We start from the raw sequence: 113,233 nt of genomic DNA on the forward strand, positions 1-113,233 counted from the left end.
GACGAGCTCGTCGAGACACTCGGATCGGCGACGATCGTCGGGCTCGGCGAGTCGACCAGGTTCTCGCGGCAGACCTACGGCGTGCGGGAACGGCTCTTCCGCGCCTTGGTCGGCAGGCACGGGTTCCGCGGGCTCGCGATCCAGGACAGCGCGCGGTCCGGCGAGCGCATCGACGAGTACGTCCGCACCGGGGCGGGCGATCCGGAATCCGCGCTGGCCGGAGCGTGGCGCCCGCTGCGGACCGCCGAGATGGTCGACACGCTGGCCCGGATCCGGCTGTTCAACCAGCAGCACCCGGACGACCCGATCCGCGTCCTCGGCGTGGAACCGCCGCGCGCCGAACCCTCCGACTACGACGCGGTGCTGGACTACCTCCGCCAAGCCGCGCCGGACCGGCTGGCGCGCGCCGAAACCCATCTGAACCCGATCCGCACCGCACACCGAATCGACGAGCACGTCCAGCGCCATCAGGGCATTCACCCAGGACGCCCGTTCGCCGAGCACGCCCGCGACGCGCTCGCCCTGCTCGACGAGCTGCCCGACACCGCGGAGCACCGGCGGGCCCGCGCCCACGCCCGGCTGATCGCCGATTTCCACGAGCAGAGCGTCGCCGGGCAAGGCGGCTTCGCCCGCGACGAGCGGCCATCGGCCGAACGCGTCATCGAATGGCAGCGCGCGACCGGCGTGAAGATCGCGTTCTGGGACGGCATCGCCCACGTCAGCGCTCAGGCGCTCGGCGTCGGCTCGGCCGCGGGCGAGTTCCGCGGCACGGGCTCCCACCTGCGCGACCACTTCGGCACGGACTACGTCACTGTGGCCATCGGCTTTCACCATGGTGATCTCGGCATGGCCGAGGCGCCCAGGCCGCGGCCGGAGCTGGTCGACGCGGTGCTCGGCGAAGTGGATTTGCCCGCGTTCTTCGTCGACTTGCGCACGGCCGCAACGGAATCGGTGGACACCTGGCGTCGCGCACCGGCCGAGCTGCGCACCATCAGCGGGATCTACGACCCGAGCAAGGACGCCGAAGCACACATGGGCGTCCCCTCCCTGACGGGGGCGTTCGACATCCTCGTGCACATCCGCGAGACCTCGCCCGTGCACTGGCTTCCCGCGCCCTCCGAGTGAGCACCGGCGCGGTGCGTGCGGTGCCGCGCGGGAGCGGGCTTGTGCGGCTCAGACTCCGCACCTCCGGTGCTTTCCAGCGCGGTGCCGACGGTCCGCCCGAACACGGCGGTTCCTAGACTCGCCCTATGGATGCGGCCGATTGGGACGAGCGCTACGCGCAGAGTGAATTGGTCTGGGGCGCACCGCCGAACAGCACCGTGGTGGAGCACGTCTACGGGCTGGACCGGCGCGCGCCTGTGGGGCCCGACTCCGCCGAAGGCGAGGATCTCGGTCTGCCGCGGGCGCTCGACCTGGCCTGCGGCGAGGGACGCAACGCCGTCTGGTTGGCCACGCACGGCTGGCAGGTGCACGCCGTCGACTATTCGCAGGTCGGCATCGACAAGGGGCGGACCGTGGCCACGCGGCTGTCCCGATCGGTGCGCGGACGAATCACCTGGCAGTGCGCCGACGTCACCGATCTCGACGCCGCCGGGATCGCAGGCCCCTATGAGCTGGTGCTGATGGTCTTCCTGCATCTGCCCGCCGAGCAGCGCCGCGCCGTGGTGCGCCGCGCCGCGGAACTACTCACACCGGCGGGCACGCTGCTGATCCTCGGGCACGACACACTGAACCTGACGGAGGGCTTCGGCGGACCGCAGGACCCGTCGATCCTCTTCACCCCCGACGACATCATCGCCGACCTCGGTTCGGATTCGGGTCTCGAGATCCACATCGCGGACCGGGTGCTGCGCCCCACCGAGGGCCGCGACGCGATCGACGCGCTGGTCATCGCGACCAAACCCGCGCCGGAACCCTCGGAAACCGAAGCCTCGGCCTCCTGATCCAGCACAGCTGCACGCCGACCGCGAGACACAGGCCGACCCGGCGACCGACACACCTACTCCGACCAGCGCCGCAACCACGGCTGCACGGTCGCCGCAATGGTGTCGAATCCGGCGCGGAACGAGTGCGGCTGACCGGGGATCACGCGCACTTCGGCGGCGTCGGCCGCCTCGGGCACGCCGAACGGGTCGTTCGCCCCGTTGATCACCACGACCTCGATGCCGCCCGGCGCGAGCAGCTCCTCGCGCCGCGACTTCTCCGGCTTACCCGGCGGATGTAGCGGAAACGAGAGCGCGAGCACGCCGCGGGCCCGCGCGGCGACCGCCGTACGGCAGGCGACCCGCGCCCCGTTGCTGCGCCCGCCGAGGATGACGGGGACGCCGCGAACTTTCTTGCGCAAAGCCGCCACGATCTCCAGCCAGGCTTGATCCTGCTTGTCCGCCGAGCCCGGCGCCCGCCGCCCCGTGACGCGATAAGGCTGCACCACCCTGGCCACCGCGCCGCCCAGCTCCAACGCCGAATCGCGCACCACCAAAAGATCTTTCGCGTCCACCCCACCGCCCGCTCCGTGGGTGAGCAGCAGCAGGAAGGCCGGTTTGCGCGGCCGGTCGAGCTCGATCTCGGCGGGACCCGCGCTCGTCTCGATCTGCACACCTCACCGTAGCCGCCTACCAGCGGAGAGCGCAGATGCAGCGCTCAGGGGCTGTTTATCGCGTCACATTGCCGGCCGCCGTCTTTGCCTGCCCCTTACCGGCCGGTAATATGGCGCATAAGTTACCCGCGAGTAGCATGCGGAAATCCGGAAAACTACCCCGGTGGCGACAACGGGCGGGAACGGCAACCAAACCGACCGCACCAACTCAACGGAGAGTGAGTACAGACCATGGGTCACTACAAGAGCAACGTCCGCGACCTGGAGTTCAACCTCTTCGAGGTCCTCGGACTCGGCTCCCTGCTCGACGCAGGCGCCTACGGCGACCTGGACAGCGACACTGTCAAGGAGATGCTCAACGAGGTGCGTCGCCTGGCCGAGGGCCCGCTGGCCGAGTCGTTCGTCGAGGGCGACCGCAACCCGCCGACCTTCGACCCCGAGACTCACGTCGTCACCCTGCCGGAAGCGTTCAAGAAGTCCTACCGCGCCCTCGAAGAGGGTGAGTGGATGAAGGTCGGCGTCCGCGAGGAGCTGGGCGGCCTCGGCGCTCCCGCCAGCGTCGTCTGGGCACTGAGCGAAATGATCCTCGGCGCCAACCCGCCCGCTCAGATGTACGGCGCAGGCCCCGGCTTCGCGCAGGTGTTCTACAACAACGGCACCGACGAGCAGAAGAAGTGGGCCCAGATCATCGCCGAGCGCAACTGGGGCGCCACCATGGTGCTGACCGAGCCGGACGCCGGCTCCGACGTCGGCGCCGGCCGCACCAAGGCGATCAAGCAGGAAGACGGCACCTGGCACATCGAGGGCGTCAAGCGCTTCATCACCTCGGGTGACTCCGACGACCTGTTCGAGAACATCATGCACCTGGTGCTGGCTCGCCCCGAGGGCGCGGGCCCGGGCACCAAGGGTCTGTCGCTGTTCTACGTGCCGAAGTACCACTTCGACTTCGAGACCCAGACCCTGGGCGACCGCAACGGTGCTTTCGTCACCAACGTCGAGCACAAGATGGGCATCAAGGTCTCGGCCACCTGTGAGGTCACCTTCGGCGGCCACGGCGTGCCCGCCAAGGGCTGGCTGGTCGGCGAGGTGCACAACGGCATCGCGCAGATGTTCGACGTCATCGAGAACGCCCGCATGATGGTCGGCACCAAGGCCATCGCCACCCTGTCGACGGGTTACCTGAACGCGCTCGACTACGCCAAGCAGCGCGTGCAGGGTGCGGACCTGACCCAGATGACCGACAAGGCCGCGCCGCGCGTCACCATCACCCACCACCCGGACGTGCGTCGTTCGCTGGCCCTGCAGAAGGCGTACGCCGAGGGCCTGCGCGCCATCTACCTCTACACCGCCGCGCACCAGAACGCCGACGTGGCGAACCTGGTCTCCGGCGCCGACTCCGACGTGGCCTTCCGGGTCAACGACCTGCTGCTGCCGATCGTCAAGGGTGTCGGTTCCGAGCGGGCCTACCAGTACCTGACCGAGTCGCTGCAGACCTTCGGTGGTTCGGGCTTCCTGCAGGACTACCCGGTCGAGCAGTACATCCGCGACGCCAAGATCGACTCGCTGTACGAGGGCACCACCGCCATCCAGGCGCAGGACTTCTTCTTCCGCAAGATCGCCCGTGACCGCGGTGTCGCGCTGGCGCACGTGGCGGGCCAGGTGCAGAAGTTCATCGACTCGGAGGCGGGCAACGGCCGCCTGAAGGGCGAGCGCAAGCTGCTGGCCACCGCGCTCGAGGACGTCCAGACCATGGCGGCGACCCTGACCGGCCACCTGATGGGCGCTCAGGAGCAGCCGTCCGAGCTGTACAAGGTCGGCCTGGGTTCGGTGCGCTTCCTGCTCTCCGTCGGCGACCTGCTCATCGGCTGGCAGCTGCTGCGCCAGGCCGAGGTCGCCATCGCGGCGCTCGACGCGGGCGCCTCCGGCTCGGATGTGGCCTTCTACAACGGCAAGATCGGTGTCGCGCAGTTCTTCGCGCGCAACGTCCTGCCCGAGTTGACCGCCACCCGCGCCGTCCTGGCCAACCTGGACAACGACATCATGGAGCTGGACGAGGCCGCCTTCTAAGGTCTCGCCGACACCGTCGAAACACCGCGAGAGCGGCCCGGATTCGTCCGGGCCGCTCTTTCGCGTTCGGGACATGGCGGGTCCCACAAGGTCAACCTCGCCCGAAACCGCAACGGGCAGGCAGAATGTTCGAGGCAGACCGCGCGCCACAGAAGGGACCCGTCCGGATGAACCGATCGCTGTCCGCACTCGCCAGAGCCGGGGCCGTCGCCGCGGCCTGCACGGTCGTGTTGGCAGGCCCCGCCGCCGCCGACCCGAACAACGTGAATCCCATTCCGGTGCTGAACGGCTGGCGCGGACTGCCGCAGCTGCCCGGGCCGACCAAGGCGGTCTTCCAGATGACCGGCATGGACAGCCCGAACCGCACGCAGAACGTGAACGTGCTCGGCACCGACCTCGGCATCATGTGGGACGACGGCAGCGGCCGGATGATCACCGCCTTCGGCGACAGCGCCGGGCTCGGCATCCCCAACCTGCTCGCGGGCAGCATGTGGGCCTGGACCTCGAACGTGCTGTTCCGCAGCACCACCAAGGATCCGTCGGGCGGCATCTTCTTCGACAGCGTCGTCCCGAATCCGTTGCCGAGCCCCAAGATTCCCGGCATCGAGATCAGTCTCATCCCCACCGCGGGCATTTCGGTGGGCGGAGTGCAGTACATGAGCCTGATGTCGGTGCGGGAGTGGGGCGATCACGGCAGGTGGAACACCAACTTCTCCACCCTGGCCACGTCCGGTGACGGCGGCCAGACCTGGGCGCCGCTCACCACCACCCGCCGCGCGAACGTGGACGGGCACGAGCGCTTCCAGCAGAACGCCTTCCTGAAGCACGACGGCTACGTCTACCGCTACGGCACCGCCCCTGGCCGCAACAACCCCGGATTCGTCTCGCGGACAAGGGAAGCCGACATCGCGAACATCGACTCCTACGAGTACTGGGACGGCGGCGCGTGGAAGCCGAACGATCCCTTGGCCTCGGCGCCGATCGTGGACGGCGTCGCCGAGTTGTCGGTGATGTGGAACGACTACCTCGGCCAGTTCGTCATGCTGACAACGGATCCGGCGAATTCCGTCGTCCTGCGGACGGCTTCGTCGCCGCAGGGGCCGTGGAGCGCGCCGCGGGTGCTGATCGAGGCCGCGTCGCTGCCGACCGCTTACGCGCCGATGATCTTCCCGTATCAGACCGGGTCGGATCTGTACTTTCTGCTGACGGTGCACACGCAGTACAACGTGGTGCTGATGAAGACGCCGCTGTAGGTACCGCGAATACGAGAACGGCCCGGGGTGTTCCCGGGCCGTTCTCGTATGCAGGAATGCGCCCGTCGCCTCCGACCTCCACCCGACACTGGCAGCCCGCGGCGCTGACAGCCTCGTGGCGGCACGGCCGTGCCGCGCCTACCGCGATCAGGGCAGCGACTAGCGACCGCTGGAGCCGGTGCCGATCAGGTTGCCGAGGCCGACGAGCAGGTTGGAGGAACCTGCGCTCCAGCCGTCGAGGTAGGGGTTGACGTAGCCGTCCGCGACCGGAAGCGGCTTCACACCGCCGGAGCCGGTGACAAGCAGGTTGGTCAGGCCGGTGCCGAAGTTCGAAGAACCGGCGCCCGAACCGGTGGTCTCGCCCGCGGTCGGCAGGGGCTTCACGCCACCCGAACCGGTCGCCAGCAGGTTGGTCAGACCGGTGGCGAAGTTGGACGAACCAGCGGCCGAACCGGTCTCCGCCGACGCCACACCGGAACCACCAAGGACGATACCGGCGGCGACCACAGCGATGCCGAGCACGCGAATCTTGCTCATGGAATTCTTCTCTTCCTCGAAAATCTTGGTCGACAACACAGTGCGGTCGACGCGCCTATGTCTATCACGCAATATTTTCGGGCCACGACGTGATGATGAACGCATCGCAAATGATCAGTTACGAGTAGTTCACCTTCGCGGGTTCCGACGCGTGAACTCGGCCCTCGGCACTCCTGCCTGGATCTCCGCGCTGACGTGCGGCGATGGCGAACCTTACGCGACATCGGGTTCGCGCCGATTGCCAGCCGTGCGGCAAATACTTCCGCGCAGAAGGGATTTCGAAGCTGCTGATATCCGATCGCGCTGATTGGATGGGTTGTTCAGCGCGGTATCGCGAGTAGTGTTTCAGCAAACTCGAGGACTTCCCGAAACGAAAAAATGCCCCGCCTCGATGAGGCGGGGCGTATTCGAGCTATGCGCTCACTTCGTCAGGTCGAGGTTCGCCGAACCGGTGATGAGCGTCTCCAGCAGCTTGGTCGTCGACTCCGAGGAACCGGCATCCGAGGCGGTGGGCTTCGTGGCGGAACCGGTCGCCAGGTTCTCGGCCAGCGCGGTCAGCGCCTCCGACGAACCGGTCTCCGCCGCGGTCGACTTCGTGGCGCCGGCCGAGCCGGTCGCCAATGCCTCGACCAACTGGGTCGTGAACTCCGCCGAACCGGTGGTCTCGGCGCCGGCCAGCCCGGAGCCTGCCAGCACGATTCCGGCAGCGGCGGCGAAAGCGAAACCGAACGAACGAATGATCTTCATCTTCGAAATATCCCCTTGGAAGTTATCCTCCGTCGGCAACCCGTTGGCGGCCGACGGGATTGTTCTATCACAGGGGTTCGAGTGTTAACGATGAACCGGTTGCAATTCAAACGGTGGGGAGTAACCCCGATTTTGCGAGCAACTCGGGATGAAAGGTTCGCAATCGGACGGCTCACGCTTTACCGCGGTCGATATCGCCCTCCGAACGGCTAAATCCGCAGCGCGAGCGCATCGCCGCGCCACGCCGTCCTACTAGGGCAGATACCTTGCAATCCGGACGCAAGCCGCCAGCTTGCCGAACGGACCATCCTCGTCGCCGACCATCGACGCCAGACCTTCAGCCGACCACAAGCCCGCGAAGTTACTGGCGGGTCGGAGCCCAAATCCGGTAGTGAGATCTATTTCACAAAATCGATATGTAACGTTTCACCTGGGCGAATACTGGGAACAATTCCGGCAAGCCTTTCGACAGCATTCCCACGGTTTGCAAGACTCAGTCCGAGGTTTGCAAATCAATTCCTCCGCGATCACTACTCGATCGAGGCCCCCGGTACACGATTCCGGAATAGGTCCTCGCAACGACTTCGCACGCCTCGCAGCGGTTGCGGCCACCGCGAGGCGTGCGGGCGCGTTGCGAAGAGGTCGCCTGGAAACGACAAAACGCCCCGCCTCCACAGCGGGGAGACGGGGCAGTCCAGGTCAGGCGGGGAGGCGCTCAGAGTTCCTCTTGCAACGAGGGTGGGATCTCGTAGCGGGCCGCCGGAGGTTCCTGGCCGGGAACGTGCAGGCGCAGGAAGCCGCGCAGCTCGTCGATGTGCTGTTGGAGAGCGCGGATCAGGCGGATGGCGTCACGGAAGCGCTTCTTGTCATCGACCGCCTGGCTCTCCAGAGTCTCTATGCGAGCGCGCAGTTTCGCGACTTCACGCGCCTGCCAGGCGGTGACGGCGCCGATCACCGTGGCCGCGGCGGCGCCGAACGCCTGCACGAATTCCGGACTCAACCAGCTCTGCGCCATTCATCGTCCGCCGTCCTGCCGATCGACCGGCGTGACCGCAGGCCGAATGACTGCGCCCGCGATCACCGGAGTGAGCAGGCCGTAGATCGTCAGTACCGACTCGATCCACGAGACATCGATCCGATGGCCGACGACGAAGGCGATCACCCCGGTGATCGCGACGAGCACCGAGCGGATCAGCGCGGGCTCGGGAAGTTTGGTGAGGAACATCAGATCTTTCCTTCCATGGCGTCGAGCAGACGGTCGACCTTGAGTTCGAGCGCCTTCAGACGCTGCTCGTTGCGATAGTCGGCGGCGTCGGAATTGAGCACATAGCCGGCCACCGTGTCCCGGTACTCGGAATCGGCCACCCGAGACTGGAATCCGTAGGTCAGCTCGAAGTGCACCCGGCGCAGCTTGTCGAGCAGTTCGCGCTGTTCCAAGTCGGAAAGTGCCACCAGCACACCGCCTTTCAATCGTTCCGCGACATCGGCGCGGAATTGGTCCATATCCATACCGCCCGGATCCCACTTGCCTTGTTTGGATCCGGCCCATTCCTTGTGGCCGATCACCCGATCGGCCCCGTGGCCGAGCCTGCGCAGAATCGCCGCGCAGCAGCCCACATACGCGTCGTATTGCTCGCGCGACCAGCCCTCGGTGCCGTTGTTCACGGCTTCGATGCCGATGGTGTGGAAATTCGCGTCGTCCTCGGGCAGCCCCGGCCAGCGGCCTACCCCGGCGTGCCAGGCAACACCTGCGGCGACGACCGTGACGGTGCCATCCCGGTCGAGATGCAATTGCGACAACGGCCCCTCCAAATGCGCAAAGCCGTAAGCGATTTCGGATGTCGGCGTATTGGAGCCGCCGGTGTGATGGGCGATGACGCCCCAGATCTCACCGAAATCGCCGTGCCCGCGCTCGCGCCAGCCGGGGAATTCGACCACACCCAAACCCTCCTCACGGAGGACGTCCGCCAACCAGACGGGATCACCGGTCCAAGACATGGCTGTCCTGCCTTTCCAATAGTTCGATGGACGAATAAGTCGCCGCGGGCATCGAAATAGCTGTGCGGACGCGATATTCGCGTCGGCGAAGGCGCCGACGGCCCAGCACGCCGACGCCTTCGACTCGGGCTTGTTACTCGCCCGATCCCGCGTTCGGCGGGAAGGCGTCGTACATGCTCTTCTTCCACCACAGGAGGTAGTCGGTGTTCATGAACGGGATCGCGCCCTGAAGGCCGGATTCGACGTACTCGAACTCACTGGGTTCCTCCCCCGGCGACGTCGGATCAGTCCGGGAACCCTGGCGGATCAGACACCGCTCGATGCCGAACGTGAAGTCCTCGGTACGCCAGTAGGTGGCGATACCGCTGGGGACACCGCCGCCGGGGAAACCGCCGACAACTAGCCCGCCGCCCGGCTCGGCCCACACGAGCTGGCCACCCGCGGGCACCTCGATGCTGGTCCACTCCGTGCTCGGGACGATGGGGATGCGAACAATTCTTGTCATGGAACAACTCCCATGATCAGGGCAGGTGCGAAACGCTCCCTGCCGAACCCACCACCGCGCGGTCGCGCGTGGTGCTCCGTCGGTGCACCCGTTCCACCGCACATGGCGGTGCTTCGGGGCATGCCGTTGAAGTTCGTAGATGTGGTCCCGGGGATGCCCGATCGGGACTTTCGCAGAGTCGGCTCGGCCGAGGCCCCGCTGATCGCCGAGGCGATCCTGTCGAGCACTTCGACTAACTTCTCCCTTATGGGATCTATGCTCTCCTGGGTTGCTGTGCGAAGCGGGACACCGCAGGCCGTACTAGATCAACTGGGTCTTCACGACACCGGAATCCACCACACTCCCGGCACTTCACAGTTCGCAGGGGCGACTATGCGCAATGGGTGGTACGTGGTGATCGACTACGAAGTCGAACCGCCCGGCTACCTCGCCAAGATGCATGCACTCCAACAACTTTCGAGCGGGATAGCCGAGTCGGAGGTAATCGCCTGCTACGAATCGTCCTACGGATCCACCAGCGGTGTCGCGGCATGGACTGGCGGGCAGCGAATTTGGAGCGTGATCCACGATTCGGCACAGGCAGAGGGGCCGAATCACATTCTCGGGGAGGGCGAACCTCCAGTAGAGTTCGCCGCTCTCCTCGCAAAGGCGTGGGACGACAACAGTCGCAGCGACGGCATCGACTACGTGTTCGATGTCCCAATTACCTTCGCAGGCAATCTCACCGGGTTCTCTGAGAACCGCAAACTTCCCCGCGGTTCCAAGATCACCGTGCTCGCTTGACTCGCCCGTTCGTGACTTTTCCGGGACAGACGGATTCGAGAGCGAAGCCAACGTACGTAACCGCGCCGACGTCCCTGCCCGTCGCACTGCGAGACGGTTACGACAACTGTCGTCGAACCCAGTCCGGGATCGCACTGCCCGGACGGCTGAAGGCTGTGAACTCCGCACGCAAATCATCGACGGATGGCGAGGGCATCCACTCGGAAATCTCCGAGTTCGAAAACGCCGCCCGATAGCGGTCCGGATCAGCGATCGAAATCTGGCCGCTCAACCAAGTTCCGGTCTCCGCGTCATACGAAGCACGCTTGTGCTCGGTCAGCAACTGAAGCAGACCCTCGGACGGGCGCACGTTGTCCACCGTCCCGTCGACCCGCCGCACCTGCACGCCCGCTGCGCCCGAAGCACCAACCACCGTCACCCACAGGAGCGCGAAATCCCAGCCGTCGCCGATCATTTCGACGGCCTCGGTAACCAGGGCACGCTCGATGACATCGATACCGACCGCGTCGGGCGCCCAAGACTCCCACCGCGCGGCGATCCCTTCATCGGACAGTTCGCGATTCACCAGGCCGATTATCTGTTCCACTACCGCAGGTGGCTGCGTATCACAGAACAGGATGATATCCACCCCGGCGACCTCAGCCAGCCCACGCTCCCGGGCCAACTGTTCCGCATAACCCGACCGAACCGCGTGAACATAACTGTTCATCTTCCGACGAAAGTCCTCGCACAACACCGCGACATCACCATCGCGATACGACCGCTCCTCCACCATCACCAACGCCAACCGGCCATCCGGCCCAACTGAGACCTGGTCGATACGATCGTGCTCGTTCACCGTCATCGGTATACCTCCGCGTCCCGCCGACCGGCCAGGACGTCTTCGTTTCCATCCGCGCGAATACGGGGTGCGCAGAAGCTGGTTGTGATGTGGTTACGTCGAATCCGTCCGACTCATATGCTCCGTACCAACTCCACGAGAGGTTGTCAGGGTATGAAGGCAGCGCTTCCAGCAAGGATCGAATCTCACCCGGATCCTCTTCCCAATCGAACACAGCAGCGAGCCCTCGCGCCGAGAGCGCACGGATCAAGGCACTCCAGGGATCTCCATCCGTAGCAGCCCGAACTCCCCGCACCACATCCGGTTCGTCAGGTGCCAGCAGCTTCGCGATCGAGACCATGGACTCCTGCGCGTTCCCGGGACTCATATCGTCCTCCTCATCTCCAAATTGGCACTGCAGTTAGCAGCGGCCTCACAACCGCAATGTCGTCAGCAGCGCAAACTCCGCTACAGACTTACTACTTCACTCCGTGTCAACTTCTGAGGTCTGCATACCGGGGAAACTGCGTGTCACAGAAGAGGACGATATCCACCCCTGCGATCTCAGCCAGCCCATGCTTTCGGGCCAGCTGTTCCGCATTTGCCGGGATCGTCCGGTCGTAGGGCCCACACGCCACTCCGCAACCGCCTGCGCCACCTGGATCGCGCAGGCGATATCTACTCGCCTCAGCCGGTCTGGGCGCTAGTTGCTTCCCTTGGCGGCCGAGTAGTCAGGCAACAGGTTACCCAACTCTTGCTCGAAAAGCGTTGCACGATCTATTGAGTCCAGGCGCCCGACCTTCTCTCTATCGAGGTACCAGCCGAGCAATTCGACTGCTTGACGCGGGCGCCCGCTCAGCACCGCAAGGACCGCCACACCACGCAGCAGACGAGGGCTGGGATTGAATCTGTCCTGATGAGTTGGTTCTCGCGCGACAATAAGTAGCTGATCGACACTGATACGCTGATCGAACCAGTCGCGGACCTTACCCCGTACGTAGCGAACGAATTCGTCGACGCCGTCACCACCAACATCGAACATGTGAAATGTTCGATCGATCTTCCGTGGCGTATCGAGCGATCCGAAACCCACCATTTGGAGGTAATTGAAGTTCAAGTACTCCGCAGGCTTGTAGCTGCTGTCCAAAGCAGTGACGGGCAGCTGTTTCACAACCTCCGCAACGGCGTCCGACAGCAGATAGGCATACCCTGAAATTCTAACGCCTTCGCTGGAAGGATCGTCGACCACCAGCGCTTCGATAGCCCCCTTGGTCATGCCCGGAATACCGATTCCGTCATTGACGAACCAGACTTTATGCGCAGCCGGCGAACCGCGCTGACCGTCGCCGACTTCGAAGGTCGCGTATAAGACGTACCCCTCGACGGCTATCGCCTGCCGCAACTTATCGATAATCATCGCAGCAGTGTTCGGGCGTCCACGCTGGGCCATCTACCCCACCTTCCTATGGATCCAACTCCGACCGTTACGGATAGGACCAAGACAGTCATGGCATTTTGCTATCACCTTGTCGTGATAGCCCGATGTCGCCACCTGTCAAACCGGCAGAACCGAGCCTCTCAGGCCGATCTGGGGCCCAATCCTACAGCGCCACCCCATCGGCCTACGCACCATCAAGCCGCAGCATAGGTCAAGGAGTGGAGTTCCTCTGCCCGTACAGCATTACCCGGGCGGTCATTTCCGTCGTGGATATTTACCGTCAGAGACTGATTCGCCCACCGGCGGCGACCGGAGTAAGCGCCGCGAAACGGATCGACTGACCCCACAGGCGGAGACAGGGGAACGACTGTTGTGGCAGCGAGGCCGAGGTCGCTACGAGCAACAAATCCTCCATTCGCCAACGCGTCCGTAGCATCCGGAACAACCTGCCCCGTTGCGCGAAGTATGAAATCGGTGGCGGCCTGGCGGGCTCGAGTGATCATTGCCTGAACATGCCGCCCTTGAGCCGCATCTCGCAGAGCGAGTTCCTCGGCAAGAGCATTCCATGCAAGGAGCTTGGAATTCGTCAGCTCCAACTGTTTGGTTTTCTTGTTCTTACGAACAAAGGGACTGTAGTTTTCGCTGAACTCCTCTGCCGCCTTGGCCAGCACTGCGTCGCTGGGCCGGTATGCGACCTCACCTGGCCACTGCTTCCCAGTGCCGTTCCATCGAATCGTTTCGACCCTGTCGACTACGACATCGTCAGGATCGAAGCCCGCGTCCTCGAGCCTCTTTCTCAACTCCACATTCTTTGGTTCGAACTGGAGCCTCTGATCGCCGCTCTGATAGTGTGTATATCCGGGACGCTGGTTCGGCTGATAGTCGGCATTCCATCCCTTGGACTCCACAAATACGAGTTTGCCGTCCGGAGTTCTCGCGATGAAGTCCGGTTTGAATCCATCCTTACCGACACCGGGCGCGATGATGTTTACTTCGTTGCCTGTCGCAATGATTTCGTATCCATCGAGCTCGAGCTTTGCTCGAGTAAGCGCATCACCGACGAAGCCCTTGGCACCAGAAGATTCCCGGCCCGTTAGATTCGAGTCATCCCACCGGTTCGATCCGTCCGGCGAGATCGGCTCCATGCCAGAGTGCGAGGCCGGTGGCGTGGCCAGTTCCAGCCTACGATTCCACTCAGCTTTCGAAATCCCTGGTGGATGGATGTCGACCACCGAAACGGGCCAATGCCGCCCTGGCTCACCAGGCAGATCAGTGCCTGCACGGTCGTCCAAATGCGAGCCTTCACTCGCGTTCGGATCACCCTCGCGCCTGCCAGCACCGTCGAGGCCGCCGGTTCTCGGGGTTCGAGCATTGTCGATCGCCGCGAGGACTTCCTCAGCCGTCAGCCACTCGCCCTCGCCGCTCCTCCTGGGATTCAGCGTCTCTTGTAGCGCCCGTAATTCTCTGAGAGCGTCGATGATCTCGGCTTCGCTCTTGCCGGCCCCGACCATCTTGTTGATCAGTTGTTCTTCGCCGGCGCGCCCGCCGCGCTTGAACGCACCCAAACCTTTTGGGCCAGGGATGAGGAAAGTGGCGGCGGTCAGGACGCCTTTGGTTATCGATACTGTGCTGTCTTCGGCTAACTCATCGGTGTTCGTTCCCGCCACCATCGCCTGAAGTGCTTGCCAACGTTCATGGCCATCGCCCTTGAACAAGGGCTTCAACGATTCGACGGTCTCTCCGGCGATGTCGTCCGAGGTCACCAGAGGATCGCCAGGTAGTAGAACGTTGGCAGCGGCACCCAGGTCGGTCAACCCGAAGAATGCCCGACCCGCTCCGTAGACGACCTCGTAGGTTGTGTCGACAATCTTTTCGGTACGGGTCCGTTTGTCGGCCGGCTTCTGGCGGCTGAGGACGTTGCCGTCGATGTCATAGACCGTGACCCCGAGGTGGACATCAAGGCGGGAAATGGTGGTCTTGCCTTCGGCGTCGGTGGTGATTGTGTCGCGGTACCACTCACCAGGCTTGTTGCCACGGAATTCGTCGGTGAGCTTGCCGCTCTCATCCATGCGGAGTAGGTGCACACCCGTATCGGTCGGCTGGGTGCGCGTCAGGACCGGCTTGCCCTGGCTGTCCGGTGCGACTTCCCACCTATTGCCGTCTACTGTCCGCCAGCCATAACCGTCGCTGTCGATCTGACCAGTGAATGTGCTGACCAGCCCGCCATTTCCGTCTCGGGTGGTGGCCGAGAACGTCTTGTTGCCGTAGTTGTCGACGTGGACGTTGTCGTAGAGGCCGTTCTTGTTCGCGACACCTAGGTCGGTGCCGATCCTGTTGCCCTGCTGGTCGTAGGACGCGGTGGCCGTAGTCTTGTAGTCGGATGACATCCCGAATTCGTGACTCGGCCTGCCCGAGGTCGATGCTCCTGGATTGAAGTGCTGGCCGTAGACCTCGCTACCTTGCGTGTCTTTGCCTGCATATGAGGATGTGCCGGACGAGTCGTCGTTCCACCGTTGCCACCCTCCCAGTCCGTTGCCCGCGACCCGCGAGTTCGTAGTGCTGCCATCAGGATTGGTAATGACTTGGTCGACAGTCTGATTACCATTACCTGCAGGGATCGTGTTCACTACGGTTCGCCCGTCGGGCAACGTGGTGGTCCACGTATCGCCTTCCTTGCGGCCAGTGGTGTCGGGCAGGCCGTAGATATCTGTCACGGCTCATCGCCTCCTCAAAGGTTTCAGGCGCGCCGAATCCGACTCGAAATGCCGTAAGAGCCAGCCGATCTCAGATGGGCGGCCGCAGTGCGCAATTCGGCCTGACGATTACGACGGAAAGGACAATTGACCGGCCCTGTCACGAGCCGGAAAGTGGCGTGCTCGCGGCCGTTCGCCGACTTCGGGCGCACCCGGTTTCCAGCTGAGTGCGTCGAAGCTCGATACCCCGGGCGCAGAACGATGGCGGGGCAGCGAGCTCCGGTGTGTCCGATACCGACAGTTCGGCAGTATTTGGAAGCGGTCGTCGGACACGGCTCATCGCCTCCGATCAAGGGGCGTCGAATCCGCCGAGCAGACATCGGCCGCCGAAACCGTCGAGCAGCTGCGCAGTTGCGTCGTTCGGGAGAACGGCCGCACGCCTAGAGTGGGTGGGAGCGGCCAGGGTGATCAGGTGATCCGCAGATAGGTATTGGCCGCGTTGATCGTGGCCGTCGAGAATGAGGGCCACTGACTGGTATCGGTGACCTCGAGCGTGATCCGATCGCCCGCGGCTACCGCGACCGTGGCGCTCGCGGTGGCCGGATTGGCCGATGTGCCGGTGGCGATGACCGTGCCATTCTTCTTGAGGCGCACGGCAATCACGTTCGCAAACGTTCCGACCGTCCAGCCGACACTGCCGACGATCGTGGCCGAGGCGTGCGCGCCCTGGCTCACCAAAGCATTGGTATCCACGGTCGAGCCGGGATAGTTCGCGGTGTCCGCGGTCCAGTTGATCACCTGCACCCAGGCGTTCTGGGTGGCGGGCCCGGGCTGGGTCCCGCTCTTGTTCATTCCCGACGGCCGGAAACCGGGCACGGCGGTCGCCGTCAGGCTGCCGCCACCTGTCAATGGCGCGGAAACCGACACGGGCGGAAGGACGAGCACACCGATCATGGTGGCCGTGCCGTGGAACGCCGACACCGCACCGGAATGCGGTACGACGGTGGCCGACAACTCGCCCGCGCCACGCGCGATCGCGTTGATCGCCGCTGCGCGACCAGCACTACCGAATCCGGCGGTAACCAGCACCTTCGCCGAAAGCCCCGCCGCGACTCGCGCACGCGCCGAACCACCGCTCTCGAAGCCGACGGCACCGGACTGGCTCGGGGCGTACTGGGCCGCCAATTGCCCTGACGCACTGCTGATTCCCTGTGCCGTGACAGATGCCGTCGTCGGCGCGAGCAGCGTGCCGGCACCCGTCGTGTCCGCACGGATGAAGGGAACGACCACGGGAATGTACTTGCCCGCGATGAAAGCCACCGGCGCCGAGGGCAACGCCGAGCTGCTGGCGGGCGACGCGGGGATAGCTGGAGTAGCCGATGGCGACACAGGCAGTCTCGCCGATTTCAATGCAGGGTCCGCCACAGCGACCTCCTTCAAAACGATTGGTATCCAATAATTCGCGTCCCGAGTGCGGCGATCTCCGGGTATCGGCCGAGGCGCGGGACGATGACCTCGGAGAAGCAAAGTGCCGCGCTCGACCATCGATCGAGCGCGGCACAATGTCAGGCGGCAAGTGCCACCCCGATTCGCCTGGCGAGGGGCTGACTATCCGCTGGAGACAGCTGCCGTGGCGGTGCCCAGGGCAAAGAACGACGGCAACGCGTCGCAGTGCGTCGCAGTCACCGACGTGAGCTCACCGGTACCGGGGAAGGCGGCATCGGCTGCCACAGCACGGGTGTCGGCGTCGAACCACGCGTTCAGCACCACAGACGCACCGGAACCGACGACCACACGCGCCGTGGGAGACGCGGTGTCGCCGAAACCAGGGACGACCGATTGCGACGACCGCGTCACGGCCGTCAGCAGACCGGCTCCACTAGCGGCGGCCGCTGCTCTCGCGGACGGAGTGGACGGCGCGGCCGGACCGGCGACGCCCGCGAAAGTCGCGTACACGAAGGCGGGAACGACTGGGACCCGCGTCCCGTCGATGACGGTGACCGGTGTCTTCGGTAGCGCCCCCGCGCGGGCGGACGTCGCCGGAACGGTAAGGGCCACTGTCGGCGGAGCAGGCAGAGCCGCCGTGATCACCTGACCTGGTGGTGTCATCGAACTCTCCGATTCGCGGCGATCAGCTCATGGTGAAGGTCGGGGTGATGAGCAGTGTGCCCTGGGCGCCGAGGGTGGTGGAGGCGATGGCGACCTTGTCGATGAAGGTGCCGCCGTTGAGGGCGCTCCACAGACCCGCGTGGGTGTAGGTGCCCGCGGGCAGGTCGATGGTGACCTGGCTGCCGGTGATCTGGCCGTTGGCGGGGGCGGACCAGGTGGTGGCGACCCGCTTGTAGGCGGGCGAACCGCCGGACGCCTCGTTGGCGCCGTTGGTGCCCGGGTCCGCGGTGTGGACCGAGATGTAGACGGTGGTGGCGATGTTGGCGTAGGCGGTGCACAGCGCGTTCTTGGTCGAGGTGACGGCGATAGCCATGGTCGAGCTCCTTGTCGATGAAGGTGGAAACAGCGATTCGTCGAATCCCGCAGGCCGGGAATGACTTCGGATTCGGATCTAGATGCGGATGACGGTGCCCGCGTACCAGGCGTACGTAGTCGCAGGCGAGGTCGGGTAGGTGACCAGCATCGTGTAACGCGAGTTGGTCGGGATCTGGTCGCAGGTCGCGGCGGGCACGGTCCACGTCGCGGTGGTCGAGCCGACGACCGCCGACCATGCGCCGAGCGACGCGCCTCCCGGCGCGGTCAGCACGATGGAAATCATTGTGCCCGTGGGAAATACGGCTCCATCGGAGGGCTGAATGGTCTGCACGAAGCTGGCGCCCGTGGTCAGTTTCAGCGGTTGGAGGGTGGGCTGATAGCCCAGGTATCCGGGATCGTTCGGTGTGCTCATAGAGTTCCTCTGTTTTGTTCGACCTCGTCCACGAGTTCGCTGGACAGGTTCGGTCAGGGATTCGGCCAAGCTGCGGCCGATTCGATGCGGATCGCACACGGCGGCGCGCCGCAGTCGGGCAGGCGCTTCGCGCAGACGGACCGGACTCAGGAGAAGGAGCTGAGCGCCCCGTCGAAATAGGTGTGGGTACCAGACGGATCGCCGTACATTTGATTTGCGCCGGCAATGTAATACCCCGGCGCCCAGACACTCCCCGCGCCCGCGAAGACAACGAATGTTCCCGAAACGCGATAGACCGCAGATCCTGCGGTCTCACCGCTGTTGCGAACGACCTTCCACTGCCCCTCGGGACTCGGCGCGGACCACAACGAGACGTTGTAGTTGTATCCCTCTCCGCACGCTTGCGCCCATTGCGCGCCAACGCTCATCACGTACCAGCCGGGTTTGGTGATCTGGATCTGGCCCGAAGAAAGGTTGAGCACGTTGACCTTGTTCGCCTGCCGCACCGTGTCGAAAATGGTTCCGTAACGTGCATTTCCCGCGCTTTGCGCGACTGTCGTCGCGCTCTGGCGATACAGCGACCAGCCGGTACCGACAACAGGCGGCGACGAGGTGTCGGCCGCAGCGAAAGATTCGATGTCGAAACCGAAGTACTGGGTGGTGCCGGACCAGTCGGAATCCACGTGGCACGCGCTGTAGAACCCGACCCACCGGTTGCCTGCGCCGACCGGGGACGAGACAGCAGTGTCTTGATAGCCGAGTCTGCTGACGCCGTTGACGAGGACCTCGTAGGACGAGCCGGTCGCACCGACGGTGACCGTATCACCGGTATTAAGTGACAGATTCGTTCTTTCGGCCCAGATCGTGACAGTCATCTGACCGTTGATCAACGTTGCCCGCTGGAGTGAGATCTTGGAGGTCCCGAGCTGTACCAGAACGAAAGTCGACAGGTCCACAGCCGCACGGATGAGAACACCGCTGCCGGTGAAATAGCCCGCCTGATTGGCGCGACCCAACACCAACGACACCGACTGGGAGTCGGTCATGAGCGGTGTCTTGTACAGTGCGAAATCGCCACCCGTGCCGGTGTTTCCGCTCTTCGCGATACCGGCTTGGTTAGTGACGACGACCATGTCGGGTACGGTGTGACTGCCGTCGACCCACTTGAGGACCGACCACTTCGTGGTGTTCCAGGACTCGAAGCTGTCGGTGACCGCCGCTCCGCCGACCTCGTTCTGCGTCCTGTCGGTTTGCAGATTGGCGATGGCCGCCGCGTTGGACGCCGACGTGCTCTGAGCCGCATTCGCTGTCACCTGCGCGTCGGAAGCATCGGTCTGTGCCGAACTCGCCGCGTTGAGCGCACGGTTGGTAGCCGAGTTCAGGTTCGCGCCGATCGCATCCACGCCGGCGAAGGACTGCATGACATTGGACATGATCGAGGCCTGCGCCGACGCCCAGGTGACCTTCTGCAGGTTGCGGATCGAGCTTCCGGTGTAGGCGCCGGGAGGAATCTTCTTCTCGGGATTCGTCATCGGTCACCACCGGACGCGATGCTCTCGGCATCGCCGACCTGCGCGTGGTTGAGGTTCAGCTCGCGCGGATCGACCAGATGCTTGAGCTCACCCGACTCGCGCAGCTGCTCCACCAGGTTCGCTCGTTCGTCCGGGGTCAGCTGGGCCACGTCGGGCGCCGATGTTTCCGGCGGCCGCGCTGCGCCCTTCTCGGCCCACTGGCCTGCACCGTTGAGCCAATGGGTGACGCCACGAGCGGGCGGGATGTATTCCTTGGTCTGCTCGTCGGCGTAGTGTCGAAAACCGAGATCCCAGAGGTGTTTCGACCACTGCCGCAGCACGTCCGGGTGCACCAGCAAGGGCGAGTTGCGCGGGCCGGGCAAGCCGACGAGGGCCCACACGAACGCGTCGTACGGATCGTTGGGATCGCAGTCCTCGTGCGAGGGAATAGGCATAGTTCTCTCCGGCAATAGAAATGAGATTTGGCGAAACCGCCCTGTTCGACCTTTCCGAGCCCGCGGTGCGGCGAGCTCGGTCGGGATCACATCTGGACGGCGAGAGCGTGAATGTCGTCGACGATGTCGGCGACCACCCGCATGGACTTGGCGAACGGCATGTCGTGATCGCGGTCCGAACCGATGGTGACCTGCCAGGCGGGGCTGGCCGTGCGCGACCATGCGAGCTCGAGCTCGGTGACCTGGTCGACGTAGATCGAACCCTCGGGCATGCCCTTGACGGTGGAACCGACGCGGTCGCCGAGGAAGAAGTGCCCCTGGCCCTGATCGCCGATCAGGTACGGTTCGCCGTTCGCGACGGTGAACTTGTGGGTGAAGTGGCGTCGCGTCTTCCACAGACCCTCACCGAGGGTGAGCAGCGAGCCGAGTGTGTACGCGCGATCGGCGCTGTTCTCGAAATGCTCGTAGTAATGCGACCAGCCCGAATTATTCTCCCGCTGCGGCGATTTGAACTCCATCCAGGCCAACAGCGTGTCGGAGAGCAGCGCCATCGCGATGGTGTCCACCACTGCGGTCGTACCGTTGGCGACACCCGCCAGGATGGGACCGACGAACGGCACCTCGCCGAGCGCACCGGCGGTGACCATGCCGACGAACTGGATCGCCGAGGAGATCGCCTCGTTCACGCCGGGCATCGAGTGACCGCCGGTGAGGATCTGCACCGCCGACGACGGATTGACCACGAACTGCGAAGTCTGGATACCGGTGTGCTCGTTCTGCCGATACACCACCCAGGGATTCGACGGCAGCGTGCCCATCCATCCCGGATTCTTGTACAGCTCAGGTGCATTCAGGTCAGGCAGCACATCGGGGCTGTAGTCGAGCAGGGTGTTGTCGAGCACCTGCATGGTGTGCTGCAGGCCGTCCCACATGTTTCCGCCGGTGCTGGTGCCGGTCCAGAATCCGGACTTGTCGACGATGTCGACCACCAGGCAGCCGTGCCGCAGGTTCGCACCCGGCCACGGCGCCGGGTCGCCGCGGAGCCAACGCCGGGTCACGACGGCCAGCTGCGCGGTCTCCAAGGTGCCTGCCGCGGCCTCGTGAAAGTTCCGGAACCGGGAGCCGAAGATCGTCCACACCGACGTATCGGAGACGAAGTCGCCGGGCTTCACGACCACGGCCCAGTTCGATTGGTCGAGGTTCCCCCAGCTGCTGACGTCCATGGGATCGTCGGGCAGTGTCCACCCCGCGGTTTCCAATCGCAGCAGGTTCAGGTGCAGTGCCGTCTTGAGCACCCACACACCGGGCCCGGCCAGCAGGAACTCGCGCGGGAACTGCACCGCCGCAGGCAGAAACGGATTCGACCAGCAATAGATGTGCTTGAGTTCCTGATAGGAGTGCATGAACAGCAGCTCCACCGTCGTGACGCCGTGGTCGTCGGTCTTGATGACCGCCTTCTCCAACCGGCCGTCCCAGCGCGCACCGTCCTTGTCGACGGTGATGTGCACGTTCTGCTTCGTGCGGCCGTTGATGTCCACGGCCCACTTGGCCAGGTAGTAGTCGTAAGGCAGCACCAGCAAGCCGGTGCCGGACTGGTTGAGCACCCACCGGAAGTCGGCGCTGATCTCCGCGCCGCAGACGCCGCGCAGATTCCAGTCACCGTCCCACAGCCGCACCAGCGGTCGCGCGTAACGCTGCTGCTTGCGAGTCGATTTGGCCAGCTGCGCGTCCGCGTAGAGTACGGGCAGATCGAGCGCGGTGGTCACTGCAACCCCCACGGACGCGACCAGTTCCGCGGCTGCACGACCATCACCGAAGCGCCGGTCGGCGCGCCGGACACTTTCACCGGAATATCCGTGGCGGGGGTGTACGAGGGCACCGGGTAGAGGAAGCTGACACCGTTCATCAACGCCCAGATCTGCGAACTGTTCGCCGCGACGATCATCTCCTCCATCGGATCGGTGTCGACCGTCAAGTCTTGCCCGGCGCTGGTCATCGGCAGCGTGATGACGCGCGCCTCGTCACGATCGACCGCGCCCCACGAGAAGTCGGGCAGCGTCCATTTGCCCGGCGCCGAGCACACCCATTTCAGCCACATCGGCTGATCGGTCGGGTTGGCGATGCTGACCGTGCCTTGCTGGCTCACGTTCGCGCCCGTGGTGTTCATGGTCGACGTCCACCCGCTCGTCACATCGGACTCCACCCACCAGGGATTGCCCGCGACACAGGTCATCACAACCTTGCCCTGGCTCCTCAGGTGCGGGTCCTTGTCCGGCTTGAAGTCCGGCTGCTCGGACATCCGCAACTTCAGCGACCGGGTTCCGAAGTCGGTCGTGATCGTCAGCGTCGAATCCCGGTCGTAGGCCCATGCTTTGCGCCATGCGGAGTCCACTCCCTCCCACGACCGCCCTGCGGCTTCGAAGACATTGACCGCGAATACGACATCGCGCTTGTTGGTCCGGTAACCACCGAACGACGAGCCGATCTGGAAGGCCGACTGGTTCCAGATCGTCGTCACCGGAGCGTCGTACAGCCCGCTCGGCGACGTAGCCAAATCCACACCCTCACGACCACTGCCCTGGCCGGCGATCGTCCATACCGATCCGTCGACTCCGGTCACCGTGATCATCGCGGCATTCGACGCCACAACCTCACCTCAATTCTCTTGAAAATCTGTAATAGACTCGCCAACAGGCGATCTCGAACCAGGCGGCGTCGATACCGCCTACCGGGAATTCATCAGCTCCCATTGCGTCGACAGCACTTTCAACCGCGCCACAATGTCCTCGGAACTCGACATGGAGATGTTCACGGTCGCGGGCCCACCGCCGGCCGCCGGCGCGTACCCGCCCGCATTCGCATCGGCTCTCGCCGCCGCAGCAGCATCCCGCTGCTCGAGCATCTTCTGCAGGAAGAACGGGTCAGCGTTGAGTGCCTGCAGGAATGGACGGTTCACCGATGTCGAGCGTGCGTTCATGACGAACTCGCCGTCGGACAGCCACGCCGGAATCTTGTCGCCGATGGACGAACCGGGACCTCTGATGTCGCCGCCCGCCGCTCGCTGGACGGGATATTGCGCGTCGCCAGGGTAGTTCATGCGCACGGGGTAGTAAGTGACGGTCCGGTCCGAAACGACCTTCTCCGTGTCCTCATCGACCTTGGGGATGGCCCAGAACCCGTGGTAGACATTGCTGCTGTGGTAGTCGACGAAATCGGCGTCCTCGAAGTACTGGTACCTCGGATTGCCGTTTTCATCCTCACCGATACGCTGCCGCGCATTGCCATGGCCGGCGTAGACCATGGTGTGGCTGAGGATCGGGGACCCGTCCTCGTTCTTCTCGCCGAAACTGACGAATACCAGGTCGCCGGGACGCAGTCCGGCATTGGTCAACGCGTTGGGATCGGGATTCCCGGTGATCGGGTTGACGCTGATCGGCGCCAGCCGCGTTCCCGTCGGCCCACCCTTCGCATTCCCGTTTCCGTTGGCGATGTAGCTGTACAACGCTTGAACATTCAGCCAGGGACGCGGCGCCGAATCACCTGCTTCATGCGGCGCCTCATTGCCGATGTGGTTGTATTTCCGGTTGTAGGGATGCCAGCGGTCGGTCACCGCGAAACTGTCGTCGGCCCGCGAGGGATCGAATTGAAAACCTCCGGCGTGCAAAACCTGTGACGCGAAGCTCGTGCAGTCGCCGCCGCTCGCATCGTAGTTCGGATACTCCCAGTTGCTCATGATCGCCCAGTCATCGGCGTATTTCACCGCCGTCTGACGATTCGGGTTCGGGTCCATGCCACCAGCAATCGGCACGGCGCCCTGCGCGGGGCGCAGAATCGAATCGAGGATCGAAGAACCGGCATTCAGCCACGAGTTCAGCAGCGCGGCAGGTTGATCCGGCGAATCCAGCGTTGCGCTGATCGGCCGGATGCCAGAGTGGTCCTTCCAAGTCCACATCGTCGATAGCAAGGACTCGGCACGCTGCCACTGCTTGTCCTTGACGCGATCTCGATAGCCCTTCGACTCCTTTTCCCCGAGTTTCTTGTCCTTGATCCACACCAACACATTGTTATCGCCATCGGCATCGAACTCCGCATTGTACGCCGAGGCCAAGAATTGATTCAGGGTATACTTCTGCTTGATTTCGTCCGGCATCGCGCCGGCATACGTTTCCTGCAAGTACTTGAGATAGTAGGCGGTAGTACGAACAGCCAGAGCGTCGTCGTTCGCGAGGTCGGACCATTTGTGATCATGAAATACGCTGGGATATTTCTCTTTGACTTTTTCGAAGGTGCGCTCTTTGACGTTGGTAATGCCCAGAGAATAGCCGGCCGGGTTATTCATCCTGCCGATCCACGGGATCCGGCCCCTCTGCCACTGATCCAAATCGTGCAGCGCTCCATCGTCATCGTGCTGGTCTGCTGCTTCCTCCAGCGCAATAGCCAGCACCAAGCGCGGATCGACCCCAGCCATCGAACCGCTGATCACCGAATCCCAGACCAGCGTGCGCTGCCCCGGCCGGAGCCTGTCCACCTTGCTCTGGTCCGGCTTCCTGTCGAAACTCGGCGGCGGCGTGTCCCACGTACTACTCATAGCTTTCCTCCTCACGGAATCCACCGCGCAACAACGAGATCAGTCAGATGGGCGGTCGAATGCGGCTGCGGCTATGCTGGCCGCGTGGAACGACTGGTCTTTGTCATTCCGTTGGTGTGCTGGCTGCTGGCGGCGCGGTCGCCGCGGTATCGCCTAGGGGTGGGTGTCGCACTAGCGGCGATCGCGGCGACACAGCTGGTGGTGTCATTCCTCGCTTGGACGCTGCGCGAGGTGCAGTACAGCGTCGAGGTGTTGCTGACCTTGGCTAGCGTGGGCATCCTGGTGGTGGGTTTGATCACCGACCGGGCAGCGGGTGGTATGGCTTCACTTCGGACCGCGCTCGGTGGCGTTCTCGTCGTTCTCTACTGTGTGGCAAGCCCACTCGGTGTTTTGCTCATGCTGTCGTTCTGGTCGGACTACTTTCCGTCCTATGGCGGGAAGCCGGTTCCGGTGCCAGCCGCCGATCAGGTGCTGCCACTACCCGATGGCCTTGTGGTGCTCGCGGATTCGTCCTGGTGCTCGGAATCGCGACGAGGCCCGTGGTGCCACCGTGTGCTGTCCATCGGCAGTACCGACGGCACGCCCGATAGCGGGGTCGCCGACCGCCTGCTGCAGCATCTGCGCGACTCCCGCGGTTTGCCACTCGAGTTGTATTCCAGCGGTAGCGACGGCCGCGAATGGGACATGTGCAGGAACACGGGATGGTGGCTCGACCGTGCAGTCGAAACCATTGATCTCACAACGAGAACGCCCGGTCCGCAGCACGGGGATTTAGGCATCGGCTGGCCCGAGGGCGCACCGGAAGGCTCGGTCACCGTGGTGACAATCGGTATGACCCATCTGCGATGCGAAGCATGATGCCCCCTCATCGCGACGCTGGCGCGGCATGGTAATCGGACCAGTCCTCGGCGTTTCCAATCCTCTGTTCAGCTGATGAATACGTAGACGGTCAGTCCGGTTCCGACTGCATGGCCGGCCCCGTTCTGGCGCATCCGCACGTCGATCACGTCACCCATCAGCAGGACCGGCTGCGCCGTGATCGGGATGGAGATCGGAGATTCGGGGACCAGGTTGGTGCCCTCTGTTGTGGTAACGGCAGCGAAAGTCTGCAGGACCGTGCCATTGCGAATGTGGCGAACCGAGACGGTCACATTGTTGGTTGCCACGCCGGTGATGGCCGAATAGCCCGGTGGGGCAACGAGTTCGACATCCGTGATGGTGTCGCCACTGTAAAAGCCGGGGGAATAGACGCCGGCCAGGACCGTGGCGTCCGCGGCACCGGCCGCCTGAGCAGGCAAAATTGCCGAGAAGATCATCAGTCCTCCCAGGTGTATGCGGTGAATTGGTCAATGAGGTTTTGCATAGAGCGATCGCGATGTTCGTCGCGTACCTGATCCGCCGCGGTGACGGGGCGGGGCATGGGGCGGATGGCCGGCGGGTCGCCGCCTGCAGCTGCGATGATCGCGGCTTGCACGCCTTGCAGGGCGTCGATGATCGACAGCAGCAGGTAGGTATCGATCGTGTAGCCCTCGGGCGTAGGTCCAGCAGGCCTCGCCGATTCGTCCTCGTAGAGGTTGGCCGCTTCTTCGGCGGTGACCATCCGTTCGGCAAGTTCGCGGTCCATCGACAGCGCCGAACGATACTGTGAACCGTGCGGGAGCCGGTCTTTGAACGCCCAGATGGTGCGCCAGTCGCGCGTGCGAATCGTATCGGGCCCGAAGCAGTCCCGGACGTCGATGCCGCGCTCGAGCAAGTCGTAGTCGAGCGCGGCACCGAAACGTTCCCAGAACTCTACGAGCCCGACGATCCCCCCGGCAGCTCCGCGGCGCCCTGGCCGAAAAGGTGGGCGTAGAGATCGCGTTGGAAGGCCAACCACTCATCCAGCGGCCGCTCGGCGAAGAGCGCTTCGACGGTTTCGTACTGGTCGCCCAGCACGATGGCCATCTGCTCGTCGTCGTTGTCGGTCCGGCGCAGGGCCAGCAGCTGGCCCCGGGTTACGGGCGGGATAGCGATGTCGTCGGTCAGGCGGTAGGGCGCGCGTCTGCGCGGGGCGAGTTCCTGCTGGAGCTCGTAGAATCGTCCGCCGACCTCGGCCTTGTCGGCCGCTTCGTGAGTGGTGGTCATGTCAGATCTCCGGGAATGTGTTGTGTTACTTGGACTTCGAATTGCTACGACGCGAAGCGGCCTCTTCGACCTTGACCGCGTGGCCAAGCTTGTAGACGGCGTTGACGTACTCGGTGGCGCTGGAGACGACGTAGTCGTTCTCGCCGTCGGTCATCGTGACGGGGAATTCGGTGGGGATGGCGGACACTGGTGGACCCGCTTTCTTCTCCGGAAATATGGACAGGAAATGGTGTGGGGCGTGCCATGACCGGAGACACATGACACGCCCCACGCCCAGGCCGGAACCTGGGTGATCAGGGGAGAATTCGCGCTGCGACGAGCGGCGTCACGCCGCGGGGGCGATGCCGGTCTGGGCGACGATCTTCTTCCAGCCGAGGCCGCCGAAGCCGTGCGCGACGGCGTAGCCGGCGGTGTCGTCCTTGAACGCGACCATGGTCAGCTTCTGCGCCAGCACCTCGGTGGGGGTCCACTGCTCGCCGCCGAACTTGCTGACGGCGACCTTCGGCAGCACCTTGAACACGTAGATCGGGTCGGCGTCATTGCCGTCCTTGCCGATGATGATCGCCGAGTAGTAGGTGATCTGCTCCGAGGCGGGCTGCGGGAAGAACACCTCACCGGAGGCGGCGTTCGACTTGACCTGGGCCAGGTTCGCGCTGGTGGTCAGCTCGAGGGTCAGCGCGGTGGTCTGCTGCGGCTGGAACTCGATGGTGGTGATGTCGCTGGTGATGTCGTTGCGCACCGGCTGCAGTTCACCGTAGGCCTCGATCGGCGCGGCGGTGATACCGCGGGCGAAGGCCACACCGGTCTTCTTGTCGATCAGGCCGACCGGCTTGAAAGCCGCGGGTAGCGTCTGCAGCGCGCCGCTGGCGTCGGTGAACGCCGTCGGCGCGGCGGTGTACCAGGGCGCGAGGAACACCGCGGCGTCGAGCGGCTTGAGCAGCAGCGAACGCTGAGCGTTCTTGAGGGCCGTGAGGTTGGTGGCAGGCATGTGTCTCCATTCGAACGCCCGCGAATGCGGGCAGGGATTGACGGAAACGGCACCGCGTGGTGCCGGTGAAAAGCCCTATCCGCGACAGGGTTTCGGTCCGCCTATTGGCGGCGGGCTTCGATCGAGAAGGCGATCTCGACCATCTGATTGAGCGGATCGAGGTCGGGGACCTCGGTCAGACCGCGGCTGCGCCGCAGGATCGGCGGATGGAACTTCTGCTCCTCGGCCGCGATTTCCTCGACGTAGTCGACGAGGACACCGTTGACACGGCTGGCGGGCGCACTCAGGATCGCTTCACGGATTTGCACCGACAGTTGCTGTGCTGCGACGCGGCTGGTGCCGAACGCGACGGCACTCACCTTCGCCTTGTAGGTGACCGCATTGATATCGAGGGTTCCGCCGGTTGTGCGCACCCAGATCAGCGGCAGCGACGACTGCAGCGCGGCCGAGGTCGCCGGCAGGGTGGTCACGGTGGTGGCGATCGGGGTGAACAGATCGACCATGAACTGCTCGAAATCGGGGAACTCCCCCGGCACGGGATAGGTTGCCATCACGCCGCTTCCGAAGGCGCACCGACGGACACTACCGCTTCGAGCGTGCCGGAGGTGTCCGGCGCCGAGGCCGGAACGGCCGCATCGACAGTCATCGACACGCCCTGGGCGAGATTGAGCAGCACCTCGATATCCGCCCGCAGGGTGACCAACCGGGAAACCACGGCGTGTATATCGGTCGTGATGCGTTCGGCGAGGCCGAGGGATTCATCGGGAGTAGGCATGATCTTCTCCATCATCAGGTTCACGGGTAATCCGTGGAAACGAATACGTACAGATAGGAGCCAGGCACCGCCTGACACTCGGCGGCATGACCGCCCGGATTTCCGGGACACGCGGCACCCGGCTTGCCCGCCCCGCGAATCCTGCTCTGGCACTACGGTTACAGTCCGAACAGCGGCAGCAGCAGCGGAACGAGATCGCTGATCAATTCGAGGACATCTTGGATGACAACGAGCATTCCCATCACCCCCTCTCGAGTTCTCGGCAGAGCAACGGGATGAAACCCACAGCGCGTCAGCGCAAATGGGACAGATATGTTGCCGAACGGTCGATCAGTGGATCCCTCACCTTTACGGCGTTCTCCGCGGACTTGATCACGTTGATCGTCGTGGTGCGGTCGATACTCGGACCGAACGACCGGCGATCGAGCACGTCGTTGTTCAACGGGAGGACCTGCGGCAACGGAGTCGCTCTCGGCAACGCGGCGCCCGGCTGTGTCTGCGACGGTGCGGTGAACTGCTGCAGCACATTCTGCACCGAAGAGGTCAACGTACTCACCGCCGCAGTGGCCGCGGCACCGGCAGGACCGGCGACCGCACCGGCCAGTGCGGAGATTCCTGCCTGCGTGACCTGGTCGCGGGTGCTCTTGAAGATGTTGTACCAACTCGGCCACTGCAGGAATCCGAATATCCGACCCGGTCGCGTCGTCGAGAGGAAACCATCGTCGTAATCCGGCCGCCGCCCTTCGGGCTCACCGCCTTCGGCGAGCCCGGCCGCGCCGACGAACGACTTACCGATAGCACTCCCTAAACCGCTTGCGACAGTGGGCCATTGCAGAAATGATCCGATGGTTCCCACGGGAGTAGTGGACAGCAGGCCGTCACCCGAATTCGGGCGACTTTCCTCCTCGGAGTTGATGCGCATTCCTTCATAGAACATAACGACCACCCATTAGCTGTGAATTATTGAAGTGCACGTCATCGTGTGCGTTGACGACCTCGGCCAACCGGTCGCTTGTTCGTCGGTGGCCCGAGTGGCTCGCCGGTGCCGCGGCACGTCAGAACGGCGATCACGAGATTGTGCCTTCCTGGATGAGGAGACGGTGCCGGTGAGAACGGGCAACGTATGGCTGGGGAGGCGACCCCACCCGCGTCCGCATGGCGGTACGGGTGGGGCCGCGTGCGTCCCGGCGTTCGGCCGGCCTGCAACCGTACGGACCAATCGACGGGAGTGCTGGCGGGCGGGGCGAGCTCGGTAGGGCAGAGGGCTTCGGGCGGGTGCATGACGAGTTCGGCGGGCACCCGCCCGGGGCTGTTCACTTGTGCGCGCGGCGAATTGGTGACCCGGCGCAGCACCGGGAGCCGTTTGGACGTCGTTCCGCCCCCGTCCGGGGGAGCGACCAGGACCGAACGATTCGCCCGCACCGCAGTTGCACAGCACGTCCATGGTGATGTGGACGAACGGGACACGGCTGGGCTGTCTGTGCGGTGGTCCCACTCCGGGATTCGAGGGGTCGACCGGAGTGGGGCCACCGCGCCCCTACGCTGCGACAACGTCTGCGATCGCGAACCACCCGCGGGAGACGGGAGCGATAGGGGCGTGCATGCGGCGTGCTCTGAACCCGCGTTCTACCGTGTTCTCGGTGTTCGGGGGCGTGCCGCATGAGCGGACCGACGGACGATTGACCGCCGTCAGCTATTTGGCGTTCCTGGGCATTTCGGCCGGTTGCACGGCCAGGGCGATGGCGCCGTTGAGAGATCGGACGCCCTTGGTGCGCAGCGTCGGCTCGGCGGGTCCAGATGTCGTAGCCGAAGAACCGCTCCTTGCGGGTGCGAACATGAGCGAGCACCAATCACTCTGTCGTCGAACACAATTCCGGCGCGTTGGCACAACCGCACTAGGACTTGATTCGGCAACCAGGATCGGATAGAACTTCACCGTTGTAATTCGCTCCGCGAAACATGCAGCACGCCAACCGGTTTGCAGCGTTCGCGGGGTCGGGAGGATAGGAAAAATCATGCGTCTGACTACCAGAAAATTCGGCCGTAAAGCTCTCATCGCGGCGTTGCCGCTCGCGATCGCGGTGACCTTCGCGGGCGCAGGAGCAGCTTCTGCCGACGCCTCTGGCGTCGCCCCACAGTCGGTCCCCGTCGTGAAGACAGTCGAGGCTGCGCAGGCTCCGGGAACGGTTCAGCAGGTGATCCCGGTCATCGTGCAGCCCGCCGCCGCGGCCGTCGAGCAGCCCGCCGAAGCGGATGTCGCACAGCCCGCCACTGCGGAGGTCCTGCAGCCGGTAGCGGCTGCGGTGCCGCAGGACATCGCGACCAATCCCAATGCGGCCAACCATGATCCGCTGGCCAATGGCGCGGCAGCGGGCGGAATTGCCGGGGCCGTGTTCGGAGCCGTGGTCTGCGCCGCCACCATCATCGGGATTCCCTTCATGCCGCTGTGCGCCCTCGGCTCCGGTTTCCAGGGCGCCTTGGTCGGTTTGATCGTCGGCGCGATCGCCCCGGACGTCATTCCGCAGGTCCTGCCCTGATCCCCCCGCCACCAAACAGTATTCGGTGCCGGAGTTTCCGGACCGATGCGGCGTGGATGGCGCGTCCTTTCCTTCGATGAAGCCTGCACATCAGCACGGAACTCGTCCATGTCGATGCCGGCACCTGCGGCGATGATTCCCAATCCCGGTTTGCCGACCACGCTGCTCGCGAGACTCGACCTCGCCGACCCGAGGGATGAGGTGCCCCACCCCCGGCTCGTAGCAAAACCGGGGGTGGGGCGGGCGCCCCGCGGCTCGGACCGTCTTCGACCGCGATTGTGTTGCGGGAGAAGGGAGCCGGGCGGGGCGGGCTGGTGGGGTCAGCGGGTGCGCGAGGAGTCGGGGATGATGCGGCCTTCGGCTATCAGGGCGCGCAGCGCTTGGTCCTTGCGGCGGCAGTAGTCGGGGGCGCATTCGCGGTGGACGCGCATGATCTGGTGCGCCAGATCGATGGTCGGCGTCGTCGGAAGTGCGCTGTGCGCGTCGAGCTCCAGCAGTGCGCGGATGGCTTCGTCCATGGCTGTCTCCTCGCTGATGACCTGGCCGAGTCACGGCCGGCGGGACGAGTGCCCCACCCCCGGCCTGGAGGGGCACGCCGGGGGTGGGGCGGAGGCCCGAACGTCCGCGCTCGTCTACGACCGCGCACCGGAGTGACGGGGACGGGCGGCGTTCGGGCTTATGCGGCAAGCTCTGCCCCGCTTGTCAATCGACATCGAGAGGGTTTCGGGGGCGTGCCGCATGTTCGGGGGGTGGGAAGTCTCCGGAAACAACCGTGGCACTGTACGTCCGCGGTTTTCAGACGCACAGTGCCACGAGTAGATCTGGGAGAGTGGAGGTTTCCCGGTAGATTTCGGGATGAAGGCGCAGCTCTGGCGCTGCACCAATCTTCACCTAACGCGATGCGAATGTCAACACCTGAATTTTTGATGCCTTCGAAATACCTGGTGAGAGCACATATTTCAGCATTGCGCGGTGCGTTCCGTACTTCCGTTCGGCAGGCCCGAATCGGTGCACATTGCTCCCCAGGATGGTGTCCGCAGCGGGATATGTTGCGACGATGTCCCTGTCGCGAACCGGGGAGGCGGCCGCCGTTCGCGATTACAGGAAGGGCACCCAGAGGTGGCGCGGACAGAAACCGCTGGCGCGACCATGAAGCGGGCGAGAGGTTTCGCGCGCGAGTGGCTGAACCCGCAGAGAAAGAAGAAGCCGCCCAACCGGTACTGGTAACCGGTTGGACGGCGATGGTTTTCAACGGCGTCGATGACGGAGCGATCGTCAGGTTCCCACCACTGACCTCGCGAGAATTCCCGCGCAATGCGATTCGGTCCAGCAGCAGGCGCGGTTCGCCGCCAGTAAGCACCGCTTCGGAAACGCTATGCAGCGCGACTCCGCGCGGCACTGGCCGCCTTGCGCCGCGACCTTCTTGGATGGGCAAGGTGTTGGTCGAGAACCTCTCCCGCGACGAACATCTCGGGCCAATCGGGAGCCCACGGCCCCGGCACCGGGGCGATCTTTCCCGCGTCGCGCAGCGTTTGCACGCGGCGGACAGTCAGATTTCGATACTCGTCTCCGAGCTCCTTCGCCAAAGTGGCGATGCCCGAAGCGTTGAGGCGGCGGGAACGTGCCTGGTCGATCATCGAAGGGTCGAGGTTCACCTCGACCGCCGGTGGACAGACGACCCTTGTCGCGGCCCGCACCGCCTCGCCGATTTCCCGCGACGCGCTCTCGACCCCCGGGGTCATCGCGAGCGCGATCAGGTTCTTGTCCAGCCATCGCGACAATCCGGCGGTCGTGGTCGAACTCGTGTAGCCGAGACCGCGTTGCTCGCAGACCAACCGGACCCAGCCGACCAGGACAGCGTGCAGATGGTCGGCCGCGCGGGCGGCGGCCGGGTTGTACGGCAGCGGTTGCTCGCTGGGACGGCGTCGCATGCGGTAGTCGCCGCGGCTGCCGAGCTTGGCCTGACGAGTCCGCGCAATCGCGAGATCCTCTGCTAGATCGGGGATTTCGCGAAACAACTCGACGAGTTCGCGTACTTCGGCGCGGCTCAGGTACAGGTGGTTCGGTTCGTCGTTCACACTCGCCCCCGGAGCGCGCCGTCGGCGACTTCGGCGTTGAGCTGCTGGGCAAGTCGCTCGGCGTGGCCATGCCGGATGTAGTCGTCGGTGTGCCTGCCGTCGACGAGATATCCGCGTGCGAAGGCCACGGCGCCGGACCAGCTGCGCCAATACTGCGGCGACCACCAGCGTTGCAGCTGCCGCCGCCCAGCCACATCGATCAAGCTCTGCCCCCACCGCAGCGCCGCCTGCGGCGAGGAGAGGCTGAAATACCCGCTGAGGTCGGCGATCGAGCGAAGCGGATTGCCCGCGGGCAGCGCGGTGATCGGATCACCGGGCGCTGCTACCCAATAGGTCGGGACGTTCGGTACGTCGCGTTGGCCCGCGATCCCGTAGCCGCCCGGATCGACGCCGAGGCACTTACCCTCCGGGCGGAGCGGATCGGCGATGAGGGCGCATGCGATGACCTGCGCGAACTCGCCTCGCCCGACCGAGGCCGCGATGTCACCCGCGATGGCGGCGCCCTGGGAGTAGCCCGCCAGCACCACGCGCCGGTTCGAAGCCTCGATCGCGGCGATCAGCGCCTTCCGTCCCACCACCAGGCTGTCCGCATACGGCATCGTGCGGCCGTAGTCGGCTGGATAGGGGACGATTCGCGGACTGAAGCGATCCAGGTCGAGGGATGCGGCGAACGCGGCGCTGATCCCGTCGCCGTGCGGATGCCACGTGCCGGGCATGATCAGGACATCGATCGGCTCGGGCGGCGCGGCGGAGTTCCACAGTGCACGAAAACTTCTGGGGCTTGCCATATTCAGACCTGCGACCTTTCATCGCTCGTGAGTGTGTCGGAGTAGTGATCCGGATCGGCGGTGCGCACCGCACGCCGCGATCTCGCTGCGCCTCCGGGGTCGGGCGACGCCTGCTCGCCGCATCCGACCAATCGCGGAGACGCACCGGCGACGTACGCGAGCGCGACCGTCGCGATAGCTGATCGATCGCCCGCAGCGTCGAATTTCGAGGTCGAGCGGAAGTGATTCCAGTCACAAAAGGTTTGAGACACGTTCGGCGCGAGGCCCTTATCCCGCCATGTGGTCACTTCTCCCCCGCCTGCGGGATCAGCTCGGCGGTCCGGCAGCCGACGAACGCGGCGATACGGGCAAGTTCGCAAAGTGTGAAGGACCCACGTGCAGCTAACCGCCGCCGCAGTGCCGTCGCGGGCATCCCGGTGTGCTTGACCAGGTCATTCAGTCCGATCCCCCGCTTCGCAAGAACGTGTTGCACACGCTCCGCAACCATGACATCCAAATGATCCATACGGATTACCATAAGGTCCGTTTGGACCTTTCACAAGCCCGATCGGCCTTCGGGTCGGGCCGCGAGCTTTCGCGGCGCAACCCGGCGATGCCAGCGGCATGTCGTTTGCGAGGTAGCCATTCGGACCTCAGAATGGTCCATATGGGTGCGAAAGAGACGGCTTCGGGCATCAATCGTGCGGTGGGGAACGAGTTGCGAGCGGCGCGAGCACGCCGCGATCTGACCCGTCAGCAACTGTCGGAACTGACCGGCCTCGCCGTCAGCACGATTCAGCGCTTCGAGAACGGTGAGCGATCCCCTGACATGCAACAACTGCACGCACTTTGCGAGGCGCTGGAGATTCCCATGCGCGAGTTCGTCACCATGGCGCTGAAAGACATCGAGCGCACGGACTGATCACCACCCACATCGATTACTGCCCGGGACCGAACCTACGGTCCCGGGCAGTCGACCCCGACAATGAACGGTGCGTCGCGCAGGTCGATCGACCCGCGCGCGATGGTTCACGCGCAGCGCGAACCGGTGACTCCCTTGACGGCGGATTCGATGGCCACTTCGGCGTATTCGACAACGGCCTGAACCGTATCGACACCCATCACCCAAGAAGCCAGCACGACATCGCACAATGTCGCGGTGCCGTGCAGAATCCGATGCGCAGCGTCGTCACCGATCGCCGCGCCAAGTGCCGCAGCAGCGCCCGCGCCCCGCCCCACTGCCAACTCCGTTACCGAGCCGATCTGGTCCACGACCTCAGTTCCCCTTCATCTCAGTGCTCAACCCTCGAGCGCGAGCCTGGAACGAAATTTCCACTGTCGTCCCAGAATCACGGTAGTTATATCCCATCGCCGCGCACGCGGCTCGCCAAAGTTGCCCCGCTACACAACGATTCGCAGGTCCAGCACGACCATGTGATTCTTCCAGCCGATAGCTGAAGGTTCGCGGCATTGCCCCATCCAACGGGGCCGCGCAACTCGTACCGATGGATAAACCCGTCCATACCAACGACATCCGACGTTCGAACCTCGGAATGTCAAGTGCGCCGCCAGCACGACTGTGTCGTTTCCGAACCATCCACCCGTGCCTGGTCGCGACCCGACTCCGGCTCTCGTCGCTCGTGTCCGCGTCCGCCGATACATACTGAGCGTCACAGTATTTCGCGTACACCCACCGCACGCGCTCCGCGACGCAAACGGCGTCTGTTGCGCGGTCGGATCACACGAATCGTGACCGAAATTCCCCACCCGACAACACACCCCAGCCTTCCTCGAACAGCATCACCACAAAGATGTGCACGCCGGTGCGGCTCCCCGATGAACCCCACACCCGCCGCGGCCGCACGCAAGGGCCCGGTATCCGTACCGCACCGGCCCGAGAGACCGGAATCCGCCGCCGGAACCACCTGTCCAACCTTGCAGGCGACCATACTCGCACATATTTTCGAATAACAAGGGCGTACGGTAGTCCTCGAGGGATTCACTGATGAGCATGCCGCGCCGACAACCGGGCGCACCGGAGGCGCGGACTCGATCACCCACCCACCGGCCATGAGGCGACATGCGGACAGCCACGCTCACCGACTCTCACCAGTTGTTCTGCGGGAAAAGGCAATTCGCGGCTGGGCTCGAATCTGCCAGCGATGCAGGTCGCCGTATACATCACTCTGGTTGATCCGTAGCACTGCGGAAGGGGACTATTACGGTCCAAGAGGTGCACCGAGTGGACTACCTGTCGGGCTTCGAGGACTGCGAGGTGGTTGCCGATCACGTCGTCGCTGCACTACGCGAAATCCTGAAGATCGGTGTGCCGACGGAGCTTTCGGTGAATTCTTGGGTGAATTCTTCCCCCGGCACGATAGACGTCAGCGCGCCTGCTCCTCAGCGGCATCCGCCGCCCGGTATCGACAGCTCACTCGCACTTCACGACCGGGATCGGGTCGTACTTCACCGTCCTGGTCGCCCGTGACACTTCGCGCCCGGTCTTGCGATCCTTGATCACGCGGGTATCGGAGATGGTGAAGCCCGGTGCGCCTTCGGACGCGATGCAGTCCTTCCCCTTGGGGAGGGTGACGGTGTTGGGTTCGGTGGGCTTGGTCTTGTCGCCGGTGATGGACTCGACGTCGACCGTCTTGGTGCCCCAGAGGCGGACGGTGATCTCCGAGGCGGTGGCGAAAGTCTCGATGTAGACGCCGCTTTGGGTGTTGTTGCGGAATTTGAGGTCGATGGCGCCGTCGAAAACGGTGGCCTCGCGGGCGGCCGGGTAGCGGGAGATGTAGTAGCTGTGTTCGGTGTGGCCCGCGTCTTCGAGGCCGGCGAAGTAGGCGGCGTTGTAGAGGGTGGTCGCGAACTGGCTGATGCCGCCGCCGACTGCGGTGCTCGGGCGGCCGTGGTCGATGATCCCGGATTCGACGTAGCCTTCCGCGGTGCCGCGCGGACCGGTGAAATCGTTGAGCGAGAACGTTTCTCCCGGCCGGACGACGGCGCCGTTCACCTTCAGAGCCACGGTGCGGATGTTGACGCCGGACGGTCCGCTGAAGCCGCTGGTGGTGAACGAGCCCATCTGTTCGACGATGCCGAGCCCCTGGGCGGCCTCGGTGGTGAGCTTGGGTTCGACCTTCTCGTAGACGGCGGCCGCGCTGCGCTGCTGAGAGGCCGCGAGCAGCGTGGACAACTGTTCGAGGGTCTTCGGCCAGTCGATCTTCTCGCCGACCACCGCGGGCACGACCCGCGGCGCTCCGCCACCCACCGCGAAAGTCGCGTCCTTGGGCTCCACCTCGGATTTCGCCAGCTGCGGGGCGAGGATGGCGGTCGCGGCGTTCAGGTCGTAGTTCGCGGCGAGACCGCCCTGCCCGTCCGGAGCGAAACTCAGTACGGTCGTGATCTGTTCGGGAGTGAGTCTCGCGTCGCCGTCTCTGCCCGTGAACACCACGTCGCCGCGCACAGCGGGTTCGGCGATCTCGTGCAGCGCTCGCTCGACCGCCTCCGGCCGAACGGTGAGCGGCGCTGGGACGACGGGCAATTCGAGGGTGCCGCCCTCGATCCAGTTGTCGATCAACTCGTTTCGCGCGGCGGGCGTGTCCAGCACACGGCCGAGTACGGGCGGGACGGCGACCGGTTTGCCGTTCTGGAACTGAATGGTGCCCTCGACGGTCGGGCGATCGTGCACCCGCAGCGCGGTCAGCTGACGGTCCAGCGCGGCGTCGTCTACGGTGCTGGCGACCGAGACCTCGCGGGTGCCGAAGAAAGAGACCAGGCGGGCGAAGGGGTTGAGTGGCTGGCCGCCGATGCGGTCCCAGGTGCCCTCCCAGTCGACGGCGAGGCCTGCGGCGGAGGGGGTGAGTTCGGCTCGTACGTCACCGATCTGGAGCGGCAGTTGCTGCCCGGCGCGGCCGTCCAGGGTGGTGCGGAGCTTGGCATCGGCTTCGTCGACGTCCATCCCCCCGATGTCGATCCCGGCCACGACCACTCCGCGCGGTACGTCGCCGGAAGAGAGCACGGCGTCCACGGCGTAGCCGAGGCCGCCGACTGCGATCAGGGCTCCCGCGGCGATTCCGACGCGACGGATGGCGGGGGTCTGCCACCACGACCCGGAACCGGCGGGTCCCGGTCTCGGTCTGGATCTGCGCGCGTTCTCCCAGCGCTGCCGTCCCGTACCCGACTGCTCGGCGCTGGACGGGTGGGCACTGTCGGTTGCCTGGAATGCCTCGGTCTCCTGGTGGGAGTCGGCCGCATGAGTCGCCCATCCGGCGTCGGAGGGACGACCGTGGTCGGGTGCGCCGGTACCGGGCGGGGGGTTGCCAGGCGCGTGTACGGCGCCACCGTGAGCGTGGCCACCACCAGGCGCTTGTGCGGCACCACCAAGCGCGTATGCGCCGCCACCGGGAGCGTGCGCGCCGCCACCAGGCGCTTGCGCGGCACTACCGGGCGCGTGGCCGCCACCACCGGGTACGTGCGCGGCACCACCAGGCGCATGGCCGCCACCACCGGGTACATGTGCGGCACCACCAGGCGCATGGCCGCCACCACCGGGTACATGCGCGGCACCACCAGGCGCATGGCCGCCACCACCGGGTACATGCGCGGCACCACCAGGCGCATGGCCGCCACCACCGGGTACATGCGCGGCACCACCAGGCGCATGGCCGCCACCACCGGGTACGTGCGCGGCACCACCAGGCGCGTGACCCGGCGCATATGCGCCGCCACCGGGAGCGTGCGCGTGTGCGGCGCTACCGGGCGCGTGGCCAGGCGCGAATGCAGCACCACCCGGAGCGTGGCCACCACCAGACGCATGCGCAGCACCACTGGGCGCATGGCCAAGCGCGAATGCAGCACCACCCGGAGCGTGCAGGGCCCCACCGGACGCGTGCGCGCCGCTACCGGGCCCAGGCTGGGCACCAGCACCATCGGGCGCGTGTCCGGTGACTCGCAGCGGCTCGGTGGGGGTGGAGTCGGACCGCCACTGAGGCGCCTGTCCGGGCTGCGTCACCGGAAGAAATGTGGTCTTCGCCTCATCTGGCGATTCGCGGTTCGATTCGAGTAGATGACGGAGTCCGACCTCGCCGTCTCGATGTCGGTCGCGGCCGTGGTGTCCGGTGCTCGACTCGGTGGTCACGAACCGTCCTCCCAGATGAAGATGTGTTTCCGTGCCGCGCACGGTGCGGGTCACCATCCCACGATAGTTGCCCGCGCCGGGGACGTCCGTTCAGCTCGGACGCGCAGCAAACCTTGTGCAATGAACCGTCTTGAACGCGGAAGAGCCCCGCGCAGTTGCCGGGTCGGGGGTCTGGCAACTGCGCGGAGCCGATCTGTTTATCGGAGCAGCGCACCCCGCGTTACACACTTCCCGGGGACAATCGAGGACGACCCGCCAGACAGCTCGCACACACGAGGAGATGGACGGAATGCAGCTGGGAATGATCGGCCTCGGGCGGATGGGCGCCAACATCGTCCGCCGCATCGTCCGGGACGGGCACACCGCCGTCGGCTACGAACGCAAGCCCCACAACATCGACGAACTACGCGCCGATCTGGGCGAAAATTTCCGAGGAACGCACGATCTGCCGGAATTCGTGGGCATGCTGGAGACGCCGCGGGTGGTGTGGGTGATGATCCCGGCCGGCGCGACCGGCACGGTGATCGACCAGGTCGCCGAGCTGCTCGAACCCGGCGACATCATCATCGATGGCGGCAACAGCCGGTACCACGAGGACATCAGACGGGCCGAGAAGCTGACCCCGAAAGGCCTCCACTACCTGGACATCGGCACCTCGGGCGGCGTCTTCGGCCTGACCCGCGGTTACTGCCTGATGATCGGCGGCGAGGCCGAGCAGGTGAAGTATCTGGATCCGCTGCTGAAGTCGATCGCGCCCGGCGTCGACGCTGCACCGCGCACCCCCGGCCGGACGGGCGACCCCTCCACCGCCGAGCAGGGTTACCTGCACTGCGGCCCCGCAGGCGCGGGTCACTTCGTGAAGATGGTGCACAACGGCATCGAGTACGGCGCCATGGCCGCCTACGCGGAGGGCCTGAACATCCTGCACAAGGCCGATTACGGCGCGGCGCACAAGGGCGAGTTCTCGGCGGAGGAGACGCCGCTGGAGCACCCCGAGTACTACCAGTACGACATCGATGTGCCGGAAGTCACAGAAGTGTGGCGACGGGGTTCGGTGGTCGCCTCGTGGTTGCTGGATCTCACCGCCGGCGCGCTGTTCGCGGACCCGAACCTCGACTCGTTCGGCGGGCGCGTCTCGGACTCCGGCGAGGGCCGCTGGACCCTGGACGCCGCGATCGACACCGGGGTGCCCGCACCGGTGCTCTCAGCCGCCTTGTTCGCGCGCTTCTCCTCGCGCGGCGAGTCGCTGTACGCGGACAAACTGCTCTCCGCCATGCGCCAGGCGTTCGGCGGGCATTACGAATTGCCGCCGAAGTAAGCTCCCATCACCCGTTTTACGCTGCGCAGGAACTGATTCCGCTTGTGATTCGAACTTGCTATCCATCCACCCGAAACCCCCGTCTTCGCAAACGATTTCGACTCTTCGCAGATAGTGCAGCACCTGCGAGGAGCCGAAATGGTCTGCGAAGACGTTTTGCGTCGTGGAGTCGAGTCCTCGAAGGGCAGTATTCGGCAGTATCCTGCCGATCGAAAGGACGCGATGTCGGAAGCCACGATCATCGGACATGCGATCCGGACCGCAAGGCGTCGGCATCGCTTGACACAGGAGCAACTTGCCGAGCTGGCGGGCACCTCGACCCGAACAATCCGCGAAATCGAGCACGGCAGTGGCGGGACGGGCATTGCGACCGTCGCCGCCGTCGCGAACGCGGTCGGCCTCACCCTCGGGGTCACCGCATGACGAGTCCAGCCGATTTTCGCCGAGTCCCCCGGGCCGACATCTACAAAGCGGGCCGACCGGCGGCCACCCTTGTCCGTACCCCCAACGGCGGCATCGAATTTCGATACCGGAGCGACTATCTCGCGGCGGACGGTGAGCCGATTGCGACGACACTCCCGGTCCGTCGGATCCGGTCTTCACCATGAACGGCGCGGTACCGCCGTTCTTCGCAGGACTCCTTCCCGAAGGCCATCGGCTGACCGTGCTGCGCCGCGCCGTGAAGACCAGCCCGAACGACGAACTGACCTTGCTGCTCGCCGTCGGCGGAGATGTACCTGGCGACGTACAGATCATTCCCGAGGGCCAGATTGCGGGAGGCACTCCCGCGCTGCTCGAGGACGACGAACCCGAGCACGTCGATTTCGCCCGACTGGTCGATCCTCGAACTGCCGCAGCCGGAGTATCCGCACCTGATCGAGAACGAGGCTGCGCACCTGCACGCCGCTCGGGCGATGAAACTTCCCGTGGCCGAAGCGAGTCTCGTCGCCGATCGAACCGGCGAGCCAGGGCTGCTCATGCGACGCTTCGATCGATTCTTCGACAACGGATCCTGGGAGAGGCTGGCTTTCGAGGACGGGACGCAGGTGCTGGGCCTGCCACCGGCGGCGAAGTATCAAGCGGATACCGCGACGGTGGTCGCCGCCCTCGCTGGGCTGACGAGTGCGCCACTCGTCACGATCAGGAACCTGTATATGCAGTTCCTTTTCGCATGGCTGACAGGAAACGGCGATCTACACGCCAAGAACGTTGGCGTGCTGAAGGATAAGCAGGGGCGGTGGGCGATCGCGCCGATCTATGACATCCCGTGCACGCTGCTGTACGACGACGACTCCATGGCGTTGCCGATCGCCGGGCGGACGCGGAAGCTGCGCGACCGAGACTGGGCCGCGTTCGCCGCCGAGATCGGGCTGCCTGACCGCGCTGCCGCTTCGGCGGGCGAGATCGCATTACGGGCGGCCGCGGGCGTCGACTACCCGAGACTTCCTTTCTCGGGATCACCGCTGCGGCGGACCGAGCGAGAGTTGCGTTCACGTCGCATGGAGATCGAAAAGTACTGAGGCCGAGGATATTCGTCGCGTACGCGAAAGGCGGCATCCGGAAGACCGGATGCCGCCTTCGTGGCGTGACGGGTCAGCGCTCCAGGATGGCGACGACGCCCTGTCCACCCGCGGCGCAGATGGAGATCAGCGCACGCCCGGAGCCCTTCTCGGCCAGCATCTTCGCGGTGGAGGCGACGATGCGGCCGCCGGTGGCGGCGAACGGGTGACCCGCGGCGAGCGAGGAGCCGTTGACGTTGAGCTTGCTGCGGTCGATCGAGCCGAGCGCGCCGTCGAGGCCGAGACGCTCCTTGCAGTACTGGTCGGATTCCCACGCCTGCAGGGTCGCGAGCACCACGGAGGCGAAGGCCTCGTGGATCTCGTAGTAGTCGAAGTCCTGCAGGGTCAGGCCGTTTCGAGCGAGCATGCGCGGCACCGCGTAGGTGGGCGCCATGAGCAGGCCGTCGGGGCCGTGGATGTAGTCGACCGCGGCGACCTCGGAGTCCACCAGGTGGGCGAGCACGGGCAGGTTGCGCTCGGCGGCCCACTCATCGCTGGACAGCAGCACCGCGGACGCGCCGTCGGTGAGCGGGGTGGAGTTGCCCGCGGTCATGGTGGCGTCGCCCAGCTTGTTGCCGAAGACCGGCTTCAGGGTGGCGAGCTTCTCGATCGAGGAGTTCGGGCGCAGGTTGTCGTCGCGGGTCAGCCCGAGGAACGGGGTGACCAGGTCGTCGAAGAAGCCGCGGTCGTAGGCGGCGGCCATGTTCTTGTGCGACAGGTAGGCCAGTTCGTCCTGCGCCTCGCGCGCGATGCCGAATTCCTTGGCGGTGATAGCGGCGTGCTCACCCATGGACAGGCCGGTGCGCGGCTCGGCGTTGCGCGGGATCTCGATGCCGACCATGCTCGGGCGCAGCTGGCCTACCAGCTTCAGACGGTCCTTGTTGCTCTTGGCGCGGTTCGCGTCGAGCATCCACTCGCGCATGCCTTCGCTGACGCCGATCGGCGCGTCGGAGGTGGTGTCGGTGCCGCCGCCGACGCCCGCCTCGATGCGGCCCGCCGCGATCGCGTCACCGACGGTGACGATCGCCTGCAGACCGGTGCCACACGCGAGCTGCAGGTCGTGCGCCGGGGTGTAAGGCGAAAGCTTGCTGCCCAGAATGCTTTCGCGGATCATGCCGTGCTCGCCGACCCGCTTGAGCACCGCGCCGCCGACCACCATGCCGAGCCGCTCGCCCTGCAGGTTGAACCGGCTCACCAGACCGTCCAGCGCGGCGGTGAACATGTCCTGGTTGGAGGCGTGGGCGTACGCCTTGTCGGAGCGAGCGAACGGGATCCGGTTGCCGCCCACGATCGCGACCGGACGCGTCGTCTTCGCGGTCTTGGCCGTGCTCTTGGTTGAACGGGCTTTGTTTGTCACTCGAGTCTCCAAGGTCTCGTCGGGTGGTCCGGCGCCCGGGTGCGGCTCTTCGCAGATCGGCGCCCCGCGCGTTGGTTTACTTTAAACTTACTCTGGAGTAAGTTTGTTGTCGACACTGTACCCCGCAAATGTGCGCTGACACGCCCACCGCGCGGTGCCTGCCACGCAGACCAGGCCCTCGCGGAAACGTGCGGAACACCAGGGGCGAACCAGACATCCGCGAAATTCGAGACAGAAAAGGTAGGAACAGTGGCAGCCAAGAGCAAGGGTGCACCCAACCTCTACGGATCGTTCGTCCACTCCGCCCCCGGCCAGTTCCTGGCGAGCAAGCTGGGTCTGCCGCAGCCGGAGCACCTGCGCCGCTACGTCAAGGGCGAGCCGCCGCTGGCGGGCCCGGTGCTCATCGGCGGCAAGGGCCGCGTCGCCGAGCCCGTGCGTGCACTGCTGTCCGACTACACCTTCGCCGACTCGCCTGCGGGGTCGGCAGTCGGCGGAGCCGACGGGGTGGGTAAGCCCAGCCAGGGGACCAAGTACGGCGCGCTCGTCTTCGACGCGACCGGCATCGGCTCGATCGAGGATCTCTCCCAGCTGTTCGAGTTCTTCCAGCCCGCGATGCGCAGCATCACCGCGTCGGGCCGCGTCGTGGTCATCGGCACCACCCCGGAGCTGGCGGGCACCGTCGACGGGCAGATCGCCCAGCGCGCGCTCGAGGGCTTCACCCGTTCGATCGCCAAGGAACTGCTGCGCGGCTCCACCGCCCAGCTGGTGTACCTGCACCCGGAGGCCTCGGCCGCCGCGACCGGCCTCGAGTCCACCCTGCGCTTCCTGCTGTCGGCCAAGTCGGCGTTCGTCGACGGCCAGGTGATCCGGGTCGGCAAGGACGACGCCACCGCGCCTGCCGACTGGGACCGCCCGCTGGAGGGCAAGGTCGCCGTGGTCACCGGCGCCGCGCGCGGCATCGGCGCGACCATCGCCGAGGTGTTCGCCCGTGACGGCGCGAAGGTGATCGTCGCCGACATCCCGGCCGCGGGCGAGGCGCTCTCGCAGACCGCCAACAAGGTCGGCGGCACCGCGCTCGCGCTGGACGTGACCGCGCCCGACGCCGCGGACAAGCTCGCCGAGTTCGCCACCGAGCGCTTCGGCGGCATCGACATCATCGTGCACAACGCGGGCATCACCCGCGACAAGCTGCTCGCCAACATGGACGAGGGCCGCTGGAACTCGGTCATCAACGTGAATCTCGCCGCACCGCACCGCATCACCGAGGGCCTGGTGGCCAAGGGCGTGCTGAAGGAGGGCGGCCGCGTGATCGACGTGTCCTCCATCGCGGGCATCGCGGGCAACCGCGGCCAGACCAACTACGGCGCCTCCAAGGCCGGCGTCATCGGCATGGTCAACGCGGAAGCTCCGAAGCTGGCGGAGAAGGGCATCACCATCAACGCGGTGGCGCCCGGCTTCATCGAGACCGCGATGACCGCCGCCATCCCGCTCGGCACCCGCGAGGCAGGCCGCCTGATGAGCTCGCTGCTGCAGGGCGGCCAGACCGTCGACGTGGCCGAGACCATCGCGTTCTTCGCCAGCCCGGCCTCGAATGCGGTGAGCGGCAACGTGGTTCGAGTCTGCGGCCAGAGCCTGATCGGAGCATGATGACCGAGACCATCACGCTCACCGAAACGCCCAAGAACAGTAGCCTTTTCGTGAAGGCCGCGCTGGGCGCGGTACCGGTGCCGCTGCTTTCGGCGCGCAAGTCGACGATTCCGGATCGGGTCGTTCGGCTCGACGGAGTGAAGGTGGATCCGGATCATCTGGCCGCCTACTGCCGGGCCACCGGCCTGCGCTTCGGCGACTCGCTGCCGCTGACCTACCCGTTCATCCTGAGCTTCCCGCTGGCCATGCAGCTGGTGGTGGCCCGCGACTTCCCGTTCGTGGCGGTGGGTGCGGTGCACGCGCAGAACCTGATCGAGCGCACCCGCGAGATCTCGGTGAGCGAGCCGCTGGACTTCCGCACCCACATCGAGAACCTGCGCGAGCACCCGAAGGGTCTGCTGGTGGACGCGATAACGGAAGTAAGCGTTGGACGGGAGCGCGTGTGGCGACAGGTCACCACCTTCCTGCACCAGCAGCGCACCTCGCTGTCGGACCAGCCCAAGGGCGAGCCGAAGGAGGAGGAAGTGCCCCCGCCGCCGATGCGCGCCCTGCGGGTGGATCAGAAGATGATCACCAGGTACGCCAACGCGTCCGGTGACCACAACCCGATCCACACCTCGGCGTTGGGCGCCAAGGCATTCGGCTTCCCGAAAGCGATCGCGCACGGCATGTGGTCGGCGGCCAACGTTCTCGGCAACATCGAGGGCCGCATTCCCGAGAAGGCCACCTACTCGGTGAAGTTCGGCAAGCCGATTCTGCTGCCCGCCACGGTGAACGTCTACGCCGATCAGGTCGAGGGCGGCTGGGATCTGTCGCTGCTCCACCCGAAGAAGGGCTACCCGCACCTGACGGCGACGCTGCGCTGAGTTCTTCGGTCGACCGAGAACGCCCCCGAATCAGGCCGATTCGGGGGCGTTTTCGTGTGCGTCAGCAGTCGCAGCCACAACCGCAATCACCGCAGCTGCAGCAATCGCCGCAGCCCGAGCAGCAATCGGCGCAGTCGCAGCAGGAACCGCAGTCGCAGCCCTTCCACCACGCGTCCTTGCGTTCGCCAGTGCAGGGACTGGTGTGGTCGGCGCAGCAGGCGTAGCCGGTGCAGTAGACGCCGAGCACCAAGGCGAGCGCCTCGCCGATGCCGGGGCGACGGGTCGGCGGGCGGTGACCGGTGCGGTGGGCGCGGGGGTGGCCGTGGGTGGTCTCGGAGACAGGTGTCGACGGTCGATGATCGCCGAGGTGGGCGTGCGGGTGACCATCGTGAGTTGTATTGCAGACGTGGGCTTTTACCGCACCGACACCCTTGCCGAGCCGGTGCACCAGCGCGTGCAACGGATCCAGCAGCATCCAGCGGATGGTGGGGACGTCGGCCAGGCGGGCCGCGGCGAGTGCCCTGCGCAGCTCCGCGTCGGACTCGCGCACCAGTTCATACGATTCGGCGAGGGTGGTGTCTGTCGCGGCGAGCGGGTTGAAGCGGCCGTGTGCGGTGTCGTCGTCGTAATCCGCGATGGCGTCGGATAGGTGGGCGATGCGGCCGAAATGCTCTCCTGCGATGCGGAGCTGGTCGGCGTTCTCGGGACGGTTCGCCAGAATCGCGGTGTGGGCGAAGAGTTCGGCCGCGCACAGGGCGGTCGGGGCCGTGAGTTCGTCGAGTGTGACCGGCGGTTCGGCGGAAGCAGCGTTGGACGCAGCGCGGCTCTCCACGAGTTGCTGTGCATCGATCGCGGCGACAAGGGGTTCCACGTCGAAGTCGATCAGCGCCGCCTGCCTGCGGGCGCTGTCGGCCCAGCGCGTCGACATCCTGGTCATGGGTCGTCCGGCGAGCCGTGCGGCGTCACCGTCCGCGACGTGATCGCGCAGCTTGGCCGAACCGAGCAGCAGCGACGCGGTCGAGGCGAGCAGGACGCCGGGCGAATCGGCGGCGGCCACCTCCGCTCGCTGCATGCCACGCAGCGGACAACGACCTGCGGTGGTGCGTGCCGAAGGACCTGGCAGCTGCGCCTCGGTCAGCACGCTGAGCAAGATCGCGTCGGTGTTCGTCGCGGCTCGCGCCAGTTGGCCGTGCCCGTCGCGCAGGCCGAGACACAACCCGCACATGTGCGACCGCCACTCGGCCGCGTCGATACCGTACTTTTCGGCGCCGTGCGAGCACGGCCTGAGCATCCCGAACACTTTTCCCCGTTTGTCCCCGAGCCGTGGCGGCCCTCCTGCTGTGATCTCGAAGAGAGTGGCAGAGCGCCGCCCGGCTGGCAAACGGGGTGCCGGTTATTCCGGCTTCTTGCGACCGGCCAGACCGCGCCAGGCCAGGTCGTCGAGCAGGTCGACGGCCTCGGCGACCTCGATGCGCCCGCTGGCTACCCGATCGGCGATGGCCTCGCCCGCGCCGATGACGGCGACCGCGACGACATCGAAGTTGGTGCCGGGTTCGGCGTGCTTGGCACTGGATTCGAGCAGCTTGGCGGTGAGTTCGATGACCCGCTCGCGGGCGTTGTCGATCTCGGAGGCGAAGGCTTGCTGACCGATCGCCTGGCGATAGAGCACCTGCCAGGACTTGCGGTTGCGGTCGACGAACCCGAGGAAGCCCTCCAGCGCGGTGCGGACCTGCTCGTGCGGGGTGAGCAGCGGGTTACCCGCGGGCGCGACGGCCTCGATGAAGCGCAAGCCCTCGCGCTGGATGCACGCCCGGAACAGTTCGTCCTTGGAGCCGTAGTAGAGATACAACATCGGCTTGGAGATCTTCGCCTCGGCGGCGATCGCATCCATCGACGTATCGTGGAAACCCTTGCGTGCGAACACCTCGACCGCGGCGTCGAGCATCTGCTGCTCACGAACCGCCCGAGGAAGTCGCTTCGTTCCGCCCGCCATCCACTCTCCTACCACATGGTGAATCTCTTATATTACTCCAAGGTAAGTTCCGCGGGACGGATTTGCTCACCAGTCGCCGGTGTCGGCTGCGCGCTCCGGCCCGTGCGCACGCCGGAGGCGACATCGCCTGACAGCGATCCCCTCAGGTGAGCCGAACCGGTCGACATCGCCGGTGGCGGGACCGTCTACGGAAACTCAGCGATACTACGGGGCGCGGCTGGGAACCCGCCTGTACGTCATACGAGAGGGTGTACCGCCGCCTCCGCTCCGGCCGGGAATCATCCGGCTGCCGGATCGGCTTTCCCCTCAGCAGGACGGTATCGCCCCCTTGTACACGCCCATCCGCAGCACCGACCGGTCGACCTGGGCGGCGGGCAGCCGACCGCTGGCCATCGCCTGCTCCAGCTGGTTCAACACGCTCGGAACGGCGTCGGTGGTGATCCACAGTGCGTTGTCGGCGCCCGCCACCAATGCCGCCTCGACCGCTTCCTCGATGGTCATCCGGCTGGTGATGGCCGCCATGCCGCCGAGGTCGTCGGTGAAGATCGGGCCGTCGAACGGGGCGGCTCCGTATCCGGTTCCCTCGCGCAGCAGCGACATGGCCTGCGGACTGATGCTGGCGGGCACGTTCGGTTCGGTCAGGCCGGGCACGTCCAGGTGGCCGACCATGACGGCCGCCCCGGAACCGATCAGGTTGCGGTAGGGCACGAGGTCCACCGTCTGGAGCTGATCCAGCGGCGGCGTGCGCACCGCGCCGGTGTGCGAATCGCCCGATCCGGAACCGTGGCCGGGGAAGTGCTTCATCACGGTGCCGACGCCGACCTCGCGCATGGCGCGGATGTACGCGTCGGCGAAACGGGTGACCACCTCGGGGTCGTCCGAGAAGGACCGGTCGCCGATGACGGTGTCGTCGGGCTGGCTGCTCACGTCCACGTCGGGGGCGAAGTTGACCGTCACGCCGAGTTCCTTCAGATCCCGGCCGCGGGACACCGTGGCGTCGTAGAACTGCTCCGGGGTCATGGTCTGCGCGGTGGCGCGGGCCGACGGCACGGGTCCGATGAGATCGCGAACCCGCGAGACCCGGCCACCCTCCTCATCGATCGTCACCATCAGCGGCGTCGTCGCCAACGCCTTCACCTCGTCCAGCGCGGGACCGGAAATCAGCGACCGGTCGGTCCAGCCACCCAGGAAGATGCCGCCGACCTGCTCGTTACGCACCACGTTCGCCGCGTCGCCGCTACCGGTCACGCCGACGGTCAGCAGCTGCGCGAGCTTCTGCCGCGGGGTGAAGCGGGCGAGGTATTCCGCGTTGCAGTCGCGTTTGGGTGGGTTGGTCGGCGATGCGGCCAATGTGGTCGCGGGGGATTCGGCCGGCGAAGTCGTGGCCGACGTCGGGGTGTCGCCGCCGGAGCAGGCGGTCGCGACCGCGGCGCAGAGTGCGAGCAGGACGAGAGGCGTCTTCCGCATGGGTCAACGGTAGTGCGGGGGTGGGTTGGGGTGGTTGGCGGGGGTGGTTAGGCGGGTGGGGCTGAGCTGGGGTTTTCGGTGGTGGGGTGTGGAGGGGCGGGTCTGGTCGGGTGGTGCGGTGGGGGACGTGGGCGCGGGGGTTCGGGACACTCTCACACCAGGACCCGAGTGCGGCGGGCGAGATCGGAGATATGCACGCCGTCGTAACCGATTACCGCGCTGTGCAGGGTGTCGTGAAAGGGATCAGTCCAGTGAGCTGGAATCCCCTTGGCGCCGACCAGGATCCCGGCGACCGAACCGGCGGTGGCACCGTTGGAGTCGGTATCGGCTCCGCTCTGCACCGTGAGCGCGATGGTTCGGGTGAAATCACCTGCGCCCCAAAGCAGCCCGGCGGCAACTCGGCAGGCGTTGGGGATGGCGTGGACCCAGTTGTACTCACCGTGCCTGGTTTCGATGTTGTGCACAGCCCGTTCCCAAGACAGCCCGTGATCGTGGTCCGCACGCACCTCTGCGAGTGCGACGGCCAGGCGCGAACCGGGTGGGAGCACGTCTTGGGCGGACATGAGCGCGGCGGACGGGCTGGAGGCGGCAAAAGCGGCGGCGATCAAGGCAGCGGCCCACATCGCGGCGTAAATGCCGTTGCCCGTGTGGGATACGGCTGCCTCGCGGGCGGCGAGGGTGGCGGCGCGCTGTGGATCACCCGGGTTGACGTAGCCGAAGATGTCGGCGCGGATCATGGCGCCGATCCACTCGCGGTATGGGTTGCGGACAGTGGCCGTCGCGGGTGGGTGCAGGCCGTCGACGAGATTGCGGTAGGCGACGCGTTCAGCGGTGTAGGTCTGGAGGAAGGGCAGGCGTTCCAGCCATAGGTTCGCGACATCGTCCGCCGTGAAGTTCAGGCCGCGCGATTCCAGGAGGTGCAGTCCGAGCACGGTGTAGTCGACGTCGTCGTCGCGCGGAGCGCCGTCGATCCGGCCGCGTACCGACACCGGCCAGCTCGGGTTCAGCGGAAACGGGGGTGGGAGCACAGCGGGGACGTAGTCGGTCAGTGGATAGGCGTCCGCCCGTTCCAGATACGTGCGAATGTGCGCACGCGTCCACACGAATCCGTTCTCCAGCGGCTTCCCGAGCGTGCACCCGACGCATCGCCCCAGCCAACCACCGTGGATACGTTCCAGGAGTTCGTCATCCGGACCGAAGGTGGTCGCCGCGGAATCCGACGCCGCCGGACCGGGAGAGGTGAGGCCAAGGGACGCTGAACCGGTCGACGCAGCACCAGCAGACGTCGGACCGACCTCCGTCCGGGCCGCGGAATGTTCGGCTCCCCGCCGAGGCGCAGTCCCCTCACCGCAAGAACCGACCCCGGTGGTCTCGACATCAGCCGACTCCCCCTCCTCGAACCTCCACCCGGGATCGCACGGCGCCGACTCGATCTCCTCCAGCAGCGCCCAGCATGCCTCCGGATCGGCCGGGTCGGCGGTCGCCAGTGCGCGAACCGCGGACTCGAACCGGGCGACGAGGTGTCCGGATTCGAGACGCTGACGCCATTCGAAGTACAGCAGGGCGCGCGGGTCGGCCTCGTGCCTGCCGTAGAACACCGCCTCGATCGTCGGGTCCATCGCACTCCCGGTTTCCGCTGCTCAACCGTGCTCTTGTGCCTGATTATCCCTGCGCGCCGCACCGTCCGCGGGCCTGCGAGCGAGGGTAACCTCGGTTCCATAGCCAGGAGACTCCGACCAGGAGGTCACCGTGCCCTGCGATCTGATGCTCATCGCCTACGACGGGTCCGAGAACGCCAAGCGCGCCATCGAATACGCCGGCCGGTTTCTCTCCGCGAACCGGGCCGTGGTGCTCACGGCCTGGGAACCCATGGTGCGCCAGGCCGCTCGGCTCTCGGGCTTGTCCGGCGTGATGCAGCCCGAGTGGGTGCCCGACGAGGAGCTCGAGGACATCGCCTACGTCGACGCGCGCAACATCAACACCGAGGGCGTGCGGCTGGCCAAGCTCGCGGGCCTGAACGCCGAGGCGCGCACGGCCGAATGCACCACCACCATCTGGAACGCGATCGTGGAATGCGCCGACGACTTGGACGTGGACATCATCGTCGCGGGCACCCGCGGCGCCACCGGCATTCGCGCCCTGCTGCACAGCAGCGTGGCCGACGCCGTGCTCAAGCACTGTCACCGTCCGGTGCTGATGGTTCCGCCCGGCAGAGAACCGCAGCGCGAATTCTGACCCGGTGATCTCGGTCGCTCAGGCGCGCCCGTGACGGTCGCGCGGGTCTATGGTCGAGGAATCATGAACGGATTCCTGCTCGCCCAGCCCAATGGTGTGATGCGCGCGACCGGGACCCGGATGATCTTCGACGACGCGAACCGCGCCCTCTCGGCATTGCGGGACGGCGCGGCGGAGATCGTCGTCGGGGCCTTGCCTTTCGATCCGAGTCGGCCTGCCGCGCTCGCCGCGCCGCAGCGGGCCGAACACACCGCGGGCCCTTGGCGTCCCGCCGCGCTTCCCGAACTGCCGACGGTGCGGGTGGTCACCGAAATACCGAGTCCGGCGGAACACATCGCGCGGGTGACGAAACTGATCGAGCAGATCAACGATCCGGCGCAGCCGCTGCGCAAGGTGGTCGCCGCCCGTTCCGTGCTCGCCGAGGCGGACAGCGAACTCGACCCGGAACTCGTCGCCGCGCAGCTGCTCACCAGGCACCCGCACGCCAACGTCTACGCCGTCGATCTGACGCCCGCCGGTCGCGCGGGGACACTGATCGGCGCGACACCCGAGGTGCTCGTCGCGCGGCACGGTGCCACCGTGACGTTGCGTCCGCTCGCAGGCACCGCGCCGCGCCGCGCCGATCCGGACGCGGACGCCGCACAGGCCGCCGAGCTGCTGACCAGCACCAAGAACCGTGACGAGCACGCGTTCGTCATCGAATGGATCCGGGAGCGACTGGCGCCCGTCTGCGCCGACCTGACCATCCCGGACGGCCCGCAGCTGGTCAACACTCACGACGTGTGGCATCTGGCCACGCCGATCACCGGCACCGTGCGCGATCCCGCGACCACCGCGCTCGACTTGGCGCTGCTGCTGCACCCGACCCCCGCGGTCTGCGGCACGCCCACCGCGCTGGCCCTCGACACCATCAACCACGTCGAGGAGGACCGCGGCTTCTACGGCGGGGCCGTCGGCTGGTGCGACGCGCGGGGCGACGGCGAATGGGTGGTCGCGATCCGCTGCGCGGAACTGTCGGCGGACGGACGCGCGCTGCGAGCCTTCGCGGGCGGCGGCATCGTCGCGGCCTCCGAACCGCGGGCGGAACTGGACGAAACGACGGCCAAGCTGCGCACCTTCCTCGGCGGCCTGCACTGCGCGGTGCCGGAGTAGCCGGGGCCACTCGGAAATTGTGAGACGCCCGATTGTCACCTTGCTCACCCTCCGGGCGCGGCATGCGGTAGGTTGACGCGGAATGTGCCTGTCCCGATGTATTGGAGAGCCGCGATGAAGTTTGCTGTTCCTGGTGTTGCGAGTGCGGTAGCCGGTGCCGTGCTCGGTGCGATCGCGGTGTTCGTCATCACCGCGGCGGTACAGCAGAACACGCGCCCCGAAATCGACCGCAGTGGCGATGCGGATTCCTCGCTGCTCAACAACGTTGAGTACGGCAGCCGCTGAGCCGCTGACTGCCGCTTCATCCGCCGACTCGCTCGGCTCCTCCGGTGTGGCCTCGGATTCGTCCGAGGCCGCGCCGCTCGGTAGACGATGGTTCGCCGCGACGGTTGTCGTGGCGTTCCTGCTGACCTTCCTGCAGGCGCCCGGACAGACGGTCGCCGACACGAAGTACGACCTGGCGCAGAATCCGCTGGGTTTCCTCGACCGCGCCGCGCACCTATGGAGCAGCCAGGCCCCGATGGGCCAGGTGCAGAACCAGGCGTACGGGTACTTCTTCCCGCACGGCGCGTTCTTCTCGGCCGGAGATCTGCTCGGCCTGCCCGCCTGGGTGACGCAGCGGATCTGGTGGGCGCTGCTGCTGCTCGCCGGGTTCTGGGGCATCGTCCGGCTCTGCGAGGCGCTCGGCCTCGGCAGCCGCGGGTCCAGGATCATCGCGGCGGTCGCGTACACACTGTCTCCGCGCGTGCTCACCACGCTCGGCTCGATCTCCTCGGAGACCCTGCCGATGGTGCTCGCGCCGTGGGTCTTGCTCGCGCCCGCCGCCCTCGGCGCCGCGTACCGCCGTCACAAGCGTGGCGGCGCCGCCTCGCCCGCGGGCAGCGCGCTGGCGCTCGCGTTGATGGGCGCGGTGAACGCCGTGGCCACGGTCGCCGCGTTCCTGCCCGCCCTGATCTGGTGGGCTTCGTACAAGCCGAACAAGCGCTGGTGGCGTTTCACGGCGGCCTGGATTCCGCTGCTCATGCTCGCCACGTTCTGGTGGGCCGTGCCGCTGCTGCTGCTCGGCAGGGTGAGCCCGCCGTTTCTGGACTACATCGAATCCTCCGGGGTGACCACGCAGTGGGCGTCGCTGGCCGAGGTGCTGCGCGGCACCGACAGCTGGACCCCGTTCGTCTCGCCGGAACGCATCGCGGGCGCGGTCCTGGTGACCCAGCCCGCGGCGGTGCTGGCCACCGGTCTGCTCGCGGCGGCGGGCATGGCCGGACTCGCCATGCGGTCGATGCCGTACCGCGGGCGGCTGGCGCTGATCCTGCTGGTCGGGCTGGTCGGGATCTGTGCGGGTTACGTGGGCGAGCTCAGCGGGCCGTTCGCGGACTCGGTGCGGATCTTCCTGGATTCGAGCGGCGCGCCGCTGCGCAACGTGCACAAGCTCGAGCCGCTGATCCGCATTCCGTTGATGCTGGGTCTGGCTCATCTGCTGGCTCGGGTGCCGCTGCCCGCCTCGGTGCCGCTGCCGGTGTGGCGCAGCGCGTTCGCGCATCCGGAACGCAATCGGATGGTCGCGGTCGCCGGGTTGATCCTCACCGCGCTCGCGCTGTCCACCTCGCTGGCCTGGACCGGCAAGCTGGCCCCGCGCGGGTCCTACGACGAGGTGCCCGCCTACTGGCAGCAGACGGCGGACTGGTTGGCCGAGCACGCCGCCGACACGCGCGCGCTGGTGGTGCCGGGCGCGCCCTTCGGCAGCCAGGTATGGGGACTGACCCGCGACGAGCCGCTGCAAGCGCTGGCGAGCACGCCGTGGGCGGTGCGCGACGCGGTGCCGCTGAACCCCCCGGGCACCATCCGCGCGATGGACTCGGTGCAGCGGCTCATCGCGGACGGCCGCCCGTCGACCGGTTTGGCCGCGACACTCGCCGACCAGGGCATCGGAATCCTGGTGCTGCGCAACGACCTCGACCCGGAGACCTCGCGGTCGACCAGGCCGCTGCTCGCGCACCAGGCGATCGAAGGTTCCCCCGGCCTGACCAAAGTGGCCGAATTCGGAGGGCCGATCGAGACCAACGTCGTCGCCGACGGCCTGGTCGCCGACGGTGATCTGCGACCGGCGTATCCGGCGGTCGAGATCTACCGAGTCGAACCGCAGCCGCCTGTTGACGGGATCGAGATCCGTTCCGGCACAGGGGCTCCCGAATCCTTCCCCGGCGCGTACACGGTTCCGCTCGACTCCGTCCCGATGGTGCAGGGCGGGCCGGAGGTGCTCGAGCGGTTGTACCGCGACGGCTCGCCGCCGCACACGACGCTGTTCGCGGCCGACGCCGCGCGCGCCGGTCTGCCGATCGGACCGCTCACCGTCACCGATACGCCGATGGACCGGGAGGCCGATTTCGGCCGGGTCGACAACCACAATTCGGCGCTGCGTACTCCCGACGACGCTCGTCGCACCCACAATCTGGTGCCCGATTACCCGGTGCCGGGTGCGGAACTGGTGCGGGGTGAATGGTCCGGCGCGACGGTGACCGCGTCCAGTTCGGCCGCCGACGCCACCCAGCTCGGCGGCGCGGCCCCCGGCAGCTCGACCGCAGCGGTGGTGGACGGCGATCCCTCGACGGCGTGGATCAGCAACGGCACGGAACGCGCTGTGGGCCAATGGCTCCGGCTGGATCTGGACCGGCCGATCAGCTCCGGCCTGCTGCGGTTGACCACCAGTTCGGCGGCGATCGGCGATCCGGTGAAATGGGTCGAGGTGCGCACCGCGCACGGAAGCGTCTCGGCGCGGATCATCGAACCCGGTGAGCCGGTGTCGATTTCGCTGCCCGCAGGCAGCACCGACTGGCTCAAGATCACCGCCATCCGCACCGAAGGCGGCTCCGGCGGTGGACAATTCGGCATCAGCGAACTGACCCTCGACGACTACACCGTCCGCGATGCTCCGGTCCGATTGGACATCCGGCACCGCACGGTGCTGCCCGCCACGCCCGACCAGGCGCAGGTGACGGCCTGGGATCTCGGCCAGGAATTCCCCGGGCGCGGTGCGTGTTTCGACGCGCCCGATCGGGTCAGGTGCAGCAAGGGGCTGGCGCTGGCTCCGGAGGAGCCCGGCCTGTTCGAACGAACCCTCAGTTCTCCCGAACCCATGACGGCCGCTCCCGAACTCACCGTGCGCACCAGGCAAGGCCCCGCCCTGGAGGCGCTGCTCACCGACAACAGCAGGCCGGTGGCGCGCGGTAAGGCCGACGTCGGCGATCTGCGCGGCTCCGCGTTCGCCGCGACCGACGGCGATATGCGCACCAGCTGGACGGCGCCCGAGGACTCGGTGCGCAACCTCACCGGACCCAAACCGACACTCACCATCGAACTGCCCGAACCCGCGTTGGTGAACGGACTCGACATCACCGCGTCGCTGGGGGGGCTGCCCGCGGCTCCCCTTTCGGTGTCGGTGAACCTCGGCAACGGTCCGCAGGTCCGCGAGCTCGACGACCGTGTGCCGGGTGAATCGGCGCGAATTCCGTTGCACCCGACGGTCACCGACCGCATCGAACTCAGCGTGCAGAGCTGGAAGCCGGTGCTGGACAGGACCGCTCTCGGCTTCGCCATGAGCCAACCGCCGGGCATCGCCGAGGTCACCGTGCTCGGGCCCGACTATCCCGAGCAGGCCGGGTTGGACCGTGAGGTCACCGTGCCCTGCGAGCTCGGCCCGACGATCGCTCTCGGCGGACGTACCCTGCGCACGTCCGTGACTGCGACCGTCGCGGAGTTGCGTTCCAGCGCACCGGTTCCCGCGCGCGTCTGCGATGCCGGGGACGCGACTCTCGCCGTGCCGGAGGGCCGGGCGGACGTGGTCGTAGCGCCCACCGAACTGTTCTCCGTCGACCGGCTGCGCCTGAACCGCACGAACTTCGAGCCCACCGCTCCGGCCACGGACCTCCGTCTGCTGGTACTGCCACTGAGCACGAATGTCGGCTGGGAGGCGCATACCGCCGACGGGCGCACACTCGAGCCGATCGTGGCGGACGGGTGGCAGCAGGCGTGGTTGCTGCCCGCGGACGCTCACGGACCCATCACCATCTCGTTCCCGGTCGATCGGTGGTACCGCCTGGGCATTTTCGGCGGATTGCTGCTGCTCGTGCCGTTGGCGTTGCTCGCGATACCGCGGCGGATCCGGCTGCGGGGCAGTCGCGTTCGCGAGGGTGAATCGGGTGTGCCGACCGGTTCCGAGGCGCGTGCGGATTCTCGTCGCGCGACCGACGCGGACCGGACCGACTCGCCCTTGCCGGGCGTGCCCGAACCTCCGGTGACCGATTTCGCCGCCGAGGCCGCTCCACCACGCCCTTGGCGCAGCCGCATCCTGGGCGCGCTCGGCCTCACCGCCGCCGCGACGATCATCGCCGGACCAGTCGGCGCCGCGCTGACGGTGGCGGGCCTCGCCGCAACCCATTTCGCCGCCCACCAGTACGCGCGGTACCTCGCCGCGATAGCAGGGCTCGGCACCGCCCTCTCCGCCGCCGCCCTGTCCACCGGCCCGTGGCGCGCACCCGACGGATATATGGGCCACTCGCTCTGGGTGCAGCTACCCGCACTGATCGCGGTGATCGCCGTCGGCCTCGCAGCGCTGCCCACGCGTCGGCGGGGGTGAGGCCGAGTGTCGGCGGGTGCGAGGCCGAGCTGCACAGCCCTTGGCGCTCTGGGCGCGCCACGCGCACTCAGCGCGGCAATGGCCGTCGGACTCGCCGCCTCGGCGACGGGCTGAGCGCCGCCACACATCCGTCTGATGCGAGAGCGGAAATCGACGGGAGAGAAATGGCGGTTGGTGGACCTCGGCTGCGGCGGCGAAGGGCAGTCGGTGTGTGCGCTGGGGCCCTACTCCGCGGGGAGCCGTCGGCCCCGGAGAACACGGTCACCGGAGCGCAGACGCGTGCCGGTACGGCCGACTCAGGCCGCTCCCGCCTCCGCCGAATCCGGCACACCCCGCGGACTGATCGACTCCGGCTCCGCGGCCGCCGCAGCCTTCCGCTCACTCTTCCTACGATCCATCCGCCGCGCCAGCTTCCGCGCCGGCTCCTCGACCAGCGCGTAGCTCGCTGCCGCGACGGGCAGCGTGATGGCGACGGTCAGTATGAGGACGTAGACGAAGTTCCCCTGGAACGGCAGGATGCCGAACACCGGAAAGACTATCGACAGCACCCCGAGGTGCCAGAGGAAGATGCCGTAGGACCAGCGGCCGAGGGTTGCCGCGACCGAGGATTCCAGCCAGCGGTGCTTTCGATCGCCGAGCACCAGCGGGGCGAGCAGGCCGAAGCCGACGATCGCGCCGAGGGCCATCTTCGCAGCGTACTGCCATGGCTCGGCCCTGGTGAGTCCGGCGGGCCCGCCGAAATCGGTGGACGAGAGCAGGAAGGCGATCAGCGCGACGGTCCACATGAGGAGCTGGTTGCCCGCGATACGCCGCCAGAGTGATAGCGGATGCACATCATCGACGAGTTCGGCGAGCAGTATTCCCGCCGCGAACCACGGCAGATATGCGGGCAGCCAGTTGTCGGCATGAATCGCGTCCGGAGTCGGCACCGGAAGGAAATTCCAACTCAGGCTCACCAGCGCCAGCGCGAGCACCACGGGCACCCGCCAGCGCGCCGACTTCCCGCGCAGCCGGACCACCGCGAACGCCAGCAGCGGCAGCACCAGATAGAACGCCACTTCGACCGACAGACTCCACATCTGTGTGAGCCCGTCGGTCAGGGTCAACGGCACGAAGACCTGGAGCAGCGCCAGGTTGGACCCCCATACCCGCAGGCCCGCGGTGTCGGCCGCACTGGGCAGCAGCAACAGCACGGCACAAACCACCGCCCAGTAGGCGGGCAGGATGCGCGCCGCACGATGTCGCAGGTAGTTGCCGGTCGGCGGCGCGGTTCCGAGACCGCGGGCCGATTGGGCGTGCGGGCGCCACAGCAGGAATCCGGAGAGCGCGAAGAAGACCGCGACCGCCATATCGAAGCGTTCCCAGATGCGGCCGAGCACCGGCATTCCCGTCGCTCCAGTCTGGAACGCGACGTGGGTGAGCAGAACGCCGAGCGCCGCCATCCCGCGCATGCCTTCCAGCGCGGGCACGAAACCGCGCGACCGCGCCGAAGTCGTGGCCGCGGTGTCGGCGGCGAGAGTGGCGGTCATCGGGCTCCAGTCTGCCAGGGAATTTTCCAGGTGAGAACTACACGTTTCACTTTTCGCGCTAAACTCGGGCGATTTCTGGTCGGATTCCGGCCTCGGCACGGCATGGTACGCCAATGGACTGTTAGTGTCGGGGCTCACGTGGTGCCGTGGGTTACTCCGCGGTACTAGCCGGACCGACCTGTGTTCTACGACGAGGAGTGTTTGCATGGCACTAAGTGCCGGTACCAGAAGGACGGTGGCCTGCCTGCTCGTAGGTCTCGGCGCGTTGCTGATCGTCATGGCGCTGCTGATCCCGACCTACACCGTCGACAAACTGGCCAAGACTCCTCTCGACCTCGAGATCACCACCATCGCGAACAATCAGCCGGGCGAAGAGAGCCTGGTGCTCGACTCGAGGTCGCTCACCGCGCCCGAGGGTTCGGCAAAGGTGGACACCAACGTTCCGCTGATCTCGCAGCGGTTCCTCACGGTCGAAGAGCCTTCTGATGCCACCGAGATGACGGTCCAGGCTGGTCAGACCCTGCGTCGCATCGACAAGCAGGGCGACACCGGCCTGCTCACGGCGCTCGTCGACCGGGTCACCATCGACCGCAAGACCGGCATGCCGGTCGACAAGGACCCGAACGGCTCGATCGCGGTCTCGGTCAACAGGGAAGGCGAGAGCATCGCCGACCCCGTGCATCGCAACGGCCTGCAGTACCGCTTCCCGATCGGCACCGAGAAGAAGTCGTACCCGTACTTCGACGTCAACGCGCGCAAGACCTTCGACATCAACTTCGTCGAAGAGACCGAGATCAACAGCTTGAAGGTTTACCACTTCCAGCAGACGATCCCGGTCACCAACCTGTGGGACGTCGTGCAGGTGCCGACCAACCGCCTGTCGCTGCCCGCCGCCAAGTGGGGCCTCGAGGGCGAGGAGCCGGTCACCATGACCCGCTTCTACACCAACACCCGCGACCTATGGGTCGAGCCGCAGACCGGCACCGTGATCAAGGGCGGCGAGCAGCTTCACCTCTTCTACGCGCGCAGCGGCGACAAGCCGGACGTCACCGCGCTGAAGTCGCATATCGTCTTCGACGAGAACACCATCGAATCGCAGTCGTCGGTGGCTCAGGACAACATCGACCGGCTCTCGCTGTACGGCCGCATCATGCCGATCGTGCTCGGTGTGCTCGGCGTGATCCTGGCGATCGTCGGCGCGATCCTCGGTGTTCGCGGCGGCGGCACGCCCGCCCCGGCCCGTCCGGTGCGCGGCGGCAACCTGCCCCCGAGCGGTGCGGCCACCCCGCCGCGCAGCCCGGCTCCGCGCGGTGCGGACGACGCTCCGACCGAGCAGATCAATGTGAAGAAGAACCTCTAGGCGCTAGCGGTTCCGAGACAACGGCTCCCCGGCCATTCGGTCGGGGAGCCGTTGTCGTTTGCCAGGGCGTCTCGGCGGTTCCGCAGCTGGCTCTCCGCTCGGGTCGCGATCGGTCAACCGGCCAGGGTCCTGTTTTCGGCCACATGGGGTCGTCGCCCGGCGTCGACACAAGGCCGTCCAGGAATGGTTCGACCTGGTCTCCGGCGGTGAGAACGCAGGCGTCTACCAGCTGATCAACCTGTTCTGATGGTGCGCTGCTGCAGTTGCCGGTCGATCAGCCCCGATGAATCGTCAGTAGGCGCTGTACTCGAACCTGGGTTGTTCGCATCGGTGATGCGTGTTCGTTCGGCCGGTCGCGGTCCGCGGCCATCGCGCGCTCAGGCCCCATTGGCGCACTCACCCCTCGGCCTTCGAAGGCTTTGCCCTCGCGCTCAATCCGCCGCGGGTTGGGTTTCTGCTGGTTCGGTGTGCTCGGCGGTGCGCAGAACGACGACCGCGACCAGGATCGTGGTCGCGGCGGCGACGGAGACGGCGGTGGTGATGAGGGCCGGGACCGACCGGGCGAAGGAGACCATGAGGGTGACCTCGACGACGAGGCCGATCCAGGTGACGGCGGCCAGCGCCGTGCGGTCGACCGCGATCGCGGAGAGCACGGCGCCCTGGAGCACCGCGAGGATCGCGCCGTGCAGGGCGAACAACCAGAGCAGATCCTGAATCGGCGCGTAGTCCTGTCCTGCGAGCACAGGGGCGATGGGTGCGGCGAGGGCGGCGCAGAGCACCGCGACGATGCCGATGGCCGACAGCACCGCGAGGGCGTCGCGGATGGCGCGCGCGGAGTGGGTCGGCTGGGCCATCCGCGGGTAGAGGACGACGCCCACCGCCTGCGGCAGCCAGAAGGCGATCTTGGCGGCGATGGCGCCGAGGGCGTAGCGGCTGGCGTCGACCTCGTCGAGGACCATCCGCACCACGATCAGGTCGGCGGACGACAGCGCCATCAGCGCGGCCTGCACCTGCGCGGCCCGCAGCACGGGCAGAACGCCGACGATGTGCCCGCCGGGTTCGCCCTCCGGCGCGGGCCTACCCGCCAGGACGCGCGCGAAGACCGCCGCCGCGACCAACCCGAGCGCCGCCGCCCACAGCGCCGCCCCGGCCCCGCCGCCGACCGCGAGCACGACCAGCGCGGGCGCCACCCGGACCACACCGGCCGAGCCGAGGACCACCGCGAGGTCGCGGAACCGCCGACCGCCCTGCAAAATCCCCTGCTCGCCGGAGAGAAGAACCAGCGCGGGCGCGGCGCACAGCGCACCGGCACACGCCAGCACGCCGACGTTCAACGCGACCGTCACCACCGGAACGAGCCCGGCCGCCACCGCCGCGACGATCAGCGCGCACCGCCACTGCAAGCCGCGCAGCGCCGCCACTTCGGCGCCACGCACTCGCTCGCGCGCGACTACGTTCTGCAACGCCAGCGCAGGAACCGCGCACAGCAGTTGCACCGCGAGCAGGCTCGCGAACTCGCTGTATCCCGTGACGCCGAGCCATCGCCCGGCCAGCAATTGCAGCAGGTATCCGGCCACGTTGGCGGTCATCGCCCCGGCCGTCACCAACGTCAGATCCGCCACCACAGGAGGACGACGAACCACAGACATCCCGCAATAGTCCCACCCAATCCGAAACACGCGCGCGCGGCCCTGGTCGGAGAGCTCTCGTGGTCGTCCGAAGGCGCCGTAATGCGGCGGTCGGAGTACTCCGACGGCTCGGGCGATCCACACCGCGACGGACCGGACTGCCGCTGGCACGAGCCCGAGCCGGATCGTCGCCTCGGGCCGCTCTCCGAACATCAGCACGATCCGCGCCGTAGGGTTCTCATCCGTGAGTGACGGCGGTGCGGGTCTGCGGACGCGGGTAGTCGCGGGCGCGTACAGCGCGGTGCTCGCGGCGGTGGTGGTCGGGCCACTGCTCGGTCCCGGCTATCTGCTGCTGCGCGACGCGGTGAGCACGCCGCGTTCGTATCTCACGGGCTCCGCGCTCGGACTCGGGGACTCCGCGCCGCGGGCCGTGCCGCAGGACGCGCTGCTCGCGGCGGTGTCGCCGCTGGTGGACGGCGGGTTGGTCGTGAAGGCCATTCTCGTGCTCGCGCTCTGGGCGGCCGGGTACGGCTCCGCGGCGCTGGTGCGGGAGTTGTTGCGCGCCCCTCTCGCCGCGCAACTGGTCGCGGTGACAGTGGCGCTGTGGAATCCGTACGTGGCCGAACGGCTGCTGCAGGGGCACTGGAGCCTGCTGGCCGGATATGCGGCGCTGCCGTGGACAGCACTCGCCGCCTACCGTTTACGGGGCTCCGCACACGCGGCTCACAGAGGCAGCGCCCGTGTGAGACCCGTGTGGGGACTGCGGACGCGGCGCGCTTCGAAGGACGAGGTCCGCGACAGCGCGGAAACGCCGCAGGCCACGCCTCGGCGGGCCAGCATGGAAACGCTGGGTGCCTGGGCGACGCTCGCGGGGTGTTTCGCCGCCGCGGGGCTGACGCCGACCGGCGCTCTCCTCGCGGGCATCACCGCGGCGGTGACAGTCCGCCGCCGACATCTCCCCGGCACGCTCGCGCTGCTGGTGGCGGCGTCGGCGCCTTGGCTGACCGCGACGCTGTTGTCGGGCGCCGGAGCGGAGCCGTCGGATCCCGCGGGCATTCCCGCGTTCGCCGCGCGCGCCGAACCCGGCCTCGCCACTCTGGGTTCGCTGGCCGGGCTCGGCGGCATCTGGAACGCCGACGCGGTGCCGGATTCACGCACCACGCCGTTGGCGCTGCTCGCCACCCTCCTGCTGCTCGCGATCGTCGTCTCCGGCATCCGCGCGGTCGCCACCGACCGGACCGGCGGGCGAGAGAGCCTGCGCGTCCGTCGCGCCCTGCTGGCGCTGGCCGCGGCGGCGGTCGTGCTGCCCGCGCTCGCCGCGACCGGCTGGGGCATGGAGGCGATGGAGTGGCTTGTGGTGAACGTGCCGGGCGCGGGCCTGCTCCGCGACACCCAGAAGTACGTCGCGCTGGCCGTGCCCGCCTACGCGCTGTGCGCCGCCGCCGGATGCTGTGCGCTGGCCGCCCTCTTCCGCCGAACGGCAACTGCCGCAACGAAGTCCACAGCGACAACCACTACCGCGCTGGCCGCGACGGCATTCATCGCCTTCCTCGTTCTCCCCCTGTTCGATCTCGCGTGGGGCGTCGGCGGCGCGATGCGCGCGGTCCACTACCCGCCGGGCTGGCAGCACGTCGCCGAACGCATCGACGCCCCGGGCGATGTCGCGGTGCTGCCCGCAGGCATGTTCCGCAGGTTCCCGTACAGCGGCGCCGCCCCGGTGCTCGACCCCGCGCCGCGCATGCTGCCCAACGACGTGCTGCAAACCGGAGAGCTTCCCGTCCGCGGCCGCACGGTCGCGGGCGAAGGAACGCGCGCCCGCGATGTGGAAACGCTTCTGCTCCAAGGCGGTTCGGCGCGGGATCTGTCACGCCTCGGCGTCGAATGGGTGCTGGTCGAGCGCACCACCCGCGGCCCGCTCGGCGAATCGAAAACCACACTCGCCCAACTCGAACCGGTCTACGCCGACGACCACCTCGCGCTGTACCGAGTCCCGGGCCCAGACCCTGTCGTCGCGGCACCGGACCACCGTGGGCTCGCAGTCGCCGCGCACCTCCTCTGGGCGATGATGCTGATCGGCGGCCCGGCGCTGACGGTGGTAGCGCGACGCATTTCCCGTGCCGAAGATCGTCTGTACGATGTCGAAAACTGATACAGCGCAGCAAGTTCCGTGATGCTGCGGCAGATCAGCCGATGGGCCGCGCGACTGGGCGGCGACCCGGAACTCGCTCGCAGCTCCCGCACCGACCCGCCAGCGGCTCGACATCCAAAACTGAGACAGCGTGGCAAGTTCCGCGATGACGCGACAGATCGGCCAATTGGCCGCTCGACATCCAAACCGATTCAGCGCGGCAAGTTCGGCGATGACGCAACACGGCAGATCGGCCGATGGGCGCGCGGTCCGGCGCTCACGCGACGCAGCTCCCGCAGTCGCCCGCCGTCGAAACCGAGACGGCGCAGCAAGTTCCGCCGATGTCGCAACAACGGACCCGCGGTGGTTACGCCGGGCGGCCTTGTTCATCACCGGCGAAGTGAAAGCCGCACGCCCTCAGTTTCAATCCGCGGGCGCGGCGACCAACCCTGAGACGTGCTCGCCGCGCGACACCGCCGCGAGCACCTCGTACACGCCGTTGCCGGTCTGCTCCCACGAGAACTCCCTGGCCCTAGCGCGCGCCTTCTCTCCCATCACGCCGCGCACGGCGGATTCCTCGAGCAGGTCGCCGACGGCGGTGGTGAGCTGGGTGACGTCGTCGACGAGCAGTCCGGTGACGCCGTCCACGATCGAGTCGGTGAGGCCGCGGGAGCTGCGGTAGCCGACGGTCGGCACGCCGTGCTGGGCGGCCTCGATCACGGCAAGCCCCCAGCCCTCCTTGCGCGAGGGCAGCACGTGTACCCAGGCGCGGGCGAGCAGTTCGTGCTTGCGGCGTTCGTCGACGTGCCCGTGGAAGGTGACGGCGTCGGCGATATCCAGCTCGCGGGCGGTGGCCTGGAGATTCTCGGCCCACCACCCGCCGCCGACGACGTCGAGGCGCAGGCCGGGGATCCGGTCGCGCAGCCGGGCGACCGCGGTGAGCGCGTCTTCGATCTGCTTGTGCGGCACGAGCCGGGACAGCACCACGACGCGCGGCTCGGACGTGCGGGTCGTCGCCGCGCCGGTGGGAGCGTCGGCGGGCACGGGCTCGGCCCCGTTGCGGACGACCGCGATGCGCGAGCGATCCACGCCGAGGGTGGCCAGCTCCTCCGCCGAGGGCAGCGACACGGTCAGGTATTGGTTCTCGCGATGCACGCGCGGGGACAACCGCGATTCGATCCACCAGCCGATCCGGCCGACCAGGCGACCGGCGACCGGCCACTGTTCCCGGTGCCCGTGGTGCACCAGCACCACCGAGGGCGCGTCGCTCGCGGCGGCCGCGAAGAACGGGATGCCGTTCTGCGTGTCGATCACTGCATCGGGACGCACCCCGCGCAGCGGTCCGATGCCGAGCCTGCCGAGAGCGATGGCGGCAAGGGCCCGCGGGTAGACGGTGTAGCGCCCGCCGCCGCGGCTGATGTCGATGCCGTCGACGCGTTCCCGTTTCGGCGCACCCGGGTAGCGGGCAGTGCGCAGCGTGACCTTGACCCCGCGCGCGGCGAGCTGAGCGCCGACCTGTTCCAGGTACCGCTCACTGCCGCCGCCCTGTGGGTGCCCAGTGTCACGCCAGCAGAGCAGGAGGACTTCGCGCACGTGGAGCTTCTCTCGGTCGGTAGGTCCCGGCGGGGACACGGATGGTCGGGCTACACAGTAATAGACGAGGTCCTCGGTCAAGTGCCCTAGCGCACATCCTGGCACGTCACCGCCGATTCGAAGGGATTTCCAGCGAATTGTCTGAAACATCTACATTTCACAGCCCGATCTGGATACCCTCCCGCCAGCCCCGATTTCCAGGGGCAGGCCGGTCGAAGGCCGGCCGTCACGATGAGGAGAACACCATGAAAATGGCACCGACGAGGACGGGCGGTGGCGCCGGGAACGGCGGCGACCTGGACGGCCTGCTCGGCTTGATCCTGGCGCTGATCACGTCGTCCACCTCGACCGGAAGCGGCGCGAGCAGCGGCGTCGGCTGAGCCGACTCGAAGCGGCGGTCCGGTGCGCGCGGCTCCGGACCGCTTTCGCGTGAGCACACCGCGCCCACGGGCACAGCGGCCGGTCGGCGGGCCGAGGACAGGCCTGTGCGAAACTCGGCGCCGTGCTGAGAGCCGAGATCATGTCTTCCGACGCGCCCCGATTCGCGCGACGCGCGACGCTGCGCCGGTCGCTGCGACTGCTCGGCAGCTTCCGTTTCGAACAGTCCGATCCCGGGCGCTTCTACGGCGGCCTCGCCACCGACACCGCCGAGATGATCGGCGACTTCTACGCCGACATCGCCGGAGCCGGCCTCGCGGGCACGACGATTCTGGACGTCGGCGGCGGCCCCGGCTATTTCGCCGACGAGTTCGCCAAGACCGGCGCGCGCTACATTCCCGTCGAACCCGATCCCTCGGAAATGCACGCCGCCGGACTCTCGGTGCCGGGCGCCGTGCGCGGCTCGGGCATGGCGCTGCCCTTCCGCGACGACGCCGTCGACATCTGCTTCTCGTCGAACGTCGCCGAGCATGTGCCGCAGCCGTGGGCCATGGCGGACGAGATGGTCAGGGTGACCCGCCCCGGCGGACTGATCGTGCTGTCCTACACGGTGTGGCACGGCCCGTTCGGTGGACACGAGACCGGACCGTGGCACTACCTCGGCGGCGAGTACGCAGCCCGCCGATACCACCGCAAGCACGGCAAGGAACCGAAGAACCGGTACGGCACCTCACTGTTCGCGGTCCGGGCATCCGAGGGATTACGTTGGGCGGCAACGACTTCGGCCGACGTTCACACCGTCTTCCCGCGCTACCACCCGCGCTGGGCGTGGTGGCTGGTGCGCGTTCCCGCGGTGCGCGAGCTGGCCGTGAGCAACCTCGTGGTCGTCGCGACGAAATCGGCCTGAGCGCCGGTTATTTCGCGAGCCAGCCGCGACGCCACCGGCGACCACAGGACCCGTCCCGTTCCCACGGCGATTCCTGAATGGCCAGCCCGACCGTCTCCAGGGTGGTCAATCCGACTTGATCGGCGAGGATTCCGACGGCGGCGACCGCTTCCGCGGCCTGCATCGCCGCCGTGGCCTGCTCGATGGTCAGCGTGCGTCCCGGTAGGAACGACACCACCCAGCCGCCCGCGCCGACGCTCTTCGCCTGGTGTTCGGTCTGATCGCTGGTCATCAACGACCGGCCGATCACTTGCACCGCCATGACTCGTTCACCCCAATTACGGTCTCTGATCAATGCTGCTCGGCCGATGTTTCGGCCGGAAAACGCGGGAGGGAGCTGATGAGTAGCTACAGCATCCACTGTCCAGCAACAGAACGCAATAGTGCGTTCTCGGAAAAAGCGAACCGACAGGTTGGAATTCGACCTGGTCAGGCGCCTGCGCGAAGAGAAAACTGAAACAGGTTACAGACAAGCGGGCCGTAAAACTGTAACGTGTTCCCATGCATTACGACAGCTTGTTCATCGGCGGCCGCTGGACTGCGCCAGCGGGCACCGAGCGCCTTCAGGTCATCTCACCGGCCACGGTCGAGCCGGTGGGCAGCGTCCCCGTGGTCGAGCGGGCCGACGTCGACGCCGCCGTCGCCGCCGCGCGGCACGCCTTCGATCACGGTCCGTGGCCCGCGACCCCGCCGCTCGAACGCGCCGCGGTGCTCACCAAGGCCGCGCGCCTGATCGAGCAGCGTTCGGCCGATCTGCTCGCGACACTCACTGCGGAAATGGGCGCGCCGCAGATGATCGCCCTGACGCTCAACCAGATACCGGCCACCGCCGCACTGGACGCGTATGCCGCACTCGCGCAGACGTTTCCGTGGCAGGAGACGCGCGTCGGCGGGTTCGGCACCACGCGGGTCACGCGCGAACCGCGCGGCGTCGTCGCCGCCATCACCGCGTGGAACGTGCCGCTGTTCCTCGCGGTCAACAAGCTCGCGCCCGCCCTGCTCGCCGGCTGCACGGTGATCCTCAAGCCCGCGCCGCTCACACCGCTGACCGCCAACATGGTCGCCGACATCTTCACCGAGGCGGGCCTGCCGGAGGGTGTGCTCTCGGTGCTGCCCGCCGACGCCGAGGTCGCCGAATACCTGGTCTCCCACCCCGGCGTCGACAAGCTCACCTTCACCGGCAGCACCGCCGTCGGTCGCAAGATCGGCGCCATCGCCACCGGGCAGCTCAAGAGCGTCTCGCTCGAACTCGGCGGCAAGTCCGCGGCAATCCTGTTGCCCGACATGGATCTCGCGGCGAGCATTCCGGTGCTGGCCTTCTCCGGCCTGATGAACAGCGGCCAGGGTTGCGTCGCGCAGACCAGGATCCTCGCGCCACGCAGCCGCTACGACGAGATCCTCGACGCGCTGGTCGAATACGTCCGCACGCAGAAGACGGGTGATCCCACCGATCCCGCCGTCCAGTACGGCCCGCTCATCTCCGAGCGCCAGCGCGAACGCGTCGAGGGCTATATCGCCAAGGGCGGGGCGGAGGGCGCACGCCTGGTGCTCGGCGGCGGACGGCCCGCCGACCTGGACCGCGGCTGGTTCGTCGAACCGACGATCTTCGCCGACGTCGACAACAAGTCGACCATTGCGCAGGAGGAGATCTTCGGCCCGGTGCTCTCGGTGATCCCCTACGAGACCGAAGACGAGGCGGTGGCCATCGCGAACGACTCGGCCTACGGCCTGGCGGGCTCGGTGTGGACGACCGATATCGAGCACGGCGCGCAGATCGCGGCGCGGGTGCGCACCGGGACCTACGCGATCAACTGGTACGCCTTCGATCCGACGTCACCGTTCGGCGGCTACAAGAACTCCGGGCTCGGCCGCGAGAACGGCCCCGAGGGTCTCGACTCCTTCTGCGAGCAGAAGTCCCTGCTGATGCCGCTCGGCTGGACCGGATAGGAGTACCTCCGGCTGCGCTGGGCCGTGGGCGGCGGCGGATGGGCTCTGTCCAGCGCCTCGGCTCCAGCTGTGCGCGGCGTCGGTCTCGACTCCGTCCGCTGCTCCGCTCCAGCTGTACGCGGCGCCGGTCCAACTCCGTCCGGGGACGCCGCGCTCCGGCCGTGCGCGGCTTCGGATGGGCTCCGTCCGATGCCGCCGCTCAGCGGTACGCGGCGTCGGTCTGAACCAGGGGCGCCGCGCTCCGGCCGCGCGCGGCATCGGATGGCTCTGTCCTGCGCCTCCGTTCCAGCCGTACACAGCGTCGACCCAACTCCACCCAGGCGCGCCGCGCTCCAGCCGTACACGGCATCGGTCCAACTTCGCCCAGGGCCGACGCGCGCTCCAGCCGTACGCGGCATCGGATGGCTCCGTCCGGCACCTCCGCTCCAGCCCGTACACAGCATCGGTCCGACTCCACCCACGGGCGCCACGCTCCGGCCGTACCCGGCATCAGATGGCTCCATCCGGCACCTCGGCTCCAGCCCGTACACGGCGTCGATCCAACTCCGCACGGGGGCGCCGCACTCCGGCCGTACGCGGGATCGGATAGCTCTGTCCGGTGCCTCCGCTCAGCCGTACACGGCGTCGGTCCGAACCAGGGACGCCGCGGCGGCCGTGCGCGGCATCGGATGGCTCCGTCCGGCACCTCCGCTCCAGCCGTACACGGCGTCGATCCGACTCCGTCCGGGGCCGACGCACTCCAGCCGTACGCGGCATCGGATAGCTCTGTCCGGCGCCTCCGCTGCAGCCGTGCCCGGCGTCGGTCTCGACTCCGTCCGGGGGCGACGCGCTCCGAGCCGTCGCGGCTTCGGATGGGCGCCGTACGGTCAGCGCACCGGGCGAGCGGCGCGGCTCGCCCCCGGCTCACTGGTCGGGCATCACGACCCGCAGCGCCGCCGTATCGTCTCGGCCCGGCTGGATCTGTGTGTCCACGACCTCGACCCGCCAACCGGGCGGCAGCGCCTTCTGGAGGCGGCCTGCGTGGCGGTGCAGTGGCGTGCTCACCGGCGCCGACGCGGCCCCGGCCACCACCGGGGATTCGCGGGCGTCGAACTCGAGATCGGTCATGCTCCAACCACCTCTCACGCGTCTCTACGCGCCGCGCCGGGGGCTGCGACGGCGATAGGGCAGTAGTCCCTCCGATCGGCCGGGCCAAGCGTCGAGGCGCCGATCGGTTGTGAAGCCGATATCGAAGTCAGAATAGGACACGGCGTGGCGCGCCTCACAGCCCCGGGTGCGCAGTCGGATCAGCGGCGCAGCGAACGGCGATATCCGGCGGGCGTCGCGCCCGTCGCGGCGCGCAGATGCGTACGCAGCGCGGTGACGCTGCCGAAACCCGATTGCGCCGCAACGACTTCCACCGGCAGGTCGGTGGTCTCCAGCAATTCCCGCGCCCGCGCGGTGCGCTGCGCCTCCAGCCAGCGCCGCGGCGTCGCGCCCACTTCCGCCTTGAAACGCCGGATGAAGGTGCGCTCGCTCATCAGCGCGTGCCGGGCCAGCGCGGAAACATCCGGCGCCGCAGCGGGATTCGCCGCCGCCCAGGCCATCGTCGCGGCCAGCCCCAGTGAACCGTCACCCATCCGCCCGAGCGCGTCCGGAATGTATTGCGCCTGACCGCCTTCCCGGTGCGGCGGCGTCACGTTCCAGCGCGCCAGCTCGGCGGCGAATCCGGCGCCGAGCTCGCGGCGCACCAGGTGTAGGCAGAGGTCGAGACCCGCGGAGAGTCCCGCGGAGGTGAGCATGTCACCGTCGTCGACGTACAGCGCGCCGGGGTCGAGCCGGACCGAGGGGAACAGCGTGGCGAACTCCTCGCAATACGCCCAGTGGGTGGTGGCGGGCCGCCCGTCCAGCAGGCCGGCCGCGGCGAGCACGAAAGCTCCGACACAGATGCTCACCATCGTCGCGCCGCGCCCGGCCGCCGCGCGCAGCGCGTCGATCGCCTCGGGCGGGGGCGGCAAGGTGGGCAGCCCGATCCCTGGCACGACCACGATCTCGGCCTCTTCGAGCAGCTCCAAGCCGTATTCGACGTGCAGGTCGAAGCCGTTCGGCGTCCACACCGGCCCCGGCCGCACGCCGCAGGTCCGCATCTCGAACCCGCGGCCTTCCCCGGTCTTGCTCGGCCCGTGCCGGAAGGCCTGGACCGCGCAGGCCAGGTCGTAGGTCATGACGCCGTCCAGCGCGAGGGCGACCACCTGTTTCACGCCCTCAGTTTGGCACGAATCAGAGCCTTACTGGCATTCCCGCCACTGGCCACGACCTCCGGCGGCCGGTTCACTGAGACCACCGAGACGGAGGAGGTCGGGCGTGGGTGCGCCAGCAGACGACAACAGAGCGCCAGCGGAAATCGACCCGGCGCGAACAAAGACCAACCCAGCGCCGCCAACAGCCAACGAAGCGCCGACAAAGATCGACAGAACGCCGGCAACAGCCAACCGCGCTCCGGCAGGCATGGACTGGAAATGGGCCACGGAAACCGGCGGTGCGCTGACCCGCCGCCAGCGCGGGCAACTCACCGGCAAGCTGGTCACCGCGCTGCCGGGCATCGTGGCCGGGCAGGTCCGGCTCGCCCTCGGCCGCCGCGGCGCGGGCCGCGTCGACTTAGCACTGCGACTGCCGGACTCCCGACTCGCCCGCGCCGCGGAAAATGAAGCGCGAGAACGTCTTACGCCGCACGTCCTCGAACATTCGTATCGCAGCTACTTCTTCGGACGCGCACTCGCCGACCTCGACGGCGTACGATACGACGACGAACTCGCCTACGTGTCCTGCCTGCTGCACGACCTGAATCTCGAACACCCCACGCCGGGAAGGTGTTTCGCGGTGGTCGGGGCCGAACGAGCGGTCGGGTTCGCGACCGCGTCCGGCGCGACGCCCGAACAGGCCCGCACCATCGGCGCGGCCATCGCCGCCCATCTGACCATCGGCGTCGCCGACCGCCCGGACGACCTCGGGTTCGTCTCGGCGGGCGCGGGCGCCGACGTTCTCGGCCTGCGCCTGGCCGACCTGGACCCCGCGTGGGTGACCGAGCTACTGCACCGGCACCCCCGCCACAACTTCAAACGACACATGATCGCGGCTCTGCGCGCCGAGGCAGCCGCCGTCCCCCACGGCCGCGCCCGATGGCTGCTCTCCACAGCGCAATTCGCACCACTGATCCGGCTCGCACCGTTCCCCGAATAACAGGTGTGCGCCACCCGCGCCGCCCCGCCGGGGTGCGCTCGCCCCGGGCACCGCAGCCGAACCCTCCGGCGCACACATCCACCGCACGCCGCACACAGCCGATGGCGCTGTGCGACGTCCGAACGGTGTGTGATCTCCTCGCAGTCGACCAGGAAAACACGATCGCCCGCACCGAAAACGGTGCGGGCGATCGTGAAAGACAATCAGCTCAGGCGCTGCTTGAGGGCCTCGAACTCGTCGCGCACACCCGAAGGCAGCTTGTCGCCGACGAACTCGAACCACTCCTCGATCAGCGGGATCTCCTTGCGCCATTCCTCGGCGTTCACGGCGAGCGCCTCGTCGACGTCCGCCGCGTCGACATCCAGACCCTCCAGGTCCAGCTGCGCCGCGGTCGGCACGTTGCCGATGGCGGTCTGCTCGGCCTGCGCGGAACCCTCGATGCGGCCGATGATCCACTCCAGCACGCGGGAGTTCTCACCGAAGCCGGGCCACAGGAAGCGGCCGTCGGCGCCGCGACGGAACCAGTTCACGTAGAAGATCTTCGGCAGCTTCGCCGCATCGGCGTTCTTGCCGACGTTGACCCAGTGGGCCAGGTAGTCGCCCACGTGGTAGCCCATGAACGGCAGCATGGCCATCGGGTCGCGGCGCACGGTGCCGACCTTGCCCTCGGCCGCTGCGGTCTGCTCCGAGGAGAGCGTCGCGCCCATGAACACGCCGTGCTGCCAGTCGAAGGACTCGGTGACCAGCGGGACGGTGGTCTTGCGGCGGCCGCCGAACAGGATCGCCGAGATCGGCACACCCTGCGGGTCGTCCCACTCGGGGGCCAGGATCGGGCACTGCGACATCGGGGTGCAGTAGCGCGAGTTCGGGTGGGCGGCCAGCGTCTCCGTCTCGCGGTGGTACCAGTCGTTGCCCTTCCAGTCGATCAGGTGATCGGGCTCGCCCTCGAGACCCTCCCACCAGACGTCGTTGTGGTCGGTGCGCGCGACGTTGGTGTAGACGGTGTTGCCCGCCTCCATGGTCGCCATCGCGTTCGGGTTCGACTGGCGGTTGGTGCCGGGCGCGACGCCGAAGAACCCGAACTCCGGGTTCACCGCGTACAGGCGGCCGTCCTTGCCGAAACGCATCCAGGCGATGTCGTCGCCCAGGGTCTCCGCGCGCCAGCCGGGAACGGTCGGCTGGATCATCGCGAGGTTGGTCTTACCGCAGGCGCTGGGGAACGCCGCGGCGATGTAGTAGGCCTTGTTCTCCGGGGAGATCAGCTTGAGGATCAGCATGTGCTCGGCCAGCCAGCCCTCGTCGTGCGCCATCGCCGAGGCGATGCGCAGCGAGTAGCACTTCTTGCCGAGCAGCGCGTTGCCGCCGTAGCCGGAACCGTAGGACCAGATCTCGCGGTCCTCGGGGAAGTGGGTGATGTACTTGGTGTCGTTGCACGGCCACGGAACGTCCTGCTGGCCCTCGGCCAGCGGCGCGCCGACGGAGTGCAGCGCCTTCACGAACGGCCGGTCGGCGCCGAGCTTCTCCAGCGCGGCGGTGCCCATGCGGGTCATGACGCGCATCGAGACGACGACGTATTCGGAATCGGTGAGCTCCACGCCCAGCTTGGGGTCCTCGGCGCCGAGCGGGCCCATGCAGAACGGCACCACGTACATGGTGCGGCCCTTCATCGAGCCGCGGTACAGCTCGGTCATGGTGGCGCGCATCTCGGCGGGGTCGACCCAGTTGTTGGTGGGTCCCGCGTCGGCCTCGGTCTTGGAACAGATGTACGTGCGGGACTCGACCCGGGCCACGTCGGACGGATCGGAGAGCGCGAGGAAGGAGTTCGGCTTCTTCTTCTCGTCCAGCTTCTGGAAGGTGCCCGCAGCCACGAGCTGGGCGGTCAGACGCTCCCACTCCTCATCGGAACCGTCCGCCCAGACCACTCGGTCCGGCTGAGTGAGTTCTGCGACTTCTTGTACCCAGGCGAGTAGTTCGCTGTGCTCGGTCGGCGCCTGGCCGTCGGATCCACGAAGACCAGGAATGGTCGCTGAGGTCATGAAAACTCTCCTGAGATGGGCGGCTGTCCGATGTTTCGCCGCCTGGCCCAAGGCCCATGACCAGCGCGAACACACCGAGCGCCACCGTTGGCGGGAAGGCAACCCGCTACGACCAGTCGAAAGCGCGCCCCGGCTGGACGGCGTACAAGGACGAAGCGGACGCCCAGGTTCCTGCTTAGAGGTTAACGCGATGTGACTACCAGTACGGAATCGGGTTCCTAACCATGTACCCATTCGGTTGCCTATTCAACAGGCACGATGTGCCTGTCGAGTATCGCGATATCGCGTTCGCACGCCGCCAGCTGGCCCGGCTGCTCGGCCGCGGCCCGCCGAATCCGGGCCTCCAGTTCCGCTACCCGTCGGTCGGTGTCGACGATCCGCGTGGCGCTCGCGCGCACCACGCGATCGGCCAATTCGGTCTCCGCTTCCACCAGCGCGGTCGCCACCCGTTGCTCTAGCTGGGCTTTCACGTTCACGAGCGCGTCGGCGACCCACTGCCGGACGTGCGCGCGATCGGCGACCTGCCGCCGCGCCCGCACCACCCACCAGGCCACGAGGCCGCCGAGCAGCAATGTGAAGGGGATGCTTGCCACATCCAGCGCGGGCACCAGCGACAACGGCGCGACGAGCAGCCTGCCCAGTCCGACGCCCGCCGAAGCGCCCAGCGCGATCATGAGGTGATCTTCGACACCCCGGTGCCTCGGCTCCGGATCGGGGCCGACCCGGGGCGCCGGGTCCCGTCGGCGATGCGGCGGCGCGAGATCCACGCGGCCCGCGCTGTCCAGGCGATGCATCAGTTCGGCGAGCCTGCGCTCGATGCTCGCGTCCACCGCGCCGGTCAGCTCGGTCACCGACTGCTGCAGGCGGTCCGGATAGTCGCCGAGCTCGGCGGGGTGCAGGCGGTCGAGCTCGGTGCGGGCCGCCGTGTGCAGCGCCCTGACGTGCCCGCCTACCTCGGTCATCAGGTCGACGCGGGCCAGGTGCAGCTGGCCGCGCAGCGTCGACATGGCGGTGGCGCGGCCGCCGTCGCGGCCGGCGAGCAGGGTCGCGCGCTCCTCGCGCCAGCGGGTGGGTTCCACGCCCGAGCGCAGCGCGGCGACCTGTTCGACGACCCGCTTCCTGGTGTCGGTGAGCACCCGGGCCAGCACGGCGGACAACCGCTCGTCGCCCGACGCCTCCGCGCCCGCCGCGGTCGCGGTCAGTTCGGCGTGCAACGCCGTCAGCCCGGAGCGGTCGATCAGCCCGGCGTCGCCGCCGGTGCGTCCGGCGACGGCGAGACGCGCCGAGACCGGGATGATGTCCAGGTCGCCGAAGCCCTGCGCGGCGAGCAGCTCGAGATTGTGCGAGCGCACGGTGCGCCAGTCCTGGTAGGCGTGCACGCCGTTCATGACGAGCAGGATTCGGGTGCCGTCCGACCGCAGGCGCCGCACCACCCCCAGCGTGTCGGTGCCGAGGCTGGTGCCCGCGTCGAGCAGGATCAGCGCCACGCCGGAGGGCGCGCCGCCCGAGGGGGCGGTGGATTCCACGGCCGCGTCGGCGTCGGTCATCGGATCGGTGAGATCGATGCGGGGTTCGAAACGCGCCAGCTCGGTGCGCAACAGGGTGGTGTTGGCGTCGTCCGGGCCGATCAGCGCGACGGTCGAGGCCGCTCCTGCGCCACGCACCGCCTTCAGCAACGCCATGCCCTGGGGATTCCAGCGCGCGACCACCGCCTCCACGTCCGCCGACAGCGGTTCCGGCGGGGTCGGTCCCCGCAGCGCCGGATCCGGTCGATCAGAGTCCGGCACTGCTCATTCGCTCCCATAGTCGGATGTATCCGTTGTGCACCCGCAGCGCCGCGCGCCGCGCCGCGGGCGGCATGTCGCCGGCGACCACGGCGCGCCAGCGCGCGGCCCTGGTCAACGCGTCGTCGGCGTCGGCGGGCGCGGGCGACGGATAACCCGCGGCGAGATGCGCGACCGCGGGATTCGCCAGTCCGGCGCACAGGGCCAGCCACATGGCGTCGTCGCCGTGCAGGTAGTCCTCGAGGATGTCCCTGGCCTGTCCGGTCTCGCCCGGCAACGCGCGGGCCGCCAGCCGGGCAAGCTCGTCGAGCAGTTCGCCGCCGCGCAGCGCCGAGACCTGCTCGTAGCAGCGGTGCAGCAGCCGGTGCAGCGCGTCGATGCCGCTGGCGGCGTGCAGCAGTTGCAGGATCGCGTGCGCGCCGAGCTCGGGATCGTGGCGCAGCGCGCTCAGCGCGCAGGTGATGCCGTAGAGCTCCCAGCGGTGCAGCAGTTGCTCGCGTTCGGTGACGTCGGGGCCCGCGGTCGGTGAGACGAACAAGTCCGGCGAGAGCGTCAGCGCGGGGTCCGCGTCGGCGGCGAGCCTGCGCAACGTGGCCATGTCGGCGTCGGTGACGGCGCCCGCCCGCGTGCGGACCGCCAGCGCGGCGACCACCGGCAGCGTGAGAATGCCCAGCTCCCTGGTGTACTGCTCGGCGGCGGCGACCGCGTCGCCCCAGCGCGAGCCGATGGCGTCGGCCTTGTTCAACACCACCACCGTGCGCTCGGGCGGCAGTTCGGCGAGCACCCTCCGGTCGGCGGGCAGCGGCGCGCCCGCGAGGACGTAGACCACGATGTCGGCGTCGAGCACCGGATCGGGCGCGCCCGGCTCGTCCACCGGACCGGTCTCCGCCGCCGACATCAGCGCCAGCGCGTGCAGCACCGTGGTCCGGCCCGCGTGCGCGCGCCCGGTCACCTGGATGCGCGGCGGCCTGCGCCACGCGTTGACCGCGCTGTTGGCGTGATGACCGATGGCGGCGGCCTGCCCGCCCACCGACTGCAGATCGACGAGAAGCCGATCCAGCTGATCCCCTTCGCGCGTGGGCACACCCCGTTCGCGCAGCTGCCCGTTGAATTCGGTGGCCGTCGGCATGGCTACACACCCCCTTGTCGAGGCGCAATTCTGTCAGACCGAGCGGTCACCGGCAGTGCCGACCGCTCAGGAACCGGAGAAGTATTTGTTGGCCGCGCGGACCGCCCAGCTCGGGGCGTACTTCGCGGCCGTCGCCAGCAACTTCGCCTGCGTACCGATCTCGTAGTGCACCCTGGGCAGCCGGGGGCGCTTGCTGGTCGCCTCCCAGATGCCGTCGGCCACGTCGGCGGCGGTCAGCCGCACGCCGAGCGATTTGGTCGTCGCGGTGTCCATGCCGTCCACCATCGAGGTCGCCACGAACAACGGCCACACCGCGATCACCCGGATGTCGTGCCGTGACCACTCGAGATCCAGTGCCTCCGTGAGGCTTTTGACCGCCGACTTGGTCGCGCCGTAGCTGGCGAGTTCGGGCTGTCCGTAGATCGCCGACGCCGAGCAGAGATTCACCACCTGGGACCGTCTGGTGTCGCGCAGGTACGGGAAGGCGTGGTGGGTGCCCGCGAGTACCCCGCCCAGGTTGACGTCGATGATCGCCTGGTGGGTGGCCAGGTCGATGTCTTCGAAGCGGCCCGAGCGCAGAATTCCCGCGTTGTTGATCAGGATGTCCAGCCGGCCCGTCTCCGCGTAGAACTCGGCGAGCCGCTCTTCCCAATGAGTGTTGTTCGTCACATCCAATATCCCGGTGCGCACCTTGCCACCTGCGCTGTTGATGTCCGCGGCCAGCCGGGAGAGGCCGACCTCGTCGATGTCATAGGCGCCGATGTGGTACCCGTGCCCAGCGAAAAGCAGTGCCGTAGCCCGGCCGATACCGGCCGCCGCACCGGTGATGAACACGGTCGGTGAACTCATGTCGGCAGTCTAGTGCCGTCGTCGACCCCTGTTACCAGGGTTCACACAGATACCGCGCTTCACTTACTCTGCACTGGTGGTCGGCACCATCGGCGGTGCGCAGCTTCGCTTTTCAAGCAAGCGCTCCGGCCCGTCGAGGAGGTTGCGATGACCGTCGACGCCATCGGTGTTGTCGACAGCGAACCGGAGGCCATCGGCCACCGGCAGGCCCGCGGCGCCCAGGCGCTGCCGCCCGGCGACAAGCCGCTGCTCCCCAGCGCCGATCCGTTCTACCGGCCGCCGCGCGGTTTCGCCTCCAGGCCACCCGGCGCCGTCCTCCGCAGCCGCGCCATCGATCTCGCACTCTTCGGTGTTGTGCCGCAACAGGTTTCGGCCTGGCAGCTGCTCTACCGCAGCAACGATCTGCACGGCGCGCCCGAGGTGGCTGTGACCACCGTGCTGCTGCCCGACGGCGCCGACCCGTCCGAAGACCGGCCGCTGCTGGCCTTTCAGACGGCCATGGACGCGGTCACCGAGAAGTGCTCGCCGTCCTACGCCCTGCGGCGCGGATCCCGCGCGCTCGGCGCGGTCACCCAGGTGGAGTGGCTGCTCGTCGCGAACGCGCTGCGCCGCGGCTGGGCGGTCTCGATCGCCGATCACGAGGGACCGCACGGCAACTTCGGCGCACCGCGCGAACCCGGCTACCGCGTGCTCGACGGCGTCCGCGCGGCGCTCGGCTTCACCCCGCTCGGCCTGCACGCGGGCACACCCGTCGGCGTCTGGGGCTATTCCGGCGGCGGCATGGCCAGCTCCTGGGTAGTGGAGATGGCGCCGACCTACGCGCCGGAGCTGAACATCGCGGGCGCGGTGCTCGGCGCGCCGGTCGGCGATCCCGAGCAGGTGTTCCGCAGGCTGAACGGCGGCAGCTACGCCGGTCTGCCCGCCATCGTGATCGCCGCGCTGCGCAAGCTCTATCCCGCCCTCGGCGCGGTGATCGACGACGAGCTCACGCCCGAAGGGCATCGTTTCGTCGCCACGGCCGAGACCTCGACGCCGCTCGGCGCGATCCTCGCGCTCGCGGGCAAGAAGATGGACGACTTCCTGCAGCGCCCGCTGCAAGAGTTGCTGGCCACACCCGAGTTCCGCGACCTGTTCGACGACCTGCGCCTCGGCCACTCCACCCCCACCTGTCCGCTGCTCGTGCTGCAACCCGTGCACGACCAGGTCATCCACAAGGAGGGCGTGGACGGTCAGGTCGCCCGCTACCGGCAGGGCGGCGCGTCGGTCACCTATGTGCGCGACCGGCTCAGCGAGCACTTCTCGATGCTGCCGCTGGCCACCCCGATCAGCCTGGCGTGGCTGGCCGACCGGCTGGCGGGCGAGCCGCCGACCGCCGACTCCGACTCCACCGTGTGGTCGGTGCTCGCCTCCCCCACCGGCCTGCGCGGACTGCTGGAAATGGCGACCACCACGGTGAAGGTCGTGCTCGGGCGGCCGCTGCGCGGCGAGACCCCGCCCGCGCCGAGGATCGTCGCCGAACGCGCCGCCTGACCTCGCGAAGACCGCGCGGTCGGGGTTCGATTGCCGTGCCGTTCGTCGGATGCTGGACAATGGACGCCGTGAACGACGCCGCCAACCACACTGTCGAGTCGGTTCCGGGCAGGCCGTCCACAGCATCGGCCCCGCTCGAAGCAGGCAGACGATCGCCCACCGGCTCCCGCCTCTACCCGAGGGTGACCAGCTTCCGCTCCCGCCGGGGCGCGCTGACCCCGAACCAGCAGGGCGCCTGGGATCGCATGTGGCCGAAGATCGGCCGCGAGGTCTCCGACGCACCGCTGGACGCCGCCGCCTGGTTCGGTCGCGAAGCCCCGCTGGTCATCGAGATCGGCTGCGGGACAGGCACCGCCACCGCCGAGATGGCGCAGGCCGAGCCGCACCTGAACCTGATCGGCATCGAGGTGTATCAGCCGGGCCTCGCCCAGCTGGTGCAGCGCATCGAGCGCGAGGACATCGGTAACATCCGGCTGCTGCGCGGCGACGCTGTAGATGTGCTCGAGCACATGATTGCCGAAAAGTCGCTGACCGGCGTACGGGTGTTCTTCCCCGATCCGTGGCCGAAGGCAAGGCACCACAAGCGGCGGCTGCTGCAGCCCGCGACCCTCGCGCTCATCGCGAGCCGCCTCCGGCCGGGGGGTGTGTTGCATGTCGCGACCGACCACGCGGGTTACGCCGAACACATCGCCGAAGTCGGCGCCGCGGAACCGCTGCTGATCGGCCTGAACGAGGCGACCGGCGGCGTCAGCGCGGACAACGAGGAGAGCGCCCCGATCGGCTTCGACCGCCCCGTCACCAAATTCGAAGGCAAGGCGCATCGGGCGGGAAGCGCCATCACCGAGTTCATATGGGGCAAGATCGAATGATGAGCGAGCGCAGCGAGCGACCAATTAGCTCGGCCGTCATGAAAGTCGTGGGGTGTGCCTCGCGCATGCCGGAGCCGAGCGTCAGCGAGGCGCAGGGATGAGCGAACGCAGTGAGCGAATCATGTGCCAGCGTGCCTCGCGCATGCCGGAGCCGAGCGTCAGCGAGGCGCAGGCATGAGTGTCAGTGAGATGGCCCACGAGGTGGTGGACGTCACCACGGAGGGGCACGGCAGCGGGTCGGAAGGGCTGGGCGGCGCCGCGCCCGATGTGCGCCGGGTGCTGCTCGTCTGGGACGCGCCCAACCTCGATATGGGTCTCGGCGCCATCCTCGGCGGCCGCCCGACCGCCGCGTACCGTCCGCGGTTCGATGCGCTCGGCCGCTGGCTGCTCGCACGCACAGCCGAACTCTCGGTCGGTAGCGCGACCAGGGTCGAGCCGGAGGCCACCGTCTTCACCAACATCGCACCAGGCACCGCCGATGTGGTGCGCCCGTGGGTGGAGGCGCTGCGCAATGTCGGCTACGCCGTGTTCGCCAAGCCGAAGATCGACGACGACTCCGACGTCGACGCGGACATGCTCGCGCACATCGAATTGCGTAGCCGCGGCGCCGGACTCGCCGGAATCATGGTCGCCTCCGCCGACGGCCAAGCCTTTCGCGAACCATTGGAACGATTGGCCGCGCGCGGAGTTCCCGTTCAGGTGTTGGGCTTCCGCGAGCACGCGAGTTGGGCCGTAACATCCGATACGCTCGAATTCATCGACCTCGAGGACATCCCGGGCGTGTTCCGTGAACCGCTGCCCAGGGTCAGCCTCGACTCGCTGCCCGACGAGGGCGCCTGGCTGCAGCCGTTCCGGCCGCTGTCGGCGTTGCTCACCTCTCGCCCCGCCCAAGGAGTCGCTTAGTGTTCACACGCTGGGGCGATCTGGTCTACCGGCTGCGCTGGGCCGTCATCGGCATCGTCTGCGCGGCCCTCCTGGCATTGGGAGGCTACGGCCTCGGCCTGGAACACCACCTCAGCTCCAGCGGATGGGACGACCCGACCTCGGAATCGGCGGACGCCGCGCGGATCGCCGACGGTGCCTTCGGGCGCGATCACACCAGCGACGTGATCCTGCTCTACACCGCACCCCAGGGCAAGACGATCGACGACCCCCAGTTCCGGGACAAAGTCGTCGACAGCCTGAACCGGCTGCCGAAGGAACACCCGAACGAGATCGCCAAGGTCAACGGCGCCTACTGGCAGACCGAGACCGGCCCCGGCGTCCCGCTGACCTTCGGTTCGAAGGACAAGAAGTCCACCTTCGCCTCCATCGCCATCGTCGGCGACAACGACACCGAGATGGTGCGTAACTACCGGAAAGTGAAGGACGTCTTCTACATTCCGGACGTCGACGTGCAGGTGACCGGCCTGCAAGCGGTGTCGGGCACGCTCAACGACACCATGGCCGCCGACCAGAAGCGCATGGAGATGCTCGCCATCCCGGCGGTCGCCGTGTTGCTGTTCTTCATCTTCGGCGGTCTCGTCGCGGCGGGTCTGCCGCTGGTCGTCGGCGGTCTGACGGTGATCGGCGCCAACGGCATCATCATGTTCCTGACGAAGTTCACCGAGGTGAACTCGTTCGTCTCCGGCGTCGTCTCGATGATCGGCCTCGGTCTGGCCATCGACTACGGCCTGTTCATCGTCAGCCGTTTCCGCGAGGAGCTGGCCGAGGGGTACGACACTCGCGCGGCCGTCCGGCGCTCGGTGATGACGGCGGGCCGCACGGTCGTGTTCTCCGCGACCATGATCATCGCCAGCCTCGGCGGCATGCTGTTGTTCCCGCAGGGCTTCCTGAAATCCGTCGCCTACGGCACCATCGCGACGGTCTCGCTGGCCGCGCTCACCGCGATCACCATCCTGCCCGCGATGCTCGGCGTGCTCGGCAAGCGCGTGGACATGCTCGGCTTCAAGCGCTTCCGCAAGACCAAGACCGCGGAGGAGGTCGAGAACGGCTTCTGGGGCAAGACGACGCAGTGGGTGATGAAGCACCCGCTCAAGATCGCCGTGCCGATCTGCATCGGCCTGCTGCTGCTCATCATCCCGGTGAAGAACCTGGCCTTCGGCGGCATCAACGAGCGATACCTGCCGCCGGACAACAAGACCCGCGTCGCGCTGGAGAACTTCTACGAGGTCTTCCCGCTGCGGAAGACCGACCCGGTGCAGCTGGTGATGGTCTCCGACGACAGCGCCGCGGTCGGCAAGGTGTGGAAGGAAGCGAGCGAAGCGCCCGGCCTCACCGGCAAATTCGAGGTGCCGAGCCGATCCACCACTGATCCCGACGTCTACCGGACGAGCGCGACGCTGGAGGATTCGGAGAACTACGACCCGACCATCGAGTACCTGCGCTCGATGGACGTGCCGGACAACGTCCAGCTCTATGTCGGCGGGCAGCCGACGATCCAGAAGGACAGCATCGACGCGCTGCTCGACCGCATGCCGTTGATGATCGCGCTGGTCATCTTCGTGACCACGCTGCTGATGTTCCTGACCTTCGGCTCGCTGGTGCTGCCGATCAAGGCCGCGCTCATGAGCGCGCTCGGCCTCGGCTCCACGCTGGGCATCCTGACCTGGATCTTCGTCGACGGTCACGGCGCGAGCCTGCTGAACTTCACGCCGCAGCCGATCATGTCGCCGGTGCTGGTGCTGATCATCGCGGTGATCTACGGCTTGTCCACCGACTACGAGGTCTTCCTGCTCTCGCGGATGGTCGAGGCGCGCACCCAGGGCGCGTCCACCACGGAGGCCGTGCGAGCGGGCACCGCGCACACCGGACGCATCATCACCGCCGCCGCGCTGATCCTGCTCGTGGTGGTCGGCGCGTTCGCTTTCTCCGACCTGGTGATGATGCAGTACATCGCCTACGGCCTGATCGCGGCGCTGTTCATCGACGCGACCATCCTGCGCATGCTGCTGGTGCCCGCCACCATGAAGCTGCTCGGCGACGACTGCTGGTGGGCGCCCGCCTGGATGAAGCGCATTCAGCAGAAGATCGGCCTCGGCGAACCCATCCTCGACGACGAGCGCCCCGGCGGCGGTGAGGTGGTCGACCTGGTCAAGACCACCCCCATCACCGACCCGGTGACGATGCAGATGCCCGCGGTGTCGGAGGGCAAGCAGCCGCGCACCCCACGTCGTCCGCGCACCATCGAGGAGATCGAGGCCGAAGCGCCCACGCAGAGCATCGATTCGGTTCCGCCGCCCGTGCCGCCGCGTCCGGCGACTCCGGGGGCGCACGCGGCGCCGCCCAGCCCGCCGCGCACGGTGGCTCCTGGACCGCACGACCCGACTCGGCCGCGCGCGACTTCGCTGTCGGGGCTGCCGGATCAGTACCCGGGCAGGTCGACGCAGCCGACTCCGGCGGAGCCGCCGCGGCCGCGTGCCGTGCCGTTCGCCGAACCGGCGCGGTCGCAGGAATCCGCGGGCTCGATGGACGATGCGACCCGGCCGCTCGAGTCGGGGGGGACCTCCCGACCGCGCGGCACCGCGCCCGACTCGGCCCCGCACGGGTCGAGCGCCTACGATCCGGCCGCAGGCGCAAGCCACCGCCCCTTGGCGCAGAGCCACCAACCCTCTTCCGCCGCACCGGGTTCCACACATCACCGCGCGCCCGCAGAGCACGCGGCCTCGGACGGCAGCGCCTCGGAGACGCCGGCAGACAACCGCACCAGCATCGAGAACTGGATGGCCGAACTCCGCTCCTCCCGCCGCCACATCGCGGATTCGGACGAAGGCAGGCACCACAGCGGCGACGGACGCTCGGTGAGCGTCAACGAACTCCTCCGCCGCCACGACGAGGACTGATTCCGCATCCATCGCGGGGCACCCATCGCGGGCAGGAAATCGACGGGAGAGAAATGGTGGCTCCGAGGCAGTCGGGGCCACCATTTCTCCATCGTCGAATCCATTCGACTACCGGCGGTAGAGAAATGGTGGTTGCGGCCGGTGTCGTGAGAACGGCCCCGCCCCTTGGCATTTCCCGGGCGGGGTGTTCAGGTCACTCGGCGGCCGGATCCGCACCCGAGCGGGCTTCGGTACCGCCCGGCGACGCGCTACCCGAGCCGCCCGCTTCGGCGAAAGCGCGCGCGTAGCGGGTTCCGGTGAGCAGCAGGAGGATTCCGACCACCAGGAAGGCGGCGACACGGATCAGGCCGTCCAGGGTGGCCAGGTCGAACAGGAAGAGCTTGGCCAGTGCGGCAGTGGTGACCAAAAGGCCGGAGCCGAGGGCGACCTTGGCGATGGCGGCGGAGCGTGCGAGGTTGCGCAGGCCGTAGAGCAGGGCCGCGGTGGCCGCCGCCATCCACACGATGGTGGCGATGCTGTGGCCGACGACGAAACCGTCCGCGGCGCCGGTGGCCGCGCCGACCGCGACGATCGCGGCGGTCACCAAGTACAGCGCCGCGCCGCTCGCGGCGATCCACAGGATCGATTCCTCCGCACCGCCCTTCGGCGTGCCCGCGAGTCTGCGGACGGTCCAGACCGCCACCGCGACGACGGCCAGGCCGATGACCGCCGCCAACGTGGTGGAGATGGACAGGTGCTGCTCGGCAAGGCGTGGCGACGCAAGCCTTTCCGGGGTCGCCGTGGCCGCGAACGCGAGGCCGCCGATCAGCGCGAAGGCGAGACCGAGGCCTGCGACGGCGCTGGAACGCAGCTGGCCGGCCACCCCGAGGAAGCCGAGCGCGACCAGCAGCGTCGCGATCGGAAGAGTCTGGGTGCTCGTCGCACCGACGCATGCTTCGAGCAGCGCGAAGGAACCCGCCACCGCAGCGGCGATGGCGGTGTGGCCCGGAATCTTGGTGAGCGCACGCATTTTCGGCGTCACTGCCGTCGCGGCGAGGGACAGGAGAACCACCGCGTGCGCGGCCGCGACGAGGGCGGCGATACGCCGATCGAACAGCGCCACCACCGCGAGCATCGGGGTCGTCGAGATCGCGAAGGCCAGCGTGGCGACGATGTCACCGGCACGCCTGCGCACCACCAGCACGGTGCCGGACACACCGACCAGCGCGACCGCGATCGACGCGACCAGCAACCACAGCTCGCGCCCGTGATCGAGCGTCTCGATCAGCGCGATGGCGATGCTCACCAGGGTGGCCAGCACTGCGGGCACCGTGCGCACAATGTGCAGGAACGGCCAGTCCGGTCCGAATTGCACCGGGACGCAAGCCAATTGCAGCACGATCAGGAATCCGAGCAGCACCAACTCGGTGGTCACGAACGGTGCGAGCAGCGCGGCGCCGAGCACCACGAGCACCGCGAGCGGCTGCGACTTCCACCGCATCGCGAGTCCGACGCCCCCCGCGGCGACGGCCAGCGCCACCGCCAGCCCGAGCACCGGGTGCAACCAGTGATACACGGCCGTCACAGCGACAACGTCGAGATAGACACCCGCGATACCGGTGGCCGCCAACGCGATTCCGCCGACCCGCCCGCCAGCCTTGCCGACGACCCGCACGCCAGCGCCGACCAGAACGGCCGAGAAAACCGCTCCGGACACAACTCTCGGGACCGGCCCGAAGAATCCGGCCTGCGCGGCGAGCACCAACAGCATCACCACACCGATCAATGTGACCGCCACCCCGGCCACCGCGAGCACCCGGCTGATCACCCCGTCCCGCTGCCACCACGGGACATGCGGCTCTCGCCGCGACGGCGCGGGCGGCAGCATCCCGGGCGGCGCCATCCGCCTGCCCCTGTGCGGCAACGCGCCCGGTTGCGTGGGCCATCCCTGCGGCACACCCGGTGGCGGCACCGCACCCGGCGGAACCATCGCCCCCGATCCGGGACCCCAATACCGCTCCGCCGCAGCAGCGTAGGCGGACCCGTACACGGGCTGAGCCGCCGTCGGCGGCGGGTAGGGCGGAGGCGGAACCGGCGGAACAGCTGCCGCACTCGACCCGCCACCCACACCCGGCACCGCACCCGGCCAACCCGCCACACCCGAAGACGAGCCAGCACCAGCAGACGAGTCACTCTGAGCACCGGCCGCACTCGTGCCGCGCGCAGGATGCCCGACCGCAGCCGAAGACGTTCCCACACCAGCTGGTGAACCGCCCTCGGCACCAGAGGAGCCCCGGCGCCGGGCGAGGTCTTCGGGCGTACCCGACTCACTCTCCACGGCGACCGGAGTTCCCCCGCCAACAGCGGTGCTGCGCTCGAGGTCGGGGTTCCCGGCGACGGAACTGCTTTCGCTCGCGGCGGCGGAATCGAGGTCCGTCGAGGACGACCCGCGCCACCCTCCCGCGGGCACCGAAGCGGGGCTGCCCCGGAGCGCCGCCGGAATCCCCTCCGCTCCGCCGGGGGCAGCCCGGTCACCTGACGCACCCGCGGCCGAGTCGGCCGGGGCACGCTCGGCGGCGAGATCCGGCGCCACTTGTTCGCGAAGCAGCGCGAGATCCCGCCCGAGTGCACCCATCTGCGTCCCCAGCGCAGTGAACTCACCGGACAAGCGCGAGATCAGCGCCGGATCGATAGATGTAGTCATGACCCCATGCTCGGCCCCTCATCCGTGCCGAACATGAGTAGAAACCCCCGGCCGAGGACCGATATCTACCCGATTTCGCCCAGACCGACCCCCAACCGGCTACGGGTGGGGGCCGGTCGCGCCGGGCGGTCAGGAGGCGGGCGCGGCCCGCATGCCGGTCACCTGGTGGATGGCGCCGATGACCGCCGAACGCGGCGGCATGCGCAGCACGCCGGGTGCGGGTTCGGCCGCCCAATGCCAGCCGAGGCGGGAATCGGTGCTCGGCAGCAGCATGTGGCGGCCGCCGGGAATCACGGTGACCTGATGTCCGGCCAGGCAGCGCCGGACGTGCACGTCGACCGGGGTGACGGGGCTGGGCGGGGTCACCAGGAACGTCCAGGTGCGGTCGCCGGGGTCGGCGACCACCGGGGCGGTCATCTGGCGGTCCAGGGTGGCGAGCACCTTCCTGCCGAGTTCCGGCGGCATGACGACGCCCCCGAGCAGACTGCCCGTGGTCACCACGGGACGCCCGGCGAGCAACTGGACCGGCAATCCGAACCGATGTCGGAGCAGGTGCGCCGCCTCGTTCGGGCTGTGACAGCGTTCGAACATTATGCTTCCCCTCACGCGATGACGTTGCTGTAGCAAGTGGTCGGCCGTCGGCGTAATAGTTCACGCAGGTCATGGCCCTGCAGGCGCAACTGTTCGGTTCGAGCGAGAAAAACTTGCGACGCGGTCGCGCGATCGGCGCGCCGGGCTCGCACAGTGGTGTTCGGCATCGTGGTCATTGCCGCCGCCCTTTGCATTCTCAAAGTTGCAGAAAGGCAACGGTATTCCAACCAGCGGCCAACGAGTCGTACGCAATGTCCCACTTCGGGTGAAGTCCATCCCGTAGCGTCGTACTCTGAAACCCAGATTTAACAAAGGACTTGGGTACATGGACGAATCGTCGATCGGGGTGCGGATCCGGCGCTTTCGCGGCAAAGCGCTCACACAGCGCCAGCTCGCCGACCAGGCCGGGGTGAGCGTGGATCTCGTGCGCAAGCTCGAGCAGGGTGGACGCCAAACCGCGTCCATCGCGAGCTTGCAGAAACTGGCGCGCGCGCTCGATGTCGACATCTCCGATCTGATCGGCAAGCGCCACGGGATACCGTCCGGCAACCCGGACGCGGGCATCGTCGCCATCCGGCGCGCGTTGACCCCCGTGGACGATTTGCTCGGCGAGGTGCCCGAGGAGGAGGCAGTGAGCCTCGACGACGGCCGCCGCGCGGTCGACTACGCCTGGGGCGCGTACTGGGCGGGCCGCTACGAGCTGCTCACCTCGATCCTGCCCGCCAGCCTCATCCAGCTGCGCGCGACCGTGCACTCCGCGCGCAACGGCGCGGTCGCACCCGCCAACGAACTGCTCGCCCGCATGTGCTGGGTCACCGGTTGCACCCTGGTGCATCTCGGGCACACCGATCCGGCATTCCTCGCCATCCGTCAGGCGCTGGCCGCCGCCGAGCGCGGCAACGATTCGCTGCTGCTGGCGACCATCCGCGGCTCGGTGGCCTGGCAGCTGCTGGTACAGGGCCGGTACGACGAATCGCGCCGGGTCGCGCTGCGCGCCGCGACGGACCTGGAGCCGGAGGGCGAGGTGCCGCCCGCGCACCTGTCCGCCTACGGTTCCCTCGTGCTCCAAGGCGCGACCGCGGCGGGCCGAGCCCAGAACGTGCCAGAGGCGCTGTCGCTGATCGAGGCGGCAGGTGAGGTCGCGCTGCGCATCGGCGGCGACCGGCAGGACTACGAAACCTATTTCGGCCCATCCCAGGTCGTCATGCAGACGGTCGACGTGAACGTCTCCTCGGAGCGCTATCCCGAGGCGCTGGCCGCGGCGAAGGAGATGCCCGCGAACAGCGGCCTGCCGCAGGCCTCACGCGCCCGCCACCTCGCCGACACCGCGGTCGCGCTGACCCGCACCGGCCAGCATCAGCGCGCCCTGGACGCGCTGCTGAACGCCGAACGCGTCGGCGGCGTCGACTGGATCAAATACCAGTCCCTGCCCCGCCACATCGTGTCCGAACTCCTCGACCACGACCGCCGAGTCCCGCTGCGCGCCTTCGCCCGCCGCATCGGCGTCAACACCTGACCGGCCGAACGACCGAAGGCACGGGTCAGTGCCCGAGCAGTTTGCGCCAATGGGCGATGAACGGATGCTTGGCGGTGACCGAGCCGAGGCGGACGCGGCCGTGGACGACCAGGTGGAGCGGGCCGAGCGGAGGACCGGTGCGGACCTTGTTGTTGAGGCTCGCGCCGATGAGGTCGAGACCGTTCATGTCGACGGTGGCCTCGGCGGGCACCACCAGGGTCAGCGAACTGCAGTAGTCGTCGATGTTCAACTCGACCACCTGGGTGGACATGACCGCCTCGGTGAAATCGAGGGTGACGCCCGCGAACCAGTTGTTCAGGTGCAGCGAAGGCGCGACCTGCCACGGCCCGCGCCTGTTCACGCTCGACATGCGGCCGCGAATCACGTTTCCCGCCGGGGCGGGCGGCATCGGCGGCCGATTCGCGAACGAGGGCGTGGAGTTCACGAACGTCGTGGGCCGTGCGGCGGGCTGACCGATGAGGCGGACGCCGGGCAGATCGATGAGCACGGCGTTCAGTTCGCCGCGGGTCTTGGCGGCCAGGGCGGTGTCCATCCGCTCGGTGAACTCGCCGAGCGAGAGCATCCCGAGCCCGACGGCCCGCTGCAGCAGCTGACCGACGTGCTCGCGTTCGGCGTCGGAGACGCGCAGATCCCGATCGCCGACCGCACCATCGGAGCCGACACCATTGGATACCGATTCGGGGCCGCCCATGGCTTCGAGGCTACCGAGGGGCGACGGTCTCGGCATCAGGGCGATCCCGGATTCCGGCGCGCGTGCGGATCCTCCGCCGGTCGGATGTCCCGGCCTACTCGAGCCCCTGTTCGATCGCGTACCTGGTGAGTTCGACCCGGTTGGCCAGCTGCAACTTCCGCAGCGTCGCCTGCACGTGGTTCTCCACCGTCCGGTGACTCAACCCGAGCCGGGACGCGATCTGCTTGGCGGACAACCCTTTCGCCACCATCCGCAGCACGTCGGTCTCCCGTTCGGTGAGTGCGGGCCGGTGGGGTTCGTCGGGCTCGGCGGGCGCGGTCGCCATCCGGCGGTACTCGCCGAGCACCAGCCCGGCCAGCCCCGGCGTGAACACCGGCTGACCGGCGGCGGTCGCGCGCACCGCGTCGATCAGTTCGGCCGCCGACGCGCTCTTGACCAGATAACCGGAGGCGCCCGCCTTGATGGCGTCCAGCACGTCGTCGCGCTCGGCCGAGGCCGAAAGCACCAGCACCCGGCTCCGCGGCGAGACGCGCAGCACCTCGGCCGTGGCGACAGCGCCGTTCCCGTCCGGTAGCTGCATGTCCATCAGGACGACGGCGGGGCGTACGGCCGCGGCGCGCCTGGTGGCCGAACCGACACCGTCCGCGGTCGCGACGACCTCGAACCCGGCCTCGGCGAGATCGCGGGAGACCCCGTCGCGCCACATCGGGTGATCGTCCACCACCATCACCGAAATGGTCCCGGCCGCACCGTCATCGGTCACCGCACCGCTCCTCTCGCCGTACCGTTCATCGTGCCAGAAGCCCCAGGTCAACGTGCGTCGCGCGGGACACGGAATTCCCATTCGACGCCCTCGCCCGCGCTGCCCTCGGTGAGCAGCTCCGCGGTACCGCCCAGCGCGCCGATTCGCCCGACGATCGACCGCGAAACTCCCATCCGCCCTTCAGCTTCCGCCTCGGCCAATCTGCCCGCGGCGATGCCGACGCCGTCGTCGCGCACGCTGACGATCAGCTCGGCGCCGGTGTCCTCCAGCAGCACATAGGCTTTCGCGTCCACTCCGGCGTGCAGCTCGACGTTGACCAGGGCGGTCGCGACGGCGGCGGCGATTTCCCCTGCCGCCCAACGCCCCACCCGCACCGGCTCGCCCGGCGTCGAGACGAACACCTTCGGCGTCGCGTGCACGGTCAGCAGCGGACGCAGATCCAGCTCGGCGCCGCCCGCGTCCTCGCGCACGCCCTGCTCGGAGATCAGCACCCGAAGCGCCACCTCCTGCTCACCAGCACGCAACGCCAATTCCTCGGTGGGTCCGCCGATTTCGCTGCCGCGCCGCTTGATGTAGCTGAGCACCTGGAGCACGCCGTCGTGCACTTCGCGGGCGAGCCGCTCGCGCTCCTCGGCCGCGGCGGTCAGGCGCACCGCGCGCTGCAACTGCTCCTGCGCGCGCCGGGCGGTGTTGGCGGCCAGCCCGAGCGCCAAGCCCACCGAGACGAGCACCGGCGCGGTCGCGTCCGCCCAGACGTCCTGTCCCCACTGGTCGCGCACGGTGATGATCACCGCCGCGATCAGCAGCCCGGACGCGATGCCCGCGACCGGCCCGCGCAGGATCGCCGCCGAGATCACCGCGTTGGCCGCCCACATGGTCGTCGGCAGGGTCTGGTGCCCGTGGTACCAGTCGTAGTCGGCGACCAGCCGGGTAGCGGCGATCAACCCGATCACCACGATGTGGTCGCCGATCACCACCCAGACCCGCACCTTGACCACGTCGGCATGCCACTGCGAGAGCATCAGCGCGGACAGCCCGGACCAGACCACCATCAATGCGATGAACACCCAGCTCAGACGCTGGTTCTGGTAGTAGGGCACGGACGCGACCTGCTGGCCGACGGCGTACAGCAGCGTGACGAGCCGGAACGCCTGCACGGCCCGCCACAGCGGCGCGGTCGCCGCGTCGGCCGGACTGAGCTCAGTCGGCGCGGCCGGGCTCATCGGCGTTCTGTCGTCCGGTGCCTGCGTCGCCCCCGCGCACCTTGCTCAGCAGCGCGACCTCCTCGGCGAGCGTCGCCTCGACATCGAACCTTCCCGGATCCGGCCGGTCCGGTTCCGCCGAATACAGCCGATGCTCGGCGGTCTGCAATTCGCCGAACGTCTCCTCCGGGCTGTCGGCGAGCAGCGATCGAATCGCCGTGTTCATCACCGCGACGAACGGCACCGCGAGCAGGCCGCCCGCGATCCCGCCGAGCACCACGCCCGCCGCGATCGCCAGCACCACGGCCAGCGGATGGATGCTCACCGCGCGGCCGAGCAGCAGCGGTTGCAGCACATGGCTTTCCAGCTGCATCACCGCGATGATGATGCCGAGCACGATCAGCGCCGTCACCAGTCCCTTGGTGACCAGCGCGATGAACACCGCGATGGATCCGGCGAGGAACGCGCCGATGATCGGGATGAACGCACTGATGAACACCAGCGAGGCCAGCGGCAGCGCCAACGGCACCCCGAGAATCGCCAGCCCCGCCCCGATGCCGATGGCGTCGACCGCCGCGACCGCGACGGTCGCCCGCACGAAGCCGACCAGCGATCCGAAGCCGAGCTGCCCGGCCAGCCGGACCCGTTCCCGGTGCGCGGTCGGCACGATCCGGGTGACGAACTGCCAGACCTGATCGCCGCTGTAGAGGAAGAAGATCAGGATGAACAGGGTGAGGAAAGTCCCGGTCAGTATGTGCCCGATCACCGTGGCCGTGGTGAGCGCGCCGGAGGTGAGACTGTCCTGATTGGACTGGATCGTCTTGACGATGGTGTCGCCCGCGTTGCGGATCTGATCGTCGCTCATGTGCGGCGGGCCGTTGATCAACCAGTCCTGGATCTTGTGGATGCTGCCGGTGAACTCGTCGGACAGCTGCGGCACACCATCGACGAACTGCTCGACGACGAAGGTCATGATGCCCGCGACCAGCCCGAGCGAGCCGACCATCGAGACGAACACCCCGACCCACCTCGGTATGCCGAGGCGCTGCATCCAGTCCACCAAAGGCGCGAGCAGCGCGGCAGCCAGCAGCGCGATGGCCGTGGGAATGACGACGGTCGCCAGCCGCTGCACGATCATCACCAGGGCGAGCACCGCGGCGAAGATGACCAGCAGGCGCCATGCCCACTCCGCGGTCTGCCGGACGATCGGGTGCACCGCGTCCGCGGCGGAGTCCCGGCGTGGACGTTCCTCGAGCTCGGTCACCTCGTTGAGGGTAGCGCTCCGAGCCGGGCGGTCCGGACAGCCGCACGTGGACGAATGATCGAAACGCTAGATTAGGGGGCGTGTCAGCGCCCTTGGAAGCGGTCAAGCAGACCATGCATACGCGCTGGCCGCTTTACCTGACATCGATGCTGCTGGCCAATGCCTTCGGCGCGGTGCTGGTGTGGGCGTTCATCCAGTACGGACTCCCCGTTCCGGAAGGCGAGGCGGCCGGTACCCGACACACCGGTCTGCTCATCCCCGCACTCGTCTTCATCACCGGCGGATTGCTCAGCCTCGCCGCTTCGGCGCTGATGCTGCGCCCTGTCATGCGCTGGCAGATGCGCGGCGGTCCGCCGAGCCGCCAGGAACAGATGGCCGCACTGCACGCGCCGCTGCGCCAGGCGATCCTGCATCTGGCGCTGTGGCTGATCGGCGGCGCGGTGCTGGCCGGACTCATCATCTCCGACACGCCCGCGCTGGCCGGTGCGGTGATCGTCACCGAGTGCATGGCGGCCACCATCGTGTTCGGCTTCACCTACATGCTCGGCGAGCGCATCCTGCGTCCGGTCGCGGCGCAGGCCCTGACCGAGGGCACCTTCGATCACACCCTGACGCCGGGCGTCGGCACCAGGATGGGGATGACCTGGGGCATGGGCACCTTCGCGCCCACCATCGCCATCGTGCTGCTGTGCGTCACCCAGATCTCCTCGGACGTGAAGTTCTCCGCCCAGTCGCTGGCGATCTCGATCCTGCTGCTCTGCGGCGTGGTGATCTTGCAGGCGCTCGCGCTGTCGATGCTCACCGGTTCGAGCATCTCCGACCCGGTGCGCCAGCTCAGCCAGGCCATCGACCGGGTGCAGGAGGGCGCCCGGGATGTGCAGGTCGAGGTGTTCGACGGCAGCGAGATCGGCCTGCTCCAGGTCGGCTTCAACCGCATGATGGAGGAGGCGGCCAAGCGCCGCCAGCTCCAGGAGCTGTTCGGTCAGCACGTCGGCGAGGAAGTCGCGCAGCGCGCCCTCGACTACGGCACCGAGCTGGGCGGAGAGACCAGGTTCGTCGCGGTGTTGTTCGTCGACATGGTCGGCTCCACCGCCACCGCCGCCGAACGGCCGCCCACCGAGGTGGTGAGCCTGCTCAACGAGTTCTTCCGCATCGTGGTCGACGTGATCGACCGGCACCACGGGTTCGTCAACAAGTTCGTCGGAGATGCCGCGCTCGCCATCTTCGGCGCGCCGCTGGACCGGCCGGACGCGCCCACCGCGGCGCTCGCGGCGGGCCGCGAACTCCGCGAGGCGCTGCGCGAGGTGCCCGGCCTCGACATCGGCATCGGCGTGTCCGCGGGTTTGGCTGTCGCCGGAAATATCGGCGCCGCCAACCGTTTCGAATACACGGTGATCGGCGATCCGGTCAACGAGGCTTCCCGATTGACCGAATTGGCCAAAGATCAACCCGGCCGAGTGCTCGCCTCCGGTAGCGCATTGTATTTCGCGGAGGAAAGCGAGCAGGAGTTCTGGGTGGAAGGCGAAGAGGTGCAGCTGCGCGGTCGCCGCAGGAAAACCCGATTGGCGTGGCCGAAAGAAGGCGCCGACCCGCGCACCGATGCCGACGTTCGAACAGCAGATTCGTTAGGCTGACGGCGTGACGGCCAACGGGGATACAGCGGGCGAGCCTGCACCGCGAACGTCCACCGTCGAGCAAGGCCGGAGCAAATTCTGGTGGGCCAAATGGTTGCTGGGCGCCGCGCTGTTGGCTTTGTTGATCGGCGAAGGCGTCTATCTGTGGCCGCGGCTACACGAATCGTGGCAGAAACTCACCGAAATTCATTGGGGTTGGGTCGCGGCCTGTATCTGGTTCCAAGCGCTTGCCATGAGCGGATTCGGCCGGGTGCAGAAACAACTGCTGCGCGCCGGCGGCGTCGACGTGAGTCAGAGCAAATCCGTGGCGGTCGTGTACGGCGCGACCGCGATGTCGGTGACGTTGCCCGCGGGGCAAGTGTTCTCCACCGCGTTCACCTACCGGCAGACCCGGCGCTGGGGCGCGAGTCCTATCGTCGCGTCCTGGCAGCTGGTCATCTCCGGCGTGATCGCGACGGCCGGGCTCGCGCTGCTCGGCGTCGGCGGCGCGCTGCTGGTCGGCAATCAGGTGGGACCGCTGAAGCTCGTGCTCTCGCTCGCCGCGGTGGCAGCCCTGATCTGGGCGGGCAACTACATCTCGAGCAATCCCGGCTCGCTGGAGAAGGTGCTGCGTCGGCTGCTCGCGCTGGTCAACCGGGTACGCAAGCGTTCTGCCGACCACGGCATGAGCAAGGTCGCCGAGATCCTGACCCAGCTCGAGTCGGTGGATCTCGGCAAACGCGATGGCGTCTGGGTGGCGGGCTGGGCGCTGGTGCACCGATTCGGCGACGTCGCCTGTCTCGGCGCGGCCTGCTACGCCGTCGGCGCCGATCCGAAACTCGCGGGCCTGCTCATCGCCTTCACCGCGGGCAAGGCCGTCGGCTCCATCCCGTTCGCCCCCGGCGGCATCGTCTACGTCGACGCGACCCTGATCTACGGCCTCACCGCGGGCGCGGGCCTGCCCGCCGCCCAAGCGGTCGCCGCCGCCTTCGTCTACCGCCTGGTCAGCTTCATCCTGGTCGCCATCGTCGGCTGGATCGTCTTCGCCTTCCTCTTCCGTACACCTCAAGCCGACGACGCCGACTACGAGAAGGAATTCGAGACGCGCCGCACGCTCTGAACGCCTGACGACGTCCCGGCGAAGTGACTGGACAGGGCCAGTATCGGATCGGTGTCAAGATCGAGATCGAAACGATGCCGCACTACGCTTGCGCCCGTGAAGAGACTGGTCCCGGTGGCGGTGGACGCATTGTTGGTGATCTTGTTCTGCGTCATCGGCCGGCGCAGTCACGACGAGGCGGTGATCGCGGGCCTGCTGAAGACGCTGTGGCCGTTTGCCATCGGACTGGCGATCGGGTGGGCCGCCGCGCTCGCCGTGGAGCGCCGCACCGGACGCCTCGACGGAACCCTGGTGTGGCCAACGGGAGTCCTGGTGTGGCTCGGCACCCTCGGTGGCGGAATGGCGCTGCGCGCGATCAGCGGACAGGGGATCGCGTTCAGCTTCGTACTGGTCGCGGCCACGGTGCTCGCGCTGTTCCTGCTGGGTTGGCGCGCGGCGATCCGAGCGCTGAACTGATCCGCCGCGCGGATGGATCGCAGGCACCGGATCGGCGTGCGAACCGATCAGCGCGCGAACCCGAGCGCGGCGATCACGACGGCTCCGGCGCGGCCAGCGACTGCAACATCCTGGCGGCCATCCGCGCGGTGGCGTTCCCGCTGTCCACGTCGTTGATGTGCACCGCGAACGCCAGATCGCCCATGTTCGCGATGAGCCAGCCGTCGTCGCCCGCTTTCGCCGCGTAGGCGATCACCGGGTAAGGCCGCAGCGGCGACAGATCGGGAGCTCCGGTCGCGTCGCGCAGCATGGTGCGCAGCCGTTCGGTCAGCTCGCCGCCCAGCGGCGTGAGCTGCGCGTCGGTGCCACCCGTCTTGGTGACCTCGATCTTCGGCGCGGGCACCTCGCCGCGCGCGATCGACGCCGCCGCGATCGCCATCCCGAAGGGGCTGGCCAGCACCGCGTCCGACCCGCCGCCCTGGCGCACCTGCTCGGCGCTGCGTCCGGCGATGGCCAGCCGTCCGGTCACCTCGTCCAGCCCTGCCACCTGGAAATCGATGCCGATGCCGAGCCTGCTCGCGGCCTCCGCCGCCTCCTGCACCGAAACGTCCTGCGGAGCCTTGCCGTTACCGGCCGCCGCGACGGCGCGGAACAGCTCGATATTGCCGCCCACCGGGTACAGGCCGGTGAACGCGATCGGTCCGTGCTCGCTGGCCTGACTGTTCTGCGCGACCGCGACCACCGCTCCGCTGGACGGCTGGATCGCCACGATCGTGGCGGGCGTGCCGACGCTCACCACCGCGTCCTCGGCGGCGCGCTGCAACCGCTGGTCCATGGTGGCGATGATGTCCGGCCCCGGCGGCCCCTGGTAGCCGGCGACCTGGCTGATGAATCGCCCGTCCGGCTCGAAGATCTGCACGCCCCAGCCGGAGTGCTCGTCCTGGCTGGTCTCCCAGACCTTGCGCAGCGCGTCCAGCTGCGGCGACCAGACCCGGCGGTCCGAGGAGATCAGCCGCGGGTGCTTCTCCATCACCACGCCGGGAATCGGCGCCATCCGCGGTTCCAGGATCGCGAAATCGCCATCGCGCAGGTTGACCGCCACGATCGGCTTGCCCTGAGAGGAGGCCAGCTGCTGCATCAGCGCGGGGCCGGTGATCAGCGGCGCGACGGGCTCGATGGCCTTGGCCAGCGCGTCGGTGGAGGCGACCGGATCCGGCATTCGCGTCGGGTCGAGCTTGATCACGTTGATGACCTGCTCGTGCATCAGCGGCGCGCCGACCATGTCGAGGACCCGCGGGGGCGGGGTCGGCGTGGTGCGCACCAGCTTCACGGTGCGGTTGCCTTGCAACTGCGGCAGCACGACAGACGGTTCCCAGGAGATCCGCCAGCCGATCGCGAGCTTGCGGACCGTGCCCTGGAGGCTGTAGCTCCAGTTCTTGTTCGCGCCGAAGCTCCAGTCGACGTCCATGCTGAAGATCGCCGACTGCGAGTCGAGGCCGATGAATTGGGTCTTCTGGTAGTCGACCTTGCCTGGATGCAGACCCTCGAACATTTGCTTCAGCGTTGCCGAAGCGGCGTTCGGATAGGAGGTGAGCTCCGATGCCTTCTTGTAATCCTGGTTGTCGAGGAGTTCGGTGAAGCGCTCGACGACGGCCGCGGGCTCGCTGGGCTCCTCGCGAAACCCGCAGGAACCCATGGTGACTGCCACAGCCGCCGCTCCCGCGAGTGCTAGTGCGCCCCTAACGCGAAAGCGGCGAGATCCCCTCACATCCATGTCGCCCACTCTTCACTCTTGTCACTCCAGCAACAAGACCACCGTACCTGAAATGAACCTGTTTGCGACGTCCCGGTGATCGGGCCGTTACCCATGCTCAGCATTGTCAATTGTGCCCGAAAACGCCTGTCCGAAGGTCCCGATCGGTAACGGTGTCCAGTCACAAGGCGATAACCGGCGCCGCTACCGTACCTGCCGAAACGCGAACGCGGGCGAGAACCCCTGCGGTCAGTGATCCGTCCCGAACAGAGCGCGTCCGGCACAGTACGACCTCCCTGGAGTACCCCTTCCCCACCCTGTTCACGCAGAGCGGAACCACCGCGCTGACTTGCGGCGTAATCTTGTAATCATTGCAACACCGCACCACAGTAAGTAGGCATACACGCCTTGCTCCTGAAGGAGAATCGCCATGAGGCACGAACACCGCGGACGAGGTTTCGGACGCCCCGGCGGCTGGCAACAGGCCGATCTTCCCGACCCCGCCGATGTGCCCGACTGGTTCGCCGGAAGATTGCCCAGCGACTGGTTCGCCGGCAAACCGGTCATCGAGGTGGACCGCGACGAGATCGTGGTCATCGGCGAGCTGCCGCTGCCCAAGCCCGAGCCCACCGACACCGAGGACGCCGAAGCGCCCACCGAGAAGATCCCGGCCGCGACGAAAGAGGGCGCCATCGCCCGCTTCCGCGAATCCACCCGCCCGGCGCGCATGCAGATCGCGGGCGAGGCCCAGCACCGCTACGGCCGCAACGTGGCGTGGGGCGTCTCCGTGGACGGGGAACGAATCATGTTCACCCAGCTCGCCGTTCCGGTGATGACGCGGTTGCGCCAGCCGGAGCGCAAAGTGCTCGACACCCTGGTCGATTCCGGCGTCGCCCGCTCTCGCTCCGACGCGCTGGCCTGGACGGTGAAACTGGCGGGCAAGCACGCCGAGGCGTGGCTCGAGGAACTGCGCACGGCGATGCGCAAGGTCGACGACCTGCGGTCGGAGGGCCCGAAAGGTTTGTGAGCCGGGGTTCGTGAGCCGGGCGTTCCTGCTCGGCCGGGCGCGGTTCGCTCTGTGGCCGCGCCCATTAGGGTTGGCCCCATGGCCGACACCGCCCCGATCCTGGTCCTCAACGGGCCGAACCTGAACATGCTCGGCACCCGCCAGCCCGAGGTGTACGGTTCGGCCACCCTCGACGACGTGGTCGAACTATGCGAACGGACTGCGGCGAAGTTCGACAGGAAGATCGTCGCGTTCCAGTCCAATCACGAAGGCGCGCTGATCGATCGGATCCATGAGGCGCGCGGCGCGGAGTCGGCGATCGTCATCAATCCCGGCGGGCTCACCCACACCTCGGTCGCGCTGCGCGACGCGCTGGTGATCCCCGAGGTGCCGATCGTGGAGGTGCACATCAGCAATGTGCACGCCCGCGAGGAATTCCGGCACCACTCCTTCATCTCCCCCATCGCCACCGCGGTGATCGCGGGCATGGGAATTCAGGGCTACGCCGCCGCCATCGAATTCCTCGCCACCCGCTGATTCACGCGATACGGAAAACCGGGAAACCCGATGCGATGGCGGCGAGTTCGTCGTCGGTCGAGTTCTTGGTGATGCCGTCGAAGAAGCGGTTGACCTCCCAGCCCCACTTCTCCAGGTAGAGCCGCAGCACCGGCGTCTTGTCCGCGTCGGCCACCTCGGTGGCCGTGAACGCCTCGGCCTTGCGCCCGAGCCGCAATTCGCCCGCGCCGGCGACCCGCAGATTCCGCACCCACTGCGTGTGCCCGCGCGGCGCGACCAGGTAGCGCGCGCCGGTCTCGTCCACCAGCAGGTTCACCATCGTGGTCCGCCACTCCCCGCTCTTGCGGCCACGCACGGCGAGCAGCCGCGATCCCGCGATGCTGATTCCCAGCCGGGGCAGCCAGTTGACGATGCGGTTCACGATGGGATCGAAGCCGGTGGGGCCGATGTAGCGGGTGGTGGCGTCCATGATGTCTCCTCATTCTGTGAGCACTGCTCTCTGTTGAGAACAATGATTCACCCCTGTGCGCACAAAGTCAAGAGCAGTGCTCTCTTTTCTGTTGACGCGCGGTCCCTCCCGGATGCCACCCGAGCTCGGCGCATGTCACGGGCACGGGCAACGCGCATGGGCATGGACATGGACATGGACATGGACATGGACATGGACATGGACAACGAGGCAACGAGGCAACGAGGCAACGAGGCAACGAGGCAACGAGGCAACGAGGCAACACTTACCGAGGAACCAGACGAACCAACAAGTAAGCGTCGAACCCACGAGCACGAAAACGGCCGCGATCCGCCAGAAGTGCTCGACCGTCGGCACTTCCAGCTTCGACAGAGCCGAAGTGATCGCGACCCGACTCGCTCGGCCGGACTACGAAATAGTCTTCGTGCGCAGAACGCCGGCGCTACCGGAATCGCCGATATCCCGAAAGGGAAAGCACGCGAACCGAATCGCGCGCCGAATCAACGCTCACCCCTCGGGAAGCGGAATCAGTTCGAGGTGTTCGGCCGCCTGCGGCTCGGCGGCAATACCGCGTTCGGCGACCAGATCCACCCCACCACCGTGCGAGACCAGCCATCTACCGCACACGCAGCGCAAATAGCGGACGGAGCGATGCGAGGACACGAGCATCGGCGAGGACCACGAGCAGGTGGGGCAGGTGTCGGGCATAGCTAAGGCTGAATAACGAACAGCCGGAAGGCAACGACCAGCGCGGCGTGGCGTCGAACTGGATTCGAAAAGCGGCCCGCTACCGGCGAGCGGGCGACCGCATCACCGACAGGCTCGAGATGCTTTGCCCTTCATAAACTTCTGGAAAGCGCGGCGACGAACGCTGTTGGCATGTCGAATTTCGCCTTGCGCTCCAGCAGATTTCTCATTCGATGCGGTGTGGTCGCCGCCGCCATCGACTGGTGCAACAAAGGCGCACTGGTGCAACACTTCCCCGCTTCCGGCTCGCCCGGCCCCTACACCACCGGCGGCGATGGCGACTGGTCCTCCATCGGCGAGCCGGTGCGCCAATCGGTTTCGGCCGAGCAAAGCATTGTTCCCTCGGAATGTAGTAGGTATGCTACGAACCATCCGGTCCGCATAACGGGAGGATGCCATGACTGTGGGCGATGGCGTCGTGATCGACGTCGAGGGTCTGCGAATGCGCTACGGCGCGAAGGACGTCCTGCACGGGGTCGGCTTCCAGGCTCGGCACGGTGAGGTCCTGGCCCTGCTCGGCCCCAACGGCGCGGGCAAGACCACCACGATCGAGATACTCGAAGGCTTCCGCATCCGTTCGGCGGGCCGGGTCGATGTCCTCGGCGCCGATCCCGCGCACGGCGGCGAGGACTGGCGGGCCCGCATCGGCGTCGTCCTGCAATCCTGGCGCGATCACGGGAAATGGCGTGTGCGCGAACTGCTGTCGAATCTCGGCGGGTACTACGCGCCGTACGGCACCGAGCGAATCAGCCGGCCGTGGGACACCGACGAACTCATCGAGGCCGTCGGCCTGACCGAACAGGCGGGCACGAAGGTGATGTCCCTGTCCGGCGGTCAGCGGCGCAGGCTCGACGTCGCCATCGGCATCGTCGGCCGCCCGGAACTGCTGTTCCTCGACGAGCCGACCGCCGGTTTCGATCCCCAGGCCCGGCGCGAATTCCACGACCTGATCCACCGTTTGGCCGACGACCTGCACACCACCATCCTGCTCACCACGCACGACCTGGACGAGGCCGAGAAGCTGGCCGATCGCATCCTGATCCTGGCGGGCGGGCGGATCATCGCGGACGGTTCGGCCGACGAGTTGTCCCGCCGCATCGCGGGCGAGGCCGAGGTGCGCTGGACTCGCGACGGCCAGCGCTTCGTGCACACCACCACCGAGTCGACCAAGTTCGTCTACGAGCTGTTCAAGCAGTACGGCGAGGACATCGGCGAGCTCGAGGTGCGCCGCGCGTCCCTCGAGGACACGTACATGACACTGGTGCGGCAGTTCGAATCCGGTCAGCTGGAGAACGAAGTCCACGCCTTGGAGGAGGTGGCGCGATGAACCCGATCAGGAACGCGGTCCGCGCAGGCTTGTCGCGCGGCGCGATCGAGCTGCGGCAGACGGTGACCAACGGCCAGGACCTTTTCGGCTTGCTGTTCTGGCCGGTCATCATGGTGGTCGTGCTGATCTTCATGCGCAACACGACGTTCGGGTCGAGCGGCTTCGCGCTCGGGACGCTCGCGCTGCCGAGCATTCTCGGCATGCTGGTCTCGTTCAACGGCATCTTCGGCATCGCCCAGCTGCTCAGCTTGGAGCGCGAGGACGGAACCCTGCTGCGCGCCAAGGCGACTCCGAACGGGATGGTGGGCTACCTGGTCGGCAAGGTGGTCACGGTGTCGGGCTGGGTGCTCGTGCCGTTCGGCATCGTGCTCGTCCCCGGATTGTTCGTGGTCGGCGACGTCGCGCTGGACACCCCGGCCGCGTGGCTGTCGCTGATCGGCATCGTGCTGCTCGGCATGCTGGCCACCCTGCCCATCGGCGCGTGCATCGGTGCGCTGTTCGACAGCCCGCGCGGGGTCGGGTTCGCGTCCATGCCCATCATGGGTCTGGTCGCGGTGTCGGGCATCTTCTACCCGATCACCTCGATACCGGGCTGGGTGCAGGGAATTGCCCAGTGCTTCCCGATCTACTGGCTCGGCCTCGGCATGCGCGCGGCGATGTTGCCGGACGAGGCGGCGGCCGTCGAGCTCGGCGGCTCCTGGCGGCATGTGGAAACCATTGCGGTGCTCGGCATCTGGGCGGCGGCGGGATTCGTTCTCGCGCCGATCCTTTTGCGCAGGATGGCACGGCGGGAATCGGGTTCCAGCGTCGCCGCCCGACGCGAGAAGGCCATGCAGCGTGCCTACTGAGGTCATCTACAACCGGATCGCCATGCTGCGCGCCGAGCGTGGCATCTCCCGGCGCGAGCTGGCGGAGGCGCTCGGCGTGCACTACCAGACGATCGGTTACCTCGAGCGCGGCGAATACAGCCCGAGCCTGCACCTGGCGCTGCGCATCGCGGAGTACTTCGAGGTGGCGGTGGAGGTCGTCTTCTCCACCGCCCCGTTCCCCCGGCTCGGATCGGGAAGCGAAACCGCCTGAGGACGAACTGGCCGATGACGGTCACCGAGCGGGCTCGTCCGGACGGCTCACACCGCGTCCGACTCGCGCTCACCCAGCATCAGGTTGTAGGTGGAGACCGCCCTGCCGCGCTCCTCGCTGGCGGCGATGGCCTTGCGCCAGAACGACTGAGCGGTGTGCGAGAAGGTGGCGTCGACGCCGACCTCTTCGCTGGCGTCGATGATGTGCTGCGCGCCGGCCTCCATCATCTTCAAGCTGGCCAGGTCGGCCCAGCCGCCCGCCTGGTTGGCGACGGAGAACTCCTGCATGAAGTAGGGGAACGCCTCGCTGGACCGCACCGCGAACGGTACGAACTGGGCGATGTCGTGGCCCGACTTCGCGATCACGGCGGTGGCCTGGTCGAAGGCCAGCAGCCACGGGTGGAAGATGACGAGCAGCGCCTGGTAGAAGATCTGGGCCAGACCGTCGTCCGCGCCGAGGTACTCCTGCGGGCTCAGCGGGCGCAGCAGCTCGGCGTGCGCGTCGAACACCTCGCGCGGACCGCTGTAGAAGATGTAGGACGCGGGATGGGTGATGTTGTCCCCCGCCGACATGACGCCGCCGGAAATGAACTGGGCGCCGCGCTCGCGCACCCACGCCGCGCCCAGGCGGGTCTTCTCCGGCGAATCCGACGACAGATTCGCGATCACCTTGCCCGCCAGCCGGTCCTCGGCCTGGCCGAGCACGTCGTACATGGCGGCGTAGTGAGTCAGGCTGACCACGGTCACCTCGTTGGCGTCGAGCGCGTCGGCGACCGTCGCGGCCCGCTTGGCGCCGAGTTCGACCATCGCGTCGACCTTGGCGGTGCTGCGATTCCAGACGGTCACCTCGACGCCCGCGTCGAGGAAGGCCCGGACCATCGCCTGCCCCATCGGACCGAGGCCGATCACGGAAACGGAACGGGTGGACTGCTCGGACATTGTGTGCCCCTTCGGTTCTGGATTGCTGGTTCGCGGCGCCGGAACCGATAGTCGTCTGTGCAGGTAGAGTCGACAAGACCGCACGTCGAGGTGGGGATACTTACCTCGAGGTCCGAAATATGGTCAGGAGGTCGGCGATGAACGGCAAGAGTGACATGGATCACGATGTGTGCGGTATGTCGGTCGCGATCGACGTCGTCGGCGGCAAATGGAAACTGCACCTGATGTGGGTGCTCGGTGCGGGCCCCCAGCGCTTCGGCGAAATCCGGCGCCTCCTGGAAGGCGTCAGCGAGAAGGTCCTCGCCGAGAATCTGCGCCAGCTGGAGTCCAGCGGAGTCGTACACCGCGAGGTGTTTCCGGAGATCCCGCCGCGCGTCGAGTACTCGCTGACCCCGATCGGCCACGAACTCGCGGCGGCGCTGCGCCCGCTCGAAGAGTGGGGCGACAAGCATCGGGTGGAACTGCTCGGGAATCTGGCGTCGGTCGGCTGAGCGCGACTGGCGGGAGAGCAATGGTTGCTCCACGGGCCTCTCGGACCACCCCGTCGGAACCATCCGACTGCCGTCGATAGAACGAGCTCGGTCGCTCGGGCAAATGTCGCTGATCTGCGCGGCGATGTGGGGCGTGCCGTGGCGTGCGGGGGTTCGGGGCTGCGCCGACAATGTGGGCATGACCTCCGCGCCCCGGGTGCTGCTCGCCCCCGACAAGTTCAAGGGTTCGCTGTCCGCGTCAGCGGTGGCCGCCGCGCTGGCGGCCGGAATCGCCGCGGCGCGGCCCGACGCCGAGCTCGTGCGCGTTCCGGTCGCCGACGGTGGTGACGGCACCGTGGACGCGTTCGTCGCCGCGGGGTGGGAGCGGGTCGAGTCGATCGCGCCGGGGCCGACGGGCGTTCCGGCGCCCGCTGCCTACGCACTGCGCGGGGACACCGCGGTCGTGGAGTTGGCCGAGGTCGCCGGACTGGTGAAACTGCCTGGCGGACAGTTCGATCCACTCGGCGCGGGGACGGAAGGGCTCGGCGTCGTCATCGCGGACGCGCTGGAGCGCGGCGCGACGCACATAGTGCTCGGCCTGGGCGGCAGCGCGTCCACCGACGGCGGCGCGGGTCTGTTGCGCGCGCTCGGTGTTCACGTCCTCGACGCCGAAGGTCGTGAATTGCCGTCGGGCGGAGGTGCTTTGGCACGCGCGGCACACCTCGATCGCACCGGCTTGCACCCGAGAGCCGCCGCGGCCCGGTTCACCCTCGCCTGCGACGTGGACAATCCGCTGCTCGGGCCGAAGGGCGCGGTCGCGGTCTACGCACCGCAGAAGGGCGCCGACCCGGCGCAACGAGCGATTCTCGAAGCGGCGCTGACGAATTGGGCGAAGCTGGTCGGCCCGGAATTCGCCGAGCGGCCGGGAGCGGGCGCGGCGGGCGGCACAGGCTTCGGCGCGCTCGCGGTACTCGACGCAGAAGTACGCAGCGGCATCGAGGTGCTGCTCGATCTCCTCGACTTCCCGGCCCTGCTGCGCGAGGCGACCCTCGTGGTGACGGGCGAGGGCTCGCTCGATGCCCAAAGTCTGCACGGCAAGGCCCCCGTCGGCGTCTGCGCGGCGGCGCGCGCCGCGGGCGTCCCGGTCGTCGCGGTGGCGGGCCGCGTTCAGCTCGATCCGGACGCACTGCGCGCCGCGGGCTTCACCGCCTGCTACCCACTGAGCGACCTCGAACCGGACCCGGCTCGCTCCATGGCGAACGCCGCACGACTCCTCGAGCGAATCGGCGACGGCATTGCCCAGCACGAGCTCTGAACGGCAACCGTCACCACGCCTTATCGCCCCCATACATCAGCGCCACGCCGCCCCGATCGCGGTAGCAGCCGACCGCCGTCAGCTCGTCCCGGGCATCGGTGCGGAAGGCCGCTTTCGCTAGGGCATCCGGCCGCCGAACCGCCATCTCTCTCCGCATGCGAGCCGGATATCCGCACGTGGGAGAGCAGGCGCATCAGCGGGTCGGGAGTGGGGCCTGCTCGGCGTGGGTGATGGTGACCTGGCCGGTGCGCAGGTAGGTGAGCACCGCGTCGTCGACCGCGGGGTTGCCGCGCCCGAAGGTGCCGTGGTCGCCGCCTTCGACGGTGATCAAAGAACCCTGGAGCGCCCGCGCCATCGCCGGGCCGCCTTCGTATTGCGTGAGTGCGTCGTACCTGCTTTGCAGCAGTAGCGGTTTCGTGCGCAGGGCGGCGCCGCTCAACGGAACCGGTTCGGCGACCGGCCGCCAGGATCCGCAGCTGAGGCCCGCGCGGACCAGGTCGGCACGGGCGTCCATGGCGTTGCCGCCGGAGGCGATGGTGCCGATCGCGGCGCCGATCAGTTCCGGGCGACTCTGCACCGCGTTCTCGTTGCAGGTGATGGCCGAGAAGACGAAGCGGCCGGTGGGGTCGGTGGCGGTGGCGCCCTCGATGGCGAGCAGCCGCTGCACGTTGGCGGGATCGGCGTTGGCATCGGACATCGCCCGCGCGAAAGTCGGCCAGAACGAACGGGTGTAGGTCGCCACCGCGGTCGCGCCGACCAGCGGCACCTGCGCCGAGCCGCCGCCGGAGATCAAGGTGCGCACCAGGTTCTGGAGTTTGCCGCCCTGCTCGATGGTGCCGTTGAAGCCGTCGCGGGCGAACTCGGCCAACGGCTCGGGCAGTTCACCCGGCAGATCGGCCACGCTCGCGGGCGGCGGCGTCAGGTTGGCGTACCAGCCGCCGCCCTGCGCGGAGACCAGCCGCACCCAGTTCTGGTAGACGCGCAATGCCGTTTCGCCGAGCCGGTATTCGCCGTTGTGCTCGGCGATCCAGGCGAACAGGTCGTCGAGGCGCTGCTTGCCCGCGGCCTGTTGCTGAGCGAACTCCTCGGTCCACACCCAGTCCGGGTGCACGTTGGAGTCGAGCACCATGCGCTCGACCCGGTCGGGGAACAGCGAGGCGTACACCGCACCGAGGTAGGTACCGTACGAGGTGCCGAGATAGCTGATCCGCTCGATGCCGAGAGCGGCGCGCACCGCATCCATGTCGCGGGCGGTGTTCTCGGTGGTGATGGTGTCCAGGTAGCCGGGCTGCGCCGCGTCACAGGCCTTCTCGATCTCGTCGCGACTGCCGCCGCCGATCGAAACCTGTTGTCCCTCCGCCTCTTCCGTGCCGCCAGCACAGCGCAGTGGAGTGGCCCAGCGCAGCCCGCGCGGCTGCACCGCGACGCGGTCGTAGTGGGCGTTCAATGCGGCGGGCACGACCTCGACGCGCTGCGCCCAGAACCCGAGCGCGTCGGCGCCGGGGCCGCCTGGGTTGGTGAAGATGACACCGTGCCGTTCGCCGGTGGCGGCGATCCGGCTGACGGTGAGATCGATACGCGGGCCGTCGGGATCGGAGTGATTCATCGGCACGCTGATCACGGCGCACTGCGCGCCCGAGTTCTCGGGCACCGCGCCCTCCGGACAAGATCCGAAAACCGTTGCGGGAGCGGCGTCGGCGAGTCCCGTCACCACCGATCCGGCGAGCAGACCCGCTGCGGCAAGGGTGGCGGCCACCCGTGAAATACGCGTCCTCATCATGTTTTCGCACCTCCGCCGAGCCACCGCCCTCGGCAGAGCGCACGGCGCGACCAAGAGCATTCTGATCGGGCCGCGGCCGGGTAGACAAGTCGAACCGACGATTTCACACCGGATGCGCTGCGATGTCTCGCCGACGGGCATACCGGAGTAGCGTCGAGCCATGTCGACCGAGATCCGCAACAATGTCGCCCTGGAACGCTTCGAGATCTACGTCGACGGTGCCATCGCCGGATACGCGGAATACCAGGACACCGCGTCCGAGCGCGCGTTCGTGCACACCGAGATCTACCCGAGCTACGAGCGCCAGGGCTACGCGACGCAGCTGGTCGGCACGGCGCTGGCGGGCACTCGCCGGGAGGGATTCGGCGTGCTGCCGATGTGCCCCTTGGTTCACCACTTCGTGCAGACGCACCCCGAGTACATCGCCGCGGTGCCACAGTGGGCTAGACAACGCCTCGGTCTGCCGCAGTGATCTCAGTAGTTCGCGACGGCGCCGTCGAGCGCGAGCTGTAGATCCGCGTGCACCAGTCGTGCGATCTCCGCGGGCTTGCCAGGCAGGTCGGCGATCGGCGACTGGAAGTAGAAGCTGGCCGACTTGGCCTCTTCCTTGGTCGGCTCGATGGTCGGGTCGGGGCGCGGGCCGTAGCTCAGACCGAGGCTGACCAGCGTGGGCTGCACGCCGAGCTTCATGGCGCGGAACGCGATGTGCCCGATGCCGCTGCCGATGGCCTGCACCTTGGTCGGGTCGACGTCGTTGCACGTGCCTTCGGGGAACACCGCGATGTGATCACCGCGCGCCAGCCGTTCTGCGCAGATGTCCATCATGCGCTGCCCCGCCGCGTTCACCGCTCTGATGCCGTGATCCCTGCCACGGAAGACCGGGATGCCGCCCATCATGTCGACCTTGCGCCGCTGGTCGGGATCGAGGAACAGCTCGTCCTTGGCCAGTACACGCACCCGGCCGATGAGCGTGCGCAGCGGGCTGCGCCAGGCCGCCGCGGCGACCGTGTACGGATCGTTCTGCGAGAGGTGGTTGATCGCGAAGATGATCGGCTTGCCCGACCTGGTCAGCGCCCGCACCGCTTCCTTGGCGCGCTCGGCGTAGCTGATCCGGGGGTGGTAGCGGCGTCCCAGAAGGGCATACGCGGCCTTCGCCTTCAGCCGGTTCTGCCGGTGATCGCGGTAGTAGTCGTAGACGGCGTCACTGTTCTCGAGGACGACCTCGGGCGCTTCCATACCGCCGACTCTACGACGTCGCCGTGTATGTGCCACATCGGGCAGCTGGCCGCCGAACAGGGCCGGAAAATTGGCTCAGACAGTTGTCGCCCCTTTTGTCCCGCGGTGAACTCGCGACGAAATCCAGGGGCCTGGAAACGAGCACTGAGGCGCACAAACTGCGATGATGTGCGAGTGGCACGCGGAGACGACCCGGATGATCGGAAAACTCACGGCGGGCACGGTGACCGTCGCCGTCGCGATTTCCGGCGCGGCGAGCAGGCGGTACGGGCGGGCACCCTGCTGCTGGCGGCGACGGATCTGGTCGAGCCGACCTTCCGAAGAACTGTGGTGTACATCATCGAGCACAACGACTCCGGCAGTCTCGGCGTCGTACTCAACCGCCCGACCGACACCGCGGTCCACGACGTGCTGCCGCGCTGGGCCGATCTGGCCACCACACCGCGCACCCTGTTCAGCGGCGGGCCGGTGAAACGGGACGCCGCCCTCTGTCTCGGCACCTTGAAGGCCGGCGCCACCACCGCGGGCGCGCCCGGCCTGCGCCGGGTCGACGGCCGCGTGGTTCTCGTCGACCTCGACGCCGATCCCGATCGGATCGCCCCGCTCGTCGAGGGCGTCCGGATCTTCGCGGGCTACTCCGGCTGGACCTTCGGTCAACTGGAGGGCGAGCTGGAGAACGACGACTGGATCGTGCTCTCGGCGCTCTCCTCCGACCCGATCAGCACCGGCCGCTCCGATCTCTGGGCGCACGTGCTGCGCCGCCAGCCTCTGCCGCTCTCGCTGCTGGCCACCCACCCGATTGAACTGGAACGCAACTGAGCCCGTGTACTCCTCAGACGAGAAGGAGTCCACATCGTGAAGCGCAAGAACTGACCCGGTGAGTGCATGGACAACTCACCGGGGACGCCGGACCAACCCCGGCCGACCGACGCGGCCGCGGCTCATCGTGAGACCGCCGGGGCGTCGGCCGACCAAGCCGAATTGATGCGCGTGCTGTACCAGGAGCACGCGCCCGCGCTGTGGCGCTACACCCTAGGCCTGGTGCACGACGCCGGACGCGCCGAGGACATCGTGCAGGAAACGCTTTTGCGGGCGTGGCAGCGCCCGAACGTGCTCGATCAGCAGACGATGTCGGCGCGCGCGTGGTTGTTCACGGTGGCCCGCAACCTGGTCGTCGACGAGCACCGCAGCGCCCGCAACCGCAGGGAGTTCCGCACCGACAACCCGCCCGAACAACCCGCGCCGGATCAGGCCGATCGGACGCTGGACGGCTGGCTGGTAGCCGATGCGCTGGCCCGGCTCAGCGCCGACCACCGTGAGGTGATCGTGCGCGCCTACTATCGCGGCCTGTCGACCCATCAGATCGCGGCTGAACTGGAGATTCCGCCCGGCACCGTGAAATCGCGCATGCATTACGGTATGCGGGCGCTACGGCTGGCCTTGCACGAAATGGGGGTGACGAACCGATGACGGACATCGCCGACGACTACACGACGTGGGACGCGCCCTACGTTCTCGGCTCGCTCACCGGAAACGAGCGCCGCGAATACGAGGAGCATCTGGCTCGTTGCCCCGGCTGCCGCGCCGCCGTCGCCGAACTCGCCGGGCTGCCCGGCATGCTCGCGCTGGTGCCGACGGAGACCGCGCTCGGCATGATCGGGACGCCCGACGGCTCCGCGCCCGAAGCGTCGCCTCCGGTGCCCGACCTGCTGCCCAAGCTCGCCGCGGCCGAACGGCGGCGCAGGCGGCGCGGTCGATGGGCGGCGATCGGCGGTGCGGTGGCGGCGGCCGCGGCGGCCGTTGCCATCGCGGTCCCGATGATCGACACGACGCCCCAGCAGGAACCGCCGGTGGCGGAGCAAGTGATCGCGGAACGGTCGATGAGCCCGCTCGAGCCGACCCCGATCTCGGCCAGTTTCAAGCTGATGGCCGACGGCGATCGCGCGCGCGTCGTGATGACCTGCACCTACGGGGCGAGCGACCTGCCATACACCTACAAGTACAGGCTGCTGGTGACCGGCGCCGACGGCAGCCGGCTCGAGCTGGACGAGTGGCCCGCGGGCCCCGGCACCGTACTGACCGTCGACCGCACCATCGACATGCGGCCCGATCAGGTGCAGACAGTGGAGATCAAGTCGTCGGCGACCAACAAGGTCGTTCTCACCGGAACGGTGTAAGAGCGCATCCGAGAACTCAGACGCTGGCCCGCTGTCGCGGGCCAGCCGTCGGGTGAAGGTGCGGATGGCGGCGATGCAGACCATCGGTTCGCGGTGGTCGGGGCGGGTCTCGTAGTTACGGACGGCCGCTACAGCGTCCGCGGGGGCCATGCAGTGGGTTCAAGGGCATGGTAAGGATGTCGGAACCGAAATCTGTTGAGATACATCCTGTTACATGAAGGGGAGTGAACAGCCAAGAGTTCACCCACGTCAGGGGGGCGTCGAATGGACGTGCGTAGATTGGTTGCCGCTGTACTGGTTCCGGCTGCGGCGGTGATCGTGTTGGCTGCGCCGAGCGCGGCTTCACCGGATATGGCCGTTGCCGGGTCGGCAGGTTCCACGCCCGCTGGGCAGGTGGAGTTCGTGGCGCGGTTCACCGTCACGGTCAAATGCCAGCTGGTCGAGAACGGGGGCGGTACCGTCGGATACATCACCGGCACCGGCACCGGCAGCGGCAAGACGAAGCCGGATGCGGTCAAGGCCGCCAAGAAGGACGCCGACAAGTCCGTGCCGCAAGCGCACTACAAGCGCCACTGCAAGGAGATCTGAACCGCGCATGTCGAACGAGAAGACGCTGTGGGAGGTCAAGGTGGGCATCCTGGCCACCGAGGCTGAGGCGAAGAAACTGGTGGAGCAGATCGCACATCTGCTGTGCCCGGACCCCGACCACCAGCCGCCATGTCCCGTGCCGTGGGCGATCGGGCTGGACTCGGAAACCGACATGGACCCCGAGCGCCGCGAACAGTACGAGGACATCCGAGAGCAGTACCGGATCGAATCGGAGAACTCGACGCCTTGACGACCATTCGCTGCGCGCGCTGACAACGAGCACCGAAGTTCATCGAACGGGACGAATGCTCGGGATACGTGCACTCGGGACGTACGGTAGGCCCCGGTTTCCCTTACCTAGGCGGAGCCGGGGCCTTACTTCGAGGCGTCGGCCTGCATCGAACTCGGACGTGCCCTGCACGACGGATTCCCCCGCCGGATGCTTCCGACGGGGGAATTCAGCTGCACCGCAGCGTGATCAGGCGACCTGCTTGCGGAACCGCGACATCGACCACACGTAGCCGACCAGGCCGAGGCCCGCGCACCAGGCGATCGAGAGGATGCCGTTGGCGCCGATCTCGGTGCCCATCAGCAGCCCGCGCAGCGTCTCGGTGAGCGGCGTGAACGGCTGGTACTCGGCGAACTGGCGCATGCCGACCGGCATGGTGTCGGTGGCGACCAGGCCGCTGCCGAGGAACGGGAGCATCACCAGGGGGAACGGCATGTTGCTCGCGGCCTCCGGGGTGGGCGCGACCAGACCGATCGCCACTCCCAGCCAGGAGAACGCGAACATCACCAGGCCGATGAGACCGAACACCGCGAGCCATTCGACCGGGTTGGCGTTCGGGCGGAACCCGACCAGCAGCGCCACCGCGACCATGAGTACGACGCCGATCAGCGCCTGGATCAGCGCGCCGACGACCTGCCCGGCCAGCATCGAGGACTGCGAGATCGCCATGGTGCGAAAGCGATTCACGATGCCCTTGGTCTTGTCGGTGGTGATGGAGACCGCCACCGAGACCGTCAGGTAGGCCGGGAGCATCAGCATCATGCCCGGGGTCAGGTAGTCGATGTAGTTGCCGCCGGAGGATTTCTCCAGCGCGCCGCCGAACACGAAGGTGAACACCAGCATCAGCACGACAGGCATCACCAGAATGCTGAACGTCATGGCGGGATAGCGCTTGACGTGCAACAGGTTTCGGCGCAGCATCGTCGCCGAATCGGCGAGCGCAAGGGAAGGGGTGCTCATGCCTGCACCTCGCTGGCGCTCGGCTCCGGCATGCGCACGGCGCGCTGGCACATGATTCGCTCACTACGTTCGCTCATCGCACGGTCTCCTTCTCGGCAGTGGGGTGTCCGGTGAGGGTCAGGAATACGTCGTCCAGGTTGGGGGTGTGCACGGAGAGGCCTTCGACCTCGATACGCGCCTCGTCGAGCCGATCGAGCACGGCGCGCAGCGATTTCACGCCGCCGTCGCTGGGCACGGCGAGGGTCAGCTCGTCGTCGCCCTCTTGATCGAGCACACGGGCGGTCTCGCCGAGCGCCTGCGCCGCGGCGGACAGCGCTGCGGCCGTGGCGAATTCGAGGCGGATGTGACCGCCGGGCACCAGCCTCTTCAGCTCGGCGGCGGTGCCCTCGGCGA

Annotated in this window: 109 protein-coding genes and 1 pseudogene (2 of these 110 cut by a window edge); 47 read left to right on the top strand and 63 right to left on the bottom strand. The window is 67.6% G+C overall.

From position 1 onward, the window contains the following. On the top strand, window positions 1–1,125 hold the 3' portion of the coding sequence (locus AC3ERS_RS16145) for an erythromycin esterase family protein (protein WP_431968214.1). 111 nt of this gene lie to the left of the window's left edge; 1,125 of the gene's 1,236 nt are visible here — the last part of the coding sequence; its start codon lies beyond the left edge, outside the window; its stop codon occupies window positions 1,123–1,125. Window positions 1,126–1,250: 125 nt separating this feature from the next. After that, window positions 1,251–1,946: a class I SAM-dependent methyltransferase gene (locus tag AC3ERS_RS16150; RefSeq protein WP_431968216.1), complete on the top strand. Its 696-nt coding sequence runs from the start codon at window positions 1,251–1,253 to the stop codon at window positions 1,944–1,946. Between the two features lie 56 nt (window positions 1,947–2,002). Here AC3ERS_RS16150 and AC3ERS_RS16155 read toward each other — a convergent pair whose 3' ends face one another. Then, on the bottom strand, window positions 2,003–2,599 hold the full coding sequence (locus AC3ERS_RS16155) for an alpha/beta hydrolase family protein (protein ID WP_431968218.1): 597 nt from the start codon (window positions 2,597–2,599) through the stop codon (window positions 2,003–2,005). Between the two features lie 231 nt (window positions 2,600–2,830). Here AC3ERS_RS16155 and AC3ERS_RS16160 point away from each other — a divergent pair, with 231 nt between their 5' ends. Together AC3ERS_RS16160 and AC3ERS_RS16165 are read left to right on the top strand one after the other, a co-directional pair. Then, window positions 2,831–4,666 (top strand): acyl-CoA dehydrogenase, encoded by a 1,836-nt coding sequence (locus AC3ERS_RS16160; protein WP_431968220.1) that lies wholly within the window; start codon window positions 2,831–2,833, stop codon window positions 4,664–4,666. A 167-nt stretch (window positions 4,667–4,833) separates the two neighbouring features. After that, the gene (locus AC3ERS_RS16165) at window positions 4,834–5,919 is read left to right on the top strand and encodes a glycoside hydrolase family 183 protein (protein ID WP_431968222.1); all 1,086 of its coding nucleotides are present in this window, start codon (window positions 4,834–4,836) and stop codon (window positions 5,917–5,919) included. Window positions 5,920–6,078: 159 nt separating this feature from the next. Here AC3ERS_RS16165 and AC3ERS_RS16170 read toward each other — a convergent pair whose 3' ends face one another. From AC3ERS_RS16170 to AC3ERS_RS16195, 6 genes are all read right to left on the bottom strand, one after another. Continuing rightward, window positions 6,079–6,456 carry a hypothetical protein gene (locus AC3ERS_RS16170; protein WP_431968224.1) on the bottom strand — a complete coding sequence of 126 codons (378 nt, stop codon included), beginning with the start codon at window positions 6,454–6,456 and terminating at the stop codon, window positions 6,079–6,081. A gap of 420 nt (window positions 6,457–6,876) precedes the next feature. After that, the gene (locus tag AC3ERS_RS16175; RefSeq protein WP_431968226.1) at window positions 6,877–7,203 is read right to left on the bottom strand and encodes a hypothetical protein; all 327 of its coding nucleotides are present in this window, start codon (window positions 7,201–7,203) and stop codon (window positions 6,877–6,879) included. A gap of 715 nt (window positions 7,204–7,918) precedes the next feature. Then, entirely contained in the window at window positions 7,919–8,218 is a 300-nt protein-coding gene (locus AC3ERS_RS16180) for a hypothetical protein (RefSeq protein ID WP_357411214.1), read from the bottom strand. After that, window positions 8,219–8,428: a hypothetical protein gene (locus tag AC3ERS_RS16185; protein WP_431968228.1), complete on the bottom strand. Its 210-nt coding sequence runs from the start codon at window positions 8,426–8,428 to the stop codon at window positions 8,219–8,221. Continuing rightward, on the bottom strand, window positions 8,428–9,201 hold the full coding sequence (locus AC3ERS_RS16190; protein ID WP_431968230.1) for an N-acetylmuramoyl-L-alanine amidase: 774 nt from the start codon (window positions 9,199–9,201) through the stop codon (window positions 8,428–8,430). The genes AC3ERS_RS16185 and AC3ERS_RS16190 overlap by 1 nt, the downstream gene beginning before the upstream one ends. Before the next feature lie 133 nt (window positions 9,202–9,334). Then, window positions 9,335–9,706: a hypothetical protein gene (locus AC3ERS_RS16195; RefSeq protein WP_431968232.1), complete on the bottom strand. Its 372-nt coding sequence runs from the start codon at window positions 9,704–9,706 to the stop codon at window positions 9,335–9,337. 120 nt (window positions 9,707–9,826) lie between these two features. Between AC3ERS_RS16195 and AC3ERS_RS16200 the strand changes: the two genes are divergently transcribed. Further along, window positions 9,827–10,489: a hypothetical protein gene (locus AC3ERS_RS16200; protein WP_431968234.1), complete on the top strand. Its 663-nt coding sequence runs from the start codon at window positions 9,827–9,829 to the stop codon at window positions 10,487–10,489. 97 nt (window positions 10,490–10,586) lie between these two features. Here the strand turns inward: AC3ERS_RS16200 and AC3ERS_RS16205 are convergent, their stop codons facing one another. The 13 genes from AC3ERS_RS16205 to AC3ERS_RS16265 form a co-directional block, all read right to left on the bottom strand. Beyond that, window positions 10,587–11,333 (bottom strand): hypothetical protein, encoded by a 747-nt coding sequence (locus AC3ERS_RS16205; RefSeq protein WP_431968236.1) that lies wholly within the window; start codon window positions 11,331–11,333, stop codon window positions 10,587–10,589. Beyond that, the gene (locus AC3ERS_RS16210) at window positions 11,233–11,697 is read right to left on the bottom strand and encodes a DUF6630 family protein (protein ID WP_431968238.1); all 465 of its coding nucleotides are present in this window, start codon (window positions 11,695–11,697) and stop codon (window positions 11,233–11,235) included. Before AC3ERS_RS16210 ends, AC3ERS_RS16205 begins: the two co-directional genes overlap by 101 nt. A gap of 315 nt (window positions 11,698–12,012) precedes the next feature. After that, complete coding sequence (locus AC3ERS_RS16215) at window positions 12,013–12,759, bottom strand: hypothetical protein (protein ID WP_431968240.1); 747 nt, start codon at window positions 12,757–12,759, stop codon at window positions 12,013–12,015. Window positions 12,760–12,941: 182 nt separating this feature from the next. Beyond that, entirely contained in the window at window positions 12,942–15,461 is a 2,520-nt protein-coding gene (locus AC3ERS_RS16220; protein WP_431968242.1) for a hypothetical protein, read from the bottom strand. A gap of 447 nt (window positions 15,462–15,908) precedes the next feature. Continuing rightward, window positions 15,909–16,985 carry a hypothetical protein gene (locus AC3ERS_RS16225; protein WP_431968244.1) on the bottom strand — a complete coding sequence of 359 codons (1,077 nt, stop codon included), beginning with the start codon at window positions 16,983–16,985 and terminating at the stop codon, window positions 15,909–15,911. 63 nt (window positions 16,986–17,048) lie between these two features. After that, the gene (locus AC3ERS_RS16230; protein ID WP_431968246.1) at window positions 17,049–17,549 is read right to left on the bottom strand and encodes a hypothetical protein; all 501 of its coding nucleotides are present in this window, start codon (window positions 17,547–17,549) and stop codon (window positions 17,049–17,051) included. Window positions 17,550–17,571: 22 nt separating this feature from the next. Next, the gene (locus AC3ERS_RS16235) at window positions 17,572–17,922 is read right to left on the bottom strand and encodes a phage tail fiber protein (protein WP_431968248.1); all 351 of its coding nucleotides are present in this window, start codon (window positions 17,920–17,922) and stop codon (window positions 17,572–17,574) included. 78 nt (window positions 17,923–18,000) lie between these two features. Continuing rightward, window positions 18,001–18,336, bottom strand: a complete 336-nt coding sequence (locus AC3ERS_RS16240) for an LtfC-like domain-containing protein (protein ID WP_431968250.1) — start codon at window positions 18,334–18,336, stop codon at window positions 18,001–18,003. A 146-nt stretch (window positions 18,337–18,482) separates the two neighbouring features. Further along, window positions 18,483–19,868: a hypothetical protein gene (locus tag AC3ERS_RS16245; protein WP_431968252.1), complete on the bottom strand. Its 1,386-nt coding sequence runs from the start codon at window positions 19,866–19,868 to the stop codon at window positions 18,483–18,485. Next, a complete protein-coding gene (locus AC3ERS_RS16250) occupies window positions 19,865–20,302 on the bottom strand; it encodes a phage gene 29 protein family protein (RefSeq protein ID WP_431968254.1) in 438 nt (145 codons plus the stop codon). The genes AC3ERS_RS16245 and AC3ERS_RS16250 overlap by 4 nt, the downstream gene beginning before the upstream one ends. 86 nt (window positions 20,303–20,388) lie before the next feature. Then, window positions 20,389–22,068, bottom strand: a complete 1,680-nt coding sequence (locus AC3ERS_RS16255; protein WP_431968256.1) for a Gp37-like protein — start codon at window positions 22,066–22,068, stop codon at window positions 20,389–20,391. Continuing rightward, a complete protein-coding gene (locus tag AC3ERS_RS16260) occupies window positions 22,065–22,931 on the bottom strand; it encodes a phage tail protein (protein WP_431968257.1) in 867 nt (288 codons plus the stop codon). The genes AC3ERS_RS16255 and AC3ERS_RS16260 overlap by 4 nt, the downstream gene beginning before the upstream one ends. A gap of 96 nt (window positions 22,932–23,027) precedes the next feature. Further along, complete coding sequence (locus AC3ERS_RS16265) at window positions 23,028–24,890, bottom strand: amidase domain-containing protein (RefSeq protein WP_431968259.1); 1,863 nt, start codon at window positions 24,888–24,890, stop codon at window positions 23,028–23,030. An 84-nt stretch (window positions 24,891–24,974) separates the two neighbouring features. Between AC3ERS_RS16265 and AC3ERS_RS16270 the strand changes: the two genes are divergently transcribed. Further along, window positions 24,975–25,748 (top strand): hypothetical protein, encoded by a 774-nt coding sequence (locus AC3ERS_RS16270; RefSeq protein ID WP_431968261.1) that lies wholly within the window; start codon window positions 24,975–24,977, stop codon window positions 25,746–25,748. Window positions 25,749–25,816: 68 nt separating this feature from the next. Here AC3ERS_RS16270 and AC3ERS_RS16275 read toward each other — a convergent pair whose 3' ends face one another. The 8 genes from AC3ERS_RS16275 to AC3ERS_RS16310 form a co-directional block, all read right to left on the bottom strand. Next, window positions 25,817–26,206, bottom strand: coding sequence for a hypothetical protein (locus AC3ERS_RS16275; RefSeq protein ID WP_431968263.1), 390 nt, complete (start codon window positions 26,204–26,206; stop codon window positions 25,817–25,819). Next, window positions 26,206–26,643, bottom strand: a complete 438-nt coding sequence (locus tag AC3ERS_RS16280) for a hypothetical protein (RefSeq protein ID WP_431968265.1) — start codon at window positions 26,641–26,643, stop codon at window positions 26,206–26,208. Before AC3ERS_RS16280 ends, AC3ERS_RS16275 begins: the two co-directional genes overlap by 1 nt. A gap of 38 nt (window positions 26,644–26,681) precedes the next feature. After that, window positions 26,682–27,014: a hypothetical protein gene (locus AC3ERS_RS16285; protein ID WP_431968267.1), complete on the bottom strand. Its 333-nt coding sequence runs from the start codon at window positions 27,012–27,014 to the stop codon at window positions 26,682–26,684. Between the two features lie 25 nt (window positions 27,015–27,039). Continuing rightward, window positions 27,040–27,201, bottom strand: coding sequence for a hypothetical protein (locus tag AC3ERS_RS16290; protein ID WP_431968269.1), 162 nt, complete (start codon window positions 27,199–27,201; stop codon window positions 27,040–27,042). A gap of 138 nt (window positions 27,202–27,339) precedes the next feature. After that, the gene (locus AC3ERS_RS16295; RefSeq protein ID WP_431968271.1) at window positions 27,340–28,002 is read right to left on the bottom strand and encodes a phage tail tube protein; all 663 of its coding nucleotides are present in this window, start codon (window positions 28,000–28,002) and stop codon (window positions 27,340–27,342) included. 101 nt (window positions 28,003–28,103) lie between these two features. Continuing rightward, window positions 28,104–28,553 carry a hypothetical protein gene (locus tag AC3ERS_RS16300; protein ID WP_067835979.1) on the bottom strand — a complete coding sequence of 150 codons (450 nt, stop codon included), beginning with the start codon at window positions 28,551–28,553 and terminating at the stop codon, window positions 28,104–28,106. Further along, window positions 28,553–28,777 carry a hypothetical protein gene (locus AC3ERS_RS16305; protein ID WP_431968275.1) on the bottom strand — a complete coding sequence of 75 codons (225 nt, stop codon included), beginning with the start codon at window positions 28,775–28,777 and terminating at the stop codon, window positions 28,553–28,555. Before AC3ERS_RS16305 ends, AC3ERS_RS16300 begins: the two co-directional genes overlap by 1 nt. Before the next feature lie 292 nt (window positions 28,778–29,069). Further along, complete coding sequence (locus tag AC3ERS_RS16310) at window positions 29,070–29,714, bottom strand: hypothetical protein (RefSeq protein ID WP_431968277.1); 645 nt, start codon at window positions 29,712–29,714, stop codon at window positions 29,070–29,072. A 1,126-nt stretch (window positions 29,715–30,840) separates the two neighbouring features. Between AC3ERS_RS16310 and AC3ERS_RS16315 the strand changes: the two genes are divergently transcribed. Beyond that, window positions 30,841–31,314, top strand: coding sequence for a hypothetical protein (locus AC3ERS_RS16315; RefSeq protein ID WP_431968279.1), 474 nt, complete (start codon window positions 30,841–30,843; stop codon window positions 31,312–31,314). Between the two features lie 320 nt (window positions 31,315–31,634). Here AC3ERS_RS16315 and AC3ERS_RS16320 read toward each other — a convergent pair whose 3' ends face one another. From AC3ERS_RS16320 to AC3ERS_RS16335, 4 genes are all read right to left on the bottom strand, one after another. Then, window positions 31,635–31,832 carry a hypothetical protein gene (locus tag AC3ERS_RS16320; RefSeq protein WP_431968281.1) on the bottom strand — a complete coding sequence of 66 codons (198 nt, stop codon included), beginning with the start codon at window positions 31,830–31,832 and terminating at the stop codon, window positions 31,635–31,637. An 855-nt stretch (window positions 31,833–32,687) separates the two neighbouring features. After that, on the bottom strand, window positions 32,688–33,392 hold the full coding sequence (locus AC3ERS_RS16325) for a hypothetical protein (RefSeq protein WP_431968283.1): 705 nt from the start codon (window positions 33,390–33,392) through the stop codon (window positions 32,688–32,690). After that, complete coding sequence (locus AC3ERS_RS16330) at window positions 33,389–34,180, bottom strand: hypothetical protein (RefSeq protein ID WP_431968285.1); 792 nt, start codon at window positions 34,178–34,180, stop codon at window positions 33,389–33,391. Before AC3ERS_RS16330 ends, AC3ERS_RS16325 begins: the two co-directional genes overlap by 4 nt. 283 nt (window positions 34,181–34,463) lie before the next feature. Beyond that, a complete protein-coding gene (locus tag AC3ERS_RS16335) occupies window positions 34,464–34,685 on the bottom strand; it encodes a helix-turn-helix domain-containing protein (RefSeq protein ID WP_431968287.1) in 222 nt (73 codons plus the stop codon). A 141-nt stretch (window positions 34,686–34,826) separates the two neighbouring features. Between AC3ERS_RS16335 and AC3ERS_RS16340 the strand changes: the two genes are divergently transcribed. Further along, on the top strand, window positions 34,827–35,081 hold the full coding sequence (locus AC3ERS_RS16340; protein ID WP_431954146.1) for a helix-turn-helix domain-containing protein: 255 nt from the start codon (window positions 34,827–34,829) through the stop codon (window positions 35,079–35,081). A 107-nt stretch (window positions 35,082–35,188) separates the two neighbouring features. Here the strand turns inward: AC3ERS_RS16340 and AC3ERS_RS16345 are convergent, their stop codons facing one another. Further along, window positions 35,189–35,431, bottom strand: a complete 243-nt coding sequence (locus tag AC3ERS_RS16345; protein WP_431968289.1) for a hypothetical protein — start codon at window positions 35,429–35,431, stop codon at window positions 35,189–35,191. A 1,159-nt stretch (window positions 35,432–36,590) separates the two neighbouring features. After that, a complete protein-coding gene (locus AC3ERS_RS16350; RefSeq protein ID WP_431968291.1) occupies window positions 36,591–38,141 on the bottom strand; it encodes a VanW family protein in 1,551 nt (516 codons plus the stop codon). Between the two features lie 103 nt (window positions 38,142–38,244). On the opposite strand from AC3ERS_RS16350, the gene AC3ERS_RS16355 reads away from it, so the two are divergent. From AC3ERS_RS16355 to AC3ERS_RS16380, 6 genes and pseudogenes are all read left to right on the top strand, one after another. Continuing rightward, complete coding sequence (locus AC3ERS_RS16355; protein ID WP_431968293.1) at window positions 38,245–38,415, top strand: hypothetical protein; 171 nt, start codon at window positions 38,245–38,247, stop codon at window positions 38,413–38,415. Between the two features lie 86 nt (window positions 38,416–38,501). Next, a complete protein-coding gene (locus AC3ERS_RS16360) occupies window positions 38,502–39,224 on the top strand; it encodes a hypothetical protein (protein ID WP_431968295.1) in 723 nt (240 codons plus the stop codon). Window positions 39,225–39,585: 361 nt separating this feature from the next. After that, window positions 39,586–40,614 carry a phosphogluconate dehydrogenase (NAD(+)-dependent, decarboxylating) gene (gene gnd / locus AC3ERS_RS16365; RefSeq protein ID WP_431968297.1) on the top strand — a complete coding sequence of 343 codons (1,029 nt, stop codon included), beginning with the start codon at window positions 39,586–39,588 and terminating at the stop codon, window positions 40,612–40,614. Window positions 40,615–40,836: 222 nt separating this feature from the next. Next, window positions 40,837–41,037, top strand: a complete 201-nt coding sequence (locus tag AC3ERS_RS16370; protein ID WP_431968299.1) for a helix-turn-helix transcriptional regulator — start codon at window positions 40,837–40,839, stop codon at window positions 41,035–41,037. Between the two features lie 181 nt (window positions 41,038–41,218). Continuing rightward, window positions 41,219–41,308: pseudogene (locus AC3ERS_RS16375) on the top strand (hypothetical protein); the annotation flags it as partial. Window positions 41,309–41,345: 37 nt separating this feature from the next. Further along, window positions 41,346–42,134 (top strand): type II toxin-antitoxin system HipA family toxin, encoded by a 789-nt coding sequence (locus tag AC3ERS_RS16380; protein WP_431968301.1) that lies wholly within the window; start codon window positions 41,346–41,348, stop codon window positions 42,132–42,134. 73 nt (window positions 42,135–42,207) lie between these two features. On the opposite strand, the gene AC3ERS_RS16385 is transcribed toward AC3ERS_RS16380, so the two are convergent. Next, window positions 42,208–43,530, bottom strand: a complete 1,323-nt coding sequence (locus tag AC3ERS_RS16385) for an acetyl-CoA C-acetyltransferase (protein ID WP_431968303.1) — start codon at window positions 43,528–43,530, stop codon at window positions 42,208–42,210. A 249-nt stretch (window positions 43,531–43,779) separates the two neighbouring features. Between AC3ERS_RS16385 and AC3ERS_RS16390 the strand changes: the two genes are divergently transcribed. Both AC3ERS_RS16390 and AC3ERS_RS16395 read left to right on the top strand, forming a co-directional pair. Then, entirely contained in the window at window positions 43,780–45,177 is a 1,398-nt protein-coding gene (locus AC3ERS_RS16390; RefSeq protein ID WP_431968305.1) for a 3-oxoacyl-ACP reductase, read from the top strand. Further along, a complete protein-coding gene (locus AC3ERS_RS16395; protein ID WP_431968307.1) occupies window positions 45,177–46,043 on the top strand; it encodes a MaoC/PaaZ C-terminal domain-containing protein in 867 nt (288 codons plus the stop codon). The genes AC3ERS_RS16390 and AC3ERS_RS16395 overlap by 1 nt, the downstream gene beginning before the upstream one ends. Window positions 46,044–46,104: 61 nt before the next feature. Here AC3ERS_RS16395 and AC3ERS_RS16400 read toward each other — a convergent pair whose 3' ends face one another. From AC3ERS_RS16400 to AC3ERS_RS16415, 4 genes are all read right to left on the bottom strand, one after another. Next, window positions 46,105–47,334 (bottom strand): DUF5685 family protein, encoded by a 1,230-nt coding sequence (locus AC3ERS_RS16400; RefSeq protein ID WP_431968309.1) that lies wholly within the window; start codon window positions 47,332–47,334, stop codon window positions 46,105–46,107. Between the two features lie 102 nt (window positions 47,335–47,436). Continuing rightward, window positions 47,437–48,036 (bottom strand): TetR/AcrR family transcriptional regulator, encoded by a 600-nt coding sequence (locus tag AC3ERS_RS16405; protein ID WP_141808227.1) that lies wholly within the window; start codon window positions 48,034–48,036, stop codon window positions 47,437–47,439. Window positions 48,037–48,342: 306 nt separating this feature from the next. Further along, window positions 48,343–49,503, bottom strand: coding sequence for a glycoside hydrolase family 3 N-terminal domain-containing protein (locus AC3ERS_RS16410; protein ID WP_431968312.1), 1,161 nt, complete (start codon window positions 49,501–49,503; stop codon window positions 48,343–48,345). A gap of 152 nt (window positions 49,504–49,655) precedes the next feature. Beyond that, the gene (locus AC3ERS_RS16415) at window positions 49,656–51,122 is read right to left on the bottom strand and encodes an ADP-ribosylglycohydrolase family protein (RefSeq protein ID WP_431968314.1); all 1,467 of its coding nucleotides are present in this window, start codon (window positions 51,120–51,122) and stop codon (window positions 49,656–49,658) included. A gap of 130 nt (window positions 51,123–51,252) precedes the next feature. Here AC3ERS_RS16415 and AC3ERS_RS16420 point away from each other — a divergent pair, with 130 nt between their 5' ends. The 4 genes from AC3ERS_RS16420 (at window position 51,253) to AC3ERS_RS16435 (ending at window position 57,523) form a co-directional block, all read left to right on the top strand. Further along, entirely contained in the window at window positions 51,253–51,738 is a 486-nt protein-coding gene (locus AC3ERS_RS16420) for a universal stress protein (protein WP_431968316.1), read from the top strand. 63 nt (window positions 51,739–51,801) lie between these two features. Next, window positions 51,802–52,890 carry an isochorismate synthase gene (locus tag AC3ERS_RS16425; protein ID WP_431968318.1) on the top strand — a complete coding sequence of 363 codons (1,089 nt, stop codon included), beginning with the start codon at window positions 51,802–51,804 and terminating at the stop codon, window positions 52,888–52,890. A 114-nt stretch (window positions 52,891–53,004) separates the two neighbouring features. After that, window positions 53,005–53,175 (top strand): DUF2613 domain-containing protein, encoded by a 171-nt coding sequence (locus AC3ERS_RS16430; protein ID WP_084501446.1) that lies wholly within the window; start codon window positions 53,005–53,007, stop codon window positions 53,173–53,175. A gap of 46 nt (window positions 53,176–53,221) precedes the next feature. Then, window positions 53,222–57,523 carry an alpha-(1->3)-arabinofuranosyltransferase domain-containing protein gene (locus AC3ERS_RS16435; RefSeq protein ID WP_431968320.1) on the top strand — a complete coding sequence of 1,434 codons (4,302 nt, stop codon included), beginning with the start codon at window positions 53,222–53,224 and terminating at the stop codon, window positions 57,521–57,523. Between the two features lie 296 nt (window positions 57,524–57,819). On the opposite strand, the gene AC3ERS_RS16440 is transcribed toward AC3ERS_RS16435, so the two are convergent. Continuing rightward, window positions 57,820–59,052 carry an acyltransferase family protein gene (locus AC3ERS_RS16440; protein WP_431968322.1) on the bottom strand — a complete coding sequence of 411 codons (1,233 nt, stop codon included), beginning with the start codon at window positions 59,050–59,052 and terminating at the stop codon, window positions 57,820–57,822. Window positions 59,053–59,257: 205 nt separating this feature from the next. Here AC3ERS_RS16440 and pgfA point away from each other — a divergent pair, with 205 nt between their 5' ends. Then, complete coding sequence (gene pgfA / locus AC3ERS_RS16445) at window positions 59,258–60,412, top strand: cell envelope lipid trafficking protein PgfA (protein ID WP_431968324.1); 1,155 nt, start codon at window positions 59,258–59,260, stop codon at window positions 60,410–60,412. A gap of 431 nt (window positions 60,413–60,843) precedes the next feature. Here the strand turns inward: pgfA and AC3ERS_RS16450 are convergent, their stop codons facing one another. Further along, window positions 60,844–62,061, bottom strand: coding sequence for a polysaccharide biosynthesis protein (locus AC3ERS_RS16450; RefSeq protein WP_431968326.1), 1,218 nt, complete (start codon window positions 62,059–62,061; stop codon window positions 60,844–60,846). Window positions 62,062–62,284: 223 nt separating this feature from the next. Here AC3ERS_RS16450 and AC3ERS_RS16455 point away from each other — a divergent pair, with 223 nt between their 5' ends. Further along, a complete protein-coding gene (locus AC3ERS_RS16455; protein ID WP_431968328.1) occupies window positions 62,285–64,189 on the top strand; it encodes an MmpA family trehalose lipid delivery protein in 1,905 nt (634 codons plus the stop codon). Between the two features lie 402 nt (window positions 64,190–64,591). Here AC3ERS_RS16455 and AC3ERS_RS16460 read toward each other — a convergent pair whose 3' ends face one another. After that, the gene (locus AC3ERS_RS16460) at window positions 64,592–65,761 is read right to left on the bottom strand and encodes a glycosyltransferase family 4 protein (RefSeq protein WP_431968330.1); all 1,170 of its coding nucleotides are present in this window, start codon (window positions 65,759–65,761) and stop codon (window positions 64,592–64,594) included. A gap of 245 nt (window positions 65,762–66,006) precedes the next feature. Here AC3ERS_RS16460 and AC3ERS_RS16465 point away from each other — a divergent pair, with 245 nt between their 5' ends. Both AC3ERS_RS16465 and AC3ERS_RS16470 read left to right on the top strand, forming a co-directional pair. Continuing rightward, entirely contained in the window at window positions 66,007–66,141 is a 135-nt protein-coding gene (locus AC3ERS_RS16465) for a hypothetical protein (protein WP_431968332.1), read from the top strand. Window positions 66,142–66,281: 140 nt separating this feature from the next. Next, on the top strand, window positions 66,282–67,046 hold the full coding sequence (locus AC3ERS_RS16470; RefSeq protein WP_431968547.1) for a class I SAM-dependent methyltransferase: 765 nt from the start codon (window positions 66,282–66,284) through the stop codon (window positions 67,044–67,046). Between the two features lie 7 nt (window positions 67,047–67,053). Here AC3ERS_RS16470 and AC3ERS_RS16475 read toward each other — a convergent pair whose 3' ends face one another. Beyond that, a complete protein-coding gene (locus AC3ERS_RS16475; RefSeq protein WP_431968334.1) occupies window positions 67,054–67,347 on the bottom strand; it encodes a hypothetical protein in 294 nt (97 codons plus the stop codon). 239 nt (window positions 67,348–67,586) lie between these two features. Here AC3ERS_RS16475 and AC3ERS_RS16480 point away from each other — a divergent pair, with 239 nt between their 5' ends. Continuing rightward, a complete protein-coding gene (locus tag AC3ERS_RS16480) occupies window positions 67,587–69,032 on the top strand; it encodes an aldehyde dehydrogenase (protein WP_431968336.1) in 1,446 nt (481 codons plus the stop codon). Between the two features lie 903 nt (window positions 69,033–69,935). Here the strand turns inward: AC3ERS_RS16480 and AC3ERS_RS16485 are convergent. Both AC3ERS_RS16485 and AC3ERS_RS16490 read right to left on the bottom strand, forming a co-directional pair. Next, the gene (locus AC3ERS_RS16485) at window positions 69,936–70,139 is read right to left on the bottom strand and encodes a hypothetical protein (RefSeq protein ID WP_431968338.1); all 204 of its coding nucleotides are present in this window, start codon (window positions 70,137–70,139) and stop codon (window positions 69,936–69,938) included. Window positions 70,140–70,318: 179 nt separating this feature from the next. After that, complete coding sequence (locus AC3ERS_RS16490) at window positions 70,319–71,272, bottom strand: GlxA family transcriptional regulator (protein WP_431968340.1); 954 nt, start codon at window positions 71,270–71,272, stop codon at window positions 70,319–70,321. A 247-nt stretch (window positions 71,273–71,519) separates the two neighbouring features. On the opposite strand from AC3ERS_RS16490, the gene AC3ERS_RS16495 reads away from it, so the two are divergent. Next, window positions 71,520–72,251, top strand: a complete 732-nt coding sequence (locus AC3ERS_RS16495; RefSeq protein WP_431968342.1) for an HD domain-containing protein — start codon at window positions 71,520–71,522, stop codon at window positions 72,249–72,251. Between the two features lie 203 nt (window positions 72,252–72,454). Here AC3ERS_RS16495 and AC3ERS_RS16500 read toward each other — a convergent pair whose 3' ends face one another. The 4 genes from AC3ERS_RS16500 to AC3ERS_RS16515 form a co-directional block, all read right to left on the bottom strand. Then, window positions 72,455–74,287 (bottom strand): phosphoenolpyruvate carboxykinase (GTP), encoded by a 1,833-nt coding sequence (locus AC3ERS_RS16500; RefSeq protein ID WP_431968344.1) that lies wholly within the window; start codon window positions 74,285–74,287, stop codon window positions 72,455–72,457. A 242-nt stretch (window positions 74,288–74,529) separates the two neighbouring features. After that, entirely contained in the window at window positions 74,530–76,074 is a 1,545-nt protein-coding gene (locus tag AC3ERS_RS16505) for a hypothetical protein (RefSeq protein ID WP_431968346.1), read from the bottom strand. Beyond that, window positions 76,061–77,200, bottom strand: coding sequence for a hypothetical protein (locus AC3ERS_RS16510; RefSeq protein ID WP_431968348.1), 1,140 nt, complete (start codon window positions 77,198–77,200; stop codon window positions 76,061–76,063). Before AC3ERS_RS16510 ends, AC3ERS_RS16505 begins: the two co-directional genes overlap by 14 nt. A gap of 66 nt (window positions 77,201–77,266) precedes the next feature. Continuing rightward, window positions 77,267–78,049 carry an SDR family oxidoreductase gene (locus AC3ERS_RS16515; protein ID WP_431968350.1) on the bottom strand — a complete coding sequence of 261 codons (783 nt, stop codon included), beginning with the start codon at window positions 78,047–78,049 and terminating at the stop codon, window positions 77,267–77,269. Between the two features lie 147 nt (window positions 78,050–78,196). Here AC3ERS_RS16515 and AC3ERS_RS16520 point away from each other — a divergent pair, with 147 nt between their 5' ends. From AC3ERS_RS16520 to AC3ERS_RS16535, 4 genes are all read left to right on the top strand, one after another. Beyond that, complete coding sequence (locus AC3ERS_RS16520) at window positions 78,197–79,579, top strand: lipase family protein (RefSeq protein ID WP_431968352.1); 1,383 nt, start codon at window positions 78,197–78,199, stop codon at window positions 79,577–79,579. A gap of 59 nt (window positions 79,580–79,638) precedes the next feature. After that, window positions 79,639–80,448: a tRNA (guanosine(46)-N7)-methyltransferase TrmB gene (trmB, locus tag AC3ERS_RS16525; protein ID WP_431968354.1), complete on the top strand. Its 810-nt coding sequence runs from the start codon at window positions 79,639–79,641 to the stop codon at window positions 80,446–80,448. Between the two features lie 174 nt (window positions 80,449–80,622). Next, window positions 80,623–81,351: an NYN domain-containing protein gene (locus AC3ERS_RS16530; RefSeq protein ID WP_431968356.1), complete on the top strand. Its 729-nt coding sequence runs from the start codon at window positions 80,623–80,625 to the stop codon at window positions 81,349–81,351. Continuing rightward, a complete protein-coding gene (locus AC3ERS_RS16535; RefSeq protein ID WP_431968358.1) occupies window positions 81,351–84,290 on the top strand; it encodes an MMPL family transporter in 2,940 nt (979 codons plus the stop codon). Before AC3ERS_RS16530 ends, AC3ERS_RS16535 begins: the two co-directional genes overlap by 1 nt. A 193-nt stretch (window positions 84,291–84,483) precedes the next feature. Here AC3ERS_RS16535 and AC3ERS_RS16540 read toward each other — a convergent pair whose 3' ends face one another. Together AC3ERS_RS16540 and AC3ERS_RS16545 are read right to left on the bottom strand one after the other, a co-directional pair. Further along, window positions 84,484–86,172, bottom strand: coding sequence for a DUF2339 domain-containing protein (locus AC3ERS_RS16540; protein ID WP_431968360.1), 1,689 nt, complete (start codon window positions 86,170–86,172; stop codon window positions 84,484–84,486). Between the two features lie 930 nt (window positions 86,173–87,102). Then, window positions 87,103–87,579 (bottom strand): hypothetical protein, encoded by a 477-nt coding sequence (locus AC3ERS_RS16545; protein WP_431968362.1) that lies wholly within the window; start codon window positions 87,577–87,579, stop codon window positions 87,103–87,105. A gap of 310 nt (window positions 87,580–87,889) precedes the next feature. On the opposite strand from AC3ERS_RS16545, the gene AC3ERS_RS16550 reads away from it, so the two are divergent. Further along, window positions 87,890–89,080: a helix-turn-helix domain-containing protein gene (locus AC3ERS_RS16550; RefSeq protein WP_431968364.1), complete on the top strand. Its 1,191-nt coding sequence runs from the start codon at window positions 87,890–87,892 to the stop codon at window positions 89,078–89,080. 25 nt (window positions 89,081–89,105) lie between these two features. On the opposite strand, the gene AC3ERS_RS16555 is transcribed toward AC3ERS_RS16550, so the two are convergent. The 4 genes from AC3ERS_RS16555 to AC3ERS_RS16570 form a co-directional block, all read right to left on the bottom strand. Then, window positions 89,106–89,792: a DUF1707 SHOCT-like domain-containing protein gene (locus AC3ERS_RS16555; protein WP_431968366.1), complete on the bottom strand. Its 687-nt coding sequence runs from the start codon at window positions 89,790–89,792 to the stop codon at window positions 89,106–89,108. Between the two features lie 94 nt (window positions 89,793–89,886). Beyond that, window positions 89,887–90,519, bottom strand: a complete 633-nt coding sequence (locus AC3ERS_RS16560) for a response regulator (protein ID WP_431968549.1) — start codon at window positions 90,517–90,519, stop codon at window positions 89,887–89,889. An 83-nt stretch (window positions 90,520–90,602) separates the two neighbouring features. Continuing rightward, window positions 90,603–91,778 (bottom strand): MacS family sensor histidine kinase, encoded by a 1,176-nt coding sequence (gene macS, locus AC3ERS_RS16565; RefSeq protein ID WP_431968368.1) that lies wholly within the window; start codon window positions 91,776–91,778, stop codon window positions 90,603–90,605. Continuing rightward, window positions 91,756–93,021: an AI-2E family transporter gene (locus tag AC3ERS_RS16570; protein WP_431968370.1), complete on the bottom strand. Its 1,266-nt coding sequence runs from the start codon at window positions 93,019–93,021 to the stop codon at window positions 91,756–91,758. The genes macS and AC3ERS_RS16570 overlap by 23 nt, the downstream gene beginning before the upstream one ends. A gap of 113 nt (window positions 93,022–93,134) precedes the next feature. Here AC3ERS_RS16570 and AC3ERS_RS16575 point away from each other — a divergent pair, with 113 nt between their 5' ends. From AC3ERS_RS16575 to AC3ERS_RS16585, 3 genes are all read left to right on the top strand, one after another. After that, window positions 93,135–94,655 carry an adenylate/guanylate cyclase domain-containing protein gene (locus tag AC3ERS_RS16575; RefSeq protein ID WP_431968551.1) on the top strand — a complete coding sequence of 507 codons (1,521 nt, stop codon included), beginning with the start codon at window positions 93,135–93,137 and terminating at the stop codon, window positions 94,653–94,655. A 4-nt stretch (window positions 94,656–94,659) separates the two neighbouring features. Then, window positions 94,660–95,754 (top strand): lysylphosphatidylglycerol synthase transmembrane domain-containing protein, encoded by a 1,095-nt coding sequence (locus AC3ERS_RS16580; RefSeq protein ID WP_431968372.1) that lies wholly within the window; start codon window positions 94,660–94,662, stop codon window positions 95,752–95,754. Between the two features lie 96 nt (window positions 95,755–95,850). Then, entirely contained in the window at window positions 95,851–96,210 is a 360-nt protein-coding gene (locus tag AC3ERS_RS16585; protein ID WP_431968374.1) for a DUF3054 domain-containing protein, read from the top strand. Window positions 96,211–96,283: 73 nt separating this feature from the next. Here the strand turns inward: AC3ERS_RS16585 and AC3ERS_RS16590 are convergent, their stop codons facing one another. Then, window positions 96,284–97,897 (bottom strand): NTF2-like N-terminal transpeptidase domain-containing protein, encoded by a 1,614-nt coding sequence (locus AC3ERS_RS16590; protein WP_431968376.1) that lies wholly within the window; start codon window positions 97,895–97,897, stop codon window positions 96,284–96,286. 475 nt (window positions 97,898–98,372) lie between these two features. Here AC3ERS_RS16590 and AC3ERS_RS16595 point away from each other — a divergent pair, with 475 nt between their 5' ends. Both AC3ERS_RS16595 and aroQ read left to right on the top strand, forming a co-directional pair. Next, entirely contained in the window at window positions 98,373–98,969 is a 597-nt protein-coding gene (locus AC3ERS_RS16595; RefSeq protein WP_431968378.1) for a hypothetical protein, read from the top strand. 78 nt (window positions 98,970–99,047) lie between these two features. Then, window positions 99,048–99,485, top strand: coding sequence for a type II 3-dehydroquinate dehydratase (gene aroQ / locus AC3ERS_RS16600; protein WP_431968380.1), 438 nt, complete (start codon window positions 99,048–99,050; stop codon window positions 99,483–99,485). 1 nt (window position 99,486) lies between these two features. Here aroQ and AC3ERS_RS16605 read toward each other — a convergent pair whose 3' ends face one another. Together AC3ERS_RS16605 and AC3ERS_RS16610 are read right to left on the bottom strand one after the other, a co-directional pair. Continuing rightward, a complete protein-coding gene (locus AC3ERS_RS16605; protein WP_431968382.1) occupies window positions 99,487–99,933 on the bottom strand; it encodes a nitroreductase/quinone reductase family protein in 447 nt (148 codons plus the stop codon). A 507-nt stretch (window positions 99,934–100,440) separates the two neighbouring features. Continuing rightward, window positions 100,441–100,641, bottom strand: coding sequence for a hypothetical protein (locus tag AC3ERS_RS16610; protein WP_431968384.1), 201 nt, complete (start codon window positions 100,639–100,641; stop codon window positions 100,441–100,443). 436 nt (window positions 100,642–101,077) lie between these two features. Between AC3ERS_RS16610 and AC3ERS_RS16615 the strand changes: the two genes are divergently transcribed. The 3 genes from AC3ERS_RS16615 to AC3ERS_RS16625 are packed head-to-tail and all read left to right on the top strand — an operon-like array spanning window position 101,078 to window position 103,087. Beyond that, window positions 101,078–102,007 carry an ABC transporter ATP-binding protein gene (locus AC3ERS_RS16615; RefSeq protein WP_431968386.1) on the top strand — a complete coding sequence of 310 codons (930 nt, stop codon included), beginning with the start codon at window positions 101,078–101,080 and terminating at the stop codon, window positions 102,005–102,007. Next, a complete protein-coding gene (locus AC3ERS_RS16620; protein WP_431968388.1) occupies window positions 102,004–102,855 on the top strand; it encodes an ABC transporter permease in 852 nt (283 codons plus the stop codon). The genes AC3ERS_RS16615 and AC3ERS_RS16620 overlap by 4 nt, the downstream gene beginning before the upstream one ends. Continuing rightward, on the top strand, window positions 102,845–103,087 hold the full coding sequence (locus AC3ERS_RS16625) for a helix-turn-helix transcriptional regulator (RefSeq protein ID WP_174555485.1): 243 nt from the start codon (window positions 102,845–102,847) through the stop codon (window positions 103,085–103,087). Before AC3ERS_RS16620 ends, AC3ERS_RS16625 begins: the two co-directional genes overlap by 11 nt. Before the next feature lie 47 nt (window positions 103,088–103,134). On the opposite strand, the gene AC3ERS_RS16630 is transcribed toward AC3ERS_RS16625, so the two are convergent. After that, on the bottom strand, window positions 103,135–104,025 hold the full coding sequence (locus tag AC3ERS_RS16630) for an NAD(P)-dependent oxidoreductase (protein WP_431968390.1): 891 nt from the start codon (window positions 104,023–104,025) through the stop codon (window positions 103,135–103,137). Window positions 104,026–104,162: 137 nt separating this feature from the next. Here AC3ERS_RS16630 and AC3ERS_RS16635 point away from each other — a divergent pair, with 137 nt between their 5' ends. Both AC3ERS_RS16635 and AC3ERS_RS16640 read left to right on the top strand, forming a co-directional pair. Further along, window positions 104,163–104,516, top strand: coding sequence for a winged helix-turn-helix transcriptional regulator (locus tag AC3ERS_RS16635; protein ID WP_431968392.1), 354 nt, complete (start codon window positions 104,163–104,165; stop codon window positions 104,514–104,516). Window positions 104,517–104,694: 178 nt separating this feature from the next. Continuing rightward, on the top strand, window positions 104,695–105,810 hold the full coding sequence (locus AC3ERS_RS16640) for a glycerate kinase (protein ID WP_431968394.1): 1,116 nt from the start codon (window positions 104,695–104,697) through the stop codon (window positions 105,808–105,810). Between the two features lie 193 nt (window positions 105,811–106,003). Here AC3ERS_RS16640 and AC3ERS_RS16645 read toward each other — a convergent pair whose 3' ends face one another. Continuing rightward, window positions 106,004–107,590 carry an alpha/beta hydrolase gene (locus AC3ERS_RS16645; protein ID WP_431968396.1) on the bottom strand — a complete coding sequence of 529 codons (1,587 nt, stop codon included), beginning with the start codon at window positions 107,588–107,590 and terminating at the stop codon, window positions 106,004–106,006. A gap of 160 nt (window positions 107,591–107,750) precedes the next feature. Between AC3ERS_RS16645 and AC3ERS_RS16650 the strand changes: the two genes are divergently transcribed. After that, complete coding sequence (locus AC3ERS_RS16650) at window positions 107,751–108,062, top strand: GNAT family N-acetyltransferase (RefSeq protein ID WP_431968398.1); 312 nt, start codon at window positions 107,751–107,753, stop codon at window positions 108,060–108,062. A 2-nt stretch (window positions 108,063–108,064) separates the two neighbouring features. Here AC3ERS_RS16650 and AC3ERS_RS16655 read toward each other — a convergent pair whose 3' ends face one another. Continuing rightward, window positions 108,065–108,826, bottom strand: a complete 762-nt coding sequence (locus AC3ERS_RS16655; protein ID WP_431968400.1) for a lysophospholipid acyltransferase family protein — start codon at window positions 108,824–108,826, stop codon at window positions 108,065–108,067. Window positions 108,827–109,000: 174 nt separating this feature from the next. On the opposite strand from AC3ERS_RS16655, the gene AC3ERS_RS16660 reads away from it, so the two are divergent. The 5 genes from AC3ERS_RS16660 to AC3ERS_RS16680 all read left to right on the top strand — a co-directional run bounded on the left by AC3ERS_RS16660 (window position 109,001) and on the right by AC3ERS_RS16680 (window position 111,841). Further along, window positions 109,001–109,645 (top strand): YqgE/AlgH family protein, encoded by a 645-nt coding sequence (locus tag AC3ERS_RS16660; protein ID WP_431968402.1) that lies wholly within the window; start codon window positions 109,001–109,003, stop codon window positions 109,643–109,645. A gap of 66 nt (window positions 109,646–109,711) precedes the next feature. After that, complete coding sequence (locus AC3ERS_RS16665) at window positions 109,712–110,296, top strand: sigma-70 family RNA polymerase sigma factor (protein ID WP_431968404.1); 585 nt, start codon at window positions 109,712–109,714, stop codon at window positions 110,294–110,296. Next, window positions 110,293–111,003 (top strand): anti-sigma factor family protein, encoded by a 711-nt coding sequence (locus AC3ERS_RS16670; RefSeq protein WP_431968406.1) that lies wholly within the window; start codon window positions 110,293–110,295, stop codon window positions 111,001–111,003. The genes AC3ERS_RS16665 and AC3ERS_RS16670 overlap by 4 nt, the downstream gene beginning before the upstream one ends. 264 nt (window positions 111,004–111,267) lie before the next feature. Then, window positions 111,268–111,591, top strand: coding sequence for a hypothetical protein (locus tag AC3ERS_RS16675; RefSeq protein ID WP_431968408.1), 324 nt, complete (start codon window positions 111,268–111,270; stop codon window positions 111,589–111,591). Between the two features lie 7 nt (window positions 111,592–111,598). Then, window positions 111,599–111,841, top strand: coding sequence for a hypothetical protein (locus AC3ERS_RS16680; RefSeq protein ID WP_431968410.1), 243 nt, complete (start codon window positions 111,599–111,601; stop codon window positions 111,839–111,841). A 228-nt stretch (window positions 111,842–112,069) separates the two neighbouring features. Here AC3ERS_RS16680 and AC3ERS_RS16685 read toward each other — a convergent pair whose 3' ends face one another. After that, window positions 112,070–112,840: an ABC transporter permease gene (locus tag AC3ERS_RS16685; protein WP_431968412.1), complete on the bottom strand. Its 771-nt coding sequence runs from the start codon at window positions 112,838–112,840 to the stop codon at window positions 112,070–112,072. Window positions 112,841–112,913: 73 nt separating this feature from the next. Beyond that, window positions 112,914–113,233, bottom strand: partial view of an ATP-binding cassette domain-containing protein gene (locus tag AC3ERS_RS16690; RefSeq protein WP_431968414.1) — the 3' portion only. 658 nt of this gene lie beyond the right edge of the window; only the last 320 of its 978 coding nucleotides appear in the window; its start codon lies beyond the right edge, outside the window; the stop codon is at window positions 112,914–112,916.

The sequence above is a fragment of the Nocardia sp. bgisy134 genome (genome assembly GCF_057708325.1).

Coding starts and splice junctions, on each gene's coding strand:
- AC3ERS_RS16530 (WP_431968356.1), top strand. CDS start 80,623: ATGAGTGTCAGTGAGATGGCCCACGAGGTGGTGGACGTCACCACGGAG.
- AC3ERS_RS16150 (WP_431968216.1), top strand. CDS start 1,251: ATGGATGCGGCCGATTGGGACGAGCGCTACGCGCAGAGTGAATTGGTC.
- AC3ERS_RS16475 (WP_431968334.1), bottom strand. CDS start 67,347: ATGGCGGTGCAAGTGATCGGCCGGTCGTTGATGACCAGCGATCAGACC.
- AC3ERS_RS16305 (WP_431968275.1), bottom strand. CDS start 28,777: ATGCCTACTCCCGATGAATCCCTCGGCCTCGCCGAACGCATCACGACC.
- AC3ERS_RS16510 (WP_431968348.1), bottom strand. CDS start 77,200: ATGCCGACGGCCACCGAATTCAACGGGCAGCTGCGCGAACGGGGTGTG.
- AC3ERS_RS16470 (WP_431968547.1), top strand. CDS start 66,282: ATGTCTTCCGACGCGCCCCGATTCGCGCGACGCGCGACGCTGCGCCGG.
- AC3ERS_RS16550 (WP_431968364.1), top strand. CDS start 87,890: ATGGACGAATCGTCGATCGGGGTGCGGATCCGGCGCTTTCGCGGCAAA.
- AC3ERS_RS16180 (WP_357411214.1), bottom strand. CDS start 8,218: ATGGCGCAGAGCTGGTTGAGTCCGGAATTCGTGCAGGCGTTCGGCGCC.
- AC3ERS_RS16235 (WP_431968248.1), bottom strand. CDS start 17,922: ATGGCTATCGCCGTCACCTCGACCAAGAACGCGCTGTGCACCGCCTAC.
- AC3ERS_RS16415 (WP_431968314.1), bottom strand. CDS start 51,122: ATGGACCCGACGATCGAGGCGGTGTTCTACGGCAGGCACGAGGCCGAC.
- AC3ERS_RS16275 (WP_431968263.1), bottom strand. CDS start 26,206: ATGATCTTCTCGGCAATTTTGCCTGCTCAGGCGGCCGGTGCCGCGGAC.
- AC3ERS_RS16670 (WP_431968406.1), top strand. CDS start 110,293: ATGACGGACATCGCCGACGACTACACGACGTGGGACGCGCCCTACGTT.
- AC3ERS_RS16165 (WP_431968222.1), top strand. CDS start 4,834: ATGAACCGATCGCTGTCCGCACTCGCCAGAGCCGGGGCCGTCGCCGCG.
- AC3ERS_RS16225 (WP_431968244.1), bottom strand. CDS start 16,985: ATGGTCGAGCGCGGCACTTTGCTTCTCCGAGGTCATCGTCCCGCGCCT.
- AC3ERS_RS16680 (WP_431968410.1), top strand. CDS start 111,599: ATGTCGAACGAGAAGACGCTGTGGGAGGTCAAGGTGGGCATCCTGGCC.
- AC3ERS_RS16335 (WP_431968287.1), bottom strand. CDS start 34,685: ATGGATCATTTGGATGTCATGGTTGCGGAGCGTGTGCAACACGTTCTT.
- AC3ERS_RS16215 (WP_431968240.1), bottom strand. CDS start 12,759: ATGGCCCAGCGTGGACGCCCGAACACTGCTGCGATGATTATCGATAAG.
- AC3ERS_RS16250 (WP_431968254.1), bottom strand. CDS start 20,302: ATGCCTATTCCCTCGCACGAGGACTGCGATCCCAACGATCCGTACGAC.
- AC3ERS_RS16160 (WP_431968220.1), top strand. CDS start 2,831: ATGGGTCACTACAAGAGCAACGTCCGCGACCTGGAGTTCAACCTCTTC.
- AC3ERS_RS16200 (WP_431968234.1), top strand. CDS start 9,827: ATGCCGTTGAAGTTCGTAGATGTGGTCCCGGGGATGCCCGATCGGGAC.
- AC3ERS_RS16410 (WP_431968312.1), bottom strand. CDS start 49,503: ATGCGGAAGACGCCTCTCGTCCTGCTCGCACTCTGCGCCGCGGTCGCG.
- AC3ERS_RS16495 (WP_431968342.1), top strand. CDS start 71,520: ATGGACTGGAAATGGGCCACGGAAACCGGCGGTGCGCTGACCCGCCGC.
- AC3ERS_RS16605 (WP_431968382.1), bottom strand. CDS start 99,933: ATGGACGCCACCACCCGCTACATCGGCCCCACCGGCTTCGATCCCATC.
- AC3ERS_RS16450 (WP_431968326.1), bottom strand. CDS start 62,061: ATGTCTGTGGTTCGTCGTCCTCCTGTGGTGGCGGATCTGACGTTGGTG.
- AC3ERS_RS16655 (WP_431968400.1), bottom strand. CDS start 108,826: ATGGAAGCGCCCGAGGTCGTCCTCGAGAACAGTGACGCCGTCTACGAC.
- AC3ERS_RS16320 (WP_431968281.1), bottom strand. CDS start 31,832: ATGGACGAAGCCATCCGCGCACTGCTGGAGCTCGACGCGCACAGCGCA.
- AC3ERS_RS16330 (WP_431968285.1), bottom strand. CDS start 34,180: ATGGCAAGCCCCAGAAGTTTTCGTGCACTGTGGAACTCCGCCGCGCCG.
- AC3ERS_RS16485 (WP_431968338.1), bottom strand. CDS start 70,139: ATGACCGATCTCGAGTTCGACGCCCGCGAATCCCCGGTGGTGGCCGGG.
- AC3ERS_RS16515 (WP_431968350.1), bottom strand. CDS start 78,049: ATGAGTTCACCGACCGTGTTCATCACCGGTGCGGCGGCCGGTATCGGC.
- AC3ERS_RS16480 (WP_431968336.1), top strand. CDS start 67,587: ATGCATTACGACAGCTTGTTCATCGGCGGCCGCTGGACTGCGCCAGCG.
- AC3ERS_RS16405 (WP_141808227.1), bottom strand. CDS start 48,036: ATGGCGGGCGGAACGAAGCGACTTCCTCGGGCGGTTCGTGAGCAGCAG.
- pgfA (WP_431968324.1), top strand. CDS start 59,258: ATGGCACTAAGTGCCGGTACCAGAAGGACGGTGGCCTGCCTGCTCGTA.
- AC3ERS_RS16370 (WP_431968299.1), top strand. CDS start 40,837: ATGTCGGAAGCCACGATCATCGGACATGCGATCCGGACCGCAAGGCGT.
- AC3ERS_RS16395 (WP_431968307.1), top strand. CDS start 45,177: ATGACCGAGACCATCACGCTCACCGAAACGCCCAAGAACAGTAGCCTT.
- AC3ERS_RS16380 (WP_431968301.1), top strand. CDS start 41,346: ATGTACCTGGCGACGTACAGATCATTCCCGAGGGCCAGATTGCGGGAG.
- trmB (WP_431968354.1), top strand. CDS start 79,639: ATGGACGCCGTGAACGACGCCGCCAACCACACTGTCGAGTCGGTTCCG.
- AC3ERS_RS16310 (WP_431968277.1), bottom strand. CDS start 29,714: ATGTTCTATGAAGGAATGCGCATCAACTCCGAGGAGGAAAGTCGCCCG.
- AC3ERS_RS16645 (WP_431968396.1), bottom strand. CDS start 107,590: ATGATGAGGACGCGTATTTCACGGGTGGCCGCCACCCTTGCCGCAGCG.
- AC3ERS_RS16295 (WP_431968271.1), bottom strand. CDS start 28,002: ATGCCTGCCACCAACCTCACGGCCCTCAAGAACGCTCAGCGTTCGCTG.
- AC3ERS_RS16260 (WP_431968257.1), bottom strand. CDS start 22,931: ATGATCACGGTGACCGGAGTCGACGGATCGGTATGGACGATCGCCGGC.
- AC3ERS_RS16540 (WP_431968360.1), bottom strand. CDS start 86,172: ATGGCGCCGCCCGGGATGCTGCCGCCCGCGCCGTCGCGGCGAGAGCCG.
- AC3ERS_RS16650 (WP_431968398.1), top strand. CDS start 107,751: ATGTCGACCGAGATCCGCAACAATGTCGCCCTGGAACGCTTCGAGATC.
- AC3ERS_RS16300 (WP_067835979.1), bottom strand. CDS start 28,553: ATGGCAACCTATCCCGTGCCGGGGGAGTTCCCCGATTTCGAGCAGTTC.
- AC3ERS_RS16205 (WP_431968236.1), bottom strand. CDS start 11,333: ATGACGGTGAACGAGCACGATCGTATCGACCAGGTCTCAGTTGGGCCG.
- AC3ERS_RS16630 (WP_431968390.1), bottom strand. CDS start 104,025: ATGTCCGAGCAGTCCACCCGTTCCGTTTCCGTGATCGGCCTCGGTCCG.
- AC3ERS_RS16465 (WP_431968332.1), top strand. CDS start 66,007: ATGAAAATGGCACCGACGAGGACGGGCGGTGGCGCCGGGAACGGCGGC.
- gnd (WP_431968297.1), top strand. CDS start 39,586: ATGCAGCTGGGAATGATCGGCCTCGGGCGGATGGGCGCCAACATCGTC.
- AC3ERS_RS16425 (WP_431968318.1), top strand. CDS start 51,802: ATGAACGGATTCCTGCTCGCCCAGCCCAATGGTGTGATGCGCGCGACC.
- AC3ERS_RS16240 (WP_431968250.1), bottom strand. CDS start 18,336: ATGAGCACACCGAACGATCCCGGATACCTGGGCTATCAGCCCACCCTC.
- macS (WP_431968368.1), bottom strand. CDS start 91,778: ATGAGCCCGGCCGCGCCGACTGAGCTCAGTCCGGCCGACGCGGCGACC.
- AC3ERS_RS16620 (WP_431968388.1), top strand. CDS start 102,004: ATGAACCCGATCAGGAACGCGGTCCGCGCAGGCTTGTCGCGCGGCGCG.
- AC3ERS_RS16190 (WP_431968230.1), bottom strand. CDS start 9,201: ATGTCTTGGACCGGTGATCCCGTCTGGTTGGCGGACGTCCTCCGTGAG.
- AC3ERS_RS16520 (WP_431968352.1), top strand. CDS start 78,197: ATGACCGTCGACGCCATCGGTGTTGTCGACAGCGAACCGGAGGCCATC.
- AC3ERS_RS16210 (WP_431968238.1), bottom strand. CDS start 11,697: ATGAGTCCCGGGAACGCGCAGGAGTCCATGGTCTCGATCGCGAAGCTG.
- AC3ERS_RS16675 (WP_431968408.1), top strand. CDS start 111,268: ATGGACGTGCGTAGATTGGTTGCCGCTGTACTGGTTCCGGCTGCGGCG.
- AC3ERS_RS16500 (WP_431968344.1), bottom strand. CDS start 74,287: ATGACCTCAGCGACCATTCCTGGTCTTCGTGGATCCGACGGCCAGGCG.
- AC3ERS_RS16615 (WP_431968386.1), top strand. CDS start 101,078: ATGACTGTGGGCGATGGCGTCGTGATCGACGTCGAGGGTCTGCGAATG.
- AC3ERS_RS16185 (WP_431968228.1), bottom strand. CDS start 8,428: ATGTTCCTCACCAAACTTCCCGAGCCCGCGCTGATCCGCTCGGTGCTC.
- AC3ERS_RS16400 (WP_431968309.1), bottom strand. CDS start 47,334: ATGCTCAGGCCGTGCTCGCACGGCGCCGAAAAGTACGGTATCGACGCG.
- AC3ERS_RS16355 (WP_431968293.1), top strand. CDS start 38,245: ATGGCGGGGGTCTGCCACCACGACCCGGAACCGGCGGGTCCCGGTCTC.
- AC3ERS_RS16610 (WP_431968384.1), bottom strand. CDS start 100,641: ATGCCCGACACCTGCCCCACCTGCTCGTGGTCCTCGCCGATGCTCGTG.
- AC3ERS_RS16195 (WP_431968232.1), bottom strand. CDS start 9,706: ATGACAAGAATTGTTCGCATCCCCATCGTCCCGAGCACGGAGTGGACC.
- AC3ERS_RS16575 (WP_431968551.1), top strand. CDS start 93,135: ATGCATACGCGCTGGCCGCTTTACCTGACATCGATGCTGCTGGCCAAT.
- AC3ERS_RS16430 (WP_084501446.1), top strand. CDS start 53,005: ATGAAGTTTGCTGTTCCTGGTGTTGCGAGTGCGGTAGCCGGTGCCGTG.
- AC3ERS_RS16640 (WP_431968394.1), top strand. CDS start 104,695: ATGACCTCCGCGCCCCGGGTGCTGCTCGCCCCCGACAAGTTCAAGGGT.
- AC3ERS_RS16170 (WP_431968224.1), bottom strand. CDS start 6,456: ATGAGCAAGATTCGCGTGCTCGGCATCGCTGTGGTCGCCGCCGGTATC.
- AC3ERS_RS16245 (WP_431968252.1), bottom strand. CDS start 19,868: ATGACGAATCCCGAGAAGAAGATTCCTCCCGGCGCCTACACCGGAAGC.
- AC3ERS_RS16555 (WP_431968366.1), bottom strand. CDS start 89,792: ATGGGCGGCCCCGAATCGGTATCCAATGGTGTCGGCTCCGATGGTGCG.
- AC3ERS_RS16265 (WP_431968259.1), bottom strand. CDS start 24,890: ATGAGTAGTACGTGGGACACGCCGCCGCCGAGTTTCGACAGGAAGCCG.
- AC3ERS_RS16560 (WP_431968549.1), bottom strand. CDS start 90,519: ATGGTGGTGGACGATCACCCGATGTGGCGCGACGGGGTCTCCCGCGAT.
- AC3ERS_RS16285 (WP_431968267.1), bottom strand. CDS start 27,014: ATGACCACCACTCACGAAGCGGCCGACAAGGCCGAGGTCGGCGGACGA.
- AC3ERS_RS16440 (WP_431968322.1), bottom strand. CDS start 59,052: ATGACCGCCACTCTCGCCGCCGACACCGCGGCCACGACTTCGGCGCGG.
- aroQ (WP_431968380.1), top strand. CDS start 99,048: ATGGCCGACACCGCCCCGATCCTGGTCCTCAACGGGCCGAACCTGAAC.
- AC3ERS_RS16685 (WP_431968412.1), bottom strand. CDS start 112,840: ATGAGCACCCCTTCCCTTGCGCTCGCCGATTCGGCGACGATGCTGCGC.
- AC3ERS_RS16665 (WP_431968404.1), top strand. CDS start 109,712: ATGGACAACTCACCGGGGACGCCGGACCAACCCCGGCCGACCGACGCG.
- AC3ERS_RS16175 (WP_431968226.1), bottom strand. CDS start 7,203: ATGAAGATCATTCGTTCGTTCGGTTTCGCTTTCGCCGCCGCTGCCGGA.
- AC3ERS_RS16635 (WP_431968392.1), top strand. CDS start 104,163: ATGAACGGCAAGAGTGACATGGATCACGATGTGTGCGGTATGTCGGTC.
- AC3ERS_RS16230 (WP_431968246.1), bottom strand. CDS start 17,549: ATGACACCACCAGGTCAGGTGATCACGGCGGCTCTGCCTGCTCCGCCG.
- AC3ERS_RS16340 (WP_431954146.1), top strand. CDS start 34,827: ATGGGTGCGAAAGAGACGGCTTCGGGCATCAATCGTGCGGTGGGGAAC.
- AC3ERS_RS16595 (WP_431968378.1), top strand. CDS start 98,373: ATGAGGCACGAACACCGCGGACGAGGTTTCGGACGCCCCGGCGGCTGG.